The sequence below is a fragment of the Methylobacterium aerolatum genome, from assembly GCF_022179085.1.
Taxonomy (GTDB): domain Bacteria; phylum Pseudomonadota; class Alphaproteobacteria; order Rhizobiales; family Beijerinckiaceae; genus Methylobacterium; species Methylobacterium aerolatum.
Window position 1 is genome coordinate 1 of the sequence record NZ_BPQE01000024.1, and the last position, 84,124, is coordinate 84,124.

Here is an 84,124-nt window from a genome sequence, read left to right on the forward strand (position 1 = left end):
GATCGAGTCCAGACCCTAGGGAAGCGCCGGATGTCCTCCATGGTCAGGACGAGGGGCCGCTCCACCAGACCGTGGATCAGGAGCTGGTGCCGGGCCGGGTCGATGTCCGGGATGCCGCCGTGATGGCGTTCGTAGAACAGGCCGTTCGGCGTGAGGATACCGTCGAGATCCTGGAGCGGCGTGCGGGTGGAGGCCGAGGTGTACTGCTTGAGGCCCTTGGGGACGTTGCGGATGATGCCCGCCTCGAAGCGTGAGGGTGTGCCGTAGGGCTGGCTGCCCGTGTCGGCGCCGGGCGCCTTCATCCAGTCTGGGACGCCCGGTGGCGCCGCCTGCTCCGCGCGGGCGCCGCTGCCCGCCACGGCACCCACGGCCGCCGCCGCCCCCTGGACAAGGAAGCGCCGCCGGGCCGGGCTCGTTGTGTCGTCGTCGTTCATCGCCTCACCTCACGCCGAGCCGACCCGGTACTGCCGGGGCGGCGCCTCGCCGGAGATCGCAAAGGTGCCGACGCTGCGGTCCCGGTAGATCCGCGGGTTGTGGGAGGCGATCGTGCGGGCGTTGCGCCAGTAGCGGTCGAGCCCGGCACCCACCTTCACCGCCGAGGCGCCGAGCGCGTCGAACAGGCTCGTCGTCGCGCTCAAAATCAGGTCGGTGACCACGCCGACCCCTTGGTTGACCTCGACATCGGCGAGCGTCGCCTGCCGCTCCGCCTCCAGCGATCCGGCCCGGTGTGCGTCGTGGACCCTCTGCAACGCCTCGGCGGCCTTCAGCACGATGGCGCCCGCCGCGTAGGCGCTGGCCCGCACCCGCCCGACGACGGCCTGGATCTGCGGGTCGTCGGCCGTGCGCCCGGCGTTGCCGTGGCTGTAGACGCGGGTCCGCCCGGCGACGAGCCTTGCCACGTCGTCCGCCGCCGCCCGGCCGATGCCGGCGAGCGTTGCGAGATGGACCAGCTGGAAGAACGCCATGGCGTAGGGGAAGCGGGCCGGATCCGGCTTGATGAGCGCGGGGTCGAGGGCCACGCCCTCGAAGGTGGCGGTGCCGCTGGCGGTGAGTGCCTGCCCGAACCCGTCCCAATCGTCCACGATGGTGACGCCCGGCGCGCGCACCGGCACGGCCGCCGTCACCGGCCCGCCCGCCTCGTCGTCGGCGGAGAGGTGGATGTAGTCCGCGAAGAGCGAGCCGGTGGTGTAGAACTTCCGCCCCTCGACCACGGGCTTGCCGTCGCGCCGCCGCACCACCGTGTCGAAGGCGCCGACCTTGGCGGACCCGGTTTCCGAGACGCCGCTCCCGATCGTCTCGCCCGCGCCGATCCGCGCGATCCAGGCCGCCCGCCACTCGGGCGAGGAGGAGCAGAGCGCGTCCTCCGTGAAGCCGAAATGCGCCCGCAGCGCATTGGTGATGTTCGAATCGGCCGCCGACAGCTCGATCAGCAGGGCAAACAGTTCCGGCAGGCTGGCGCCGTGGCCGCCCTGCTCCGGCGCGAGCCGCAGGGTGGTGAAGTTCGCCTCCCGCAGCCAGCCGATCTCGGCATGCGGCAGGCGGCGCTCCCGGTCCCGCTCGACGGCGGTGGCGCGGATCTCGGCGAAGACCGGGCGGAAGCGATCCGCGAGGGTCTCATACCCTGCGCTCGGCCCCGCACCCCAGCCCGCATCCGTCTGCGACATGGTTCGACTTCCCGATTGTCCGACCTCGCCCCGGGGGCGTTGGCCAGAGGAATCCGCGAGCCGGCCCCCTACCGCAACCCGGATTCCATGCCGGACCTCCACTTTGGGAGCGAGTACTCGCGATGAAGCGGCCAAGAGAATTTCGATTTTGCGGTGGGGCTTCGCTGTGGAAGCGCGTTCCCTTCCGCGAATGATGCAACTTATGTTGGCAAATTGACTGGTGAGACCGCGCGGAAGGAAGACATATTCGGTAATCTGCATTTCATGGAATGCGATTCCCCCTTCATTCGATAATTCGAAAACGCGTTTCATTGATCCGCCGCGCCTTGCCGGCCTTCAATGCATGCGCCGCGCAGGCACCCCGTGCCCCGGCGCCCACCCACCGCTCTTCCCTGCCATTCGCGAGCACCTGATGACCGACGACATGACGGGCCGGTTCAGCCCCTCCCGCCGCACCCTCCTGCGCGGCGGCCTCGGCGGGGCGGCTGTTCTTGCGCTCGGCGCTCCGGCGGTCCACGCGGCGCCCCGCGAGGTGAAGATCAGCATGCAACGGTCGTCGGTGCTGTTCACCGTGCTCAAGGTGAAAGGCACTTTGGCCGAGCGTCTCGCCCCGCTGGGCTTCACCCCGACCTGGCACCTGTTCACCAGCGTGATCGAGCCGATGAACGCTGGCGCGGTCGATATCCACGCCGACGTGGCCGATGCCGTGCCGATCTTCACCCAATCGGCCAAAGCGCCCCTTACCTTCTACGCCCGCGAGCGGGGGGCGCCCTCGGCCGAGGCGATCATCGTGCCCGCCGATTCGCCGATCCGCACCGTCGCCGACCTGAGGGGCAAGACGGTCGGCGTCTCGCGGGGTTCGGGGAGCCACTATGTGCTGGCCGCCGCCCTCAAGCGCGCCGGCTTGACCCTTTCCGACATCAAGCCCGCCTATCTCCAGGCACCGGAGGGGGCCGTGGCCTTCGATCAGGGCGCCCTCGACGCGTGGTCGATCTGGGACCCGTTCCTGGCCTTCGCCGAGGCCAAGCGCCCGGTGCGGGTCATCGCGGACGGCACGGGGCTGACGAGCTACCACCGCTATTACCTCGTCAACGACAGCTTCGTGGCCGCGCAGCCGGAGGTGGTGGCGACCGTCTACCGATCCCTCGTCGAGGCCGGCACCTGGATGAAGGCCAACCCGGAGGAGGCGGTCGCCCTCCTGGCGCCGATCTGGGGCGATCTGCCCCCGGCGGTCGTGGCCGCCGCCAACAGCCGCCGGACCTACGCGGTAGAGCCTGTGGAGCGGGCGCAGCTCGGCGAACAGCAGGCCATCGCCGACGTCTTCCACGAGGCGAAGCTCATCCCCCGCCGGATCGACGCCACCGACGTGCCGATCTTCGCGATCCCCACCGGCCGGGGCTGAGGCCATGGCGAGTGTTCCCCGATTCGGCATCTGGGCCGCCGTCCACGGCTCGCGTGCCTCCCACCACGATCCCGACGAGCCGGACGACGCCTCGTGGGAGCGCAACCGCGCCCTCGTGCTGGAGGCCGAGGCGCTCGGCTTCGACTCGGTGCTGGTCGCCCAGCACACGATGAACCCTTACGACGGCAGCCGCGACCAGCTCGAAGCCTGGACCGGGGCGGCGGCGCTCGCGGCGCTGACCAAGCGGATCGAGATCATCGCGGCGATCAAGCCGGGGCTCTACCACCCGGTGGTGCTCGCCAAGATGGCCCTGCAGATCGAGCATATCAGCGGCGGGCGCTTTGCCCTGAACCTCGTGAATGCCTGGAACAGGGCCGAGTTCGAGCGGGCCGGCCTGCCCTTCCCGGCCCATGACGACCGCTACGCCTATGGCCGCGAGTGGATCGGCCTCGTCGACCGGCTGATGCGCGGCGAGCGCGTGACCCATCGGGGGGAACACTTCCGGACGGAGGACTATCAGCTCCGCCCCGCCGGCACGTTCCGGCCGCGGCCGACGATCTATCTCGGCGGCGAATCCGAACCCGCCCGGGCGCTCGCGGCCGACCACGCCGATGTCTGGTTCATCAACGGACAGCCGCTCGCGGACGTCGTGGCGCTGATCGCCGACGTCGCCCGGCGCCCGGCCACCCACGGGCCCCTGCGCTACGGCCTCTCGGCCTTCGTGATCGCCCGGGACACCGACGCGGAGGCGGAAGAAGAGCACGCCCGGCTCCTCGCCCTCTCCCATCGCGACGCGGATCTCCGCGCCGACACCCGCGCCCGCACGGATACGGCGAGCGTGATGTTCGCCAAGACCGACGCGGCTTCCTCCCGCCATGTCGGGACCAACGGCGGCACGGCGGCCGGGCTGGTGGGCAGCTATGCGACGGTCGCCGAGCGGATCCGCGCCTTCCACGCGGCGGGCATCGAGCTGTTCATGCTGCAGTTCCAGCCCTTCGAGACGGAGATGCGCCGCTTCGCCGAGCAGGTCATTCCCCGCGTCCGCTGACCCCGAGGGCTTCGATGAGCGGTCGCCAATTGCACCTCAACGTCAACCTGCTGCATTCGGGCGTCTACCCGTCGGCCTGGCGGCTGCCGGAGAGCCGGCCCGACGCCTTCATCGACATCGACCATGTCGTGCGCGTCGCCCGCATCGCCGAGCGCGGCAAGCTCGACGCGATCTTCCTCGCCGACACGCCGGCCATCAACGACCGGATCGACTACCGCCCGTTCAACGCCCTCGAACCCACCGTGGTGCTGGCGGCCGTCGCCGCCGCGACGCGCCATGTCGGCCTCGTGGCGACCGCTTCGACGACCTACAACGAGCCGTACAATCTGGCCCGCCGCTTCGCGAGCCTCGACCTCGTGAGCCGGGGCCGGGCGGGCTGGAACGTGGTGACGACGGCAGATGCCTCTGCGGGCCGCAATTTCGGCTTCGCGGGCGTCTCGGATCACGGGGCCCGCTACGCCCGCGCCCGCGAGTTCACCGACCTCGTCCACGCCCTGTGGGACAGCTGGGAGGACGACGCCTTCGTCGGCGATAAGGCGAGCGGCCGGTTCATCGACACGGACAAGGTCCACGCGATCGACCATCGCGGCGCGCACTAAACCGTCGCGGGGCCGCTCACCGTGCCCCGCAGCCCGCAGGGGCGGCCCGTCACCTTCCAGGCGGGCGGCTCAGAGGATGGACGCGAACTCGCCGCGGCCACCGCCGACGCGGTGTTCTCCCTGGCGCAGACCATCGAGGATGGCGCGGCCTATGCCCGGGACCTGCGGACGCGGGCGGCGCGCCACGGACGCCAACCGGACGAACTGGTCATCCTGCCGGGCCTCGCCACGGTGATCGGCTCCACCGAGGCCGAGGCGCGGCGGCGCCAGGACGACCTCTGGGATCTCGTGCCGGTGGAGTACAGCCTCGCCCGGCTCGCCGGCACGCTGCGGATCGACCCCGCCCGCCTCGATCTCGACAAGCCGCTGCCCGACCCGCTGCCCCTGCCGCCGGACGGCAACCACACGATGTTCCTCGGGACGCTTGCCCTCGCGCGGCGGGATAGGCTGACCGTGCGCCAACTCCTGCGGGCGCTCGGCGGCGGCGTCGGCCACCGCATCGTCGTCGGAACGCCGGAGGCCATCGCCGACGACATCGAGGCGTGGTTCCGGGCGGGTGCGGCGGACGGCTTCAACCTGATGCCGGATGTCCTGCCGGAGGGGCTGGAGACCTTCGTGGACGCTGTTGTGCCGATCCTCCAGCGCAGGGGGTTATTCCGGCTGGACTATGCCGGGGCGACCCTGCGGGACCACCTCGGGCTGGCGCGGCCGGCCAGCCGCTACGCCGAGACCGGCCGCTCGCTTTCGGCGTGAGCGGAGCGCCCGGAGGCTTTGCCGGGCGAGACCGGGAAGCGACCCTTGCCAAAACGGGTTAGATCAATAAATATATAGCTATTACAATGGCTTAGCGAAGATCATGCTTCTATTCGGGCCAGCTGCGACTGAAACCTTCTCCTCCGACCATGACGAGGCGGAAGGGCATTTCCCGGGATGGCCGACAGGGCCGCGGACCGGGAATCGGAGCGGTCTTCGGCGGCGCGCGGAGGAGGAGCTTATGGCGGCATCGGCCATCAGACGGGGAGACGAAGTGGTGTTCGAGCGCCTCGATCTCGCGGAAGCCCTCGGGATCTGGCGGCACGCCAGGGGCCGGATCGTCGGCATCCATGGCCAGGGTGGGCGCCCGGCCACCGTCGATGTCGCCTTCGAGGGGCATGAGCTCCTTGAAGGCTACCTGCCGGATCTGTTCCGGCGGGTGCACTGATCGCCGCCACCGTGACCGCCGCCCTCGCCACCCTCCAGCCGCCCCTCCGGGCGATCAGCCGCAGCGCCGCCGAGACCGAGGTCTGGGCGGAGTTGCGCGCCGAGGCGGAGGCCGCCCTGATCGAGGAGCCGCTCTACGCGGGCATCATCCAGGCGACGATCCTCGACCAGCGCACCCTCGCCCAGGCCCTGGCCTACCGCCTCGCCCACCGGCTGGGCGACGGCGACCTCGCCCGCCTGTCGATGCGCGACCTGTGCCTGTCCGCCTTCGAGGCGGATCCGGAGGCCGGTGCCCATGCGGTGCGCGACCTCGTCGCCATCCGCGAGCGCGACCCGACCTGTCGCCGCTACCTGGATCCGTTCCTGTTCTACAAGGGCTTCGCTGCGCTGGAAGCCTACCGGGTCGGGCACTGGCTCTGGCACCAGGGCCGGGCGACGCTGGCGCTGCATGTCCAGAGCCGCATCTCCGAGGTGTTCGGCTGCGACATTCACCCGGCCGCCCGGATCGGCTCGGGGGTCTTCATCGACCACGCCACCGGGGTGGTGATCGGTGAGACCACGGTGGTGGCCGACGACGTGTCGATCCTCCAATCGGTGACGCTCGGCGGCAACGGCAAGGAAAGCGGCGACCGGCACCCGAAGATCGCCCGCGGCGTGCTGCTCAGCGTCGGGGCCAAGGTGCTCGGCAACGTCCGCGTCGGCGAGGGGGCCAAGATCGGCGCCGCCGCCGTGGTGCTGAGCGACGTGCCCGCCCACACCACCGTCGCGGGCGTCCCGGCCCGCGTCGTCTCGCGCCTGCGCGCCGACGAGGAGCCCGCGCTCAGCATGGACCAGTCCTTTGGCTTCGGGGACGGGATCTGACCGGGCGCGAGAAAAATCCTTCCCTTGAAACGATGTCGTCGTGGTTCTGCCATCAGACCGCGACCTGAGAGAATGAATTTCTTAAAAATATGCCAAAATCACAGACTACGTTCTGCGTTTAGCGCTAAAACCGGATCAATCTTTCAAGAATGACTCAGATATAGAAGATATTTTTGTTGACCTCAGGCAGACCCCCGTCATAGTCAAGCATCGCTGGCAAGACTCAAGGCCGATTCGCGCCATGCAGCGCCGGGCAGATGTTACTTCGCTCGTCAACACAAGATCAACCGGATCGCTCGCGGCTCTCAAGGCTCGCCCGGTCCACCGAACACTTGCGCCCGGTCCGCTTTACTGCGCGACCGCCCGCTTCCCTGCGGGCCGAAGCGGCGCGCCTGCTTACCTTCTGGAGACGACAAACGATGAGCGGACCGGGTTTGAGCGTCAGCGCCACGGCGGCACGCAACCTCGCGACGGCGACCGTCACCTCGGTCCAGAACGCGGCGAATACCCCGCGGTGGCTCCTGCGCCTCCTGCCCTTCGTCGATGTCGCGGGCGGCGTCTACCGGGTGAACCGCCGCGCCGTGGTGCTCGCCAAGGGCGGCCGCATCGACCTCGCCACCGAGGACAAGGGCCGCACCATCCGTTCCGGTTCGCTGCGCTCCGTTCCGCTGTTCAGCCGCCTGGGCGATGCCGAGCTCGCGAGCCTCGCGGGCAAGTTCAAGGAGAGCCGCCACGCGGCCGGCGACGTCATCCGCGAGGAGGGCGCCGCCGAGCGCAACCTCGTCGTGGTCGCCGACGGCACCGTCGAACTGACCCTATCCGGCCCCTACAAGGGCCGCCTGCGCCAGGGGCTCGCCACCAAAGGCGACTATTTCGGCGACGGCGACCTCCTCGACGAGGGCGCGCCGGCTCCGGCGGTGAAGGCCCTCTCGGCCGTCACGCTGCTGACCCTCGACCGCTCGGCGCTGGACGACGAGAGCATCCGCTCGCGGATCGGCCAGTATCGCGAGGAGCGCGACCGGCTGAAGGGCCACACCAATTCCTACGGCGAGCAGGGTATCGAGCTCCTGGCCGTCCATACCGGCGAGCCACGGCTGCCGACGACCTTCGTCGATTACGAGATCGACCCGCGCGAGTACCACCTCTCCACCATCCAGACGATCCTCAACACCCATACCCGCGTCACCGATCTCTATTCGAACGAGATCGATCAGCTGCGCGAGCAGATCCGCCTCACCGTGGATGCGGTGAAGGAGCGGGAGGAGTGGGAGCTCCTGAACAACTCGGCCTTCGGCCTCCTCAATGAGGTGACGGGCCGCCAGCGCATCCCGACCCGGGGCGGCCCGCCCACCCCGGACGACCTCGACGAGTTGCTGACGCTGGTGTGGAAGAAGCCCGCCTTCTTCGTGGCCCATCCCCGCGCCATCGCCGCCTTCGGCCGCGAGGCGACCCGCCGTGGCGTGCCTCCGGTGGTGGTGCACCTGTTCGGCGCCCCGTTCCTCACGTGGCGCGGCGTGCCGCTGGTGCCGAGCGACAAGCTGCCGATCGACAGCGACCCGGTGACGGGCGCCCAGACCACGTCGATCCTGCTGCTACGCGTCGGCGAGGGCGAGCAGGGCGTCGTCGGGCTTTAGAAGTCCGGCGTGACCGGCGAGATCGAGCCCGGCCTGTCGGTGCGCTACATGGGCACCAACGACCACTCCATCGCCTCGCACCTCGTGACCCGCTACTTCTCGGCCGCCGTGCTGGTCGAGGACGCCATCGCCCGTCTCGATAACGTGCTGCTCGGCAACTACCATGACTATGCGTGAGGTGCCGGTGTCCGGTTTCCCCACGGGGACGACGGGCGAGCTCGCCCAATCCACTCCGCATGCGGATCTCGTCGGGCGCCTCGCCCGCGAGATCTACGGGCAAGGTCAGGCGGCGAGCCAGCCCGTCGCCCTGTCGCTGCCGGCGAGCCCACAGGTGTCGCAGGCCCTCGACGGCCTGCCGCAGGGCTTCGGCGGCGCGCCGCTGCCGAGCGGCTCGGTGGGGACGCCCTCGGCTCCGGCCGGGGGGCTGCCCTCCGGGTTCCAGCCGGACGTTTCGGCCCTCGGCGCCCGCTCCTTCGGGGCACCGCCGGTCGGTGTGCCGGGCTTGAGCGGCCCGACCGTGCCGAACCTCGCCCCGGCGAGCCCGGCCTTCGCCGAGGTCGGCACGGTCCCGCCGGTCCACCCGGCGAGCCCGCGGCCGGTGCTGCCGGACTTCTCGTTCCCGAGCATTCCCTCGCTCGCGGCGGCGCTCCCCGGCGGCCCGGAACTGCACCGGCAGATCGCGGCGGATCATCCCCGCGCCAACGCCTTCGCCCACGCGCTGGCCCCGCATCTCGTGCCGGCCGACCCGTCAAAGGCCGGCGTGGACGAGGCGCAGGAGAGTTTCCGAAAGACCGGCCGCTTGTCGCGGGCGCCCGAGCCAGCGGCTCCGAACCTCTCCGACTACTACTTCCTGAACCTCGGCCCCGGCCCGGCGCGCAAGGCGCCGGCGAGCCCCCGCGTCGAGCCGACCCGCTCACCCGGTCCCGCACCGCGCGCGCTGTCGCACGGGTCGAGCCCGGTGGCGGCGCCCTTCGACGTGGAGCGCGTTCGAAAAGACTTCCCGGCGCTGCACCAGAGCGTCAACGGCCACCCGCTGGTCTGGCTCGACAACGCCGCGACGACCCACAAACCGCAGGCCGTGATCGACGCGACCTCCGAGTTCTACGCCCGGCACAACTCGAACATCCACCGGGCCGCCCATACCCTCGCGGCGCGCTCGACGGACCTGTTCGAGGGCGGGCGCGAGGCCGTGCGCCGCTTCCTCAACGCTCCGACCAAGGACGACATCGTCTTCCTGCGGGGTACGACGGAGGCGATCAATCTGGTGGCCGCCTCCTATGGTGGGGCGCAAATCGGGCCGGGCGACGAGATCATCCTCTCGACCATCGAGCACCACGCCAACATCGTGCCCTGGCAGCTCCTGGCGCAGCGCACGGGGGCGACGATCCGGGTCATCCCGGTGAACGACCGGGGCGAGATCATCTTCGAGCAATACGCGGCTTTGCTCTCCGGGCGGACGAAGATCGTCTCGGTGACGCATGTGGCGAACGCGCTCGGCACGGTGAACCCGATCCGGGAGATCATCGCGCTGGCCCATGCCTACGGCGTGCCGGTGCTGGTCGATGCAGCACAATCCTCGCCGCACATTCCCCTCGACGTACAGGCGCTCGACGCCGACTTCCTCGTGTTCTCCGGCCACAAGGTGTTCGGGCCGACGGGGATCGGCGCCCTCTACGGCAAGAGCGCCCTGCTCGACGCGATGCCGCCCTGGCAGGGCGGTGGCCACATGATCGAGGACGTCACCTTCGCAAAGACGGTCTACAAGGGCGCACCGGAGAAGTTCGAGGCGGGCACTCCGGACATCGCGGGCGCCGTCGGCCTCGGCGCGGCCCTCGACTACCTGGAGGGCATCGGTCTAACGGCCATCGCCGCCTACGAGCACGACCTGCTGGAGTATGCGCAAGGAGGGCTCGCCGAGGTGAAGGGCCTGCGCCTCATCGGCACCGCCCGGGAGAAGGCGAGCGTCATGTCCTTCACCGTCGACGGCCAGGAGAATGAGGCAGTCGCCCACCATCTCGACGCCCACGGCATCGCCGTGCGCTCGGGCCACCACTGCGCCCTTCCCGCACTCCGCCGCTTCGGAGTCGACCAGTCGGTGCGGGCGTCGCTGGCCTTCTACAACACCCGCGAGGACGTGGACGTGTTCCTGCGGGCGCTGCACACCCTGCCGCGGCATTGAAGGCGCGGCGCCGGATTGACGTAATCGGCGCGGAAGAGCCCAGGAACGGAAGACCACGCTCTGAGTGCTTTCGCTTACTTAAACAAAATCTCGCTTCGTCCGCTGTAGCATTGGAAGGCCTTGAAAGCGCACAGTCGGCTGACGGCCAGTTCCGGCCTTTCTGTCGGGCGCCACTGAATGGCTGGGTTGGGTGATTTTGCGACCGTCTGCTTTCGGATGCCGAACTCAAAAGGGGGATACGCAAGGAAAACAAGGCATCCCTTCTCGGCTCGCTACACCAGTTTCAGTCATTCAGGCCGGGTTTCGAGGCGTTTGCGGAAACTCCAACGGGAAGTTGTTGAGCACGCGCCAGAGTTCATAGCCCACCGACACCGTCTCCATCCGTATCCACCCTCGCACCTTGGCGCCCAGCGGGATGAAGTCGACGTCCGGCCATCTGGCTTGGTCGGGGTCCTGCTCGACGAGCACCCGGAACAAACCGCTTGGCTGAGCGGAGGGGTCGACAGTTCGCACCCGCCCGTCGAACATCCCGTGGGCCACCGAGGGCCAGCCGCTGAGCTGGATCGCGGGCCAGCCCTCGAAGGCGAGACGCACCGTCCGGCCGGGCCTGATCAGGGCGACGTCCCGCCCGTCGACCATCAACTCGACGACCCGTTCCGGCGCGTGCGGCGCGAGGGTGGCCAGGGTGTCCCCCGCGTTGACCAGCGTGCCCGCCGCCGCGGCGTTGATGTGCAGGATGCGGCCGTCCCTGGGCGCTTGGACGAGCTGCGCCGATTGACGGTTCACGGTCACTTCGAGGCGGCTGAGCTTGGCCTTGGCCTCGGCCAGCTTCGCCCGCTGCTCCGCCACGCGGATCTGCGCGGCTTCGAAGTTCCGCCGTGTCACGAACCCCTTCTCCGCAGCCTCGCGCGTTTGGCTGACCTGACTTTCCGCCACCTTCACGGCCTGATCGGCCGCCGCGATCTCGGCCTCGATCTGCTCCCGCTCGGCGGCGAGCCGCTTGAGCAGGAACGGGTCGTTGTCGACGAGGCGGGCGATTGCGTCTCCGGCCCGGACCCGCTGGCCGTCCTCGACGTACCAATGCTCCACCCGGCCCTGGACCAGCGCCGTGACCGACTGGACCCGGTCGGCGGGGTTTGGCGCAATGACGCGCCCGGTCCCCGCCGAGGTCTGCACCCAGGGCACGTAGAGGAGGGCCAGGACCGCAAGGACGGTCCCGATCCCGATGATCCAGCCGAGGGCGACCGCCGCGCGGGGAGGCCGGATCGCCGTCAGAGTCGGAAAGCGATGGAGGTGTTCAGGCCGCGACAGCATGGGGCTTCTCCCTCGGCGTCGTCTTGTCGAGCGGGTCCTCACGTCCGGCCACACGCCCGTATCCATGGGCGCCCAGGCGGATCTGGTCGTCGTGGACCGGTATCGGGGGGCGGCGGGTCACATGCAGCACCGTCGTGCCCGCCTCCCGGAACCCCACCAGCGCAGCCCCGACGCGATCCGGTGGCAACAGGTCGAGGAGCGTCGGCAGGACGAGGAGCTTCGGCGGTCGCAGGAGGGCGGCGGCCAGCTTCAGGGCGACGACCTCGCCCGTCGAGAGCGGAGAGCCGGACTTCGCCAAGGCGGTGTCGAGGCCGGAGGGCAGGCGCCGGACGCGCTCCGCGAGCCCGACGCGCTCAAGACACTCGTGCATCCGGGCGAGGCACGATAAGTCGCCGCCCGACAGGTACTCGCGGATGGTCGTTTCGGTGAGCGTCGGCCGATCCAGGACGAGGATCTCGGACCGCAGGCCCTCCAGACCGAAGGCCGTAATGTCGGCTCCCCCGACCATCACCCACCCGCGCACGGGCCGGACCCTCAGCTCGATGAGGTCCGCAAGTGCCTGCTCGACACCGTCGTCGGCGGCCACGGCAAGGATCTCACCGCTCTCGACCGCGAAGTCGAAGCGGAGGCCGTCGTGCTCGATGTCGCGCAGGCGCAGGTTCCCGTTGGCGGGACCCGGGCCGTTCCACCCATTGCCGTCGGCCTGCTCGATCTCCTCGAACAGCGACAGTTCGTGAAGCGCGGCGGCGAGGTCGTAGAAGGTCCTCGCGTGGGAGCCCAATTGCGAGATCCCGTAGAAGGCGCTCGACAGGACGAGCTCCGCCGCCACGAGTTGCCCGAGCGACAGCTGCCCCTGCAGGATCAGCCACCCGCCCATGGCCAGGAGGCCGGCGCTCGCGAGCGCGTAGACCAGGAGGAATCCGACGGCTTGCGCGAAGGTGTGGCGGAAGTGGCGATGGTGCGCCCGCACGTAGGCGGAGGTCATCGCTTCCGACCGGGCCAGCGCGGTCGTGAGCCGTGCACCGTGCCGATAGAACCCGTTCGAGCCACCAAGGCTCTCGAGCCAGCGCGCGGTCTCGTGCTTGGCGTGGCTCAGCGCCGCGCCGGACCGGACCGCCGGCCCCGCCCAGAGGAGCGCGATGCCGATGATCACGGCGGCCACCACTAGATTAAAGGCGAGGAAGAACGGGTGATAGAAGCTCGTCAGGACGAGGCCGATCCCGGATTGCAGGAGGATCGCGAGGCCGCCGACCAGGAGATGCGGGACCGCCTTCTGGACCGTCATGAGGTCGAAGTAGCGGTTGAACAGGTCGCCGCGGTGGGCCTCCTCGAAATTGGGGTTCCTGGCGTGCACAGCACGCAGGCTGATGTCCGCCACGATCCTCGCGAACACGCGCCGCTCGAACAGCGCCAGGATGTAGATACGCGTGGCGCTGAGAAGGGCTGCGGCGAGCAGCAGGCCGAGCAACAGCCCGGACAGGACGAACAGGGGTGTGGGAAGCGCCGTGTTGGCGACCGAGTTGATCAGGAGCTGCACCGATACCGGCACGGCAAGGCCCAGGAGCGCCACGGCGATCCCGTAGACGACCGCCGTCCGGACGAAGCCGGCCTCGGGCTTGAGGAAGCGAGCGATGAGCCTGCAGGCTTCCGTGAGCGTCAGCGGCGTGTGTTTCGTCGCATCCATTGGGGGCGGACCTTCAAGACCGGAAAGAGGGCAAGCAAGGAGGGGCACGGCTCCGACACGGCACGGGGCATGGCCTCAGAGGCATGGGGAAGTGGTGGAGGTGCGAGTGGGGCGTGAGCCCATCAACGGCCGGGCTTACGCGGCCCATCGGCGCGAGGACCACATGCGCGATCCGCCATGAGGAGTGGCATGGCGGATCGCCTTGATGCCGGCGATTGCCGGTGGGTTGGACGGATGCGGGATCGAGGCAGCCCACCCGCTTCAGCAGCGGTGGCCGCCCGACACCTGGCCGTACTGCTGCACCGGGAAGTGCTGCTGCTCGGCGTTGCCTTCCTGGGCCGAGCTCCGGCGGCAGCCGCCGACGGTCGGGGGCAGGATCTCACCCGGGAAGATCGAGCCGGTCGAGAGCCCGTCCCAGGTCGTCTGCGGCAGGGGCCGCGACCCTGGGCCGACACGCACATCGGCGAACGCGGCGGTGAGCGGCGCGACGCTGAGCGCGGCCGCGACGGTCACGAGGGATAGCTTCTTCGACGCCTTCATCGCTTGTCTCCGATCAGGTTTGCGGTCTCGAGGACCTGTCCGTGGATCGAGGCCGAAGCGGATCCGCATCGTCGGCTTCCGTTCGCCTCATCCACGACGCTGATTTGGAGCGACGAGGTTTGATCTACAATTTCAGAAACTCAATGGATATCATTGAAACAATAAATGGGACTCAGCTCACCTAGTTTTTGAGAAAGTGCTTTAATCCCTATCCTTATCATTGCTCAATAGGCAAGGTGCGTTCTATCACATGCCGTCGCTACATTCGGCTTCGGGTTGGAAAAGGCTCGACCCGTGAGCTTGAGATCTGGCACCGGCGACATGACGTCTCCCCGATGCCTGGACCGCCATTGCCTTTCGATCTGGATCTTCTGCGAACCTTCGTCGCCATCGTCGACAACGGCAGCTTTACCCGCGCGGCCAGCAGGCTGGGCCTGACGCAATCGACCGTCTCGCTGCAGATCAAGCGCTTGGAGGACGGCCTCACCCGCCGCCTCTTCGACCGCGACGGCCGGGAACTCACGCTGACGCCCCAGGGCGAGGTTCTGCTCACCTACGCGCGGCAGATCCTCAGGCTCGGTGCCGAGGCCCTCTCACGGATCGTCACTCCGGAACTGTCGGGCCTCGTCAGGCTGGGCACGCCCGAGGATTTCGCGACCACGCACCTCTCGGAGGTTCTGGCGTGTTTCGCCCGCTCTCACCCGCAGGTCGCGCTCGACGTGAATTGCGACTTCACCGTCAACCTCCTCGACGACTTCTCCAAGGGCCGGTACGACCTGATCCTGTTTAAGCGGGAGCCGCAGGGACCGAGCGGAGGCACCAGGGTCTGGCGGGAGGTGCTCGACTGGGTCGCGTCACCCCGTCTGGTCATGGAAGTCGAAGACCCGCTCCCGCTCGTCGTCTCGCCGGCGCCGGACGTCTATCGCAAGCGCGCGCTGTCTACGCTCGATGCAATCGGACGCGATTGGCGCATCGTCTACACCAGCCCGAGCCTGGCCGGATTGCAGGCTGCCGTGCAGGCCGGGCTCGGCGTGACTGTTTTGCCGACGGAGATGATACCCGAGGACATGGTCTCGGTCTCCGAGCGTCTTCGGCTCCCGAAGCTCCCGGATACGGAGATCGTCCTCTACCAAGCTCCGGGCCCCCTCACGCCGGCTGCGGAACTGCTGTCGACGACCATTGTCGGGGCAATGGAGCGCCGGGTCGCCCTCCCAACGGCCGTTGCATCGTAAGAAGCTTCGGTCGCGCCGTCAGTACTCACCCTCGTCAGGGATGTTTAGCGCCCGGACCTATATTGGTAGCGCGAACAACTCGGGTGTGACTCACGGCTCTTACGGAGGGGCCGACGGGGCTGCACCCAACATCCCGCCCAAGATCAACCGCCGCTGGAAGCCATGCTTCCCACCCGCGCTTTATCGAGGGCGCAACGCCATCGAGCGCATGTTCGGCCGCCTCAAGGACTTCCGCCGCATCGCCACCCGCTACGACCGTCCGGCGACCAACTATTCGCCGCCGTCTGCCTCGCCGCCGCCGTCAGCTACTGGTTATGAGTCCGGACGGTAGAACAGAATGGCGTCGCTTTCCTCTTGCGTTTTTCCATCGACGGGCGCAGCAGCCACCCAGCATCAAGAGGATGCCGAAAAGGCTGCACTAGACCATTACGATGCTCGCCAGAGAGTTCATGGTTCAATCTCCACGTCCGAAGGGACGAGGCCGCGCAGCGTCGCCCGCGCGGCGGTTGCGACGAGGGGCTCGATGTCGCTGACGTCGATTTCGCGGATGGTGATGGCCATCACGACGAGGCCGTGGACACAGCCTACGAGGATGCAGGCGATGTCGTGGTTGGGAATCGGCCGGAGGAGCGCTGCCTCCTGCGCCTGCCGGACTGTCCCCTGGAGCACTCGATAGCCGTCCAGGGCTTTGGTATCGGGGAGTTCGATTTCGCCGACATCGGGGTCGAGGAGGACCACCCGGAACCGGTCAGTGTCGTCGAGGGCGAAGTCTCCGTCGGCCACCATCATGCGTTCGAGCGCGCGCAGCGGCTTCGGCTCCCCAGCCTCGATCCGGCGCAGAGCCTCTGTCAGCTCGTCGAGGGCCGCTCCGCAAGAGGCCAACAGCACGTGCTGCTTGGTTGGGAAGTAGCGGTGGAGCGCACCGGCGGTGAGCCCGAGCCCCGCCGCCAGCTGTCGCATCGACAGGGCTGCGTATCCCTTGGCCTGGACGATCCGTCCGGCCTCGCGGACGATCCTGGCCTGCATCGCGGCCAGTTCGTTGTCGCTCATGGACTGTCGCGGCCTGTCGCCCCCGTCAATGAACGCGTTCAGTATACGCGTTCATTGAGAAGGAAAGCGATCACTCGCGCGGGCGGCGCCGGTCGCGACGAAGGGCGCTTCCGAAGTGTCGACATGGGTCCACTCCGATTTTGCGGTGGGCGACGTCCCGTGGCTTGAGGGCGCCTCGACGGCTGCCGGAGCGCTTCGCTTTCTGAGCGGACATTCGAACAGGCTGAGCGGAGGGTCTGCAAAGGATCAGTTCGAGGATTGCACCAAGAGCCGGATCCGATCTGACGGCCTCAGGCCGGCAGCTCAAAGCTATTGTTTCACCGCGTATTCTATCGATGATCTGCCATCCACTTCGTCGAAGCGCGTTTTAGACTGCGCAGAATGTCCGCTATTCCTCTTCGTCCACTGCGAAGCAGACCGGCAGCTGTCGGCCAAATCCGGTCCCGCGGCGGGCGTCCCTGGGTGGCTAGGTTGGGTGGGATACCGACGGTCTGCTGCCGGACGACGGTGGACGACAGCGGACCTTATCGGCGCGACTTTGGGGGAAAGCGTGGTGCCACCGCCCGGCTCTACCGCCAATGTTCGCGATCATGCGACATTTGCCGTGAAGGCCCGGACCGCGCTGTTAGGCGCGGCCCTGTCCCCCTCTGCGCTGAGACGGGCGGAACCAGCCGGCGCGATGCGGAGTCGCTCCACCGGACCCAGTGCCGATCAGGCGGACTGAAGCGCACTCAATTCCTGGAGACCGCCGCCATCCGCGTAAGCGAGGCGGAAGCTCGGGCGTGCCTTCCAGCGCTGCCAGAACTGCTCGATCTGCTCGTAGCGCTCGTCCAGCGGTGTCGCCACCGGACCGAACTTTGAGAAGGCGATTGCCGTGCACAGCGTGATGTCGGCGAAGGTCGGCTGCTCGCCCCCGAGGATCCAGTCACGCCCATCGGACAGGTGCCGGTCGACGAGTCCGGCATGGGCGAGCGCCTCCTTACGGCAATGTTCTCCCCACTGCGGGTTGCTCGTCAGTTCCAGCTTCGGCCCGAGGCCCTGATGCGCAACATGGAACAGCGTCGTCAGCCGGTACAGGATCTGCACCCAGATCCGGTCGTTCCACATCACGTCCTGTGCCTGCTCCAGAGGTTCCTCGCCCATGATCTTACGACCCGGGAAACTGAGATCGAGGTAGCGCGCAATCGCGACGCTTTCGGCGAGATAACCGCCATCCGGTAGCTCAAGGGTCGGGGTCTCGCCCCACGGATTGCGCTTGAGGTGTCGCCAGCCGCGCTGCTCACCGCCCGGTGCCATGTCGAGCACACGCTCCTCGACATGCTGCGCGATCCCCTTCTCGTGCATGAGCAGACGCACCCTCTGCGGGTTCGGGAAGGCTGACGGCGAGGTGTAGAGGATAAGCTTGTCCATGGTTCCTCAGCAGAGCGTGCTTTCGACATCACCACAGGTGGTGTCGGTTCCGAGCGGCAACAGAGGGACGCAGACGTTGGTTTCATGGCTGCTCCCCACCCAGCCGAACGTGCCAGAGGTTCGGCGGACGACCGCTTCGGAGAAACGCAAACACCGTTTCCAGCGGCTGTGTGGGGTTGCCAGTGGGAGGGCCGCTCCTCCCGCGGGGCAGCTTCGAGGTAGTCAGTCCGTCTCGATGACGGACATCTTGCCGTCCCGCTCCACAATGGCGACGGCGACCTTCTCCAGGTCGTCCAGTCCCCGCTGCCGCGCCGCAGTGCGAACGACCGCCAACTGCATCCGCAAGCGTCGCATGTCGGTCTCGTCCCAATCGCCGTCGCGGTAGACCACAAGAGGGGTGCCGTCGACGATCCGCTCGAACCGGACGACGCGCAGCGTCAGTCAAGACACCGAGGCGTGCATCAGCCCCACGGTGAACAGTGCACTCATTGCCCCAGTGAACGAGTGGTCGTCACCCAGGATGGCGCTGACGCTCAGGCCGCCGAACAAGAACAGCACCACCATGTCGATGGGGGCTTGCAGGCTGGCGGTGCGCCGCCCCATCAGCCGGATGACGAACAAAACGATAAGGTAGGCGGCCGCGGCCTTCAGGACGGTGTTCATGGCTACGGCACCGCGTGCTGAGACCGGGACAGCATCTCGCCGGCATCGAGGCGGACGGTGAGGTTCACCCCGCCGCGGAAGGTCGGCGAGCCGGTGAACCGAATGAGCGCATGGCTCTGGCCGGCCTGTACCGGGAACACCAAGCGAATGCCACCGCCTGCGACTTCCCAGGTCGCCGGCCGGGGCGTGATGCTCTCCAGGCCGAACTGATCGACAAGATCCTTGGCGATGGTTACCGCAACCCTGTCGCCGCCCGGCGGAACCTGGGTATCGAAGCGGATGATCGTCGGCGTCCCGAAACGCACCACCGGCTCGTAGCGGATACTGATCGACCCATCGGCGTTGGTGAGGCTTCGCCCGCTGAACGGTCCGTGCCCGAGCAGGCCGTATCGCTTTCGACCCATGCCCATTGATCGTGATGGGGCGTGATTACCGCCGATGATATGATATCGGCGGTGACGCAACGCATCGGACTACGTGATCCGGCTGCGAAGGCTCGCGATACAATCGTTCAGAACGGCGCGAAGCTCCTGGATCTCCGGGATCAGCGCTTCGATGCGCTTGACCGCCCTCAGGAAGCTGAGCGTCTCGATCTTTCAGCTCTCGGTCATTTCGTATTTCCTCGTTGAGTTGTCAGTGAAAGGCGACGCTGATCAGTCCGGCCCTGACGAACACTGTTCCATCGTGAAATGCAGGTGCAGGTTGCTGTCTGATCTCAGCTCGTCGTACTGAGTGATGACGCGATTGGTCTCGGCGACGGCCACCAGCGCCGACCCCGGCTCCTGCGGTGGCGCACCATCGCCATCGCCGAGCTGTGGCGGCTGCACAGGATCGGAGGCCGCTCGGGGTGCGGCCGCTGTGGTGGTTGCTTCGGCAAGGTAATCCAGCAGGCTTTGCTCGACGGCCCTGTCCAGTAGCCGCAGGTGTCTGTCCGCGCGGTCGACGAGATCCTGCAGGATTCGCGGCTGCTGCGCTGGTTCCCGAAAGGCTACAAGAGGACTGACAGGGCCCTGCGTCAGTCTCCATCAGGCGACGGAGCAATGCCCTTCATTTCAGCCCTGGTTTGCCATCTGCCTCTGCGTGGCCATCCCGCCCCGACGACACCGCGCAATCGCACTCAATCGAAATCCGCGAAATCTCGGCCGATTCCGCCTGTGCCATCCGATCCTGCGGGTTTCACGCGGCCTCTATCACGCCCGAATATACGCCACATCCACGCCCTCGGTCATTCCCCGGGAAGTCTAGGATGGATCGCTACGCAATGCGGGCCAACCCGTTGCGGGTGAAGGCGCGTTTTGCAGATCGAAAGGGAAGTGGCGGAGACGGAGTCCGTCAGATTACGTTGTTATAGTTGGATTTTTTGTCTCTTTTGCCTCCCTGCCCAAGCAATTGCCCAAGCAGCTTATCCATGCTTTCGCTCACCTAGCAACGACCGGCGGCGCGCTACGATCAAAGGGTAAATTTTGGCTGCGGCGCCAGGACACTAAGCCCGTAGCCACTCGCCAAAAAAATCTAGTTTTCTCAGTCGCTTGTCTCGCGAAGCGCCAAGGGATGTGTAGCAGGATTGTGGTGCGGGCAGCAACCTCCCTCGCGATTGCCCGACGGGCCCTTGGATTGCTGTGCCGCGAGGTGATCGGCGGCGCGCGAAGCTTGAGTAGCAGCGGTTGAGAGCGCACGAGGGTCAGCGCGCAGGAGTGGCGCCCAAGACGCACAGTAGGCCGCGTGGTCGGGGTGAGGCGTGCGCGCGATGCCTAGATCCGCCAGCACGAAGGCGGCGCCAAGCTCAGCCACGAGTTCCTCCGCAGCGTACGCTCGGGCGCCGAACCGGCCGGTGAGGTCGCGGGCGAGTCTGTCAGGGGCACCGGTCCAGTGTACGAGCTCGTGCGCGAGCGTGCCGGCGTAGCTAGTCGACGAGCGGAAGACGGTGCGGGGCGGTAGGTGGATCGCGTCGGTGGCCGGCACGTAGCAGGCGCGATTGCCGCCATGCTGGATAGTGACGCCGGTGGCCGCGACGAACGCGTCGAAGGCCGGCAGCGAGTCTGAGGTGATGCCGGACACTGGTGCGTCAGCAAGCGGCGGTGCGGCATCGACCTGGGCGGCGTTGAAGACGTAGGCAGCTCGGGCGACGAAGGGGGCACCGTCGGTCGTGTCTTCATCGGTCCCGCGGGGCAGCTCTCTGTAGAACAGCACGAGGGTTCCGCGCTCGGCCTTGCGGACTTGCGCCTCGAGCGCCGCCCATTGCCGGTAGGTGGCCCAGCGCGCATCGGCGTAGTTGTTGGCCTGCGCCGCGCACCACAGCGCCAGGACGTTGATGCCACGGTAGCGCCGGCCGGTGCGGACGTTGCGGGGCATCGGGTCGGCGCCGTGCCAGGGCGGTGTCCACGAACCGGGATCAGCGGTCTCAAGCTGCGCGATGATAGTCGCGGCGAGTCGGGCGTGCAGGTCGTTGACTGGCATGAAGGGTGGGCTCCGGTGCAGCCACGGCGTTGGCTGCCTCGGCGCGGGGTTCCCTCAGGTGCGGCGGCTTTTCACAGAAGCCTTGTAGAGCGACAGCTGGGCCGAGGCGGTGGTGCCGGCTCCGTGCTCCCTGTCATGCCCCGGATCTTGGTGAACGTTTGAGGGAGATCGGCTTGCTGAAGGCAAGGCTTTGCCGGTGAGCGGCAAAGCCACGCTCCACCGCGGAGGTCCGGATCCCGGAGCCACGCCGTCGGTCGATCGGCGGATCGAGGTGCAACCTTTCGACAGGTAGGCCGGGGCTGTGCGGTCGGCCTTTACACACCGCTTCCCGTCAGCTTGGACGGCCAGCGCGGACGGACCCCTCCGCTTGATCCGCGGTGCGTTGGGGTCGTCTTGCAGGGGTGGGGCTACCCGTGTACCTACATCCTGCGATCCGTAAAGTACAGGACCGCTTTTCATACCGATGCCCTTCGGCTTGCGACTCGGCGATCCCCATCCCGCATGGCTGGCGGTGGAGGCTCGAGGCTCATAGGGAGCGTGGCTTTTCTCTTGGCGAATAGAAGCTCGCGGCCATGTAGTTCAGGCGGCGAAGCGTTTCGGCGTCTAAGATAGAAAACGAGGAGACGCCCGAGGGATAGCCACGCCTCACCCTAGCGGAGATAGGCTCAAGAGGGGGAGCAGAGATATTTGAGAGATGATCCTGCTGTTCCTCGCAGGTATGCAGTCAGAATATTAATTCGATGTGAGAGCATATCTCGCGGCTATGGGTGAGACGCTGCCGATCAATTTTGATCAGCCAAAGTGATATAGTTTTTGGCTGATTGGAAGCAATGCGTGACCTGCGCATCGATTTGCGTTACTTTGACAGTGGCCGCATCAAAGTTTGACGTGATTAATGTCATGGTGCTGCTGACGAAGGATTCGATCTTGGTCAACGGCCCGACAGAAGTGAAGGACTCACGAGCATTGACTACATAGGGAATGGAAGCCCGAAGCTGCCCTTCTGCTTTGCGCCCATCCCGGTCATACAATCGCATCCTCACAATGCCTGAAAGCAGACATGCAAGCTCGGCATCGATTGTTCGGCGGCAGCAACGCGTCGATCCGCACTGCCGTGCTGTGAGGTCTTCGGCCGTCCACGGTCACCGACCAACGTCGCGAGTCGGTGTGCCATGTATCATTGTGCTATGGAGTGCGGGGAGGATGACACCTCAGGATGCGGTCCATCGGTCAGCACCTCGTCGACGCATGGCCGCGCCTGTATCGCTACGCGTTGGCCCTGACGCGCGAGCCTGACGCCGCACGTGACCTGATGCAGCAGAGCGCTCTCAAGGCTCTTTCCACGCGGACGACTCCCCGTGAGCCTCGGGCGGCCCGCGCCTACCTGTTCCAGATTGTGCGCCACGCCTGGATCGACCGGATCCGCCGTTCCCGCATCCGCACCGAGGACGATCTCCTCGAGTGGCCCGACGAGGGGTTCGACGACCGCCTAATCGAGGCCATCGCAGTGCGCCAAGCCTTCGCCGCCCTCGACGCACCCTGCCGGTCTGTCGTGACCTGCGTGGATGTCGAAGGCTTGAGCTACCGGGAGACCGCCGAGCGGCTCGGTATTCCCATCGGCACGGTCATGAGCCGACTGCACAGGGCGAGGAGGATCATGCTGCACCGGATCGCCGGGACATCCGATGGGAGCGAGGTGCCGTGATGCGCTGGGAGACCCTCAATGCCTATGTCGATGGGGAGCTCGATGCGCAGAGCCGGCACGAGGTCTCGGAGTCGCTGGCCCGGGACCCGGTCCTGGCGGCGCGGGTCGCGACCCTCACCCGGCTGAAGCAGGGTGTGAAGGCGGCGGTCGTGCGGCCCCGCGGCGCGCCCATCGCCCGCGCCTCCCTCGGATGGGCCTGCGCCGCGGCCTTGGCCGTCCTCATCGGCGCCGGGTGGCTGGTGATGGCGTCACGGCCCCCAGCCGACCCCGCGCGTGCGGCCTTCACCGCCTGGAGCGCGGCGGGCTCGCCCACGAACGACGTGCGGCTTGCGGGCGGCTTGCGTGGCTTCCCCCTCGATCTCGGGGCGGCCGGCTTCCGCTTGGTCTACCTGTCCCCGGACGACGGTGCGGCCGGTCGCCTCGCTGGGTACGAGGGGCGCCATGGCTGCCGTCTGGCCCTGTGGAGCGGGTCGGCGCCTGCCCAGGCCGGTCTCGCAATCGCGGAAGGCAGCGGCGGCCTGCGTCTGGCCCGCTGGGACAGCGAGGGGCGCCACTATGTCCTTCTGTCCGAGACGGTGCCGGCCGAGCGGTTCGCCCTGCTGGCCGAGGCGGTCGTTCTGCTCACCGCCCCGGACATGACCGACCGCCTGCGCATCGCCCTGGACCGGGCCACCGGCCTCCCGGAGCGCCCCTGCGCCGGGTGAGGGGCGAGGACGGACTTTATTTCGATCCGCCGCGAATAGACTGGGGGCGCCATGCGTCTCCTCCTCCGCACAGCGCGGGCCTGGTCACCGGAGCCACGCGCGGACGGGGAGGACTTTCGAATGCTCGACAGACGGGATCTCATCAGGCGCGCGGGCCTCACGGCCCTGGCGGGCCTCGGCGGCGGCAGCCTCGCTCCGCTGCGGGCGCTCGCGGAAGACGCGGCCACGCTGCCCTTCGGCAACGGCGAACGGCCCTTGGTGGCCTATCCGGGCAAGCGCCCGCTGCTCCAGATGACCGCGCGCCCGCCGCAGCTGGAGACCCCGTTCTCGGTGTTCGACGAGGGCGCGATCACGCCCAACGACGCGTTCTTCGTCCGCTACCATCTCGCCGACATCCCGACCGAGATCGATCCCGAGACCTACCGGGTCGCGATCAAGGGGCATGTCGAGCAGGAGGTCTCGCTCTCGCTCGCCGATTTGAAGGCGATGCCGACAACCGAGATCGTCGCGGTCAACCAATGCTCGGGCAATTCCCGCGGCTTCTTCGAACCGCGCATGGCCGGCGGGCAGCTGGCCAACGGGGCGATGGGCTGTGCTCGCTGGACCGGCGTGCCGCTGAAGGCGGTGCTCGACAAGGCTGGGGTGAAGGCGGGCGCCGTCGAGGTCGCCTTTACCGGCCTCGACGGCCCTGTGATCCCTGAGACGCCGGACTTCGCCAAGTCGCTGAAGATCGACCACGCCCGTGACGGGCAGGTGATGCTCGCCTGGGGCATGAACGGGCAGGACCTGCCCTGGCTCAACGGCTATCCCCTGCGCCTCGTCGTGCCGGGCTTCTACGGCACCTACTGGGTCAAGCACCTGGAAAGCGTCAGCGTGCTCGACAAACCCTTCGACGGCTTCTGGATGCAGAAGGCCTATCGCATCCCCGACAACGACTGCGCCTGCACCCAACCCGGCAAGGCGGCGGACAAGACCGTGCCGATCAACCGGTTCACCGTGCGCTCCTTCCTCACCAACCTGACCGACGGGGCGGATGTGAAGGCCGGGCACACGCCCTTGCGCGGCATCGCCTTCGACGGTGGCTCGGGAATCAAGTCGGTGGCGGTCTCGACCGACGACGGCAAGACCTGGACGGAGGCGCAACTCGGGCAGGATCTCGGCCCCTACGCCTTCCGGCCCTGGACCCTCGATGCGGACCTGTCGCCGGGCGCGCACGCGATCCGGGTGCGAGCCACGGGCAACGACGGGGTGAGCCAGCCGATTGAGCCGCGCTGGAACCCGGCCGGATACCTGCGCAACGTGGTCGAGACCACCCGCGTGCGCGCGGCCTGAGGGAGTGATGAGAATGACCCGCATCACCCTCGCCCTGACGGTGGCCCTCGCCCTCGCGGCCGGCACGGCACTCGCCGCGCCCAAATCCTACGAAATGCCCGAACCGACCGCGACCCTGCGCGCGCCGAAGGCCGGCACGCACGCGGAGGGCTTCGAGGCGGCCCAGGCGAACTGCCTCGTCTGCCACTCGCCGGACTACATCGCCATGCAGCCGCCGGGCAAAGGCGCAGCCTTCTGGGAGTCCGAGGTGACCAAGATGGTCAAGGTCTACCATGCGCCGATCGACGAGGCGCAGGCCAAGGCCATCGCCGCCTACCTCACCGACACCTATTGAGGTTGGAAATGGAGGGGCGGTCCTGCGACCGCCCCTCCTCTCGTTACTGCGGCGCCTGCGTCTGGACCGTCGCGCCGGTCTCGCCGGGCTTGCCCTCGACGATGACGAGGCCGCGCCGCGCGGCCTCGTTGGCGTTCTGCGTCACCTGCCGGATCGGGCCGACGGCGTTGACGATGGCAGCGCCCGCCGGGTTCGTCATGAACGCCGCGAGCGGCTCCAGCGGCCCGGTGCCCTTCGGATCGGCCGACAGGGCCAGGACGTAGGGCTTCTTCGGCGTGAGGCCGGTCACCGCCGCTTGCAAGGTCTGCAGCACGCCCTGGTCGAACAGCGTGACTTGCGTGGCGGCCTTGCCGTCCGGCCCGGCGAGCGTCAGCGTGCTCGATTGGCCCGCCGCGCCAAGCGGCTGGAGGTTCGGCGCGCCGGCGCCCTCCTGCACCGCCTCAGGAACGTAGGCGACGCCCTGCGGCCCCTGGCCGATCGGGATCGTGGCGATGACCGCGTTGCGGCCCGTGTCGATCACCGCGACGGCATCGGCATTCTCCAGGCCGACATAGATCCGCGTTCCATCGCCCGATGGCCAGAGGCCGTGGGGAAGCGCGCCGGTGGGAATGGTCGCGATCTGCGAGAAGTCGTCGGTGCGGAAGACCTTCACATGGTTCAGGCCACCGATCGTCACGTAGGCGAACTGCCCGGCCTTCGTGCGCGCGATGTTGACGTGGTTGGTGATCGGGCCCGTCTCGATGGTCTTGAGAGCCTTGAAGGGCGGCGTGGCCTCGAACACCTGGACGCGGCCGACGTCCTTGAGGGTAAACCACACCTGCTTGCCATCGGGCGTCGCCGCGATGTCGGGGCAGAACGGGCTCTCCTGCTTGATCCGCCCGACGATCTCGCGGCTCTTCACGTCGATGGCGACCGTCTCGGGGCTGAAGCTGGAGCAGACGTAGCCGTAGCGTCCGTCGGGCGAGAAGATCGTCATGCCCGGCCCGTTCGGCACCGTGATCCGGCCCGTCTCCTTGCCGGTCCCCGCATCGAGGATCGCGACGTAGTCCTCGCCCCGCATACTCACCCAGACCTCGCGACCGTCCGGCGTGAAGAACGCCTCGTGCGGCGAACGGCCGACATAGGTCGTGTGGCGCACCGTGTTGGTGGCGGTGTCGATGAAGCTAACCGAATTCGAGCCGATCGAGACGGCGAGCAGGGTCTTGCGGTCGGGAGAGAAGCCCATCCCATGGACGAGAAGCTGGCCGCGATAGAGCGGGCTCAGGTTGGCGGGCGTCGTGTCGCCGAGGCGGATCACACCGAGGAGTTTGTTGGCGGCGGGATCGATCACCGAGACCGTGTTGGAGAACTGGTCCGAGGTGTAGAACCGGTCGCGGGGGCCGACCGGCACGTCCGGCGCCGAGGCGGACCCCGGTGCCTGACCCGCGAGTGCGGTTCCGCCGAGGTGGGCGAGCAGCAGGGCCGCCGGAATGACGTGTCGCATCGTAAGGTCTCTTCGCGCTGACAAGTGGGAAGGTGAGCGGCGATCCGCTCAGTGATGGTGATGGGCCGGCATCCGCTGCGGCGTGGCTTGCGCGACCGGCCGCTCGGCCAGGGCGCGGCGCATGACCTCGATCTCCTGCGCCTGCTCGACGATGATGCCCTGCGCGAGCCGGCGCAGGACCGGATCGCGGCCATAGGCGAGTTCGGCCTTCGCCATTTCGATCGCGCCCTGATGGTGTGGGATCATCATCGCGGCGAAGTCCCGGTCGGGGTCGCCGGACGGCGCCACCGCCATATCCGCGTGCATTCGCGCCATCGATTGGGCCATCATCGCATCGAAGCCGTCGGGAGCGGTCTGCGCATGCCCGGCGCGCATCATCATGCCGCCACTCAGGACGCCTCCAGCCATGAGCAGGGTGATGAGGATCGCCGTTGGTGCTCCGCGCATGATGTCTCCCACAGGGTCGAGGTCACGTGGGAAAGATGCAGGCGGGGCCGGGATATTCCCCGCTGCATCGTCGTGAACCGATCACGGATGCGTGATCGGAATCCGAGGTCGAATCCCGGAATAAATCGGGCGCTTCCGGCATCTCTCGTCTGGGTGGTGGCGTGCGCACTGCCATCGACCCGATCCGGAGACCGCCTTGGACGATCTCGCCGTCCTGATCGAACCGCAGATACCGGCCCTGCGCCGCTATGCGACCGCGCTGCTGCGTCAGCGCGAGGCGGCCGACGACCTCGTCCAGGACACGCTGGAAAGGGCGATCCGCGCATGGCCGCAGCGCCGCGAGGGCGACCTGCGCGCGTGGCTGTTCGCGATCCTGCGCAACCGCTACCTCGAAGGCGTACGCCGCCGCCGGGGCATTGAAGTCGGCGTAGAGGCGCTGGACACGATCACCGACGCGGGGACCGATCCCGAAGCGGCCTTGGGCGCGCGGGACGTGCTCGATGGGATCGCCGCGCTGCCGGAGGAACAGCGATCCGTCCTGCTCCTCGTCGCGGTCGAGGACATGTCCTATGCCGAGGTCGCCGCCGTGCTCGCGGTCCCCGTCGGCACGGTAATGTCGCGCCTCAGCCGGGCGCGGGGGCGGATGCGCGCCTTTCTCGATCTGGCCCCCACGATCGTCACCGGGCATCTGCGGAGAGTGAAATGACCGCGTCCGACCCGCGTCCCATCGGCGAGGACGATCTGCACGCCTTCGTGGATGGACGGCTCGATCCGGGCCGCCGTGCCGGCGTCGAGGCGTGGCTCGCCGCGCATCCGGAGGCAGCTGCCCGGGTCGCCGCCGATCGGGAGGTGCGGGACCGCCTGCGGGCGCGGCTCGCGCCCGTGGCGGAGGAGCCGATCCCTGCCCGCCTTCGCATCGCGAACCTTGCGACCCCGCACCGGATGCGCATCTCGCGCTGGTGGACGAACGTGGCGGCGGCGGCGCTCCTGCTGGCCCTCGGTGGCGCATCCGGGTGGGTCGGGCGCGGCTCCATGCCGGGTCCAGGCGCCCCCACCGAACCGATGACGCAGGCGGCCGTCTCCGCCTTCCGCACCTACGTGGTCGAGGCCGCCCATCCGGTCGAGGTCCGCGCCGACGGCTCGTCCGACCTCGTGCAGTGGCTCACCGCGCGACTGGCGCGGCCTGTCACCGTGCCGGATCTGCAGGCGCAGGGTTTCCGGCTGATGGGCGGCCGCCTGCTCCCCGCCGGGGACGGGCTGGCGGCCATGCTGATGTACGACGACGACCGAGGCACCCGTTTGACCCTCTATAGCCGGGCCGGGCCCTCCGGTGGCCGCGGCGTGTTTCGCTATGCCCGCGCGGACGACGTGGCGGCCTTCTCGTGGATCGATTCGGGCATGTCCTACGTGGTGACCGCCCGCACGGACGAAGCGCGGCTGCTCCGGGTCGCCCAGGCTGTCGATGCGCAGGTCTCGGGCCAACGCGACGGTGCGCGGTGACGCGCGCGTCCGGTCTGCATGGAGACGCGACGGCCCCGCCTTACCTCCCCCGTCAGCCCAGGCCCTGCTGAGCCCGAGACGCCATGACCCTCGACCAGTTGCGGATCTTCGTGGCGGTGGCCGAGCGCCAGCATGTCACCCGGGCGGCCGAGGCGTTGAATCTCGTCCAGTCGGCGGTCAGCGCCGCCGTCAACGCGCTGGAGACCCGGCACACCGTCAAGCTGTTCCACCGGGTCGGCCGGGGCATCGAGTTGACCGAGGCAGGCCGCGTCTTTCTCGGTGAAGCTCGCGCCGTGCTCGCCCGCGCCCAGACGGCCGAACTGGTGCTGGCGGACCTCAGCGGCCTGCGGCGCGGCACGCTGGCCGTTCGAGCGAGCCAGACCATCGCAAGCCACTGGCTCCCCCGGCACCTCGTCGCCTTCCGGGCGGCCTACCCGGACATCGTCCTGCGGCTCGGCATCGGGAACACGGCAGAGGCCGCCGAGGCGGTGCGGGCGGGAACGGCGGAACTCGCTTTCGTGGAAGGCGCGATCGACGACGCCAGCCTGGGAAGCACGCCGATCGCCGAGGACCGAATGGTGCTCGTGGTCTCGCCCGGCCACCCCCTGGCCGGATGCGCACGACCGGAACCCGCCGATCTCGCTTCGACCTCCTGGGTGCTGCGAGAGCCCGGATCGGGGACGCGCTCCGCTTTCGAGGCGGCGCTCGTTGCCTCGGGTATCGCGCCGGATGCGCTCGCCGTCGCCCTGGAACTGCCGTCGAACGAGGCCGTCCTCGCCGCGGTCGTGGCGGGGGCCGGCGCGAGCGTGCTCTCCGAATCGGTGGTGGGACCCGCGCTGCGAACCGGCGCACTCATCGCCGTGCCCCTCGCCCTGCCGACGCGGACCTTCCAGGTCCTGCGCCATAGGGAGCGTTACCGCAGCCGCGCGGCCGACACACTGCTCGCCATGATCCAAGCTGCCCCCTGACCGGCTGCGCAACTCAGGCGACCTCGACCCGCACACGGTGCCACGAGGCGCTGAGGTAGCCCTTGAAGTTCCACGTGTCGTCCGGCTGCGCCGGCTGGGTCTGCCCGGCCGAGTCCCAGGCGCGCACCGTGAGTTCGTGTTCGCCGGGCGGAAGGTCCAGCACGATCTCCCAGAACGTCCAGGCGAAGGGCGCGTCGGCCTCGTGGTCCAGCGTGGCCTGGCGCCAGGAGCGCCCGCCATCGCCCGAGACATCGACCCGCACGACCGCCCGGTCACCCGCGATGGCATACCCACGGACGGTGGTCTCGCCCGCTGTGATCCGGGCCCCGCGCGGGGGCTCGCAGATCGCCGCGTTGAGTGGCATCGTCTCGATGGTGTGGCCTTTGGCAGGATCGGCGGTCTCGGCCGTCACGTCCGGCGGGAACAGCTTGTAGTCGTCGGCTTGCATCGGGTTGTCCGACGGATTGTCCTGCACCGTGATGCGCCGCAGCCATTTTGGGCTGCGCACCCCCGCGAAGCCCGGCACGACGACACGGGCCGGGAAGCCGTGCTCGGGCAGCAGCGGTGCCCCATTCATGGCGAAGGCCAGCAGCGTCTCGTCGGCGAGCGCCTTGGCGAGGGGAATCGAAACGCCGTAGGGCCGGCCGTCGACCACGTCGTGGCTCTCGAAGGCCACGTGGAGATCCGCTCCCGGCGTTACCCCTGCCGCTCGCAGGACGTCGCCGAGGCGCACGCCCGTCCAGTCGGCCGTCCCGATGGCGCCAGCGTCCCAGGGATCGCCCGAGACAGGAGCGACGGTTCGCATATCGGCGCGGCGGTTGCCGGCGCACTGCATCGTGGCCGTGACGGTCGCCTCGGGAAAACGCGCGCGCAGATCTGCCAGGGACAGATTGAAGGGCATCGCCACCGCACCGTCAACGGACAAACGCCATGTGGAGGCGTCGATCTCCGGCAGGTCGCCGTGGGAGCGGACGTAAAAATGGTCCGCGGCGGTCCGGTAGTGCGCCCGCAGGCGGTCCAGCGGCGGCTCGGCGTTGTAGGGCCGCTCGCTATGGACGTTCAGGCGCGCCATGCGCTCGGCTAAGCTCGACATAGTGGCTACTTTTGGGAAGGGGCGGGGTCAACGCATTTGGACGCACCGGGTGCCGCCCCGGTCAAGCGATGCCGAGCAGGCGGACCAACCCGAGGCTCACAGCGGTCAGGCCGGTGAGCGAGGCGACGACCGCCAGGGTGACACGCGGTCCTGCCTTGACGACGCTGCGCACATCGACCCCGAGGCCGAGGGCCGCCATCGACACGATGGTCAGCCCGTTCGCCGTCGCGCCCATGGGGGGCACGGCCGCCTCGGGAATGAGCCCCGCCGAGCGGAGCCCCGCCAGGGTCAGGAAGGCGAGGATGAACCACGGCACCAGCCGGTGCAGCGGCACCCGGCTCGGGGCAGGGCGCTCCCCTTCCGTCAGGGACGGTGCGGCTGTGTCCGCCGCTCCCCGCAGCCGGCTCGCCCCCAGCGAGAGAGCCAGCACCACCGGTCCGAGCATCAGCACGCGGACTAGCTTGACCAGGGTCCCGACCTGGACGCTGAGAGCTGCCACCGGAGCCGTAGCAGCCAACACCTGGGGCACGGCGTAGACCGTGAGACCCGCGAGCACGCCGTACTGCATCGGCGAGAGCCCGAGCAGCGGCACGAACAGGGGCAGGCCGAGGACGACGAGGACTCCGAGTACGGCTGTGAACGCGATGGACGAGGCGACGTCCTCGCCGTCCGCGCCGATCACCGGGGCTGCCGCCGCGATCGCCGAGTTTCCGCAGATCGAGTTGCCGCAGGCGACGAGGATGGCGAGGCGCGGGGCCAGCCCGAGGGCCCGGCCGATGCCGTAGCTCCCGGCGATGGCGAGGGCTACCACCCCTGCGATGCCGATGAGCAGTCCGGGCCCCGCCGCCAGCAGCGTACTCAAGCTCAGCGAGGCGCCGAGCAGGACGACTGCGATCTCCAGGACGGTCTTGGCGCCGAAGGCGATACCGCGAACGAAGTGCGGCCCCGGGCTCCAGGCTGTGCGGACGGCCGTGCCCAGCACGATGGCGAGAACGAGAGCCTCCAGCCAGGCCCGGCCAAAGAGATACTCCTCGGCCTCCTCCAGAGCGAGGGCGGCGCCTGTCACCGCAAGGCATAGGATCAGGCCAGGCAGGACGGGGCGCGGGTCAAGCTTGTGCGGCATGAAAGGGGTTGCTGCGGACATCGTGCGAACACATCGTGGGCTGGATCTGCCCCGATCATGGCCACGGGCAATCGATCATTCCAACGGAACGTATTGAACGTTTTGATCGATTTATCGAATGATTCACCGGCGATCGGCGAACCTCGCCCATCTGTGTGGAGATGCCGCCATCGGGAACGATGAAACAGAATTCGCGGCAGTCCTACGGGTCGTGGTTATCGGGTTTCCAACGTCAACGAAGGAAGCGTCAAGACGAGCTTGTGTAGGTTGGCTAGTCGCCGGTATGCAAGCAGGCGCTGTTTAAGTTACGTCAAATTTTCTGAAATCGGCTCATCAAAGCAGATGGACCGCTTTCGGCGATGTACGAACGAGCGCAGCCATTCGGACAGCCGCCGACGAATGCCTCGGGGAATACCGCTAGGTAAGCCCCGCGGGCAGCGGCGTCGCTGGCGAGGTCCGCGAGCTTGTCCAAAGTCCGCGCGGTGTCGAACAGGATCGAGCCGGCCTGCACCACGGCCGCCGTGACAACGGGCTTCCACGACATGAGGATTCCAACTCTGGGTTTGGGAGCGGTCGGGGCCTGAGGACGGAGCGCGTCAGCCCGCCTTCAGCCAAGCCCTCAGGATGCCGGCGACGACCCCAAGCGTGAGGACGCTGCCGGCCCAAAGCGAGGCGAACCATATGAGGTGGCGCCATAGGGGAGCCGGCTGTTTGGGAGTGGAGGTGGTACCCATCAATGATACCCCGCCGCGTCGACCTTCCCGCGGAAGACCCAGTACGAGTAGGCGGTGTAGGCCAGGATGACCGGGATCAGGACGGACGCGCCCACGAGCAGGAACACCTGGCTCGCATGCGGGGCCGCCGCCTCCCAGATGGTGATCCGGCCCGGCACTACGTCGGGGAAGATGCTGATCCCGAGCCCGACGAAGGACAGCAGGAACAGGCCGAGCGCCAGAAGGAAAGGGGTCCGCTCCGCGCCGTTACGCAGGAGACGGAAGTACAGAAACGACGCGACCGCGACGAGGAGCGGCACCTGCGCGGTGAGGAGCACGCTCGGCATCGTGAACCAGCGCTCCCAATACTTACCCTCCAGGAAGGGTGTCGCCGCACTGACAGCGGCGATGACCGCGACCGTGGCGGCGCCGAGCCAGAGCGAGAAGGTGCGCGCCCGGTCCTGCAGGCTCCCTTCCGTCCGCATCACCAGCCAAGTGGCCCCGAGCAGGGCGTAACCCACGACGATGCCGAGACCGACGAGCAGGCTGAACGGCGTGAGCCAATCCCACCAGCCACCTGCATAGGCTCGGCCTTCGACCTTGATGCCCTGCAGGAGCGCGCCGAGGGTGATGCCCTGGGCGAGAGCCGCCACGACCGAGCCCCCGGTGAAGGCAACGTCCCAGAGAGCCCGGTGGCGCGGGTCGCGCCAGCGGAACTCGAAGGCGACGCCGCGAAAGATCAGGCCGAGCAGCATTGCGATGATCGGCGCGTAGAGCGCTGGCATGATCACCGCGTAGGCGAGCGGGAAGACCGCGAACAGGCCGCCGCCGCCGAGCACCAGCCACGTCTCGTTGCCGTCCCAGACCGGCGCGATCGAGTTCATCGCCGTGTCGCGCTCGATGCCCGGCGGGAAGGCCGGGAACAGGATGCCGATGCCGAGGTCAAAGCCGTCCATCACGATGTAGGCGAACACCGCGAAAGCGATGATCAGCGCCCAGACCACCGTCAGGTCGATGTTGGCGAGCATGATGTGTTCCTCACTCGGCCGGTTGCAGGTGACGGTCGGGGTCGACCGACGGCGCGGGCGTGATGCCGGCGGTGCGGATCGGCGCCCCAGGCTCGATCCCGTGCTCGCCCCGGTGCGGCGACTTCGCCATCAGATGCAGGATGTAGAGGATGCCCATCCCGAACACGGCGAAGTAGATCAGCACGAAGGCAGTGAGCGACGCGGCCACGGCCGGCGCTTGGAGCGGTGAGGCTGATTCCGCCGTGCGCAGGAGCCCGTAGACCGTGAAAGGCTGGCGTCCGACCTCGGTGGTGATCCAGCCGGCCACCACCGCGACGAAGCCGGCGGGGCCCATCGCGAGGGCGAAGCGGTGCAGCGCCGCCCACTCGTAGAGCCGGCCCTTGTAGCGGGCGAGCAGGCTAAAGCCGCCGAGCAGGAGCATCAGCATTCCGAGGCTGACCATCACACGGAAGGACCAGAACACCACGGGCACCGGCGGCCAGTTCTCCCGCGGCACGCTGTCGAGGCCCTTCAGCGGCTCGTTCAGCCCGTGCTTCAGGATCAGGGAGGAGAGCTTGGGCACCTCGACGGCGTAGCGCACCATGCCGGCCTCCTGGTCGGGCAGGCCGAACAGGATGAGTGGCGCGCCGTCCGGGTGGCTCTCGAAGTGGCCCTCCATGGCCATGACCTTGGTGGGCTGGTGCTCCAGCGTGTTCAGGCCGTGGGCGTCGCCGGCTAGGATCTGGAGGGGCGCGACGACGGCGAGCATCCACATCGCCATCGAGAACATCATCCGCGCGCCCTCGTTCGTCCGCTCGCGCAGCAGGTGCCAGGCCCCGACCGCGCCGACGACGAGGGCGGTGGTCAGGTAGGCGGCCAGGACCATGTGGACGAGGCGGTAGGGGAACGACGGGTTGAAGACGATGGCCCACCAGTCGACTGGCACGAACTGGCCAGCAGGGTTGGTGGCGTAGCCCTGCGGCGTCTGCATCCAGGAGTTCACGGACAGGATCCAGAACGCCGAAAAGAACGTCCCAATGGCCACCATGAGCGTTGCGAGGAAGTGCAGCCGGGGGCCGACCTTGGTCATGCCGAACAGCATGACGCCCAGGAATCCGGCCTCAAGAAAGAAGGCCGAGAGCACCTCGTAGGCCATCAGCGGACCGAGCACGGGCCCCGTCTTGTCAGCGTAGACCGACCAGTTCGTACCGAACTGGTAGGACATGACCAGCCCGGAGACGACGCCCATGGCGAAGCCGATGGCGAAGATCTTGATCCAGTACCGGAACAGGTCGATGAATACCTGCCGGCCGGTGGCGAGCCAGAGACCCTCCAACACCATCAGGTAGCTTGCCAAGCCGATGGAGAAGACCGGGAACACGATGTGGAACGCCACCGTGAACCCAAACTGCGCCCTCGCGAGCAGCAGGGCGTCAATGTTCGCCAGCATTTCGGTCACCTGATAAATATCTCGATGAGGCTGAGGGGAGCCGCGGTCAGGCGGCCAGCGGGACCTCGCCCCAGCCGAGGCGCGAGCGGATTTCAACGAGCGCTGCCACGAGCGCCCGCATGTGCTCCTCGGTGTGAAGCGGCGTCGGGGTGATCCTCAGCCGCTCGCTGCCGCGCGGCACGGTTGGGTAGTTGATCGGCTGCACGTAGATGCCGTGACGTTCCAGCAGCTCCTCGCTGATCCGCCGGCAGAGGTGGGCGTCGCCGACCATCACGGGCAGGATGTGACTCTGGCTCGGGAGGACCGGCAGGTCGGCCTTGCGCAGCATCGCCATAAGGATCGACGCGTTCTGCTGTTGCGCAGCCCGCTCGGCCTGGCTCTCCCTAAGGTGCCGCACGGCGGCCCGCGCGCCGGCAGCCAGGTGCGGACACAGGGACGTCGTGAAGATGAAGCCCGCCGCGTGGCTGCGGATCACGTCGACGACCGTGGACGGCCCGGCGACGTAGCCGCCCATGACGCCAAAAGCCTTGCCAAGCGTCGCCTCGATCAGGGTGTCGCGATGAGCGACCCCGTCGCGCTCGGCGATGCCGGCTCCGTGCGGGCCATACATTCCGACCGCGTGCACCTCATCGAGGTAGGTGAGCGCACCATGGCGCTCGGCGACGTCGCAGATCTCAGAGATGGGCGCCACGTCGCCGTCCATGCTGTAGACGCTCTCGAACGCCACGATCTTGGGTCGCTTGGGGCCAAACTGCGTGAGAAGCCTGTCGAGCGCGTCGACGTCTTTGTGCGGGAAGACCGCCTTCGCTGCGCCCGAGCGGCGGATACCTTCGATCATCGAGTTATGATTGCCCGCGTCCGACAGGATGACGCTGCCCGGCAGCACTTGGCCAAGGACAGTCAACGCCGCTAGGTTCGACACGTAGCCTGAGGTGAAAAGAAGGGCGTCCTCCTTCCCGTGCAGGTCGGCCAGGTCCCGCTCCAGCAGCACGTGCTCGTGGGCCGTGCCGGAGATGTTGCGGGTGCCGCCCGCACCGGCGCCATAGAGGTCCAGAGCTTCGTGCATGGCGCCAAGGACATTGGGGCTGTGGCCCATCCCAAGGTAGTCGTTGCTGCACCAGACCGTGACCAGCCGACGGCAGCCATCCGGATGCCTCCATACGGCCGTCGGAAAACTCCCGACATTGCGCTCAAGCTCGATGAACGTCCGGTAGCGGCCGTCCTCGCGCAGCGTCTTAAGGGAGGCTTCGAACACGTCGGAATAGGGGAGCATCGTCCCGGTCCTCGTCAAATTGGATCATGTCGCGGCGGTCTCGGGGGGCTCATGCTACCGCCGCGTGGGTGCTCGAGGCTGCGAGTTCTAGAGCGGCGTGGTCAGTCCTCAGAGGTGGGACCGATGCCGGACGCCTTTTGGACCGCAAGGCGGCCTTCCTCGGCCTTGTTGATGTACTGACTCGCGATGAAGAGCCCCTTCATCGGCCGGATGACTGGCACGCAGGCCAGCAGGAGCAGCGGCAGTGTCACGACCGCGTGGACCCACAGCGGCGGGTCGTAGGTGAGCTCCAGCCAGATCGCGAAGGCGGTGACGGGGAAGGCCATCGTCATCATGATGAAGAAGGCAGGCCCATCGGCCGGGTCGGCGAAGCCGTAGTCGAGGCCACATGCCTCGCAGCGCGGCTTCAAGGTGATGAAGCCGTCGAACAGGCGCCCCTGGCCGCAGCGCGGGCAGCGGCACCGCAGCCCGACCGACATGAGGGATTGATCCGTCGTCCGTTGCATCGTCCAAGTTCCTGAACCGCCCTGTCCGGCGGCATGGAGTACACCTTGCGCGCATGGATTGTATGGCATATAAATCCATACATTGGCTTTGAAAGCTGACAGCTTCGAACGTGTACCACCAGACAAAGCCGTGTCTCGCCTTGCCTGTATGACTGATGTATGCATACGCCAGTACGAGATTAGGGGTCAATGATGGAATTCTGGAACCCGACAATCGCCGGCGACGCAGGGCCGAAGTACCTCGCCATCGTCAAGGCGCTGGCCGACGACATCCGTGCCGGTCGCCTCTCGCCGGGCGTGCGCCTGCCGCCGCAGCGAGCCCTGGCCAAGCACCTCAACGTCGACCTTACGACGGTCACGCGCGCCTTCAACGAGGCGCGCAGGTCAGGTCTTATCGATGCCGCCGCCGGTAGGGGAAGCTTCGTCCGCGCCGCCGCGCCGCCGGCCGCCCGGGTGCTCGGGCCGGACCCCTCCGGAAGCGTCGACTTCAGCATGAATATGCCGCCGCAACCGGTCGCGGCGCGTCTGGCCGAGCGTATGGAGGGGGGCCTCGCACAGCTTTCCGGTTCGCCGGGCTTCCTTGACCGGATGCAGTATCAGGACAGCGCCGGGAACATGGCCGATCGGGCCGCGGCGGCACATTGGCTGAGCAAGCGGCTCGGGCCGCTTCCGGTGCAGCGCGTCCTCGTTGCCGGCGGTGCCCAGGTGGTGCTCGCGGCGGTGCTCGCCGCTATCCTCAAGCCCGGCGATGCGCTGTGTGTGCCAGGCCTGACCTATCCCGGCCTGCGCATGGCCGCCGAGCGCCGCGGCGTGCACCTCGTTCCGGTCGCCTACGACAAGGACGGCCTCGACCCGGAGGCGTTCCTCGAGAAATGCAAGTCCGAGCGGCCGCGCGCCCTGTACTTGGTGCCGACGCTCGACAACCCCACGACGGCCACATTGCCGAAAGTGCGGCGCGAGCGGGTTGCTGAGGTCGCCCGCTCGCACGGCGTCGCCATCATCGAGGACGACGCCTACGGCGCGCTGCCGCCCGACGCTCCGGCTCCCATCGCCGCCGGGGCCGCCGACATCACTTGGCACATCGCTACGCTGTCCAAGTGCGCCAGCCCGGGCTTGCGCATCGCCTACGTCGCGGTGCCGGGTACGAACGAGGCGGTGAGGTTAGCCGCCGAGCTAAGGGCCATCAATATGATGGCCTCGCCGCTCACCGCCGCGCTCGCCTCGCAGTGGATCGCCGAGGGCGAGCTCGATGCGGTCATCGCGGCCATCCGGCAGGAGAATGGCTTGCGGCAGGCGGTCGCGCGCGAGGTCCTGGGGGATCTCGACGTCCAGGCGCATCCCTGTGGGCACCACCTCTGGCTCCGGCTTCCAAAGCCGTGGCGGCGCGGCGAGTTCGGTGCGCATGCACGTCAGCTCGGGCTTTCGGTCATCCTGAGCGACGCCTTCGCGGTCGGGCCAGCGCCGGAAGCCATTCGCGTCTCCCTAGGCGCAGCGCCCGACGCCGAGACCCTGCGGTACGGCCTGAGCCTACTGGCGACGTTGCTGTCGCATCCGCCCGGCGCGATCTCCACGGTCGTCTGAGATGGCAGACAGCTCAATCGCGTCCGGAAAGCGGAAAGCCCCAGCCCGACCCCGGATTGAACTTGCCTGGCTTCGTCGGACCAGGGTGCCGGTTACCTTCTTCGGCATGGTCCTGGGGCTCTGCGGCCTGGGCAACGGCTGGCGCGCCGTGGCCCGCCTTGGACTTGCGCCCGCCTGGGTCGGCGAGACGCTCTCGCTTGTCGGCGTGGCAGTCTGGTCGGCGTGGATGGTCTTCTACGCGGCGCGGTGGCTGAATGACCGGGACGCGGTACTGTTCGAGGCGCGTGACCCGACGTCCTCGTTCTTCGCCTCGCTGGCTCCCGTCGCCACGATGATCGCCAGCGTCGGCCTCGCGCCGCACTGGCCCGGCGCCGCATGGGCAATGGCATCGGCTGGGCTCGTCGGGGCGACCCTCTTTGCCGTCTGGGGTGTGGGAGACCTATGGATGGGCGACCGCACCTTCGAGACGACGACGCCGATCCTCTACATGCCCACGGTCGGCGGGGGGTTCGTGGCGGCCATCACCTGCGCCGCGTTCGGAATGAAGGAACTCGGCCTACTCTACTTTGGCGCCGGCCTGCTGTCATGGCTGACGCTGGAATCGGTCATCATCCATAGGCTGATCCTTCAGACCCTTCCCGTGCCGTTGCGGGCCTCTCTCGGGTTGCACCTGGCGCCGCCCGCGGTGGCCTGCGTCGCCTACCTAGCGGTCACGGACGGACCGCCCGACCGGCTCGCCCAAATCCTGTTCGGCTACGCTCTGCTGCATGCCCTAGTAATAGTGCGGTTGGTGCCGTGGCTGCGACAGCAGCCGTTCTCGCCGGCTGCCTGGGCCTACACGTTCGGCGTCTCGGCCCTGCCGCTCGCCGCGTTGCGCCTGACGGAGCGTGGCCTGGAAGGGCCGAACGCTTCGCTCGCGGTTCCGCTGTTTGTCGCCGCCAACCTGATCATCGGCTGGATCACGCTCAGGACCCTGGGCCTCCTGCTGCGCGGAAAGCTCCTGCCTGTCCGGCCCCTCTGACCTTCGCGGGTGACCCAAGTCCTGAACCCCGCCCGGCAGGCCGCTCTACCGGCCGATCGAGGATCCTGTTCGGCCCGGATGTTCCGGTCCCGTTCCAAAGACGAGTTCGACCATGACATTCTCAGCGCCCGGCCCATTCCCTAGTCTTACCGGGGTCATCCGGTCGGAACTGCTGCCGCAGGTCGGGGCCATCGATGCCGGCGCCTATCCGGAGGCGGTGCTGCGCACGCTCGGTTCCGTCGGTGTCTTCAAGCAGCACGCCGACGGGACGGCGGCGGGGCTGCTTCGGGCAGTCGACGCCATGAGCGAGGTCGCGGCCACGTGTCTTTCGACGGCCTTCTGCACCTGGTGCCAAGATGCGCTGGTTTGGTGCCTCGCGCGCAGCGCTGAGCCCGGGGCTTCGAAGGAACTCGCCGCGGTGGCGAGCGGTACCCGGCTCGGAGGTCCCGGCCTATCGAACGCCCTGAAAGCCCTCTCGGGCATCGAGCCCATGGCGCTGTCCGGGACGCGCGTGCCGGGCGGTTACCAGGTGCATGGGGGGTTGCCATGGGTCTCGAACCTTGCGCTCGGGCACCGGTTCGTCACCATCTTCGCGTTGGAGGATGGGGCCCGGGTCACGGCGGTCCTCACCGCGGACACGGAAGCGGTGGAGCTGGCGGCCGGCTCTCGCCTCGTGGCCCTAGAAGGGACCGGTAGTTACGCGGTGCAGGTCCGCGGCGCTTTCGTGCCCGATTCCGACGTGGTTGCGGCCGACGCAGCCTCCTTTATGCCGCGCATCCGGAATGGCTTGGTTCTTCTTCAGACCGGTATGGGACGGGGGCTTGCGCGTGGCGCCGCGGCCCTGATGCGGGCGGAAGATCGCGACCGGCAGCAGACCACCCTGCCGCTCGGGTCGCAGGCGGTGGAGGAGCGAGCGGATGCACTGCGGGGACGGGTGATCGCCCTGGCAGGGCGCCACGAGGACCCAGCCCGCACGACCTTCCTCGACGTCTTGCGCCTGCGCCTGGACGTCTCCTGGTTGGCGCTGGAAGCGGCGCAGGCGGCGATGCTCCACGCGGGTGCCCGCGGCTATCAGCAGGGCTCGGAGGCCTACCGCCGCTTGCGGGAGGCGCAGTTCGTCGCCATCGTAACGCCCTCGGCGAAGCACATCACCGCCGAACTCGCCAAGGCGGCCTGACATGCGCGGACGTCATGGTGCACGCCTGCGTCGTCGTCCTGCGGCCGCAGTTTCGCGGGCGGTAGGGACCTCGACACCTAGCTGTGTCCGTGACTATTTTCTGCCAGCGCGATGACGTACTTGCCCACGACCCAGCGGCTGGAACGCCTCATCCCACAGGTTCTGTTTGCCTTGCGGCTCTCGCTGCCCGCGCTCGCCCTCCTCGTCACGGCCTGCTCGGATGACGGCCGGGAGCGCCGCCGTTCCCTCGGTGACAACCCGCGCTTCGGCGACTTCATGCAAGTTGCGGATACCAGGCGGGGCGGCCGCTTGTTCGGCCAGTGCGCCGCCTGCCATACGGTCAGGAAGGGGGCCGGCGACCGGGACGGTCCCGGCCTCTACGACGTCATCGGCAAGCCCGTCGCCAGCAACAGCCGGCGCTTCGGCTACACGGGGGCGCTCCGCTCGGCGGGCGGCGTCTGGACGCCGGAGAGGCTGGACGTCTGGCTAACGGCCGCCGCGAAGTTCGCGCCGGGAACAAGCATGAGCTTTCTCGGGCTCCCGGACCCGCTCGATCGGGCGGACGTCATCGCTTACCTGCAGACGCAGTCCGTTTCCGGAGGCAGTGGCCACGGGCTCTCGCCGCCGCCATGATCATCTCCTTGGCCCCGAGCGCCTACGAGGAACCCAACGGCGCACCTCGCATGGTCTGGCCATCGCATGATCTGCTCAGCGGCTGGGCCGGCGACCTACTTCGAACTAACAGGGTGCGAGCCTTCGACGCCTCCGGCAGGCACAGAATGGGCGCCTGATAAGCACTACCGTTGTCGAGGGCTGGTCACTTCGGAGAGCGGTCGGCGACGAGCGTGACCATGTTCAGGAGGCCAAGCAGATCAAGCCGCTGGCTTCCACCCGGCGCGTCAACTGAAACCGTGGAGGTCCTGCCCGAGACCAGCCGCGCTGCTTTACGCCCCAAGGCCAAGGTCGCCGAGCAGCCAACGAACGGCTCCTCCTGGGAAGGGCCAGTGTCGGCCGGCGCTGTTAACGGAGTTTGGCGGGTGCCTGTCCGGTTTTCCGGGAGCGCCTCTCCGAAGCGGACCGGCAGCCTCCGGCCAAATCCTGCCGTGGTGGCAGGCCCCGCTGAATGACTGGATTGGGTGGAGGCTGTGCGAAAACGCCCTGTTGTGCTACCTTTTCGGGAGCGCTGGAGGGGTCGAATGGGCCGTTTCATCGAAGGTTGCGAGCGGCGCCAAGCGCTTCTTCTGGCGGACTGCGTCGACGACTATGTCGGCGAGGAGAACCCAGTCCGGGTGATCGACGTCTTCGTCGATGAATTGGACCTTGCCACACTCGGCTTTGAAGGCGCGGCTGCGACCGGGCGGCCCGGCTACCATCCGGCGACGCTCCTGAAGCTCTACCTTTACGGTTACATGAACCAGGTGCAGTCGAGCCGACGCCTCGAGCGCGAGGCAGGCCGCAATGTCGAGGTCATGTGGCTGACCGGTAAGCTCGCTCCCGACTTCAAGACGATCGCTGACTTTCGACGCAACAACGGCGAAGCCGTTCGGGCAGCGTGCAAGCAGTTCGTCGTCCTGTGTCGGGAGATTGGCCTCATCGCCGGCGGCACGGTGGCCGCGGACGGTAGTCGGTTCAAGGCCGTGAATACGCGCGACAAGAACTACACGCCTGGTGCGATCCGCCTTCGCTTGGCGCAGGTGGAGGCGAGTATCGAGCGATATCTCGATAAGCTCGACACGGCCGACCGGCAGGAGGCGGACGTCGCCGAGATGCGCACGACGCGCTTGAACGAGAGGATCGAGGCGCTTCGCCAGCAGATGCGCACGCTGCAAGCCATGGCGCACGAAGTCGAGACAGCGCCCGACCGTCAGATCTCGCTGACCGACCCGGACGCCCGTGCGATGGCTACGAACGGCAAGGGCACGGGCCTCGTCGGCTACAACGTCCAAGCGGCGGTCGATACGGACAGTCATATCGTCGTGGCGCACGAGGTCACGAACCTCGGCCATGATCGCACCCAACTCGCCAACATGGGCCGGCAGGCGAAGGACGCGACCGGGGTCGAGCACCTGACGATCCTCGCCGATCGCGGCTACTTCTCAGGAGCGGAGGTCCTGGCCTGCGAAGAGGCGGGCGTCACACCGATCTGCCCGAAGCCTTTGACCTCGGGCGCCAAGGCGGAGGGGCGCTTCGGCAAACCGGACTTCCTCTACGATGCGCCGAGCGACACCTATCGGTGCCCTGCCGGCGAGACCCTCATCAAGCGCACGACCATCGTCGAGAACGGTCTCGTTCTGAACCGCTACTGGTCGAGCCACTGCCGATCATGCGCGGTGAAGCCCGGCTGTACGACCGGCAACGAGCGACGGGTGACGCGCTGGGAGCTCGAGCATGTCGTGGAAGCCATGCAGGATCGGCTCGACCGCAGGCCGGACGCCATGCGTATCCGGCGACGGACCGTCGAGCATGTATTCGGCACGATCAAGGACTGGATGGGACGTAGCCACTTCAAGATGCGGAGGCTTCCGAACGTCGGGACGGAGATGAGCCTCCACGTCCTCGCCTACAACGTGAAGCGGGCCATCGCCCTCCTCGGAGCGCCTGGGCTCATCGCCGCGATGCGGGGATGAGCCGAGAACGGCTTGCCCAGCCCGTCATCGCTTCCGCCCCAACCCGTTTCCACACAGCCTCGGTGGAAAGTGGCCGTCAGAGTAAAAAAACACGATGGAGGATATAGGTAGTGGTGGCACAATGAAATTCAGCTAAACTAAATTCGATGCGTATCATTCTCGGAATCGTCTTGGCAATAGCCCTCATACCCCTTGGATATATCCTGGGGATGCGTATCATTCTCAGCCTCGTCTTCGCGATAGTCCTGATACCTATTGGATATGTCCTGGGGTTCGCTGCATGCTACTATTTAGGGGATCACGGTGACGTTGGAAGCGCCTATCTGGCCCTGCTCACTGTGCCTATTGGAGTTCTGCTCGGGGCTGTCACAGGCGTGATCTTAGCAACGAAACTCGTTGAGCCCCGATAAATTGTTAGCAAGATATTAGATTAGCGGAACGTCTGCTCAGATTAGTGAGTGAGCACTGAGGCGATGTCCGCTTTTGTCGATTGCTGCCCGAAAGCAGACCGGCAACAAACCACCCATCTGAGACGCCCTGAGGGTTATCGGCGCCGACGGCACATGGCCGATAGCGGAATGACCGCTTCGGAGAAGGTCCGCAGGAAAAGCGGACAACCTGCTACCGACCCAACCCAGCCGTCAAGAACGTCGTTTGAGATACTCTAAAACGGACATTCGTCTGCCATCCAAGACTTTCGGCGCGTGGCCGGAACGATCTTCGGCCGTCCCCGAGCAGACGCCCCAGAAGGGACCCTTTCGGGTCGCACTCCCGCCCTGACGTTTCTCCAGTAAGCGACCGTTCAAGTTCACACGCTCGATGGCACGAGGCGGATGCGAGTTCCCCACGGGTCGTGAAGCACGGAGGCACCGTCGTCATCGGTCATCGCCAATCCGCCCTCCAGGCACCGCCCACGAACCTTAGCTAATGTCCCCCTGTCGATCAGGAGCTCGACCTCGGCCAGACCGGCCATGCCCGCAGGGCGCACCGGGGCGCCCCGGCTGTTCCAGATGTTGGTCGCGAGCTGGTGGTGGTACCCACCGGCACCGAGGAACGTCGCGCCCGGATACCGGCACATTATGTCGAACCCGAGCAGATCCGCGTAGAAGCGCTCCGCGGCGTCCAAAGCGCCGACTTGGAGATGGACGTGTCCGACGCGACCGCTCGCCGGCATGCCACTCCAGGGGGCTGGGGCGGCGCGCAGGAGCCCGGCATTGTCGAGCCGGTCGTTCCTCATGACGATGCCACCGTCCTCCGCACGCGGCCACTCGGAACTCGGGCGGTCCACGTACACCTCGATGCCGTTCCCTTCAGGATCGATGAGGTAGACCGCCTCGCTGACGAGGTGGTCGGCCGCGCCCGAGAGTTGGATTTGCCGCTCCGCCGCGTAGGCGAGCCAGGCGCCCAGGTGGCCGCGGCTCGGGAGCAGGAAGGCCGTGTGGAAGAGGCCCGCCCGCTGCGGGCTCCAGGGCTGGGCAGCGGGATCGTGCCGGAGTTCCAGCAGGACGGTGGCCCCGACCCCGAGGCGCACCGTATCGGATTTCCGCGAGATGGTCGCGAGGCCGAGCGTATCGCGATAGAACCGGGCGAGGCCATCGAGGTCTCGCACGACCAGGGCGACGCTACCGACGCGGTAGGGGGCGGTGTCCAGCAGTGATACCGGGACGTTCGGCGAGGTCCCACCCTCTTGCTCAGTCCCGGGCGCACTTCCTGCCAAGCGTTCGGTTTCGTGGGTCATGCTAGTGCTCCGGAGCTGTAAAAACGGTCAGCCGCGGTCAGCGGGCGCGGGCTGGATCGTGGCCGCGAGGTCGATGTCGACCCCGACGTCGAGACCGACCCACTGGCCCGATGCCCACGGGCCCTGGCCGACACCGAAGTCGGTTCGGACAAGGCCGACGTGGCCGGCGGCCCGCGCCTGATCCTTGTCGAGCGTGAGATGGAAGGGCAGCGTGAGCGGCCGGCTCGTGCCCCGGATCGTCAGGGTCCCGACCGCCTCGTAGTCGCCGTGCCCCTTATCGATGAAGCGGGTCGCCTCGAAGCGTGCTTGGTTTGCGCCCTTCACGTCGAACCAGTCCTTCTGCGGAAGGGCCTCGTCACGCTGGACGTCGCCCGTCCTGGCGCTGGCGAGGTCGATCAACAAGACGGTGTGCCCGGCCTCGGGCTTGGCCGGGTCGAAGTCGATCTTGGCCTGGAAGCGCTCGAAGCGCCCGGTGAACGGCGCCCCGACCTGAACGCCCGAGAACTTGATGGTGCTCTTGGCCGGGTCGACCGCCCATTCGGCGGCGGTCGCGGGAACCGCGGCGGCCGACAGGGCGAGCGCGAGGCAGAGGAGTCGCGTGTTCATGGGTTCGATTCCAGGGATCCGGACCGCGCCGAAGGTGCACGGGCTGGCAGCATGCGGCGCAGGACGTCGTCGTGGATGATGAAGTGGTGGCGCAGGGCGGCTGCCACGTGGAGGATGAGCAGCGCCGTCAGCAGCCACGCCCCGTAGGCATGCATCAGCTTGAGGAAGCCCTCCGCCGCCGCCGGGTTCGGGACGAACGCGGCAAGGGGAAGGTGCGGCCAGGGCACGAGGCCGTAGAGCACCGTCGGGATGTTGAACGGCGACAGCGACACCACCGCCCAGCCGGTCAGAGGCAGCCCGACGAGGAGCAGGTACAGCAGGCCGTGCGCCGTCGAGGCCGCCACGCGCTCCCGCGCCGGCATCCTGGCCGGGTGAGGCGGCGGCCGGTGGGTCAGGCGCCAGAGGACCCGCAAGACCGTCAGGGCCAGCACCGTGATGCCGACCGACTTGTGCCACTGGTAGAGCTGGAACTGGCGCATCGGCGCCAGTCCCGCATGCGCTATGATCAGGCCCATGCCGATCAGGGCGAGCACGCCGAGCGCGCTCGCCCAGTGCAGCAGGATGGCCACGGCGGAGTACCGCCGCGCGGACACACCGGTTGCCATGGCCGTCCTCAAAGCCGTCGGTCAGTCCTGACGCTCGAAGGCGCCCGCGATGGTAAGGTGCAGTTCGTCGCCGATCAGCGGCACGTAGGTCTTCACACCGAACTCCGAGCGCTTGAGCGTGCCGGTGGCCTCGAAGCCGACCGTATACTTCTTGTTGAGGGGATTGGCGCCGGCGCCGACCAGGGTGACGTCGAGGATCACCGGCTTGGTCACCCCGTGGAGCGTCAGGTCACCCGTGACCTTCGCGTGGTCCTTGCCGGCCGGCGCGACCTTGGTCGAGACGAAGGTCATGGTCGGGTACTTGCCGGCGTCGAGCCACTGGTCGCCCTTGAGCTCGTCGGTGAGCTTGGCGCTGGTGGTCGTCACCGAGGCGACCGGGATCTTCACCGACAGCTTTGAGGCGGCGGGGTTCTTCGGGTCGAGGGTGAGGCTGCCCGACACGTCCGAGAAGCCGCCGGCATAGTTCGAGAAGCCCATGTGCGACACGCGCCAGCCGACCTGGGTATGGCCGGGGTCGACCGCGTAGGTGCCGGCCTGGATCTGGGCCGGGTCGCGGGTGACCGGCGACTGGGCCAGGACTGGGGTGGCGACGAGGGCCAGGACGAGGCCGGGGATGAGGATGGACTTCACGGGTGTCTCCGGGACTGAAACGGGCGACCCGACCCACCTGGGGAAGGGCCGCGAGAGCCGAGGACGCTGGGATACCCACGTTGGCGGCCGAGGTTGAGCCTGCTATTCGGAACCACATGGTTGCGAAAACGGAAACCTTTGGCGGCGGATTGGACGACCTGCGCGCCTTCTGCGCGGTTGTCGACCTGGGCACCGTGACGGCGGCCGCGGCGAGCCGGGGCGAGACCAAGGGTAGCCTCAGCCGACGCATCTCGCGCCTGGAGGCTGCGCTCGGCGCCACCCTGATGGCCCGCCATCCCCGCGCGGTGTCGCCGACCGCGGAGGGCCTAGCCTTCTATGCCAAGGTGCAGGAGAGCCTCGCGCTCCTCGACGAGGCGGCCGAGACCGCGCGTGACGCCCGCACCGTTCCTGCAGGCCACCTCCGGGTGACGACCTCGGTCGATTTCGGCATCGAGTTGATGCCGGGGATCGTCGCGAGCTTCCGCCGGGCCTACCCGCAGATCACGGTCGATATGATTAACACGGACGCGCGGCTCGATCTCGCGGCCAACCGGATCGACCTCGCCCTGCGCCTGGGCGACACCGAGGAGACCGGTTACAGGGCCGCGCTGTTCCTGCGTCTCTGGATCGGGCTCTACGCGGCACCGGACTACCTCGCGCGGCGTCCGGCGCCGATGAGCCTCGCGGCCCTGGCAGAGCACGACCTGATCCTCTCGCGCGAAAGGCCTGGAGCGCTGGGCATCATGCTCAGCGACGGCCAGGGCCGGACGGAACAGGTCGCGCTCAGCCCTGCGGTCCGGGCGAGCGACTTCGCCACGGTGCTTCGGCTGACGCTGGCCGGGACAGGCATCGGCCATCTGCCGAGCGCCGTGGCGGCCGGCTCCGTCGCGAACGGGGCGCTCGTACGGGTGCTGGCACCTTGGGCGACGGCGGGCGGGGCGCTCCGGGCCGTGAGCCTCGCCGGCCGGGAATTGCCGGCACGCGTGCGCGTCTTTCGCGAGCACGTTCGCTCCGAGATGATGAAGCGCTTCGCCGTCGAGCCGGATCAAGCCGAGGGCACCTGATGCGAGCGGTTCCCGGAGTCGTTCCTCGGCCGTCGAGGAGCGTCGGCTCAGAGTGGGGCTGTGCGGAACGGCGCGATGACAGCGGCGTGTTCTCACATGCTCGGTCTATTACCCAACTCCGCCGCCACGAGGGGTCTGTACCTATCCCGGGCGGCGGGGGTTTGCTGATCAACCCTTGAGTGCTGCCTCGATCACGGATGAGGTCGAGGTGGTCGGCCGGCCGATGAGCGCACTGAGTTGGCGGCCATCATCGAAGAGGGCGCCCTTCTCGGCGCCTGCATCCGAGTCGGCCAAAAGGCCGGCAAAGGCGTCGGGTAGCCCTGCGCCGATCAAGGCGGCCTTGAACTCCGCCTCGGGCAGGTTCCGGTAGGCGACCGGCTTGCCCGAGGCTTGGGATATGAGCTTGGCGAAGTCGGATAGGGTGTAGGCTTCGTCGCCTGCCAATTCGTAGATACGCCCGACCTGGTCGGTCTCGGCGGTCAGCGCGATGCTTGCGGCCGCCGCGTAGTCGGCCCGCGTCGCGGAGGCGATCTGACCTTCTCCCGCGCTCCCGAGGAAGACGCCGTGTGCGAGCGCGGGAGGGATCGAGGCCGCATAGTTCTCGGTGTACCAGCCGTTGCGCAGCAGGACATGGGGCACCCCCGACGCCGCGAGCATCGCCTCGGTGGCGCGGTGTTCCTCCGCGAGGGCCAGGGGAGACGTGTCGGCATGGAGGAGGCTGGTGTAGGCGATCAGGCGGACACCGGCAGCCTTGGCGGCGGCGATGACGTTCTGATGCTGGACCGCGCGTTGACCGACCTCGCTGGAGGAGATCAGCAACAGCCGCTCGATGCCCTCGAAGGCCGTGGCGAGCGTGTCGGGCCTGGCATAGTCGGCCATGCGGACCTCGACGCCGAGCCCGGCCAGCTTCCTGGCCCCTTCGCTTCCGGCATCGCGGACACCGGCGACCACCTGTGCGGCGGGCACGGTCCGGAGCAGGTCCTGAATGACGAGGCGCCCAAGTTGGCCGGTGGTCCCTGTTACGAACAGACGTGTGTGCGAGGAGAGCGTCATAGGGAAAAATCCTAAGCGGTTCGTATTCCGCACAAGGTCTATAAATGAGACCCAAATTGCCTGTAAGGAGGCAGGTTCTAGGAGCCTGGTGACTTGGAAGGAACCGCCTGCATGAGCGACGCGAACGGGCTAGCCAGCAAGTTCGATAGCTGGCAGCGCATGAGACTCGATCCGGCCCACTGCCCAGTCCGGGACGTGCTCGATCACCTCGGCGACAAATGGACAACCTTGATCGTGATCGCACTGGCCGGCGGTCCTCGGCGGTTCGGCGAGCTGAACCGGTCCATCCCCGATATTTCGAAGCGAATGTTGACGCAGTGTCTGCGTAATCTGGAGCGTGATGGGCTCATCACCCGCCATGTGTTCCCAACCAGCCCACCGAGCGTTGAATACCGGTTGGCGGATCTGGGTCGGTCACTCCTAGGTCCCCTGCAAGTGCTGATCGAATGGGCCGAAGCTAACCATCAAACCGTAGTGGATGCCCGCCTTCGATTCGATGGTGCTGCTCCAAGTACCTGAGAGTGGACGTTCCTGGCGTCCGAAAGGGTCGGAAGCGGGCGCCTTGACGATGTCCGCTCCGATGCTTCTGTCGCTCGGAAGCAGACAGGCAGAAATCCCCCCTCCCCAGTCATCCTGACGGGCCTATCGGTGAGACCGATGCTGGCCGAAAGCGGAACGAGCGCTCCGGAGGAGGTTGACCAGAAAAGCGGACGGCCTCCTACCGACCCAACCCGGCCGCCCGGACCGCCTTGTGCGCATCTCCGAAGCGGCCGTTCGTCAGCCGTGCGCCACCTTTGGTCCGGTGTGGAAAGCGACTTGGCCGATTTAACAGGCAGCCAGAAAGAAGCAGCCGGCAGTCGGTCGCGGCATCGACTGGAAGGGTGCACATGCTCCGAAGCCGAGTTGGAACTCCGCTCTCCCGAACATGCCGCATCAGATAAGTCGATCACTGCTGAGAAAGCCCGCCGCGGCAGCTGCAGGGCGGGCTCTCGTGGTGCGATACGGGATCCCGCCTGTCTTCAGCGGGCGGTTCCCGAACCCGTCGACCCTGTGACAGCGGCTTGGTTAGCCTTGATGGCCCACAACTCGGTCGGCAAGCTGATAGGGGCGCCGGGCTTGTAATCCGCCGAGTCCTGAATGTGGGACGTCGTCACGTAGATCGTGCCATCGGGCCCTTCGCTGAACGTATCCGGCCACCGGAGCCTGTCGTCCTGAACCAGCGTGGTCAGGCCACCGTCCGGCTTGGTCAGGTCGCGGACCTTCACTGCGTTGTCCTGCGGTGAGGTGACATACATCCGCCCGTCCTTGCGAGAGATCAGTAGCCCGTCAGCCGGCCCGTTCTCGCCGACCGTGGCGATCTTCCCGCTCAGGGTTCTGTCGCTCAGCGACTCGGGCACGAATGATGCCGTGGCCCAACCTGTCAGTGCGTCAGTGGGGAGGCTGTAGAGGGTCTTACCCTTGATGGCCTGCCAGTAGAGTGTCTTTCCATCAGGGGAGAGTGCAATGCCGTCGGCGGAGAACTCGACGCCGCGCCCATCGGGGCGACGGAGCGGCTTGCCGTCGTACTGTATGGTCACGCTCTTGTCCGGCATCGTCGAGGGGTGGCCGGACAACACGCGCTTGGCTGAACCGCTGTCGAGATCGACCACGATCAGCGCCCCCTCAGCCCCGGAGTCCGTCAGGTAGGCGGTCTTGCCATCGGGCGAGATGCGTACGTCGTTGATGTAGGAGGCCTGCATCACCGTGCTGGGATCGAACGGGATTGTCTTCACGACCTGATTGGTCTTCAGGTCGATACCCACGAGCTTGGCTCCGTCCTTGACCACATGCGCCATCGCCGGTGCGGCGGCGTCGACCACCCAAAGGCGATCCTGCCCATCGGCGACGACGCTCTGAACGCAGACGAAGTGTGTTTTGGGATCGACCTCGTCCTTCCTGGCATTGCGCCAGCTGTTCCAGTCATCGTTCGGATAAGCGACCGGCTTGCCATCCTTCAACTCGGCAACCGAGACCGGAGCGTCCTCACTCCAACGCGGGAAGTTGACGAACATACGCCCGTCTCGGCTTACGGTGATCCCTGTGACCTGATGCGCGAAGCTCGCGATCTGGGTGAGATTGCCATCGGCTGGAGCGCGGCTCTGGGCTAGGGCGGGACCCACTAGCGCTGCGGTACTGGCCATCAGGGCTAGGGCCAGACCGAAATGGGCGCTCGCTGAAAGTTTCATACTGGGCACTCTCCGAGGGGTATGCCAGCCAACTCCTCAGCACGATCTCGGCTCCCCGGCACAGGTAAGCGCTCGCACCGGGCAAACATCAGGCGTATGCCCGGTGCCGGGGTTGCGCATCTTCGCCGAGAACGGCTGTCGCCTCGCCCTCTTTTTCCGGATCGCCGTAAGCGCTCGGTGAGCGGCCGCCTGGTCAGGCGGCGTGCGCGGCTGGCTGGGCTTGCGTCCAGTTCCAGGGCAGCAGATCGGTCAGCCGCTTGACCGGATGATCGGCGATGCATGTGAGCACGTCACGCAAATAGGCCTCGGGATCGAGCCGGTTCAGCTTGGCCGTCTCGATCAGGCTGTAGAAGGCGGCCGCGCGTTCGGCCCCGAGGTCGGAGCCGGCGAACAGGTAATTCTTGCGCCCGACCGCGACGCCGCGCAGTGCCCGCTCGGCCGCGTTGTTGTCGAGCGCGATGCGCCCGTCGTCGAAGGCGCGGGCGAGCGCCGGCCAGCGCGCCAGCATGTAGCGCAGCGCCTTGGCCAGTTCGGACCGACCCGGCAACTGGGTGAGGCACAGTTGCGCCCACACCTTCAGCGCCGCCGCCAGCGGCTTCGCGCGGGCCTGTCGTTCACGGGTGCGGGCGTCGGGCGGCTTGCCGTGCAGCTCACGCTCGATCCCGTAGAGCGCGCCGATCCGCGCCAGCGCCTCCGCGGCCAGCGCCGAGCCGGTCGCGGCGTGCACGTCGAAGATCTTGCGCCGCACATGAGCCCAACAGGCCGCTTCGGTGAGAGCACCACCTGGGCGCGTCCCCGCGTACAGCCCGTTGAAGCCGGCGTAGCCGTCGGCCACCAGCACCCCGGAGAAGCGCGCCAGGTGCGCGAGCGGACGTTCGCCCCGGCGGTCGGGCGAGGCGAAGATCACCGCCGCCGGCGGCCGGGCGCCGCCGTGGGGGCGCTCGTCGCGCACGTAGGTCCAGAGCCGGCCGGTCCGGGTCTTGCCGGTGCCCGGCGCCAGCACCGGGACCGGCGTGTCGTCGCCGTGCAGCACGTCCGAGCCGGCGATCACCTCCCGCCGCGGCAGGTCGACGAGCGGCATCACCGCCGCGGCCGTCGCGCCCAGCCAACCCGAGAGCGTCGAGGTGGCCAGATCGACCCCGTCGCGGGCGTAGATCTCGGCCTGGCGATAGAGCGGCAGGTGGTCGTCGAACTTGGCCACCGCGATGTGGGCGAGCAGACCCGGGCCGGCGCGTCCGCGGGCGATGGCGTGGTGGGGCGCCGGCGTCTGGACCACCTGCTCGCAGGCCCGGCAGGCGAAGGCCTCGCGCACGTGGCGCACGACCTTGAACCGGCCCGGCACGTAGTCGAGGCTCTCGGTCACGTCCTCGCCGATCCGCCGCAGCGCACCGCCGCAGGCTGGGCAGGCGCAGGGGCCGGGGTGGACGATGCTCTCGCGCCGCAGGTGCCCGGGCAGAGGCCGCCGCGCCGGCCGGATACGCGCTGCCTCCACCGCCCCGGCGACAGCGGGCATGGCAGCCAGACGTTCGGCCTCGTCGACCTCCAGCGTCTCGATGGCCAGTTCGAGCTGCTCGACGCGCCCCCCGAGCCTCTCCGACGCGGTGCCGAACCCAGCTCGCTTCAGCCGGGCGAGTTCGCCGCGCAGCTTCTCGATCAGACAGCTTAAGCCGTACCGAGGGGGCTCGCCACATCCATGCGCCCGGACGCTGCTGCCTCGGTACTCCACCGCGCTCAGCCGGCGATCCGGGGCCGGTCGGTGCGCACGGGGGCCCGCCAATCGATACCCTCCAGCAGCATCGCGAGTTGCGCCGGGGTCAGCGCGGCCGCGGCCCCCGCCGTGGCCGGCCAGACGAAGCGGCCCTTCTCCAGACGCTTGGCGAACAGGCATAGCCCCTGACCGTCCCACCACAGCACCTTGATCAGGTGCCCCTGCCGGCCGCGGAACACGAACGCCTGTCCCGAGAACGGGTTGCGGGCGAGATGGTCCTGCACCAGGGTGGCCAGACCGTCGAAGCCCTTGCGCATGTCAGTGTGCCCGGTGGCCAGCCACACCCGCGCGCCGGAGGGGACCGGGATCATCGGCCGGTCAGCGCTGCGAGTACGCCCCGCAGGAGTGCGAGGTCGGTCCCGGCCGGCACCCGCACCCGGTGGCCGCCGGCCAGCTCGATCTCGATGGGGCCGGGCTCCGCCGGCACGATGGGCGCGCCGGCCGTGGGGGCCGGCAGGGCCAGCGGCACGAACGCCGGCCCGGCGGGTGCCACCGCCGCCCGCTGTTCAGCCAGGACCGCGCGGCGCCAGCGAAACAGCAGGCTGGAATGCAGCCCGTGCCGGCGTGCCACCGCCGAGGCCGACGTGCCCGGCACGTCCGCCTCGGCCAGGATCGCCCGCTTCTGCTCCGGCGACCACGCCCGGCGCGTGCCGGCGACCACGACGTGCGAGGGAGAAGTCATAGGTCCAGACCCAGGGCCGATACAGCGCCATCTGACGCCAGCACCTGTATCCAGAGCGCGCCACTATCCGCGCAAGGCAGCCGTCACCAAGCGCTTACTTTGAGTCAACATTTCGCCCCTGCCTTACCGTCTCAGCAGCAGCGGCGTAATATGCGCGTCATGCCGCTGCGCCAAAGGAGGCGGCACGCTATGAGGCAGCCTAGGACGGCGGCGCGGGATCGCCCGTTGCGACATCCTGGGAGACACTCATGCGTGCTGTGACCTACACCGAAGGCGCCCGGATCGATGCGCCGGACGCCCTCCTCGACACCACCTTTCCCGATCCCGTGCCGGTTGGGCGCGACCTGCTCGTACGCGTGCAGGCCGTTTCCGTGAACCCAATCGACACCAAGGTGCGCCAAGGCGCCTACAAGCAGGGTTGCGAGCCGAAGGTTCTCGGCTGGGATGCGGCCGGAACGGTGGTCTCGGTCGGACCCGAGGCGCGCCTGTTCAAGCCCGGCGACGCGGTGTTCTATGCCGGTGCGCTCGACCGGCCAGGTAGCAACGCCGCGTTCCAGTGCGTGGACGAGCGCCTCGTCGGTGCCAAGCCAGCCAGCCTCGATTTCGCCGCCGCCGCGGCGCTACCGCTTACCGCGCTGACCGCTTGGGAGATGTTGTTCGACCGGCTCGACGTCGCCACGCCCGTTCCGGGTGCCGCCCCCGCGATCCTGATCGTCGGCGGCGCCGGCGGCGTCGGCTCGATCGCGATCCAGCTCGCCCGGCAGCTCACGGATCTCATCGTGATCGCTACGGCCTCGCGCCCCGAGACGGCGCAATGGTGCCGGGACCTCGGCGCCCACCACGTGATCGACCATGCGAAGCCCCTCGCCACCGAGGTGGCGGCGCTCGGTCTTCCCGGGTCGCCCGGGTTCGTGTTCGCGACGACGCAGACCAGTGCGCATCTCCCGCAGATCATCGAGCTCCTCGCACCACAGGGTCGCCTCGGCCCGATCGACGATCCCGAGACCCTGGACGTGATGCCGCTCAAGCCCAAGAGCCTGTCGCTGCACTGGGAGCTGATGTTCACCCGTTCGTTGTTCCAGACCTCCGACATGGAACGGCAGCACGCGATCCTGACCGAGATCGCCCGCCTGATCGACGCGGGACGGCTGCGCACGACGTTGAGCGAGACCTTCGGTCCGATCAACGCCGCCAACCTGGCACGCGCCCACGCGCTCATCGAGAGCGGGAAGGCGAGGGGCAAGGTCGTCCTCACTGGGTTCAGCGACTAAGCCGGCACGCGAAGCGTCCCGGCTCAGAGCTGGGACGCCGGTCGAGTTTGCCCCGGTCCCGGCCGTTCAGGACGACGGAAGCGCCCTCCGACGCAAACCGTTTCGCGGTGGCGGCGCCGATGCCGCTTCCGGCACCAGTGATGACGCGCCTCTTCTCGAAGCGGGACATGTTCGGCTTCCTTCCTAACGGGTGATGCCGTGGGCGATGCCGGATTTCAGGCGACGGGCGGGATGACCTTCAGGTCGCTCAGGTGCCGGAACTGGTTACGGAACATGTCTTCGGTGTCGATGCAGGCATGGAATCCGGCCTGGCGGGCCTTGATCGTGCTGCTGATGTTGTCGAAGCCGCTGGCAAAGATGAAATCGCCGAAGGGCCACGAAGCCACCTTGTCATAGGGGATCAGCTGTAGCCCGTGGCGTTCGGTCATTCTATCCCAGAGCGGCCCCTTGTCGGCCATGTAGGTCGCGAGCGGCATCGGGATCGGATCGGCCCAGTCCATGTTGAACATACGCGCGATCCGCGGCCACATGTGCTGCCAGCGAAAGTAGTCGCCGTTGGTGATGTTGAAGATCTCGTTTCGCGCAGCCGGCGTCGTACCGGCCCAGTCGGCGGCCTCGGCCAGGATGTCGGCGGAGCTGACCTGGTAGAGTGCCCGGTAGGCGGCCTCGGTTCCCGGGAATCGAAGCGGGATGCCGAGTTCCTTCGAGATGGCCGCATAGACGGCGATCACCGTCAGCAGGTTCATCGGGTTGCCGACCGCGAAGCCGCAGACCGCCTCTGGCCGAAGGGCCGTGAACGACCAATCCTTGCCCTTCTGGCGCTCACGCAGGAGATCCTCCTGGTCGTAGTAGAAGTTCGGCGGCATCAGGCGCGGGTCGTCTTCGCGGGCGGGCGTCTTGAACGGGCCGAGATCGGCGCCGTAGGCCTTGCCGCCCTGGTAGAACGTGACGTGGCGCAGGCCCGGTGAGGTCTCCTCGACGACGTCGAGCAGGTTGCGCAGGATGGCGACGTTGACCGTGCTCTTCTCGGCGGCGGTCTGCTTTTCGATGTAGGCGCCGAACACGATGTGGGTGACGTCGCGGATGCCGCCGAGGCGGTCCCGGACCTGTCCGGGGTCGAGCAGGTCGACCGAGACCGCCTCGACGTTCGGGATGGACGGCTCGGTCCGTCGCGACAGCCCCAGCACTTGGGTATCGGGTCGAGCAGCGAGGCGAGCGGCTGCGGCGCGGCCGATGACGCCCTGGGCGCCGGCGACGAGGACTTTTCTTTGCATGGTTGGCTCGCTCCCGTTTCCCGTAAGCTGGGGGTTGGCGGGACGCGTGGGAGGCGACCGCTTCCTGAACCAGTCTTACCCAAAGGAAAGCTGCCGTCCTCGGCCTAGGTTCGCACGCTCGATGATCCGGTCCGCGCCTCGCCCATCGCACGCCTGCAACGATCCTCGACCTCGGAGAGGTCGCGAGCGATGACCTTCTACACGCCGAAGGCCCGTATGAGCGCTATTCCAGCATGGCCTGCAGCTCGGCCCGTCGCGTATCGCCGGGCACGACCGTTTCAATCAGGCGACAGGACCACGCGAGGCGGTCGGGGTCGCGCTCCCCCCAGAGCCCGCGTGCCTTGTTGTCCCTTGAATCCTCGCAGACGTGGAGCGGTGGGCACAACAGGGTCGAAGCTCAAACTACCAGGCGAGGGTCTGCTTTTGACCCAACCCAGCCGCTCACCGCTTCAGATCCGGCGCTTGAAAGCGGATAAACGCTCGCTCAAGGCAGTCGTTTAGCGATCGTGATCGCTGGCTTGGTGGGTCGGAGACACCGGTTCGTCTGGCGCTGCGGGCTGAACGAACACGTCAGGTGCGGACGAGCCGTTGCCGCTAGATGATCCGGCGCGTTTCCTCGGCGGTCCACCGGCGCTTTCCGCAGCGCACTGAATGCGGTGTGCGCCATCCGCGCAGGTTTCACCCCGGGGAACCAAGGCGGCCCGGAACCGGTCGTGTGAGAGACGATCGTCCGACCGGAGAGACCATCATGCCCTTCATCGCGGCCCACGACGGCGCGCAGCTTTTTTTCAAGGACTGGGGACGCGGTCGGCCGGTCGTGCTCATCCACGGCTGGCCGCTCGATGCCGACATGTGGGAGTTCCAGCAGCGGACGGTCACCGAGGCTGGTTTTCGCACCATCGCCTACGACCGCCGCGGTTTCGGCCGTTCTGACCAGACCTGGGACGGCTACGATTACGACACCCTCGCCGACGACCTGAAATCCGTGCTCGACGCCCTCGATGTGCAGGACGTAGCGCTGGTCGGGTTCTCAATGGGCGGCGGCGAGATCGCCCGGTACATGAGCCGGCATGGCGGCGCCCGGGTCACTCGGGCCGCGCTCGTCTCGTCGGTGACGCCCTATATGCTCAAGACGGCCGACAACCCAGACGGCGTCGACCCAGCGGTGTTCGACGGCATGATCGCCGGGCTGAAGAAGGACCGCCCGAACTTCATGGCGACTTTCGCAAAGACGTTCTTCGGGGTTGGGATGCTCTCATCGCCGGTCTCGTCCGACCTGATCGAATGGACCGGCACCCTCGCGATGCGCGGGTCGCCGAAGGCGACGACCGCCTGCGTGACGGCCTTCGCCGAGACCGACTTCCGCGCCGACATGGCCGCGTTTCGCGTGCCGACCCTCGTGATCCACGGCGATGCCGACCGGACCGTGCCGATCGACGTGTCGGGCAAGGCCACAGCCGCCGCGATCCCCGGCGCCGAGTTCGTCGTCTATGACGGCGCGCCGCATGCCGTGCCGTTCACCCATGCCGAACGGCTGAACGCGGATCTGATCACCTTTCTGAAGGGCTGACCCGCGCTCCGCTCACCATTCCCCCCGCACACATAATCCGAGGTACCATGACGACGAGCCCGATCCTCCAACCCGTAACAATCGGCGATCTGCACCTCAAGAACCGCATCGTGATGGCGCCGCTGACCCGCAGCCGGTCTTCGACCGCGGGCGTACCGCCGGACTTCGCCGCCGATTATTACGGCCAGCGTGCCAGCGCCGGCCTCATTATCTCAGAGGCTACTAATATCTCGCAGCAGGCCGTGGGCTATGCCTACACGCCGGGCATCTGGTCGGACGAGCAGATCGAGGCTTGGAAGCGCATCGTCTCGACGGTCCACGCCAACGACGGCTGCATCTTCCTCCAGCTGTGGCACACCGGCCGGATATCCCATCCCGACCTGCAGCCAGGGGGCGAACTCCCGGTCTCCGCTTCGGCGGTGAAGCCGGAGGGAACTGCCTTCACGATGGAGGGGATGAAGCCCCACGTCACCCCGCGGGCGTTGGAGACCGACGAGATCCCTGGCATCGTCGATGATTACCGGCGCGCGGCCGTGAACGCCAAGCGCGCCGGCTTCGACGGGGTCGAGGTCCACTCGGCCAACAACTACCTGCTGGAGCAGTTCGTGCGAGATTCGACCAACAAGCGAACCGATCGCTACGGTGGCTCGATCGAGAATCGTTTGCGGTTCCCGCTTGAGGTGGTCCGTGCGGTGACCGAGGCCTGGGACGGCGGAAGCCGCGTCGGCATCCGGCTGTCGCCCGCCACGACGCAGCCCGGCGAGACACCGCTCGATTCCGAGACGCATGCCACCTTCGGCGCCTATGTCGATGCGCTCAACGAGTTCGGCTTGCTCTACATTCACACGATCGAGGGCGTCACGCAGCAGACCCGTGATGTGCCGGACGGCGTCGATTTCCTCGACCTGCGGCGCCGGTTCGAGGGCGCCTATATCGGCAACAACCAGAACACCCTGGATCTCGCCGAGAAGGAACTGGCCGGGGGGCGCGCCGATCTGTTCAGCTTCGGCCGGCCCTACCTTGCCAACCCGGACCTCGTCGGGCGGCTGGCGAGCGGGGCACCGCTGGCCGAGGCACCCAAGCAATACTGGTACGGCGGCGGTGCGACCGGTTACTCCGACTGGCCGGGCATGGACGGGCCGGTACCGGTACGGCGCTGAACCGATCACGGAGATCGGCACGTCGCCGATTGTGACCGAGGCGACGGCTTGTATCGTGTGAGTGTCTTGCTGCGCGCGGGAGAGCGCTCGGCCAACCTCGGCCTTGCCGGCAGGATCGAACCGAGCGGCCGGTGTGTACCCCGGCCGGCATCGCGCGTGGGTCACCACCACCAGGGGCAAGTTGCTCGAAACCGCGCTCCGAGCCTCCGAGGGCGCCAAGTCGGTGAGTATGCGACGTGGCGCCGAGGATGCGTCCTCGGTCGCCTACAACCCGTGCCGACATGCGGGCCGGCGCGCCGCGTCGCTCCGGCACCGGGTCCCAGCGCGGCCTCGCGAGGGCGGCGTGCAACGACCGGGCATGGCGCGGGTTTCCTAGCCTTCGACTGAGACGCCCCGATCCTACCAATCCGAACCCAAGGAGCACCATGTCCCGCGAGAGCAGCATCCAGGCGACCGAGAAGTTCGGAGAACTCGTCAACGGTGGCCAGTTCGACGCCTTCCCCGAGGTCGTCGCCCCGGACTGCCATGATCACGACCCGGCTCCGGGCCAGCACATGGGTCCCGAGGGATACAAGGCCTTCTTCACCGAACTCCGCACGGCGTTCCCCGACATGCAGGTCGAGGTGAAGAAGCTCGTCGCCGACGGGGACAGCGTCGCCTTCGCCTATACGCTCACCGGCACGCACCAGGGTGACTTCAACGGCCACAAGCCGACCGGGAAGGCCATCAAGGTCCGCGGCATGCAGATCGGCCGCTTCGTCGACGGCAAGATGGTCGAGCGGTGGGGCTCGTCCGACGAGCTCGGCATCCTGAAGCAGATAGGCGCCATCGAGGGTTGACGGAGGCTTCCGCGAAGGCGTCCCGGCCGCGGGACGTCCTCAAGACATGACCCGGGGCGGCCCATGGGCCGCCCCGGGTCTCAAGAGCCAATTTTCGGCTTCCCGACGCCTCAGGCGCTCCGGGCTTGGTCGGGATGGCGGCCCTCCGCGAACTCCTCGACGATCTTGGCGCAGAAGGCAGGCAGGTCCTTGGGCGTGCGGCTGGTGACAAGCCCCTTGTCGCAGACGACCTCCTCGTCGACCCAGGTGCCGCCGGCGTTCTCGATGTCGCGGCGAACCGTGGGGTATGAGGTCAGCGTCCGGCCCTTCACGACGTCGGCCTCGATCAGGGTCCACGGCCCGTGGCAGATGACCCCGACCGGCTTGCCCGCGGCGAAGAAGTCCCGGACGAACGCCACGACATCCTTGCTCGCCCGGAGCTTGTCGGCGCCGACGCAGCCGCCGGGCACGACGAGGCCGTCGTAGTCCGCGGCCGACGCCCCCTCGATGGTCCTGTCCACCTTGTAGCGGTTGGCGGGATCGAGGTCGTTGTTGACTGTCTCGGCTTCGCCGGCCTCCAGACCGATGACAGTCACGGTCGCCCCGGCCTGCTTCACCGCCTCATGCGGCTTGGCGAACTCCGGATCCTCGGTGCCGCGCGGTGCGATCAGGATCGCGATCTTCTTGCCCTGCAAGCTCATGTCATCGTCCTTCTGGGTGTCGGAATCTAAAGGAGGCACCGTCGCGCCGTTCCTCACGACGGGATGCGGTCGATGCCGGAGGTATCCCGGCCGCGACGCCGTTTTCGCGGTGGCGGACGGCGGTCAGCGCCCGATAGACTCGGAGACGCGCCCGCATCACCGAACCGAGCGGCCGGTGCGCCGCCAGACTGTGCGCTGGGCGGAAAGTCATCTCCCGGGATACGAACGAGTTCCCTTGCGGCCCGAGGGGGCGCCCATCCGCCGAACGGTCGCCACGACGCATGTTCGAGGCGCCTTCACCTCTCGGCAGGCAGCTTGGGTCGTTCGGACGATCCGCGAATCCCCGCCTAGCGGCGGGATCGTCCGCTGCCGGGCGGGGCTTCGAGACAGCGGGACGGTCATCTGCCCTGATCAAGTGGGCATCACGGGCCTACAACATAGGGAGGTGGCGCGGTCGGGGACCCCGCGGAAACGCTGCGTCGATCCGCATGAGCTCGTCTTCCGTCAGCCGCAGCGGGCCAGCGCTGGCGTTGTCGGCGGCATGCTCGGGACTGGACGCCTTGGGGATCGTGAAAGTGGACGGCCTCCGCGCCAGGAACCGGAGCGCGACCTGACGGGCGGTGGCGCCATGGTTCGCCGCGATCTCATCCAGGACGCGGCCGCCCGATGTTCGTGGGCCAGGGAAGCTGCCATGGCCGAATGGGCTGTAGGCGACGACGGCGATGCCGTGATCCTCGCACCAGGGCTGGACGGCGTGCTCGATTGCACGCTCCTCCAAGTGGTAGAGAACCTGGTTGCAGGCGATGCGCCCCTCGCCCCCGGCCTTCCAGGCGGCTTCGAGGTTGGGCACATCGAAGTTGCTCACCCCCCAGGACAGGATCTTGCCTTGTTCGCGGAGCCGCTCGAAGCCGGCGAAGGTGTCCTCAAGGGGATGCGAGCCAGGCCAGTGCAGCAGGTAACAGTCCAGCCTGTCGGTGCGCAGGCGCGCGAGCGAGCGCTCGCAGGCCGCCACCGTCCCGGCAAGGGAGGCGTTGCTGGGGAGAACCTTGGAGAAGAGGAATACGTCATCGCGCCGCCCGGCGATTGCCTCGCCGACCACGGTCTCGGCGTCACCGTACATCTCGGCGGTATCGATGTGCGTCATGCCGAGGTCGAGGCCGCGGCGCAGCGCTGCGACCGCGGTGGGCCGGTGCGCGTCGTCGATGTACCAGGTTCCCTGGCCGATCACCGCAACATCACGCGGTACGGCACCAAACGGGCGCTGCTCCATGCCTTCCCCTCCATCCGCGGACGACAAGTGCGTTCAAGGCGCGAACACCGCGCGCAAGCAGCCGTCCGTCTTGTGCTTGAACATGTCGTAGCCGCGCGTTCCGTCCTCAAGGGAGAAACGGTGGGTGGCGAGGCAGGCCCGGTTGAGCTCGCCCTTCTGGGCGTGCGTCAGCTGCCGGTCCATGTCGGCTTGTCCGTGTTGTTGGGCGGTGCGCACCGTCATACCGCACCGTTTGGTCGCACATTCCGTCGTCGCCGTACCCCACCTAAAGATCTGGATGCTGCGATCTTGCGCTTAGGCGTGCCTTCCAAAGCCCGCTGATGTGTCACAACATGAGGATGTCGTGGCCGCCGGCTTGATCGATGTCTGCTTCGGAGACGCACACGAGGACCATCACGTGACTGGAATGGGCGCAAAGCCGAATGTCCGCTCAGGACAAAGGACACACCTAAGCGGACGCGATCCATAGTCGGTTAGGTCGTGTTTTTCAGTTTGCGGCGTGGTTCTGAGCGGGTTTCGACAGAACGTGGCGAACGTTCAGGCACGATGATGCGATCCTTGCCTGAAGCATGCCGGGGTGATCCGCTGGATGTCGGACGTCGCGCCCCACAAGGTCGTGCTGCTCTTAATTTCGGCGGGTCTTCCATGAACGCCTTCTCCATCAGCGACCAGTCGTACGCGATCAAGCTCCGCGTGACCTCCGGTATGGCAGAGATAGCAGTTTGAAGCTTCTCGGGCTTGAGTGTCTTTTTATAGTGGCGCGAATTCACTGTGGCGCCCTCGTGACCCATCATCGACTCGCGTATCGGATCGAGGACAAGGGCCAAAATCATTTCCATGTTGCCGAAGTGCCGGAAGGAATGAAACGTTTTTCCTTCTTCCCGTGCCAACGGCACGGCTTCGTCCAGGACGACGCTCCAGCGCTTGTCGAACAAGTTCGACAGTGGGGTGTTTTCACCGAGCTGTTCAATCTCCGAAAAAATCAGGTCCGTTCGTTTTCCCGACCGTCTCTGCACAAAATCGAGGAAGCCGAGCCGAATAAGTTCGGGATGGATCGGCAGAGTTCGCTGTGACACCGCATTCTTGAGACGCCGTCTGCGGGTTGGCCTGATCCTCAGCGTGCCCCGCGTTACATCAACGTCGTCGATCTCGAGATAGGTCAATTCCGACAAGCGTGCGCAGGTGTAGTAGCCGAGAAGCGGCAGCCAATAGACGGCCGCGAAAATCTGCTGTCGGCTGGCGATCTGCTGCATATCCACCTCGGACGTCGTCGACGTCCAGACGGGATGCGTGAAGAGCCGCTCGACATCTTCAACCTCGAAGGCAGGTCGCTTGTCGCCATCCCGTTGGGGGTCGATCAGGCGAAAGTCGCGTAAGAGCTCCACTTCTCCGATCGGACGCTGATTGGCGCGGCAGTATTTCAAAATGGTCGAAAGTTGTGTGATATGCCGGTTGACCGTCGCAGGACTGAGCCCGACTTTCTCGGCCTGTCCAGAAGCCCGTAACCTCTGCCCACGTTCGAGAAGATCCGCGATCGAGAGTTCCGCATCCCGTTGGCTTTTGCCGTAAGACTTCGGCAAGTTCGAGAGATTCTGGACATAGGCGACGCAATGGGCGTGTTTGATCTCTCCCAGATCGTCAGTGCCCGCGATAGCGACCAGCATCTTGGAGACGGCCCGATGCTGACGCTGGGTCTTCTCGTCCCACGTCTTACCTTTGTGACCGATGAGCTCTTCGACGATTTCTATGAGAGAATTTGTCTTTTCGGCAGAGGGCGTCTCAGTTTGATTGTCGTTACAATTTGAGCTTTCTTGGTTGAGAACCTCGGTGCCGATGGTGGCGTTCTCAACCGGGTTCCGACCTTCATTCACTGACGTAGTGCCAAGGGTTTCTGAGGCCTGCTCAGGCGCAGCGCTATCCGTTTGATGAGGAGGCGTCGGCGCGGCGGAGGTCTGGTCTCGCCTGCTGGGCACAGCATCTTGTTCGGAAGTCCGAGAGGATGCAGGCTCGGTTTGGCGAGCGTTAGATCTCTCATCATCGTCCATCGCCTGCTGCGACGGGGTAGGTAAGTCGACTTCGAAGTTGCCCCATTCGAAGCTGTCGGCGCCGTCGAAGTCCGACTTGGCCCAGCCCAATGTGTCGCGGGGTACTTCGCCCTTTGCACGCATCGCTGAGAGATTGGCCCAGGCTTCCCGTGGATCTGCACGCGCCTCGGCATAGGTTGAGGCGAACTCGCGTGAAACATGGCTGGAAAGCGCCGCGAGGCCACGGAGGCAGCGATTGAGGCCAGCCTCCGTCAAAGGCTCGTTCATGCTGGTCAGCATCGACTGTAGATAAGAGCGCGGTGGCGTGAGCCGACCAGTCTCGTCCGGGCGACCGAGATCGCGCAGGTAACCGTTCTCGATGCGCCGTCGGATGGCTCCGCGCTCCGTCAGGCTGAAGCCTTCCCGCTTCAGGCGGGCATCGAGTTTGCTGTCGTACCCCGCTTCGAAGCCTTCCTCGGCCGCTAGTGCCTGAAGGCGTCCAAAGATCCGATACTCCCGTTCCCGTTTCACCATGAGCGAGGACCAGTCGCCGATGAGAGGCGCGCGCGGTGGATTGAGGTCACGCTGCAAGCGTGCAATCCGCGCGCTTCGCTCCCGATCGACGAAGGCGCGGAGGTGGTCGCGGATTTGAGTCGCTGTTTGCATGGCGGGGTCATCCCGGACGCGGAGACTTTCCGCGTTGAGCCCCCAGCCAAGTGTGCGAGCACCTGCCGGGTCGGTAGTGCCTAGGCTCAGAGCGACCGTGGTGGACTTCCCCCTAAACGGGGCACCAGAGGGTCGTGTCCGCTCATCGCAACGGAATCGCCTTCGCCACCAGTATACCGCCCCGCGGCGGAACACGTTAGAACAAATCGTCAACGGCCTGCCCCTGTGGACAAGCGCGTGCAACAGCTCTGCGTACAATCGGTATGGCCGCCGAAGCGGCCGAGAGCCGAATGCAATCAGATCAATGACTTAGCGGAGGCTTGGCTGGGGCGCCAGGATTCTCAGCCAAAACCGGAGGGCTACGACATAAAGGGGTTAGACCCTCGATCACCCATCTCGTGCGGCATCGGACCTGGGGAATGGACCATCAGAGTGGACCCTGGTCAACCCTCGTTCCGAAGCACTCTACAGTTTGGAGGAATGGCGTCGGATCCGCCATTCGCCCACAGCGCAAGCTGGCGGTCTGCCCGGAAGCGGACGTTCCACGTTCGACCCGACGCAGACATAGCGAAGGTCGACAGGCCATCCATAAAGCAGCCATATGTCGAATGCCGTCAGGTATCAGCTTGGACACTGGTCGGAGTGACAATGCGAAGGGCCATTGCCACCGCCTTGCTTCTCACTGCACAACCCGTCGTCGCCGAGCCTTTCAACTACCAGGTCGCTTATCTCGACGTCGCAACGAAGTTTGCCGTAGAGTGGTGCTCGGGCTTCGAAGTCAACGAGGCAGCTGAACGTCAGGCCATACGCGCGAGCGGCATGTCCGCCGCCGCGCTCGCGAACCCGCCTTTGGAAAGTGGGGTTCATAGGCTCATAACTGGCCTGCTGTCGAACAAGCCCAATGGTTGCCGTAAGGTGTGGCGCGATTTTGGACCAAACGGCTTCATCGCCCCCGGGATATTGTTGACCCATCAAACGAGATGACGGCTCGCGACCCAACCCAGCCGCTCAAACCGTCATCGGCAATTTTTGAAAACGGACGTTCGTTGATCCTCAGGCAACTTCGGCTCGGAAAGTGAATTATCCGCCGAACACGTTCGTAACCTGTGCGTGGTAATTTAATTTACATGACATTGGCACAGTCCATATCGCCAGGAAGGCGTTTCGGCCTCGCATTGGTGAATTTGGTATTGGTGCCACTGACCTCTTTTTTGGTTTGGGCCACATAGGGGTGGCGAAAGAGATGCAGTTGCAATACATCCTTGCGGCCACCGGCCTTTATGTCGGCGCGGTTGGCTGCTCAACATCAGCTATGGCTGAAAAAGTGACTGCTCTGGTCTCATTTATTGAAATACAGAGCCATAAAGATGGTACAAAAATCTCATATCGGCAGCCGAGAAGTATTAGAGTAACAATAAAAGATGAGCATGAGGTCGAAGAGTGGAGCGCTCGCCAAGCGGATAAACCTAATCAACATAGTTTGAGCTATAAGAGCGTGTTAGGCGCGCAGACAGATGTTGAAAAGGTGAAAGTTGAATGGCGCTTCGAAACCAGAAACACCCTCGTTCGCGAAACATCATTCCCAACATTCCGTGAAATTATAAGGCTCAACTTCCGTTCAGGTGTATGCGATGGTGAGGTAAGTTACGCACTTAATACAGGTATTTTTCGATTTGGTATGTGGGACCTAAACAGTCGCAAGCCCATATCTTTTGAGCATTTGTCTGCCAATGGCGTGAAATGTATTTTAGATGAGGAAAATGTAAGTTAAGAGCCTTAGTTCGTCAGCGAATTTGGCTGACGTAACATAGATAAATGTTGAGATATAGTAATACTGTGACAGGGACTTCTGCATGCGGACGCAGCGGCAACGTCTACGTCGCTGTATCACCGCCCGAAAGTAGACCGGCGGAAATCCACCCCGAACCGCTGTTCCGCAAGCGACCCATGTCTGCCACGTCGCCAATTGCTGGTGCTACCTGAAAGCGGTGATGCCACGATTGCCCGAACGAACGCTTAGGAGATGGTCGGCATACATCCATCAGCTTGCTTACCTCGAACCCTACGGTATCGCGGTGCGGATATGGACGGGGTTCTATCTCCTGGTCGGAGTCTCGTTCCTCGCTGGTTTAAACTTGGAAGCCGCGCCGATGAGCAGCCCTGCGGTGATCGAAGCGGCTGGTCCCGCTGGGCCACTTTCCGGAACATTGCTCGGCCCCTCTGACCCGGCCGCACCCGTCGTTCTCATCGTCCCGGGTTCGGGCCCGACTGATCGCGACGGCAACAATCCGCTTGGCGTCCGAGCCTCCTCCTACCGGCTGATCGCAGAGGGGCTCGCAGCGCGTGGGATTAGAAGCGTGCGGATCGACAAGCGCGGCATGTTCGGGAGCGCCCATGCCGTCCCGGACGCCAATACCGTGACCATGGAGGATTATGCCGCCGACGTCCGTCTGTGGGCTGCTACGATCCGCGAGAAAACGGGGGTCGCCTGTGTTTGGGTGCTCGGTCACAGCGAAGGTGGCTTGGTGACCCTGCTCGCGGCCCAGCGGCCCGAGAACATCTGCGGACTTCTCCTCGTGTCCGCGCCCGGCCGCAAAGCCGGCGACGTCCTACGCGAACAGCTCGCCGCGAACCCTGCCAACGCGCTGATCCGCGAGCAGGCTGGTTCGATCATCGGCGGGCTGGAGCGCGGGGAGAAAGTCACAGCCGACGGCATCCATCCCGCGTTGCGCCCGCTGTTCCAACCCGAGGTGCAGGGTTTCCTGATCAGCCTGTTCGCGCTCGATCCCACCAAGCTCATCGCCGCCTATGACGGTCCGGTGCTCATCCTTCAGGGCCTTAGCGACATTCAGGTCAGTCGCACAGACGCGGAGCGGTTACATCAGGCTCGGCCAGATACCGAGATCGTCCTGCTGCCAGATACCAATCATGTCCTCAAAGCGGTGGCATCGGATGACAGAGCCGCGAACGTTACGACTTATCAGGACGCAAACCTTCCGCTCGCCCCCGGTGTTGTCGATGCTCTCGCCACCTTCGTGAACCAGACGAGAAAGCCTCGCTGACGGTCCCCGTTCGTAGTGGTGACGTCCGCTTCGATGTGGCTGTCAATCGATAGCAGACGGGCAGCAACCCACCCGGACTAGCCGCTCAGCCAGCCATCACTGCTTCGCAGACAGGGTCACTCGTGGGCCAGCCTGCATCTGAGTTTCTGCCTAGAAAACAGTCGATCAACCGGCTGTAGAACTTGCGGCGGATCAACTGATAGGAACAGCACCTAGCCTGCACCGTACATTCTCCGCCCACATCCGGTTGATTGCCATCGACATGCCCGTTTTCAGGTCCCACATGCCGAAAAAGGCGTAGCTTGGCTTGAGGCGGTAGGCGACGACGGCATCGCATCCGTCCGGATGGAAGGTGATCGTGATCGTCTCCGAAAAGCTCGGGTAGTTAATCTCACGAACAACGATTTCTGGCCCATCGAGCAGCCATGCCAGAGTTGCTATGCCAACCGGGACTGGCGTCCCGACGCGACCATTGACATTCTGGGCGCGCTCGTTAGACCGCCCCGGCCTTCGGGAGCCCCAGTCGGACACGCGCGATCCGTCGGTCACACTCAGGTAGACGTCGCGCGCATGACGGTAAACGCGGGTGGTCGACGTGGCTTCGTTCTTTACCTCATCGAAGGAGACTATAGCCTCTAAACTTTCCGCGTACGTCACGGTCGGCATGATGACAGTGGCGACGGCTGAGAGGAGAGTAAATCCCGCGATGTGCAAAGTCGACGTTGAGCGCATGTGAGAAATTCCCCGTCAAACCTCGAACGGATAACAGGCGCTACCTCACAAACCAGTTAAGCTCATCATCTGGTGGGTTTGAGGGGTGATTGCGGCGGCTTCTGCTTTGAGGCGTCCGCCGTCCGGAACCGGATCAGCGGCTTTCCACCCTCAGCGGTCATCCTGCTTCCGACCCATCTCGGGCATTCCGAATCCCCTGCGCGTCACCTCAAAGCAGTCATCCGTTGGTTAACCGGCGACTGCGGTCTGAAATGGAAAAGAGCGTTGGGTGTAAGGCTTCCGAAGGGGCTGCTGCCGAAGATGCTCACATGCCCGCTTCGCCAGAGAAGACTGACAGCGCAGCGCGTCGGTCCACACGATCAGTCGTTTCCCAGACTGTGCTCGCAACCGTCGCATTCATAGGCGTGGCCTACCTCGTTCTCACGAGCAAGTCGGTCCAGGTCTACCTGTATCCCCCACGGGGACAGATTGCAGAGCGACTCGCAGCCATTGATCCTCATCCGCGACTCACGACCGAAACCGATGCACTGTCGTACCTTTATCCTGCTGGGACCAAGATACACCTCGGTGCCAAAGGTCCCAGAGGCGTACTGAAGACACAACTTCAGGAAGCTCGATTTAGGTGTTCGACATTCATGCCGACGCCAGTAAGCCAAGGCATGCAGGTCTGTCGCAATGATGCGGCGGGATACAATGCAAACGGGTGCCTGCGGCAATGGCTGATCTTGATTGAAATTCCGGCCGTTGAGAACTGGACACCGGTTGTTGAACGCATAAGGTCGTTTGTGCGGTCGGATTGCTGACCGATATCGTCGCTATGCGCACCCTGTTCATCGGGGTAGAGAGTAGGACGGGCGCGCGAAGGGGTGGTGGACCCCGTTGCTAGTTCCGCTTCGATGCATCTCCGGTCTCAGAGCGAAAAGGCAAGAACCCACCCCGAGCCGTCATCCCAATAGCGACCAATGCCGAGCATGCCGGAAGTTTTGCAAAGCAGCCGTCCGGCATCTCATGCTTTAAAGAATTTTTGATCGGTAGATGTGTTAATCGATTTCATATCTTGACATAATATCGTCTATCCTCCGCTTTAAGCGGTCACGATCAGTTTCAGCTTCCTTCAAACGCCGCGCTATATTTAAAGAAATGATCTCAGCCGGAGGCCGATCTTCCAGAAAGCTCACGCCAACCTTATCGTGATGCCTCCAAGCGAGCTTGACGCGCTTCGTTTTACCTTTTTGCCGAAGACGTAAATCGAACTCTTCCGGAATAATTGCGGTATCGGCAAAAGTCAGCCGTGCGCCGGTTTCGGGCATGTCTTTAACTAGACAATCAACGACGCAAAAGCTGTTATTGTAATCTATTTTGCCACCAATGAAGGTGCGTCCCCGAGGATGATTGCGTCGTTCTAGCACGAAAATCGCTCCCAAACTGAGACAAAACGCTCGATTTAGGCAATCTTAGCAATCTCAATGCCAGAGCTTCGGCGACCGCTTTCTCTATTTGCGACCCTGAAGCAGACTGGCCGAAATCCATCAGAAGCGGACACTCATCGGGTCCCGGACAAAGAAGGCTTGGCCGAATGGTAGTCATCCATCACAGTCACGTCGTGGAATCGTAAGGGCAGATCCGTCACTCTGTTTCGCGAACAGGAGAGACCGTCGTGGGGGTAGCGATCTGGGTGGTATCCTTCATTTCGCTCATCCTCGCCGGATGGTTCTGGCAGGCTGCGCGAACCAACATGCGTTCCGCGAATTCACGCTTCGTCACCGAAGAAGAGGCACGTATTGCGATGGGTTACGTCGCCTGGGATCCAAGCGCATCTGATGAAGCACGGACGTACCTTGTGATCAGCAGCGCTTTCGCTTTCATTATGTTGATTTCAGCCAGCGTTGGAGTTTGGTTCGCAGGGGCACCTACAATGGCCGCCCTACTAGCTATCGGCGCAACTGGCAGTCTAGCTGACGTGCTTTGGAAATGGCACTCGTTCAGAAGGCGATACCGACCGCAGCCAATGCCTCGCTTATGATTAGCGAGGGGAAGGAGAATTGAAATCTGCTAAGAGTATCTCCTGCTTGCAAGCGGACTAGCCGAAAATCACCCTGAGAGGTCAGCGGACCTCGCCTTTTCGTCGTGGCTGTTCTGCCAACCTTCTCGCGCACTCGTCCATGATATCCTGTAATTCACAGTCCAGCATGTATAAGCGGCCGAGGCCTTTCGAAGGAGAGCTTTGCAGATACAGGACTGCCCTTAACTTGTAGAATATGGCCGCACGAACAGGTCCACGCCCGAATGGAACAGCCAATCCTTTAAGATATTTTGATTTAAGGCCCAGCGTATTCAAATTTGATATTCGATCCGCAAGCTCTTGACGTTCAGCGAGCAGATTATCGAATTTTGATTCCAGTTCGATGGTCGAAAGCTCGCAAAGATCACCCCTAAGATTTATCGCCGATAAGCGCATTTGAGCCGTGCAATTCGTGCGGTAGCGGTAAGCCGGTTTTGCCTTTGTGAGCCCGGCCTTCTCCAATATGCCGAGCCGGATATCGAGATGGTGTCCGCTTCCATCAGTTGTTATCCGAAACCGGACCGGCAACAAACCACCCGACCCGGCCATTCCGCCTCCGACCCAAGATGGCCGTAGAAGACGCTGTAGGAAAATTCCGAAAGCAGCCATGAATTGCATTCGGATAGAATAATCCCAGGGCGCAAAGCGGTAGAGCCGCCGGGCAGCAGTAATCGCCTGATCGCAGATCTCTCGCTGCTTCCGCTTGCCGACTGAAGCGTCTTCAAAAACCGAAATTCACCTGCCGACTGTTGCCGCGCTTGAGATTATGGAAACGCGACAGAGCAAATAGAGGAAAGAACAGGCGGTATCCATGGTACTTCAGATAGAAGACACGCGGAAAGCCGACGGCATTGTAGGCGCGCTCTTGCCATTCCCCCTGAGCCCCCTGGCTGCTCTGAAGGTAGGCTGCGCCCTTCGAGACGGCCGGATGATCGGCCTGCCCAGCGGCCATCAGGCCCAGCATGGCCCAGGCAGTCTGCGATGGTAGGCTCTCGGCATTTTCAACGTAGCGGCCAACGTCGTAGCTGCGCTCGTCCTCGCCCCACCCCCCGTCGGCGCGCTGGATCGAGATCAGCCAGTCCACGGCCCGTCTAACCATCGCATCGTCGTGGGGCACCCCGGCAGCGTTCAGGGCGCAGAGCACCGACCATGTTCCGTAGATGTAGTTGGTGCCCCAGCGCCCGTACCAACTGCCATCCGGCTCCTGCTCGGCCCGCAGGTAGGTCAATGCCCGATGAATGACCGGACGGTCTTCTTCGCGTCCGATCTGCGCCAGCAGCGAAACGCAGCGTCCCGTGACGTCTGCCGTGGGCGGATCCAGTAGCGCGCCGTGATCGGAGAATGGGATATGGTTGAGAAACTCCCGGTCGTTGTCAGCGTCGAAGGCCCCCCAGCCGCCGCTCCGGCTTTGCATGCCGACGATCCAGCCCCGTGCCTTCTCGACGGCCTCAGCGTGCTCAGGCCGACCGTTGCGGTGAAGCAGCATGGCGACGACGGCCGTGTCGTCGACGTCAGGATAGTGGTCATTGCGGTACTGGAACGCCCAGCCGCCGGGCCGCAGATCCGGTCGGGTTTCCGCCCAGTCGCCTCGCACCTCGGTGACTTGGCGGGCCACCAGCCAGTCACAGGCAGCGTCCAAGTCCTTCTGGGCGTCGACGCCGCCACTCCGGCATGCCTCGATCATTGCATGGCCTGACAGGCTGGTGTCCCAAACTGGCGACACACAGGGCTGGCAGTAGATTTCATCCTCGTTCTCGACGAGCAGCTTGTCGATTGCCTTCCAGATCGTGATGCAGCGCGGATCGTCCCTGGGGTAGGCCAGCACGTCGTACATCATCAGCGCATAGGCCATGGCCGGGTAGATCGCGCCCAGGCCATCCTCGCCGTTTAGGCGCTCGTCCACGAAGGCAACCGCCTTGGCAATGGCCTTACCCCGGGCGATCTTCGATAACACTGGCTCGGTCACACGCAGAAAGGTGTCGATGTACTTGAAAGCGACGCCCCAGCGCGACCGATAAGGGCCGCGGATCCAGTCGCGAACATCTTCCGGTGAGGTACGGAAAATCTCATCGAAGCTCAGCCCCTGCGGGTTGCGTGCTCGCGGATGCAGGGCTTGTAGGACGAGGAGCGGGACGACGCAGGTGCGTGCCCAGTACGACATCGCCCAGATGTTGAAGAAGAACCACTTGGGCAGGTACATAACCTCGACCGGCATGACCGGCACGCCGCGCCAAGGGATTGCTCCGAACAAGGCAAGCTGAATGCGCGTGAAGACATTGGCGCGTTCCGCGCCACCATGATCGAGGATCGCTTGCCGCGCTCGGATCATGTGCGGCGCCTGTAGATCGTCGCCGATGGCCTTGAGGGCACAGTAGGCCTTCACGCTGGCAGAGAGGTCGAATGCCCCAGCATGGAACATCGGCCAGCCACCATGTTCGCCCTGAATGCGCCGAAGATACACTCCGATTTTGGCCTGTCGGTCGGGCGTGATGCGGTCCATGTAGTGCTCAAGCAGCACGTACTCGGCCGGGATGGTAGCATCCGCCTCCAACTCGAAAACCCAATGCCCGTCGCCTCTTTGGCGCCTCAACAAGGCGCGGCCGGCACCAGCAATGCTATGCAGGATCTCGGGCGCGGAGAAGCGTGGCTCCGTGTTCATCGCTGTGCTCGTAAGGGGCTGGATAGGCGAGAAAGGGCTGAGCGGTTAAAAGCGCGTCATGGCGAGAAGACGCTCGACGACCGCCGCTCGTTGTTGGACATCCATTGGGTAGAGCCCGAATGTTTCGGAGGCCCACAACCCATTCGTGACCAGGCGCAGGATGCTGGCCTTGACGGGGTCGGCTTCGGCTAGATCCTCATCCAGCCATTGAGCGGCCAGCTCACGCCACCTGTTAAGCAAGGTTGGATCGAACTGCATGGCAGCCGCGATGGCGACCCCAAGGCGGTTCTTGTCCTGTTCAAAATACGCGGAGGCGTAGATGGCGGCGCGAACCCGTCGTCCACGGGGATTGAGATCGGCCGCTGCATAGCGCTCTAGGTCGGCCTTAAAATGATCGAGGAGGTCGGTCATCAGGGCGTCGAGCAAGTCGGCCTTACTCGAGAAATGATGCAGTAGCGCCCCCTTGCTCGCTCCGGCTTGCTTCGCGACTGCCTCGAGGGTGAGCGCCTGGATGCCCTGTTGCGCGGCGATCTGAGCCGCCGCGGCGAGCAGGCTCTGCTTGAGGTCAGCAGCTTTCTTAATCTGCGCAGGAGAGAGGCCCATCGCCACCCACTACCGTCCAGCCGGTCTTTTATCAAGGGACGTTTGTGCGTCCGATGTTTGCCAGCCATCGGTGGAAAGGATGGCTGGTAGCCGAACTAACGAACGAGGTGGGGGGCCTGAGCTGGCACGGCGGCAATGTCCATGCTCAAGCATCTTCATCAAAGACTAGACCGGCGGGAAAGAACCGTCGGCTGCCGATCATGCATTCTTTTATCTCGCCGTAAAAAATGTCCCCATCATCTTCGGTGGATCGCAGTCAACTGAGGAGATAACGGATCATGAGTTCGCTTGCAGCTCGGCAACCGTATTCGGACGCATCCTCGCCAGACCTCGGAGGAATAAGAGTGATGAGGTCCCGCCCGCTCAAAAGGGCCACGATTTCACTCTCCGTCAACGTCATCGAGCGCGCTTGGAACAAGGCGATGCGGACGTGCTCATCGTATCTCTTCGGCGGGGCGTGTCTGAACATCGGCTGAGAGGCCGTGAATGATCGCGTCACGACCGGGACGGAGCGCCGGTTCAACATCCCGCGATCTTTGCCAGACATGTTGCGGATCGAAGCGACGTACCTCACCGACGTTGGATACCGCACGCAGATGGGAAGGCGTCTCATACGATATCCCACCCTCACGCAGCCCAACCTCGACGAAGTCCGGCCGCGCCTCGAGCATCGTTGCGCAGTGCTGCCGCCAGGAAGGCGCCGGTATTGGTTGCAAGGGAGCCCAGCGAGGGGTCGTCGAGGTCAGGAACTCGGGCCTGGGCTGAACCGACGCCGGCGACACCAAGTCCTGGGGTTGATGCAATGAGGCGAATTTGTATCGTCATAGGAATTAGGTCTTACAAAGTACGTAAGGGTCTAGAGGCTTCGACGGGCATGCAGAGTGCGGCGCCTAGCCGCCGCACATCCCAGAACATTTAGGATACGGAACGGTTCCGTATCGCCAGGCGATATCGTTAGCCACGGCAAGCGACCGCGAGCCCGCCAAGCTCATACATGCACAGGACAGGCGCGCACCGGACGGCGAAGCGTGTCTGCTGTGGTATCGCGCCTGTCAGGGACACAACCAAAAAATGGAACGATACCGTTTATTAGTCGTTCAGCTGGCGACCGACGATGCTTGCGTCATGCGATAATCCACCTGAGCGACCCGATGCGCTACCTTCGTTTAGCCGGACTGTTCCTGACCATGATGGCCGCCTCTCTCGTGACGCCGGTCCGCGCCCAGGAGATGCCGGGCCAATCGATGCAGCCTAAGTTGTTGATCCACGGTCACTATTGCGGTCAAGGGAACGACGGCCCAAGCGTGGCGCCGGTGGATGCGCTCGACGCCGCCTGCATGCCTCACGATGCGTGTATGCCGGACGTCGGGTTGCCCTCCTGCGGCTGTCATCGGCGGCTTAAGCGGGACGCCAGCCTGATCGCCGCCAGCCCGCGTCTTTCTGAGGACATTCGGATGCTGGCAGGCTTGATCGCGCGGGGGAGCGATTTGATGATGTGCCGAGAAGGCCACACCGCCCGCAGCAACTGATCCAGACCGGACAGCGGTAGTCGGCGAGATGTCCGCACGCCCGCATCAAGGCACATCGGTCGCGAGGGAGATGCTGCCGCAGCCTCCCTCGGAGCCGACTACGACAAGCTCATTCGTTGGTAAGCTTCAGGGGCGGCAGCTCTCGAGGAAGAACTCGACGGTGCGCTTCAGGGCAGCCCGTTTTACATGTGTCAATTCTGCCCGTTCCAGCCCCAGGACTGCTCGGTCGACCGGCGGACGCATGGTCAGGTTCAGGAAGCAATCGGCGGCGAAGCGGATATCGGGAACTTTGATCTCGCCAGCCTCGACAGCCTGTTCGAGGCATCGCTCGATCAGGGAATGAAGCCGTGACTGCCCGAAGTCGTTCATCACCAAGGCGAATTGCGGGAAGCGTATAGCCTCGGCCGTGATGATGCGCTGGAACGCGATGACATCCGGCGTCAAAGCGACCTTCAGCGATGCGAGGGCGATCCGGTGGAGGCAGTCGCTCGCCGATCCGACATGACCCGCCTCCCGCTCGATGACGGGGATGCGCTCCTCAATGAAGCGCAGGAAGACGGCCTCGAACAGGTCGGCCTTCGAATTGAAGCGGACGTAGAAAGTCTTCTTCGAGATCCCCGCGGCAGCCACGATACTGTCAATGCTGGCGGCCTCGAACCCTTCGGCCAGAAAGATCGGCGTTGCGGCGTCGAGGATGCGCAGGGTCGCCTCGCCCTCAGTCCCGCGTGCGGGACGCCCCGGGCGCCGCGCGCTCGTCAGTGTCGTTTCACTCGACATGATGCGTTGCCATTTCTACCCGGCGGAAACGTATCAGGAGCTTTTCCGCGAAGAAAGAGCCCCATGCCACATCAGGTGATCCCCGGAGATGCGATGCGCACACCTGATTTGAGAAAGCCGGTTGCACGCAATTGACTCCGCGTCTAAGGAACGAATCCGTACTATTTAATTGCGATCCGAGACTGGCAACGCGATGGCCGAAAGCGAACGGGACACGGGGCCGGGATCGGCGGACGACAACCAACGGCGTGAGGACGACGCCCGTGGATCGAGCCAGGACCGCAGAAGCCGGGATCAGAAACGACGGACACCGGAGGCCAAAGGCGACGGAGTTGAGGACGGAGACGCGAAGGCGTCTTCGCCGCTGAAGAAGACCTGGGTGAAGGTGCTTCTCGTCGTGATCGTGATCGCGGTCCTCGTCGGCGGTGGAGTCTGGGGATGGCGGTACTGGACCGTCGGGCGCTTCATCCAGGAAACCAACAACGCCTACGTCAAGGCCGATCAAGTGACGGTCTCGCCCCAGGTCTCGGGGTACGTCTCGTCGCTGCCGGTGTCGGCGAACCAAGTCGTGGCTGCCGGTCAGATCCTGCTGACCATCGACGACGGCGAGGCGCAGGCGAGGCTCTCCGAGCAGCAAGCGCTGGTCGACGTGCGACAGGCCGACGTCGCCCGAGCGGAGACCGAGCTCTCGCGGCAGCAGGCGCAGATTGACCAAGCCAAGGCGCAACTGTCCGCCTCGCAGGTGACCGCGAAGTTCTCGTCCGATCAGGTCCGGCGCTACAAGCCGCTCGCCGCGTCGGGCGCCGACACCGTGGAGAAGCTCGACCAGTATCGCAGCCAGGCCGAGCAGAACGACGCGCAGGTCGAGATCAACAAGGCGCAGCTGCTCTCGGCCACCAAACAGGTCGACTCCCTGAAGGCGGCAGTGGTCCAGGCCAAGGCGGCGGTGGATCAGGCCCGCGCCGGGCTGCTCCGAGCCCGCATCGACATCGGCCACGCCACGATCAAGAGCCCCATCGCCGGCCGGGTTGGCGACCTGACCGCCCGGGTCGGCCAGTACGTCCAGGCCAGCACGCGCCTGATGAGCGTCGTGCCGGTCGACGACCTCTACATCGACGCGAACTTCAAGGAGACCCAGATCGGCCTGATGCGGATCGGCCAGCCGGTGACGGTTTCGGTCGATGCCCTCTCGGGGAGGGATCTGCAGGGGCGCGTGGCCAGCTTCTCGCCGGGTACCGGCGCGCAGTTCGCGCTGATCCCGCCGGAGAATGCCACGGGCAACTTCACCAAGATCGTACAGCGCGTGCCCGTGCGCATCCGCTTCAAGGCCGGTGCAGAGGCCCGCAAGGTGCTGGTCCCCGGCCTGTCCGTCGTCGTCTCGGTCGACACCCGCGCCGCTCGCGCGGAGGAGGAAGACGAGGAGCCGGCCGAGGAGCCTGTGGCGCAGGTCGGCCCGGGCGGACAGGTCGGCCGTTCCCGCTCGGCGGGCGCAAAGCCATGAGCGCACACCACACCCCACCGGCCAAGGCTGATGCTGCCGCTTGGCTCGCCGTCGCGGCCGGGACCATAGGCGCGCTGATGGCGACCCTCGACACCTCCATCGTCAACGCGGCCCTGCCGACCATCCAGGGCGAGGTCGGCGCCAGCGGCTCGGAGGGAACCTGGATATCAACAGCCTACCTTGTCGCCGAGATCATCATCATCCCGCTCACGGGATGGCTCGAACGCGTCTTCGGCCTGCGCAACTTCCTCGTCACTTGCACGATCCTGTTCGTCGGATTCTCGGTGCTGTGCGGCGTGGCGACAAACCTCAACATGATGATCATCGGTCGCGTCGGCCAGGGGGTGGCCGGCGGCGGCATGATCCCGACAGCGCTCACCATCGTCGCCACCCGTCTGCCGCCGGACAAGCAGCCCGTCGGCGTCGCCCTGTTCGGCATGACGGCGGTGCTCGGACCGGTCGTCGGTCCCGTCATCGGTGGCTGGCTCACCGAGAACGCGAGTTGGCACTACCTGTTCTTCATCAACGTCCCCATCGGCCTCGGCCTTCTCGTGCTGCTGTTTGTCGGTCTGCCACACGAGAAAGCCCAACCGGCGCAAGTGCTCGAAGGCGACTGGTTCGGCATCCTCGGCCTCATCATCGGCCTCGGCTGCCTCACCGTGGTGCTGGAGGACGGGCAGCGCGAGCAGTGGTTCGCCTCGAACCTCATCGTCTCGCTGAGCGTCGCTGCGACCTTCGGGTTTGTCCTGCTCGCCATCGGGCAGTTCACCGCGAAGGCACCCGTCATCGACATGAGCATCCTGCGCACGCGGGCGTTCGGCAGCGTGTTCCTGATGAGCTTCGCCGTCGGCGGCGGCCTCTACGGCATCCTCTACCTGATCCCTCAGTTCCTCTCGCAGGTGCCACGCTACAACGCCGAGCAGGCGGGCCACATCGTGCTGCTGTCCGGCGTCCCGACCCTGATGATGCTGCCGTTCTTCCCGCTCCTCATCCGGGTGATCGACGTCCGGATCGCGGTAGCCCTTGGCTTGGTCTTCTACGGCTGGAGCTGTTTCCTCGATTCCGGCCTCACAACCGAGGATGCCGGCGGCCAGTTCGTGGTCTCCCAGCTCCTGCGCGGGGTCGGACAGGGCTTCGCGTTGCTGTTCCTCAACCAAGCCGCGACGAGCTCCGTCCCGCCGGAAAAGGCGAACGACGCCTCCGGCCTGTTCAACGGAGCCCGCAACCTCGGCGGCTCCTTCGGCCTGGCCCTGATCACCACCCTGCAGGAGCGACGCAGCGACCTGCATACGGACCGCCTGCTCGAATCCGTGAACGCCAATTCCGTCCTGGCGCAGGACCGCTTGAATGCGATGGGCGGTGCCGGCGGCCCCGACGGCATGCGCCAAGCTCTCGCCGGCTTCAAGCAGGTCATCGACGCCCAGGCCCTGGTGATGACCTTCTCCGACCTGTTCTTCGTCTTCGGCGTGATCATGCTGGTCGTCATCCCGCTCGTCCTGTTCCTGCGCCCGCTGCCCAAGGGCGGCCCGGTCGCGATGCATTGAGCCAGCCATGATCCCCAACACACTTCTGCGGGGCATGCTGCCCGTGACGGCAGCCCTCCTCGGCGGCTGCGTCGTCGGCCCGGACTACGGGGGCGCACCGATCGCGGCGCCACGCGCCGAGGCGGGTGCTCCGTTCATGCGCGGCGTCGCGGTTCGCAATGCCGTTGCTGTCGATCCGCCGGCCCGATGGTGGACGACCTTAGGCGACCCCGTCCTGAGCGACCTCGTCGAGGCGGCCCTCGCCTCCAATACCAACGTGCGGATCGCATCGGCGCGGCTGCTCCAGTCCCGGGCCGTGCTCGGTCAGAGGACGGCAGCCCTCGCGCCCAGCATCTCAGCGAATACCTTCGCCCTGAATAACCAGCTGCCGGTCAGGGATTTCGTCGGAAGTGGCCTCGGGTCGGCCGGGGGGGCGGTTCCGAAGTCACTGAACATCGACCTCTACAACGCCAGTTTCGACGCCACCTGGGAGATCGACATCTTCGGCGGCAAGCAGCGCGCCATCGAGCAGGCCGCCGCCCAGGGCGAGGCAGCAGAAGCGGCCGTGGCCGACGCGCAGGTGCAGGTCGCGGCCGAAGTGGCGCAAGCCTACGTGACCCTGCGCGGCGCCCAGAAACGCCTTGCCTTGACCCAACAGGCGGCAACACTCCAACGCGAGGCGGTCGGCCTCAGCCAGCAGCGCCTGGCCGGCGGGGCCGCCTCGTCGCTCGACGTTGAACGCCTGCGCACTCAGTTCGAGACGACCGCCTCGCAGGCGCCGCAGCTCCAGGCGCAGATCGACCAATCCCTGAACCAGATCGCGGTGCTGGTCGCCCGCGAACCCGGTGCCGTCGATGCGGTGCTCAAACAACCCCGGGCCGTGCCGATGCCGCCGCGGGTGGTGGCCATCGGCGATCCCGGCAATATGATCCGGAGGCGGCCGGACATTCGCCGGGCGGAGCGGCAACTCGCGGCCGCCAACGCCCAGATCGGCCAGTCCGTGGCGCGACTGTTCCCGCGCGTGAACCTCATCGGCAACGCCGGCTGGGTCTCGCCCAACATCGGCTCCATCGGCTCGCTGGCGGCCTCGACCTACAGCCTCGGGCCGACTCTGTCCTGGAGCATCCTCGACTTCGGGCGGACCCTCGCTCAGATCAGGCAATCCGAGGCGGGCGCCGACGAGGCATTGGCGCAGTACGAGCAGACCGTCCTGCAAGCGATGCAGGACGCCGAGACCTCGCTGTCGCGCTACGGCAATCAACGAACCACCGTCGCCCGTCTGGCCCGGGCCAGCGCCTCGGCCGGCAAGGCCTCGATGCTGACCGATCAGCGGAACACGGCCGGCACGATCAGCACCATCGACGTGCTCGACGTCGAGCGCCAGCGCCTCCAGGCCCAACAGAGCCTCGCCCAGGCGCAAGCCGATTACACCACAGCCTACGTCGCGCTCCAGAAGAGCCTCGGCCTCGGCTGGGGTCTACCTGTCGAGCATACCGCCCTGATCGCACGCTGATCTCGTTTCCTCGGCTGAACGGAGTTGCCCGTGACTGCAACCAAGATCAACGACCAAGTTCTGGCATCAACGGTGGCGCTCGTCTGCTCCTATGTTGCGCATAACAGTTTGCCGGCCAGGGAGCTGCTGGACCTGCTGAGGCTGGTCCATGGAAGCCTGAGGTCGCTCTTCCCGCAGCTTACTCCCCGGCCGGAGCTCGACGGGCGGCTCAGGATGACTCCCATGGCCATCCGAAATTCGATCGGGCCGGATGGCGTCGTCAGCTTCATCAACGGCAAGACCTATCAGGTCCTCAAGCGTCATCTCAGGGTCAACGGGCTCGATCCGGACGGATATCGCGAACGGTTCGGCCTGCCGGCCAGCTACCCGATGACCGCACCCGGCTACAGTCGACGCCGATCCAGGCTCGCGAAAGACATCGGCTTCGGAACTCGACGGCAGGGGGCGGCCTGAGAAGGGCGGGCGGGATCAGCCGGGTTTCCGCCCCGGACCACGCAGGGCACTCCTCCGCCCTATGCAGTTCTTCAACGGATCGCGCGAATGCCCTCATCGCGCGGTGCGACGGCCGGTTCGACCTTCCCGATCATCAACGGACCGGCCGTTTGCCAATTCCCGGGGGTCTCCCACCCCCGTTCCCCGCCCATGACCTCCGACGAGATGAGGGTGTTTGGCTCCGAACGCCCGATGGCCGTGAGGTGTCGATGAAGGCGGGATCACGCAGTCCGGGGCAGATCCTCTCAAAGGCGATTTCGCGATGATTGATGAAACCAAGATCGACAAAGCGAAAAAACAAGAAAAATATCGTGCCCCTTTTTCTATTGGTATGACGATGGGTCTGTTGTTTTTGCTCGTATTTCTTGTTTGCGGTAGTTTACTATACTGGACATATACAAATAGAAAATCGCACGGCGTTGCCGCCACACCCCGTCACTCTCTAACCATGCCATAGCTATCCGCGTGATGGACTTGCGGGTCCCGATCATCGGTTACCCGCCGTCCCATTCCGTCCTCACCGTCCGAGTTGCCGGTTCACCCGGAGGCAGTCCCATGCCAATCCCAAAGCGCAAATCACACGCTTATGCCGTCCTTTTGTCCGCCCTCGTCGGATCACTCGGAGCATGCGCCTCGCTTCCCCGCACACCCTACGCCGCGGGTGAATCCGCCGCGGCCGAGGTCGCGGGCATCCCCGGCGCCCGCGCCTTCTCCGACGCATCTGTCGAGACTTTCACGGCGATGCTGTCGAATGCGTCGGCACGCAATCGCCCGTTTTCCTATCTCGCCCTGTCGGGCGGAGGCGGTGACGGTGCCTACGGGGCGGGCATCATGAACGGATGGACCGCCGCCGGCACCCGCCCCGAATTCAGCCTCGTTTCGGGTGTGAGTACGGGGGCGCTCATCGCTCCATTCGCCTTCCTCGGCCCGGCCTACGACCCGGTCCTCACCGAGATCTACACCAGCGGCGTCGCTGAGAGCTTGGTGAAGAATCCGAGCGTCGTGAACGTGCTTTTCAGTTCCGGGCTTTTCGGTGACGACCGCCTGCGGGACCTCGTCGGGCGCTACGTCACGCCTGACCTGCTCACCGCCGTCGCCGCCGAGCACGCCAAGGGCCGCCGTCTGCTGGTCGTGACCACCAACCTCGACGCCAAGCGGGCGATGATCTGGAACATGGGTGTCATTGCCGCCAGCGGCGCGCCCAACGCCGTGTCTCTGTTCAGGGACGTGCTCACCGCCTCCGCGAGCATCCCTGCCGTATTCCCCCCGCAGCTCCTCGACGTCCAAGTCGGAAACCGAACTTTCCAGGAACTGCATGTCGATGGTTCGGTGGTGACGCCGGTGTTCACGGTGCCGCAAGCATTCATGGTGGGGGATGGGCGAACCGGCGTGGCCCCGCGCAAGTCCGACATCTACGTGCTGATGAACGGCAGGGTCGAACCCGAGTTCGAACTGGTGACCAACAATACGCTGTCCATCGTCGAGCAGGCCGTGGCGACCGGCAGCCAAGCCCGAAGCCGCGCGAGCCTCGCGGCGACCTATGCCTTCTCGCGGGCTCACCGTATCGGCTTCCACCTCACGTACATCGACGAGGGCGCCCCACGCACCTCGACCGCTCGCGGCTTCGACACGGCCTACATGCGCAGCCTCTATCAAGCTGGCTACGACAAGGCCCGGTCCGGATCTGCATGGCGTGGGGACGTTCCCGTCTCCCCACTGGCGGCCAAGGTCATCGCATCGACGAACTGACCCTGACCCAGCAAACTGGTCCACGCTGAGCGCAAGTTTTTCGGGCATCCTGAACCCTGAAGGAGGGTGGATGCCATGCCTCGCAAACGCTTCACGAACGAGCAGATCGCCTTTGCCCTGCGACAGGCGGAGAACGGCGCCACGGTGGACGAAGTCTGCCGGAAGATGGGCGTGTCCGAGCCGACGTTTTACCGCTGGAAGAAGCAGTTCGTCGGCATGGGGGTGCCGGAGATCCGCCGGCTCAAGCAGCTGGAGGACGAGAACAGCAAGCTCAAGCGACTGGTGGCCGACCTGACGCTGGACCGCTCCATGCTGCAGGATGTGCTCAAGCGAAAGTGGTAAGGCCCGCCGCTCGCCGCGAGGTCGCCGGTCACCTGCAGGGGGCCTACGACATCAGCGAGCGCCGGGCCTGCCAAGCCACCGGTTTCGGCCGCTCGTCCCAGCGTTACAGGAAGCGCTCCGACCCGCAGGTGGCGCTTCGCATGCGGCTGAAGGAGCTTCCGTGCCTTCCAAGTCACCGAGGCCCTGGACGCCTTGGTCCGGCTGCGGGGGCGGCCCAAGAGCCTGCGGGTCGACAATGGACCGGAGTTTGCCGGACGCATGCTCGATCAGTGGGCGTACCTGACCGGGGTTGAGATCGACTTCTCCCGACCGGGCAAGCCGACCGACAACGCCTACATCGAGTCGTTCAACGGCCGCCTACGGGCGGAATGTCTGACCGCCTCGTGGTTCCTGTCGCTGGCCGATGCCCGCGAGCGCATCGAGGACTGGAGGTGCCACTACAACGAAGATCGACCCCATACGGCCCTGGGCGGCTTGACGCCCCGAGCCTTCGCCAACCAAGCTGTCACAGCCCGAGAACTTGCATAGGTCGTGGACCATAAACCGGGTCAACCCCAGGCCCACCGCACACTAACTCTACACTTGGACCACCTCGTGGGGGCCGATCAGATGCACTGCTAAGTGCGGCCGGCGGATCTCCGTTTTTCGCGATAGCGACTTTGCCTCTCGGCATCTGTCATCGCCACGGCGCCCACAGGCTTGCGGCCGCGTTTCCGGGTTTGCCCAGAAACTTCTAGATTTTTGTCGCTCAAACTCCGTACGAAATTTCTAATTTCGGCGTAGCTTAAACTTCTCTTCTCCGACATCAGCTTGATGGCAAGAGCGTACCCAATATCTCGGCTCTTCTTGTACCTACTCGTCTTCTCAACGAAATATATGAGTCCGTTTGCTCCGAACTCTTCAAGAGATTTCTTCTGATAATAGGCGACAATCGACCAAGATGATAATTCACGATACCTATCTGTCGACAATTTAAATAAAATCCCAAGCTCGCTCCTTAGCCATTGTACGTCAAAGTTCGACGCAACATTTATGCCCGTCAATCTTTGGTGTCGATACATTAGAAGGCACTTGTACCTGGCGACAACCGGATCGACCTTCGAATGGTAGTTATGACGGATGTCAGCATGCATGGCATCATGAAGTGACTGGATGCGATCTCGAGTTGCCGAGTCCATCACAAAATTTTCGACGCCAAAGTACAACGCCAGCGAGTCCTCTGCGCATCTATGGCGAGTCTCGCTCGCCCTATTTCGTCACTTTCTTCGTGACGATAATTCGTGACAGAATTCGTGATCGCCCACAAGCGGCTGAGACATTTTTGTGACGATTTTCGTTATAGCTTCGAACCGTCCGGTACAGCTGGGCGAATGCGCGTCGAAATTCATTTCCACTGAAGCGCCGCTCTCAACACGGCGTCCGCAAAGCTGGTCAAGCTCAAACTCCCGTTGTAGCGCGCTGCCCAAGTCGCCGC

The 84,124-nt window shown here is 65.9% G+C and carries 77 protein-coding genes and 4 pseudogenes; 37 read left to right on the top strand and 44 right to left on the bottom strand.

Annotation, left to right across the window (positions count from 1 at the left end; genetic code table 11):
- Positions 1 to 434 (bottom strand): molybdopterin-dependent oxidoreductase (locus tag MFF06_RS16420; protein ID WP_238205884.1); only part of this gene is annotated, 434 nt, incomplete at its 3' end.
- 9 nt (positions 435 to 443) lie between these two features.
- Positions 444 to 1,664: an acyl-CoA dehydrogenase family protein gene (locus tag MFF06_RS16425; protein WP_238205886.1), complete on the bottom strand. Its 1,221-nt coding sequence runs from the start codon at positions 1,662 to 1,664 to the stop codon at positions 444 to 446.
- A 424-nt stretch (positions 1,665 to 2,088) separates the two neighbouring features.
- On the opposite strand from MFF06_RS16425, the gene MFF06_RS16430 reads away from it, so the two are divergent.
- The 7 genes and pseudogenes from MFF06_RS16430 to MFF06_RS16465 all read left to right on the top strand — a co-directional run bounded on the left by MFF06_RS16430 (position 2,089) and on the right by MFF06_RS16465 (position 10,587).
- Positions 2,089 to 3,066 carry an ABC transporter substrate-binding protein gene (locus tag MFF06_RS16430; protein WP_370876716.1) on the top strand — a complete coding sequence of 326 codons (978 nt, stop codon included), beginning with the start codon at positions 2,089 to 2,091 and terminating at the stop codon, positions 3,064 to 3,066.
- 4 nt (positions 3,067 to 3,070) lie between these two features.
- Positions 3,071 to 4,114, top strand: coding sequence for an LLM class flavin-dependent oxidoreductase (locus tag MFF06_RS16435; protein WP_238205890.1), 1,044 nt, complete (start codon positions 3,071 to 3,073; stop codon positions 4,112 to 4,114).
- Between the two features lie 14 nt (positions 4,115 to 4,128).
- A pseudogene (locus tag MFF06_RS16440) lies at positions 4,129 to 5,466 on the top strand (LLM class flavin-dependent oxidoreductase).
- A gap of 241 nt (positions 5,467 to 5,707) precedes the next feature.
- Positions 5,708 to 5,914, top strand: coding sequence for a hypothetical protein (locus MFF06_RS16445; protein WP_238205892.1), 207 nt, complete (start codon positions 5,708 to 5,710; stop codon positions 5,912 to 5,914).
- 11 nt (positions 5,915 to 5,925) lie between these two features.
- Positions 5,926 to 6,774 carry a serine O-acetyltransferase gene (cysE, locus tag MFF06_RS16450; protein ID WP_238205894.1) on the top strand — a complete coding sequence of 283 codons (849 nt, stop codon included), beginning with the start codon at positions 5,926 to 5,928 and terminating at the stop codon, positions 6,772 to 6,774.
- Between the two features lie 419 nt (positions 6,775 to 7,193).
- A pseudogene (locus tag MFF06_RS22700) lies at positions 7,194 to 8,585 on the top strand (family 2B encapsulin nanocompartment shell protein).
- On the top strand, positions 8,572 to 10,587 hold the full coding sequence (locus tag MFF06_RS16465) for a family 2A encapsulin nanocompartment cargo protein cysteine desulfurase (RefSeq protein ID WP_370876675.1): 2,016 nt from the start codon (positions 8,572 to 8,574) through the stop codon (positions 10,585 to 10,587). Before MFF06_RS22700 ends, MFF06_RS16465 begins: the two are co-directional and overlap by 14 nt.
- A 291-nt stretch (positions 10,588 to 10,878) precedes the next feature.
- Here the strand turns inward: MFF06_RS16465 and MFF06_RS16470 are convergent, their stop codons facing one another.
- From MFF06_RS16470 to MFF06_RS16480, 3 genes are all read right to left on the bottom strand, one after another.
- On the bottom strand, positions 10,879 to 11,901 hold the full coding sequence (locus MFF06_RS16470; protein ID WP_238205898.1) for an efflux RND transporter periplasmic adaptor subunit: 1,023 nt from the start codon (positions 11,899 to 11,901) through the stop codon (positions 10,879 to 10,881).
- Entirely contained in the window at positions 11,885 to 13,585 is a 1,701-nt protein-coding gene (locus tag MFF06_RS16475) for an ABC transporter transmembrane domain-containing protein (RefSeq protein ID WP_238205900.1), read from the bottom strand. The genes MFF06_RS16470 and MFF06_RS16475 overlap by 17 nt, the downstream gene beginning before the upstream one ends.
- A gap of 261 nt (positions 13,586 to 13,846) precedes the next feature.
- Positions 13,847 to 14,125, bottom strand: coding sequence for a hypothetical protein (locus MFF06_RS16480; protein WP_238205902.1), 279 nt, complete (start codon positions 14,123 to 14,125; stop codon positions 13,847 to 13,849).
- Positions 14,126 to 14,475: 350 nt separating this feature from the next.
- Between MFF06_RS16480 and MFF06_RS16485 the strand changes: the two genes are divergently transcribed.
- On the top strand, positions 14,476 to 15,357 hold the full coding sequence (locus MFF06_RS16485; protein ID WP_238205904.1) for a LysR substrate-binding domain-containing protein: 882 nt from the start codon (positions 14,476 to 14,478) through the stop codon (positions 15,355 to 15,357).
- A gap of 109 nt (positions 15,358 to 15,466) precedes the next feature.
- Positions 15,467 to 15,675 (top strand): annotated as a pseudogene (locus tag MFF06_RS16490) (transposase); the annotation flags it as partial.
- Between the two features lie 129 nt (positions 15,676 to 15,804).
- Here the strand turns inward: MFF06_RS16490 and MFF06_RS16495 are convergent.
- The 7 genes from MFF06_RS16495 to MFF06_RS16525 all read right to left on the bottom strand — a co-directional run bounded on the left by MFF06_RS16495 (position 15,805) and on the right by MFF06_RS16525 (position 21,974).
- Positions 15,805 to 16,407: a TetR/AcrR family transcriptional regulator gene (locus MFF06_RS16495; protein WP_306421667.1), complete on the bottom strand. Its 603-nt coding sequence runs from the start codon at positions 16,405 to 16,407 to the stop codon at positions 15,805 to 15,807.
- Positions 16,408 to 17,118: 711 nt separating this feature from the next.
- Positions 17,119 to 17,817 (bottom strand): glutathione S-transferase family protein, encoded by a 699-nt coding sequence (locus MFF06_RS16500; RefSeq protein WP_238205906.1) that lies wholly within the window; start codon positions 17,815 to 17,817, stop codon positions 17,119 to 17,121.
- Between the two features lie 222 nt (positions 17,818 to 18,039).
- On the bottom strand, positions 18,040 to 18,258 hold the full coding sequence (locus MFF06_RS16505) for a YetF domain-containing protein (RefSeq protein ID WP_306421668.1): 219 nt from the start codon (positions 18,256 to 18,258) through the stop codon (positions 18,040 to 18,042).
- On the bottom strand, positions 18,259 to 18,480 hold the full coding sequence (locus tag MFF06_RS16510; RefSeq protein ID WP_238205910.1) for a DUF421 domain-containing protein: 222 nt from the start codon (positions 18,478 to 18,480) through the stop codon (positions 18,259 to 18,261).
- Positions 18,481 to 18,482: 2 nt separating this feature from the next.
- Positions 18,483 to 18,884: a hypothetical protein gene (locus MFF06_RS16515; RefSeq protein ID WP_238205912.1), complete on the bottom strand. Its 402-nt coding sequence runs from the start codon at positions 18,882 to 18,884 to the stop codon at positions 18,483 to 18,485.
- 1,117 nt (positions 18,885 to 20,001) lie between these two features.
- Positions 20,002 to 20,937: an ArdC family protein gene (locus tag MFF06_RS16520; RefSeq protein WP_238205914.1), complete on the bottom strand. Its 936-nt coding sequence runs from the start codon at positions 20,935 to 20,937 to the stop codon at positions 20,002 to 20,004.
- Between the two features lie 782 nt (positions 20,938 to 21,719).
- On the bottom strand, positions 21,720 to 21,974 hold the full coding sequence (locus MFF06_RS16525; protein WP_238205917.1) for a hypothetical protein: 255 nt from the start codon (positions 21,972 to 21,974) through the stop codon (positions 21,720 to 21,722).
- Positions 21,975 to 22,153: 179 nt separating this feature from the next.
- On the opposite strand from MFF06_RS16525, the gene MFF06_RS16530 reads away from it, so the two are divergent.
- The 4 genes from MFF06_RS16530 (at position 22,154) to sorB (ending at position 25,012) form a co-directional block, all read left to right on the top strand.
- Positions 22,154 to 22,642: an RNA polymerase sigma factor gene (locus MFF06_RS16530; RefSeq protein WP_238205919.1), complete on the top strand. Its 489-nt coding sequence runs from the start codon at positions 22,154 to 22,156 to the stop codon at positions 22,640 to 22,642.
- A complete protein-coding gene (locus tag MFF06_RS16535) occupies positions 22,642 to 23,346 on the top strand; it encodes an anti-sigma factor family protein (RefSeq protein ID WP_238205921.1) in 705 nt (234 codons plus the stop codon). Before MFF06_RS16530 ends, MFF06_RS16535 begins: the two co-directional genes overlap by 1 nt.
- A 120-nt stretch (positions 23,347 to 23,466) precedes the next feature.
- Positions 23,467 to 24,678, top strand: a complete 1,212-nt coding sequence (gene sorA / locus MFF06_RS16540) for a SorA family sulfite dehydrogenase catalytic subunit (RefSeq protein ID WP_238205923.1) — start codon at positions 23,467 to 23,469, stop codon at positions 24,676 to 24,678.
- A 13-nt stretch (positions 24,679 to 24,691) separates the two neighbouring features.
- Entirely contained in the window at positions 24,692 to 25,012 is a 321-nt protein-coding gene (sorB, locus tag MFF06_RS16545; RefSeq protein WP_238205925.1) for a SorB family sulfite dehydrogenase c-type cytochrome subunit, read from the top strand.
- A gap of 43 nt (positions 25,013 to 25,055) precedes the next feature.
- On the opposite strand, the gene MFF06_RS16550 is transcribed toward sorB, so the two are convergent.
- Together MFF06_RS16550 and copM are read right to left on the bottom strand one after the other, a co-directional pair.
- Positions 25,056 to 26,495, bottom strand: a complete 1,440-nt coding sequence (locus MFF06_RS16550) for a YncE family protein (RefSeq protein ID WP_238205927.1) — start codon at positions 26,493 to 26,495, stop codon at positions 25,056 to 25,058.
- Positions 26,496 to 26,543: 48 nt separating this feature from the next.
- Positions 26,544 to 26,876 carry a CopM family metallochaperone gene (gene copM / locus MFF06_RS16555; protein WP_370876681.1) on the bottom strand — a complete coding sequence of 111 codons (333 nt, stop codon included), beginning with the start codon at positions 26,874 to 26,876 and terminating at the stop codon, positions 26,544 to 26,546.
- 262 nt (positions 26,877 to 27,138) lie between these two features.
- Between copM and MFF06_RS16560 the strand changes: the two genes are divergently transcribed.
- The 3 genes from MFF06_RS16560 to MFF06_RS16570 all read left to right on the top strand — a co-directional run bounded on the left by MFF06_RS16560 (position 27,139) and on the right by MFF06_RS16570 (position 29,410).
- On the top strand, positions 27,139 to 27,648 hold the full coding sequence (locus MFF06_RS16560; RefSeq protein WP_238205929.1) for a sigma-70 family RNA polymerase sigma factor: 510 nt from the start codon (positions 27,139 to 27,141) through the stop codon (positions 27,646 to 27,648).
- On the top strand, positions 27,645 to 28,442 hold the full coding sequence (locus MFF06_RS16565) for an anti-sigma factor family protein (RefSeq protein ID WP_238205930.1): 798 nt from the start codon (positions 27,645 to 27,647) through the stop codon (positions 28,440 to 28,442). Before MFF06_RS16560 ends, MFF06_RS16565 begins: the two co-directional genes overlap by 4 nt.
- Before the next feature lie 83 nt (positions 28,443 to 28,525).
- Positions 28,526 to 29,410, top strand: a complete 885-nt coding sequence (locus tag MFF06_RS16570) for a LysR family transcriptional regulator (protein ID WP_238205931.1) — start codon at positions 28,526 to 28,528, stop codon at positions 29,408 to 29,410.
- Between the two features lie 13 nt (positions 29,411 to 29,423).
- Here the strand turns inward: MFF06_RS16570 and MFF06_RS16575 are convergent, their stop codons facing one another.
- From MFF06_RS16575 to MFF06_RS16610, 8 genes are all read right to left on the bottom strand, one after another.
- Entirely contained in the window at positions 29,424 to 30,503 is a 1,080-nt protein-coding gene (locus tag MFF06_RS16575) for a molybdopterin-dependent oxidoreductase (RefSeq protein ID WP_238205932.1), read from the bottom strand.
- 61 nt (positions 30,504 to 30,564) lie between these two features.
- Positions 30,565 to 31,626 carry a YeiH family protein gene (locus tag MFF06_RS16580; protein WP_238205933.1) on the bottom strand — a complete coding sequence of 354 codons (1,062 nt, stop codon included), beginning with the start codon at positions 31,624 to 31,626 and terminating at the stop codon, positions 30,565 to 30,567.
- 310 nt (positions 31,627 to 31,936) lie between these two features.
- On the bottom strand, positions 31,937 to 32,170 hold the full coding sequence (locus MFF06_RS16585; RefSeq protein ID WP_238205934.1) for a nitrilase-related carbon-nitrogen hydrolase: 234 nt from the start codon (positions 32,168 to 32,170) through the stop codon (positions 31,937 to 31,939).
- Between the two features lie 52 nt (positions 32,171 to 32,222).
- Positions 32,223 to 32,360 (bottom strand): DUF2474 family protein, encoded by a 138-nt coding sequence (locus tag MFF06_RS16590; RefSeq protein ID WP_238205936.1) that lies wholly within the window; start codon positions 32,358 to 32,360, stop codon positions 32,223 to 32,225.
- Positions 32,360 to 33,367 (bottom strand): cytochrome d ubiquinol oxidase subunit II, encoded by a 1,008-nt coding sequence (gene cydB / locus MFF06_RS16595; protein WP_238205937.1) that lies wholly within the window; start codon positions 33,365 to 33,367, stop codon positions 32,360 to 32,362. The genes MFF06_RS16590 and cydB overlap by 1 nt, the downstream gene beginning before the upstream one ends.
- A gap of 10 nt (positions 33,368 to 33,377) precedes the next feature.
- Positions 33,378 to 34,796, bottom strand: coding sequence for a cytochrome ubiquinol oxidase subunit I (locus tag MFF06_RS16600; protein ID WP_238205940.1), 1,419 nt, complete (start codon positions 34,794 to 34,796; stop codon positions 33,378 to 33,380).
- Positions 34,797 to 34,842: 46 nt separating this feature from the next.
- The gene (gene hemA / locus MFF06_RS16605) at positions 34,843 to 36,069 is read right to left on the bottom strand and encodes a 5-aminolevulinate synthase (RefSeq protein WP_238205942.1); all 1,227 of its coding nucleotides are present in this window, start codon (positions 36,067 to 36,069) and stop codon (positions 34,843 to 34,845) included.
- A gap of 101 nt (positions 36,070 to 36,170) precedes the next feature.
- The gene (locus tag MFF06_RS16610) at positions 36,171 to 36,575 is read right to left on the bottom strand and encodes a DUF983 domain-containing protein (protein WP_238205944.1); all 405 of its coding nucleotides are present in this window, start codon (positions 36,573 to 36,575) and stop codon (positions 36,171 to 36,173) included.
- Positions 36,576 to 36,764: 189 nt separating this feature from the next.
- Here MFF06_RS16610 and MFF06_RS16615 point away from each other — a divergent pair, with 189 nt between their 5' ends.
- The 5 genes from MFF06_RS16615 (at position 36,765) to MFF06_RS16635 (ending at position 42,981) form a co-directional block, all read left to right on the top strand.
- On the top strand, positions 36,765 to 38,156 hold the full coding sequence (locus tag MFF06_RS16615) for an aminotransferase-like domain-containing protein (protein ID WP_238205945.1): 1,392 nt from the start codon (positions 36,765 to 36,767) through the stop codon (positions 38,154 to 38,156).
- 85 nt (positions 38,157 to 38,241) lie between these two features.
- Positions 38,242 to 39,177 carry a dicarboxylate transporter/tellurite-resistance protein TehA gene (gene tehA, locus MFF06_RS16620; protein WP_238205947.1) on the top strand — a complete coding sequence of 312 codons (936 nt, stop codon included), beginning with the start codon at positions 38,242 to 38,244 and terminating at the stop codon, positions 39,175 to 39,177.
- A 112-nt stretch (positions 39,178 to 39,289) separates the two neighbouring features.
- Positions 39,290 to 40,354 (top strand): acyl-CoA dehydrogenase family protein, encoded by a 1,065-nt coding sequence (locus MFF06_RS16625; protein ID WP_238205949.1) that lies wholly within the window; start codon positions 39,290 to 39,292, stop codon positions 40,352 to 40,354.
- A gap of 138 nt (positions 40,355 to 40,492) precedes the next feature.
- Entirely contained in the window at positions 40,493 to 40,987 is a 495-nt protein-coding gene (locus tag MFF06_RS16630; protein WP_370876718.1) for a c-type cytochrome, read from the top strand.
- 563 nt (positions 40,988 to 41,550) lie between these two features.
- On the top strand, positions 41,551 to 42,981 hold the full coding sequence (locus tag MFF06_RS16635; protein ID WP_238205953.1) for an IS1182 family transposase: 1,431 nt from the start codon (positions 41,551 to 41,553) through the stop codon (positions 42,979 to 42,981).
- 808 nt (positions 42,982 to 43,789) lie between these two features.
- Here MFF06_RS16635 and MFF06_RS16640 read toward each other — a convergent pair.
- From MFF06_RS16640 to MFF06_RS16655, 4 genes are read right to left on the bottom strand one after another with little or no spacing between them, the layout of a single operon-like run.
- The gene (locus tag MFF06_RS16640; protein WP_238205955.1) at positions 43,790 to 44,719 is read right to left on the bottom strand and encodes a VOC family protein; all 930 of its coding nucleotides are present in this window, start codon (positions 44,717 to 44,719) and stop codon (positions 43,790 to 43,792) included.
- Between the two features lie 27 nt (positions 44,720 to 44,746).
- Positions 44,747 to 45,325, bottom strand: a complete 579-nt coding sequence (locus MFF06_RS16645; protein WP_238205957.1) for a YceI family protein — start codon at positions 45,323 to 45,325, stop codon at positions 44,747 to 44,749.
- Positions 45,322 to 45,930 carry a cytochrome b gene (locus MFF06_RS16650; RefSeq protein ID WP_003606900.1) on the bottom strand — a complete coding sequence of 203 codons (609 nt, stop codon included), beginning with the start codon at positions 45,928 to 45,930 and terminating at the stop codon, positions 45,322 to 45,324. Before MFF06_RS16650 ends, MFF06_RS16645 begins: the two co-directional genes overlap by 4 nt.
- A 21-nt stretch (positions 45,931 to 45,951) precedes the next feature.
- A complete protein-coding gene (locus tag MFF06_RS16655) occupies positions 45,952 to 46,560 on the bottom strand; it encodes a YceI family protein (RefSeq protein WP_238205958.1) in 609 nt (202 codons plus the stop codon).
- A 116-nt stretch (positions 46,561 to 46,676) separates the two neighbouring features.
- On the opposite strand from MFF06_RS16655, the gene MFF06_RS16660 reads away from it, so the two are divergent.
- Positions 46,677 to 47,624: a LysR family transcriptional regulator gene (locus tag MFF06_RS16660; RefSeq protein WP_003606740.1), complete on the top strand. Its 948-nt coding sequence runs from the start codon at positions 46,677 to 46,679 to the stop codon at positions 47,622 to 47,624.
- 168 nt (positions 47,625 to 47,792) lie between these two features.
- Here the strand turns inward: MFF06_RS16660 and MFF06_RS16665 are convergent, their stop codons facing one another.
- A complete protein-coding gene (locus MFF06_RS16665; RefSeq protein ID WP_238205959.1) occupies positions 47,793 to 48,677 on the bottom strand; it encodes an SDR family oxidoreductase in 885 nt (294 codons plus the stop codon).
- A gap of 111 nt (positions 48,678 to 48,788) precedes the next feature.
- On the opposite strand from MFF06_RS16665, the gene MFF06_RS16670 reads away from it, so the two are divergent.
- Positions 48,789 to 49,196: a winged helix-turn-helix transcriptional regulator gene (locus MFF06_RS16670; protein WP_043708367.1), complete on the top strand. Its 408-nt coding sequence runs from the start codon at positions 48,789 to 48,791 to the stop codon at positions 49,194 to 49,196.
- Positions 49,197 to 49,696: 500 nt separating this feature from the next.
- On the opposite strand, the gene MFF06_RS16675 is transcribed toward MFF06_RS16670, so the two are convergent.
- The 4 genes from MFF06_RS16675 to tnpA form a co-directional block, all read right to left on the bottom strand.
- Complete coding sequence (locus MFF06_RS16675; protein ID WP_238205960.1) at positions 49,697 to 50,902, bottom strand: L-dopachrome tautomerase-related protein; 1,206 nt, start codon at positions 50,900 to 50,902, stop codon at positions 49,697 to 49,699.
- A gap of 193 nt (positions 50,903 to 51,095) precedes the next feature.
- Positions 51,096 to 52,751: an IS66 family transposase gene (gene tnpC / locus MFF06_RS16680; RefSeq protein ID WP_370876720.1), complete on the bottom strand. Its 1,656-nt coding sequence runs from the start codon at positions 52,749 to 52,751 to the stop codon at positions 51,096 to 51,098.
- Positions 52,634 to 52,981, bottom strand: a complete 348-nt coding sequence (gene tnpB, locus MFF06_RS16685; protein WP_238205962.1) for an IS66 family insertion sequence element accessory protein TnpB — start codon at positions 52,979 to 52,981, stop codon at positions 52,634 to 52,636. Before tnpB ends, tnpC begins: the two co-directional genes overlap by 118 nt.
- Positions 52,978 to 53,352: an IS66-like element accessory protein TnpA gene (gene tnpA, locus MFF06_RS16690; protein WP_238205964.1), complete on the bottom strand. Its 375-nt coding sequence runs from the start codon at positions 53,350 to 53,352 to the stop codon at positions 52,978 to 52,980. Before tnpA ends, tnpB begins: the two co-directional genes overlap by 4 nt.
- Positions 53,353 to 53,600: 248 nt before the next feature.
- Between tnpA and MFF06_RS16695 the strand changes: the two genes are divergently transcribed.
- A complete protein-coding gene (locus tag MFF06_RS16695; RefSeq protein WP_238205966.1) occupies positions 53,601 to 54,623 on the top strand; it encodes a zinc-binding alcohol dehydrogenase family protein in 1,023 nt (340 codons plus the stop codon).
- Here the strand turns inward: MFF06_RS16695 and MFF06_RS16700 are convergent.
- Together MFF06_RS16700 and MFF06_RS16705 are read right to left on the bottom strand one after the other, a co-directional pair.
- Positions 54,613 to 54,792, bottom strand: a complete 180-nt coding sequence (locus tag MFF06_RS16700; protein WP_370876687.1) for an SDR family NAD(P)-dependent oxidoreductase — start codon at positions 54,790 to 54,792, stop codon at positions 54,613 to 54,615. The genes MFF06_RS16695 and MFF06_RS16700 overlap by 11 nt on opposite strands.
- Before the next feature lie 46 nt (positions 54,793 to 54,838).
- A complete protein-coding gene (locus tag MFF06_RS16705; RefSeq protein ID WP_238205968.1) occupies positions 54,839 to 55,897 on the bottom strand; it encodes an SDR family oxidoreductase in 1,059 nt (352 codons plus the stop codon).
- Positions 55,898 to 56,645: 748 nt separating this feature from the next.
- On the opposite strand from MFF06_RS16705, the gene MFF06_RS16710 reads away from it, so the two are divergent.
- The 3 genes from MFF06_RS16710 to MFF06_RS16720 all read left to right on the top strand — a co-directional run bounded on the left by MFF06_RS16710 (position 56,646) and on the right by MFF06_RS16720 (position 59,466).
- Positions 56,646 to 57,467 carry an alpha/beta fold hydrolase gene (locus MFF06_RS16710; RefSeq protein WP_238205970.1) on the top strand — a complete coding sequence of 274 codons (822 nt, stop codon included), beginning with the start codon at positions 56,646 to 56,648 and terminating at the stop codon, positions 57,465 to 57,467.
- A gap of 47 nt (positions 57,468 to 57,514) precedes the next feature.
- The gene (locus tag MFF06_RS16715) at positions 57,515 to 58,627 is read left to right on the top strand and encodes an alkene reductase (RefSeq protein ID WP_238205972.1); all 1,113 of its coding nucleotides are present in this window, start codon (positions 57,515 to 57,517) and stop codon (positions 58,625 to 58,627) included.
- Between the two features lie 425 nt (positions 58,628 to 59,052).
- Complete coding sequence (locus tag MFF06_RS16720; RefSeq protein WP_012322179.1) at positions 59,053 to 59,466, top strand: ester cyclase; 414 nt, start codon at positions 59,053 to 59,055, stop codon at positions 59,464 to 59,466.
- A 110-nt stretch (positions 59,467 to 59,576) separates the two neighbouring features.
- On the opposite strand, the gene MFF06_RS16725 is transcribed toward MFF06_RS16720, so the two are convergent.
- From MFF06_RS16725 to MFF06_RS16745, 4 genes are all read right to left on the bottom strand, one after another.
- The gene (locus MFF06_RS16725) at positions 59,577 to 60,146 is read right to left on the bottom strand and encodes a type 1 glutamine amidotransferase domain-containing protein (RefSeq protein WP_012322180.1); all 570 of its coding nucleotides are present in this window, start codon (positions 60,144 to 60,146) and stop codon (positions 59,577 to 59,579) included.
- A gap of 430 nt (positions 60,147 to 60,576) precedes the next feature.
- Positions 60,577 to 61,416: an aldo/keto reductase gene (locus MFF06_RS16735; RefSeq protein WP_238205974.1), complete on the bottom strand. Its 840-nt coding sequence runs from the start codon at positions 61,414 to 61,416 to the stop codon at positions 60,577 to 60,579.
- Positions 61,417 to 61,449: 33 nt separating this feature from the next.
- A complete protein-coding gene (locus tag MFF06_RS16740; RefSeq protein WP_238205976.1) occupies positions 61,450 to 61,638 on the bottom strand; it encodes a hypothetical protein in 189 nt (62 codons plus the stop codon).
- A gap of 251 nt (positions 61,639 to 61,889) precedes the next feature.
- Positions 61,890 to 64,106, bottom strand: a complete 2,217-nt coding sequence (locus tag MFF06_RS16745) for a tyrosine-type recombinase/integrase (RefSeq protein ID WP_238205978.1) — start codon at positions 64,104 to 64,106, stop codon at positions 61,890 to 61,892.
- A 648-nt stretch (positions 64,107 to 64,754) separates the two neighbouring features.
- Between MFF06_RS16745 and MFF06_RS16750 the strand changes: the two genes are divergently transcribed.
- From MFF06_RS16750 to MFF06_RS16760, 3 genes are all read left to right on the top strand, one after another.
- Positions 64,755 to 65,090 (top strand): hypothetical protein, encoded by a 336-nt coding sequence (locus MFF06_RS16750; RefSeq protein WP_238205980.1) that lies wholly within the window; start codon positions 64,755 to 64,757, stop codon positions 65,088 to 65,090.
- A 259-nt stretch (positions 65,091 to 65,349) separates the two neighbouring features.
- A complete protein-coding gene (locus tag MFF06_RS16755) occupies positions 65,350 to 65,877 on the top strand; it encodes a hypothetical protein (protein ID WP_238205982.1) in 528 nt (175 codons plus the stop codon).
- Positions 65,878 to 66,256: 379 nt separating this feature from the next.
- Positions 66,257 to 67,168, top strand: coding sequence for an alpha/beta hydrolase (locus tag MFF06_RS16760; RefSeq protein ID WP_238205984.1), 912 nt, complete (start codon positions 66,257 to 66,259; stop codon positions 67,166 to 67,168).
- A 192-nt stretch (positions 67,169 to 67,360) separates the two neighbouring features.
- On the opposite strand, the gene MFF06_RS16765 is transcribed toward MFF06_RS16760, so the two are convergent.
- The 5 genes from MFF06_RS16765 to MFF06_RS16785 form a co-directional block, all read right to left on the bottom strand.
- Complete coding sequence (locus MFF06_RS16765) at positions 67,361 to 67,900, bottom strand: hypothetical protein (protein WP_238205986.1); 540 nt, start codon at positions 67,898 to 67,900, stop codon at positions 67,361 to 67,363.
- 1,040 nt (positions 67,901 to 68,940) lie between these two features.
- Entirely contained in the window at positions 68,941 to 69,309 is a 369-nt protein-coding gene (locus MFF06_RS16770; RefSeq protein ID WP_238205988.1) for a PilZ domain-containing protein, read from the bottom strand.
- 695 nt (positions 69,310 to 70,004) lie between these two features.
- On the bottom strand, positions 70,005 to 70,511 hold the full coding sequence (locus tag MFF06_RS16775) for a hypothetical protein (protein ID WP_238205990.1): 507 nt from the start codon (positions 70,509 to 70,511) through the stop codon (positions 70,005 to 70,007).
- Between the two features lie 172 nt (positions 70,512 to 70,683).
- Entirely contained in the window at positions 70,684 to 72,621 is a 1,938-nt protein-coding gene (gene shc, locus MFF06_RS16780; protein WP_238205992.1) for a squalene--hopene cyclase, read from the bottom strand.
- Between the two features lie 45 nt (positions 72,622 to 72,666).
- Positions 72,667 to 73,224, bottom strand: coding sequence for a TetR/AcrR family transcriptional regulator (locus MFF06_RS16785; protein ID WP_238206011.1), 558 nt, complete (start codon positions 73,222 to 73,224; stop codon positions 72,667 to 72,669).
- A 1,151-nt stretch (positions 73,225 to 74,375) separates the two neighbouring features.
- Between MFF06_RS16785 and MFF06_RS16790 the strand changes: the two genes are divergently transcribed.
- Positions 74,376 to 74,753 (top strand): phospholipase A2 family protein, encoded by a 378-nt coding sequence (locus MFF06_RS16790; RefSeq protein ID WP_238205994.1) that lies wholly within the window; start codon positions 74,376 to 74,378, stop codon positions 74,751 to 74,753.
- 126 nt (positions 74,754 to 74,879) lie between these two features.
- On the opposite strand, the gene MFF06_RS16795 is transcribed toward MFF06_RS16790, so the two are convergent.
- A complete protein-coding gene (locus MFF06_RS16795; RefSeq protein WP_238205996.1) occupies positions 74,880 to 75,530 on the bottom strand; it encodes a TetR/AcrR family transcriptional regulator in 651 nt (216 codons plus the stop codon).
- 379 nt (positions 75,531 to 75,909) lie between these two features.
- Here MFF06_RS16795 and MFF06_RS16800 point away from each other — a divergent pair, with 379 nt between their 5' ends.
- The 6 genes and pseudogenes from MFF06_RS16800 (at position 75,910) to MFF06_RS16825 (ending at position 83,178) form a co-directional block, all read left to right on the top strand.
- Entirely contained in the window at positions 75,910 to 77,031 is a 1,122-nt protein-coding gene (locus MFF06_RS16800; RefSeq protein ID WP_238205999.1) for an HlyD family secretion protein, read from the top strand.
- Positions 77,028 to 78,575: an MDR family MFS transporter gene (locus tag MFF06_RS16805; RefSeq protein WP_238206001.1), complete on the top strand. Its 1,548-nt coding sequence runs from the start codon at positions 77,028 to 77,030 to the stop codon at positions 78,573 to 78,575. Before MFF06_RS16800 ends, MFF06_RS16805 begins: the two co-directional genes overlap by 4 nt.
- 34 nt (positions 78,576 to 78,609) lie before the next feature.
- A complete protein-coding gene (locus tag MFF06_RS16810; protein WP_238206003.1) occupies positions 78,610 to 80,067 on the top strand; it encodes an efflux transporter outer membrane subunit in 1,458 nt (485 codons plus the stop codon).
- 30 nt (positions 80,068 to 80,097) lie between these two features.
- Positions 80,098 to 80,520, top strand: coding sequence for a Ros/MucR family transcriptional regulator (locus MFF06_RS16815; RefSeq protein WP_238206005.1), 423 nt, complete (start codon positions 80,098 to 80,100; stop codon positions 80,518 to 80,520).
- Positions 80,521 to 81,114: 594 nt separating this feature from the next.
- Positions 81,115 to 82,308 carry a patatin-like phospholipase family protein gene (locus tag MFF06_RS16820; protein WP_238206013.1) on the top strand — a complete coding sequence of 398 codons (1,194 nt, stop codon included), beginning with the start codon at positions 81,115 to 81,117 and terminating at the stop codon, positions 82,306 to 82,308.
- A 75-nt stretch (positions 82,309 to 82,383) separates the two neighbouring features.
- A pseudogene (locus MFF06_RS16825) lies at positions 82,384 to 83,178 on the top strand (integrase core domain-containing protein).
- A 728-nt stretch (positions 83,179 to 83,906) separates the two neighbouring features.
- Here MFF06_RS16825 and MFF06_RS16830 read toward each other — a convergent pair.
- A partial coding sequence (locus MFF06_RS16830) for a hypothetical protein (protein WP_238206007.1) occupies positions 83,907 to 84,124 on the bottom strand: 218 nt, incomplete at its 5' end.

Bases quoted from the DNA above. Each gene is read 5' to 3' on its own strand.
- MFF06_RS16425 (WP_238205886.1), bottom strand. From the start codon at position 1,664: ATGTCGCAGACGGATGCGGGCTGGGGTGCGGGGCCGAGCGCAGGGTAT.
- MFF06_RS16430 (WP_370876716.1), top strand. From the start codon at position 2,089: ATGACGGGCCGGTTCAGCCCCTCCCGCCGCACCCTCCTGCGCGGCGGC.
- MFF06_RS16435 (WP_238205890.1), top strand. From the start codon at position 3,071: ATGGCGAGTGTTCCCCGATTCGGCATCTGGGCCGCCGTCCACGGCTCG.
- MFF06_RS16445 (WP_238205892.1), top strand. From the start codon at position 5,708: ATGGCGGCATCGGCCATCAGACGGGGAGACGAAGTGGTGTTCGAGCGC.
- MFF06_RS16465 (WP_370876675.1), top strand. From the start codon at position 8,572: ATGACTATGCGTGAGGTGCCGGTGTCCGGTTTCCCCACGGGGACGACG.
- MFF06_RS16470 (WP_238205898.1), bottom strand. From the start codon at position 11,901: ATGCTGTCGCGGCCTGAACACCTCCATCGCTTTCCGACTCTGACGGCG.
- MFF06_RS16475 (WP_238205900.1), bottom strand. From the start codon at position 13,585: ATGGATGCGACGAAACACACGCCGCTGACGCTCACGGAAGCCTGCAGG.
- MFF06_RS16480 (WP_238205902.1), bottom strand. From the start codon at position 14,125: ATGAAGGCGTCGAAGAAGCTATCCCTCGTGACCGTCGCGGCCGCGCTC.
- MFF06_RS16495 (WP_306421667.1), bottom strand. From the start codon at position 16,407: ATGAGCGACAACGAACTGGCCGCGATGCAGGCCAGGATCGTCCGCGAG.
- MFF06_RS16500 (WP_238205906.1), bottom strand. From the start codon at position 17,817: ATGGACAAGCTTATCCTCTACACCTCGCCGTCAGCCTTCCCGAACCCG.
- MFF06_RS16510 (WP_238205910.1), bottom strand. From the start codon at position 18,480: ATGAACACCGTCCTGAAGGCCGCGGCCGCCTACCTTATCGTTTTGTTC.
- MFF06_RS16515 (WP_238205912.1), bottom strand. From the start codon at position 18,884: ATGGGTCGAAAGCGATACGGCCTGCTCGGGCACGGACCGTTCAGCGGG.
- MFF06_RS16520 (WP_238205914.1), bottom strand. From the start codon at position 20,937: ATGCCAGTCAACGACCTGCACGCCCGACTCGCCGCGACTATCATCGCG.
- MFF06_RS16525 (WP_238205917.1), bottom strand. From the start codon at position 21,974: ATGCGATTGTATGACCGGGATGGGCGCAAAGCAGAAGGGCAGCTTCGG.
- MFF06_RS16530 (WP_238205919.1), top strand. From the start codon at position 22,154: ATGCGGTCCATCGGTCAGCACCTCGTCGACGCATGGCCGCGCCTGTAT.
- MFF06_RS16535 (WP_238205921.1), top strand. From the start codon at position 22,642: ATGCGCTGGGAGACCCTCAATGCCTATGTCGATGGGGAGCTCGATGCG.
- sorA (WP_238205923.1), top strand. From the start codon at position 23,467: ATGCTCGACAGACGGGATCTCATCAGGCGCGCGGGCCTCACGGCCCTG.
- sorB (WP_238205925.1), top strand. From the start codon at position 24,692: ATGACCCGCATCACCCTCGCCCTGACGGTGGCCCTCGCCCTCGCGGCC.
- MFF06_RS16550 (WP_238205927.1), bottom strand. From the start codon at position 26,495: ATGCGACACGTCATTCCGGCGGCCCTGCTGCTCGCCCACCTCGGCGGA.
- copM (WP_370876681.1), bottom strand. From the start codon at position 26,876: ATGATGATGCGCGCCGGGCATGCGCAGACCGCTCCCGACGGCTTCGAT.
- MFF06_RS16565 (WP_238205930.1), top strand. From the start codon at position 27,645: ATGACCGCGTCCGACCCGCGTCCCATCGGCGAGGACGATCTGCACGCC.
- MFF06_RS16570 (WP_238205931.1), top strand. From the start codon at position 28,526: ATGACCCTCGACCAGTTGCGGATCTTCGTGGCGGTGGCCGAGCGCCAG.
- MFF06_RS16575 (WP_238205932.1), bottom strand. From the start codon at position 30,503: ATGTCGAGCTTAGCCGAGCGCATGGCGCGCCTGAACGTCCATAGCGAG.
- MFF06_RS16580 (WP_238205933.1), bottom strand. From the start codon at position 31,626: ATGCCGCACAAGCTTGACCCGCGCCCCGTCCTGCCTGGCCTGATCCTA.
- MFF06_RS16585 (WP_238205934.1), bottom strand. From the start codon at position 32,170: ATGTCGTGGAAGCCCGTTGTCACGGCGGCCGTGGTGCAGGCCGGCTCG.
- MFF06_RS16590 (WP_238205936.1), bottom strand. From the start codon at position 32,360: ATGGGTACCACCTCCACTCCCAAACAGCCGGCTCCCCTATGGCGCCAC.
- cydB (WP_238205937.1), bottom strand. From the start codon at position 33,367: ATGCTCGCCAACATCGACCTGACGGTGGTCTGGGCGCTGATCATCGCT.
- MFF06_RS16600 (WP_238205940.1), bottom strand. From the start codon at position 34,796: ATGCTGGCGAACATTGACGCCCTGCTGCTCGCGAGGGCGCAGTTTGGG.
- hemA (WP_238205942.1), bottom strand. From the start codon at position 36,069: ATGCTCCCCTATTCCGACGTGTTCGAAGCCTCCCTTAAGACGCTGCGC.
- MFF06_RS16610 (WP_238205944.1), bottom strand. From the start codon at position 36,575: ATGCAACGGACGACGGATCAATCCCTCATGTCGGTCGGGCTGCGGTGC.
- MFF06_RS16615 (WP_238205945.1), top strand. From the start codon at position 36,765: ATGATGGAATTCTGGAACCCGACAATCGCCGGCGACGCAGGGCCGAAG.
- MFF06_RS16625 (WP_238205949.1), top strand. From the start codon at position 39,290: ATGACATTCTCAGCGCCCGGCCCATTCCCTAGTCTTACCGGGGTCATC.
- MFF06_RS16635 (WP_238205953.1), top strand. From the start codon at position 41,551: ATGGGCCGTTTCATCGAAGGTTGCGAGCGGCGCCAAGCGCTTCTTCTG.
- MFF06_RS16640 (WP_238205955.1), bottom strand. From the start codon at position 44,719: ATGACCCACGAAACCGAACGCTTGGCAGGAAGTGCGCCCGGGACTGAG.
- MFF06_RS16645 (WP_238205957.1), bottom strand. From the start codon at position 45,325: ATGAACACGCGACTCCTCTGCCTCGCGCTCGCCCTGTCGGCCGCCGCG.
- MFF06_RS16650 (WP_003606900.1), bottom strand. From the start codon at position 45,930: ATGGCAACCGGTGTGTCCGCGCGGCGGTACTCCGCCGTGGCCATCCTG.
- MFF06_RS16660 (WP_003606740.1), top strand. From the start codon at position 46,677: ATGGTTGCGAAAACGGAAACCTTTGGCGGCGGATTGGACGACCTGCGC.
- MFF06_RS16665 (WP_238205959.1), bottom strand. From the start codon at position 48,677: ATGACGCTCTCCTCGCACACACGTCTGTTCGTAACAGGGACCACCGGC.
- MFF06_RS16670 (WP_043708367.1), top strand. From the start codon at position 48,789: ATGAGCGACGCGAACGGGCTAGCCAGCAAGTTCGATAGCTGGCAGCGC.
- MFF06_RS16675 (WP_238205960.1), bottom strand. From the start codon at position 50,902: ATGAAACTTTCAGCGAGCGCCCATTTCGGTCTGGCCCTAGCCCTGATG.
- tnpB (WP_238205962.1), bottom strand. From the start codon at position 52,981: ATGATCCCGGTCCCCTCCGGCGCGCGGGTGTGGCTGGCCACCGGGCAC.
- tnpA (WP_238205964.1), bottom strand. From the start codon at position 53,352: ATGACTTCTCCCTCGCACGTCGTGGTCGCCGGCACGCGCCGGGCGTGG.
- MFF06_RS16695 (WP_238205966.1), top strand. From the start codon at position 53,601: ATGCGTGCTGTGACCTACACCGAAGGCGCCCGGATCGATGCGCCGGAC.
- MFF06_RS16700 (WP_370876687.1), bottom strand. From the start codon at position 54,792: ATGTCCCGCTTCGAGAAGAGGCGCGTCATCACTGGTGCCGGAAGCGGC.
- MFF06_RS16705 (WP_238205968.1), bottom strand. From the start codon at position 55,897: ATGCAAAGAAAAGTCCTCGTCGCCGGCGCCCAGGGCGTCATCGGCCGC.
- MFF06_RS16710 (WP_238205970.1), top strand. From the start codon at position 56,646: ATGCCCTTCATCGCGGCCCACGACGGCGCGCAGCTTTTTTTCAAGGAC.
- MFF06_RS16715 (WP_238205972.1), top strand. From the start codon at position 57,515: ATGACGACGAGCCCGATCCTCCAACCCGTAACAATCGGCGATCTGCAC.
- MFF06_RS16720 (WP_012322179.1), top strand. From the start codon at position 59,053: ATGTCCCGCGAGAGCAGCATCCAGGCGACCGAGAAGTTCGGAGAACTC.
- MFF06_RS16725 (WP_012322180.1), bottom strand. From the start codon at position 60,146: ATGAGCTTGCAGGGCAAGAAGATCGCGATCCTGATCGCACCGCGCGGC.
- MFF06_RS16735 (WP_238205974.1), bottom strand. From the start codon at position 61,416: ATGGAGCAGCGCCCGTTTGGTGCCGTACCGCGTGATGTTGCGGTGATC.
- MFF06_RS16740 (WP_238205976.1), bottom strand. From the start codon at position 61,638: ATGACGGTGCGCACCGCCCAACAACACGGACAAGCCGACATGGACCGG.
- MFF06_RS16745 (WP_238205978.1), bottom strand. From the start codon at position 64,106: ATGCAAACAGCGACTCAAATCCGCGACCACCTCCGCGCCTTCGTCGAT.
- MFF06_RS16750 (WP_238205980.1), top strand. From the start codon at position 64,755: ATGCGAAGGGCCATTGCCACCGCCTTGCTTCTCACTGCACAACCCGTC.
- MFF06_RS16755 (WP_238205982.1), top strand. From the start codon at position 65,350: ATGCAGTTGCAATACATCCTTGCGGCCACCGGCCTTTATGTCGGCGCG.
- MFF06_RS16760 (WP_238205984.1), top strand. From the start codon at position 66,257: ATGAGCAGCCCTGCGGTGATCGAAGCGGCTGGTCCCGCTGGGCCACTT.
- MFF06_RS16765 (WP_238205986.1), bottom strand. From the start codon at position 67,900: ATGCGCTCAACGTCGACTTTGCACATCGCGGGATTTACTCTCCTCTCA.
- MFF06_RS16775 (WP_238205990.1), bottom strand. From the start codon at position 70,511: ATGGCCGGGTCGGGTGGTTTGTTGCCGGTCCGGTTTCGGATAACAACT.
- shc (WP_238205992.1), bottom strand. From the start codon at position 72,621: ATGAACACGGAGCCACGCTTCTCCGCGCCCGAGATCCTGCATAGCATT.
- MFF06_RS16785 (WP_238206011.1), bottom strand. From the start codon at position 73,224: ATGGGCCTCTCTCCTGCGCAGATTAAGAAAGCTGCTGACCTCAAGCAG.
- MFF06_RS16790 (WP_238205994.1), top strand. From the start codon at position 74,376: ATGCGCTACCTTCGTTTAGCCGGACTGTTCCTGACCATGATGGCCGCC.
- MFF06_RS16795 (WP_238205996.1), bottom strand. From the start codon at position 75,530: ATGTCGAGTGAAACGACACTGACGAGCGCGCGGCGCCCGGGGCGTCCC.
- MFF06_RS16805 (WP_238206001.1), top strand. From the start codon at position 77,028: ATGAGCGCACACCACACCCCACCGGCCAAGGCTGATGCTGCCGCTTGG.
- MFF06_RS16810 (WP_238206003.1), top strand. From the start codon at position 78,610: ATGCTGCCCGTGACGGCAGCCCTCCTCGGCGGCTGCGTCGTCGGCCCG.
- MFF06_RS16820 (WP_238206013.1), top strand. From the start codon at position 81,115: ATGCCAATCCCAAAGCGCAAATCACACGCTTATGCCGTCCTTTTGTCC.